Below are 99,053 nucleotides of genomic sequence, written 5' to 3'. Positions count from 1 at the left end.
AATTCCCCTAATAAGCTGTGATGAGGGTATTAATAACCTAAAAAAATAAATCTTCTGTGGATAACTAAAACAATTATCAACAGCTTTAACCAAAAAAAGATCCGATCAATTAACAGAATTTCACGATCGATAAGATCCTATAAAATTACAAGAAAACCTAGTTATCAACAAAAAGGATCCGCACTAATAGTAGTAAAAATAAAAAAGATCACATAAAAGATCTTATTTAATTTAAAGCGCGATCAAAATAGATCATTTGACGTAACTGAAAAGATGAGTACAATTCCTAACGCTAAATTAAATCAGATCACCCGATCAAAAAAATACGATCACCGATAGATAAATAACAACGAGGCTTTATATGTTTTATCCGGATCTTTTTGATGTCATCATTGTTGGTGGCGGTCATGCAGGAACAGAAGCTGCCATGGCATCAGCAAGAATGGGCCGCAAAACACTTCTTTTAACCCATAATATCAATACGTTAGGTCAAATGTCCTGTAATCCAGCTATTGGCGGGATCGGCAAAGGACATTTGGTTAAAGAGATCGATGCAATGGGTGGGTTAATGGCACATGCTATCGATCTAGCTGGGATCCAGTTCAGGATCTTAAACAGCAGTAAAGGTCCAGCAGTTAGGGCAACACGTGCTCAAGCAGATCGATCGCTTTACCGTAAAGTGATCCGCACAACGATTGAAAACCAAGAAAACCTAATGTTATTTCAACAATCGGTTGAAGATGTGATCATCGAAAACGATCAGATCGTCGGTGTAAAAACCCAAATGGGTGTTAGCTTTAAAGCTAAAGCGGTTGTACTCACTACTGGAACGTTTTTAGACGGTAAGATCCATATTGGCTTAGATAATTACAGTGGCGGACGAACAGGGGATCCTGCAGCGATCGGCTTATCTAAATCATTACACCAATACCCTTTTAGAATGGGGCGCTTAAAAACAGGAACGCCACCAAGAATTGATGCCAGAACCATTGATTTTTCAAAATTAGGTACACAGTATGGTGATGATCCTGTTCCGGTATTTTCATTTTTAGGCAATGCAAGTGAGCATCCAAGACAGATCCCTTGTTATATAACAAGTACCAATGAAACAACCCACGAGATCATTCGTAACAGTTTAGATCGTAGCCCAATGTATACAGGTGTTATTGAAGGGGTTGGTCCAAGATATTGTCCTTCTATTGAAGATAAAATAATGCGTTTTGCTGATCGTAATTCGCATCAGATCTATCTTGAGCCGGAAGGATTAGATAGCAACGAGATCTATCCAAATGGGATCTCGACAAGTTTACCATTTGATACGCAACTTGCTTTTGTGCGTAGTATGAAAGGGCTTGAAAATGCCAATATTGTCAGACCGGGCTATGCGATCGAATATGATTATTTTGATCCACGGGATCTTAAGCCTACACTTGAAAGTAAAGTGATCAAAGGGCTATTTTTAGCCGGTCAAATCAACGGAACGACCGGTTATGAAGAGGCTGCGGCGCAAGGGATGTTAGCGGGATTAAATGCTGCCAGATTTGTTTATGATCAAGATCAATGGTATCCAACTCGTGATCAAGCTTATTTAGGGGTACTGGTTGACGATCTTTGTACTTTAGGGACAAATGAACCTTATCGTATGTTTACTTCGCGAGCTGAATATCGTTTAATGCTTCGGGAAGATAATGCTGATATTCGTCTAACCGAGATCGGCCGCAAGTTAGGCATGGTTGATGATTATCGTTGGCAGCGATTTAATGAAAAATTTGAAGCCATTGAGCAAGAAAGAGCTCGATTACGAGACATTTGGGTGCATCCGCATATTGAAACTATTGATGAAGTTAATGCGGTATTAAGCGCCAATTTAACCAAAGAAGCTAATGGTGAAGAGTTACTCAAACGTCCTGAAATGAGTTATCAAACATTAAAATCATTGTCATTGTTTGCACCAGGTCTGAATGATGCGCAAGCGGCTGAACAAGTTGAAATTCAAGTTAAATATGATGGTTATATTAAGCTGCAAATTGAAGAAATCGAGCGGCAAAAACGCAACGAAGAGACATTAATTCCGGCGCATATCGATTATGCCGAAATATCGGGGTTATCGAATGAAGTGGTGGCTAAGTTGAAACAACATAAGCCAGTTTCAATTGGTCAAGCTTCACGCATTTCAGGTATTACACCCGCGGCTATTTCGATGCTATTGGTTTATTTAAAAAAGAAAAATTATGTTAAAAAAGAAACTCATTAATCTAATTGATCAAACGGATCTTTTGATCACAGATCAGCAAATAGATCAGTTAATTGATTATGTTCAAATGCTTAATAAGTGGAACAAAGCTTATAATTTAACCGCTGTGCGTGATCCTAATGAAATGTTGATAAAACACATCATGGACAGCGTTGTCGTTTCACCTTATTTAGTTGGTAACAGTTTTATTGATGTTGGCACCGGACCGGGCTTACCGGGCATTCCGTTGGCCATTATCAATCCTGATAAACAATTTGATTTAGTTGATAGTTTAGGCAAGCGTATTCGCTTTTTAAAGCAGGTACAATTTGAACTAAAACTGACTAATATTAATCCCGTTCAGAGCCGAATTGAAGCCTATTGCGATAAACAGTTTGACGGTGTAATTAGTCGGGCTTTTGCCTCTTTGCAAGATATGCTTAATTGGTGTAAACATCTACCGAATCAGCAAGGATCTTTTTATGCGCTTAAAGGAAGTGAAATCGATGCTATTCCTGCCGGTTTTACTTTGAAACAAGATATTAAATTAACGATTCCTGAGTTAGATGCTGAACGGCGTTTAGTCATCATTCAATAGTTTTATACTAAAACGTAGGTATTTTCTGAAAGTTTTTGACAAAACTAATTCTTACGTTTTTTTAAGTAATCTTTAATACCATTTAAAATGGCTTTTGATACCTGATTTTGGAATGAAGCCGTTTTTAGCTTTTTCTCTTCATTTATATTACTGATAAAAGCTGTTTCAACCAAAACAGAAGGGATATCGGGGGCTTTTAATACCGCAAAACCTGCTTTTTCAATTGATGGTTTGTGTAATTGATTGACCACTTTCATACGATTTAAAATGGCATTACCCAATAACACACCATTACTTAGTGTGGTTTTTTGTACCAGGTCTAAAATTGTATTATCTAAGTACTTATCACCACTACGGCTAACGCCACCGATTTGGTCAGCTTTATTTTGAGTTTGCGCTAAATAGCTAGCTGCTGAACTACTGGCACCTTTGGTTGATAAGGCAAAAACTGTCGATCCTTTTACCGATCGGTTGGTAAAGGCATCAGCATGGATTGAGATAAACAGATCTGCATGCAACGAGCGAGCTTTTGCAACTCGCACATTTAAAGGGATAAAGACATCTTCGTTGCGCGTCATGTAGACTTTTATATTTGGCTCTTTTTTTAGCAGGTTGTAAGTCCGGCGAGCAATTTGTAAAACAATATCTTTTTCTCGGGTCTTTTTATATCCTATAGCGCCGGGATCTTCACCGCCATGGCCTGGATCAAGCACAACAACAACTGGGGCATTTTTATTTTTATTCGTTGTTGTTTTGATCTGTGATTGTTTTTGGGTCAAGTCGCCTTTGGTGTACTCTTCGAGCAATGCCAGTAACGGATCGTCATCTTCCGGTGAAGCAGATTTAGACGGATAAAGATCCATCACTAAACGATGTTTAAACGTTTCAATAGGCGGTAACGTGAATGTATTTGGCTCTACACCTTGCTTTAATACAATCATTATTCTGACCGTTTTAGGATCAAGTTGTAAAACTCTGATTGATTTTATATAAGGATCGTGGTTTAAAACTTTTGATGAAATACTTTTTAGTGTAGTATTTAAATCCACTTTATCTATGTCTATCACCATTCTGTCGGGGTTACGTAGTGCAGAACGTTTATAGTTAAGTTTGATATTTGATTCTAACGTGATGCGAGTATAAGTTGAAGAAGGCCAAACACGAACAGCAACAATCTGTGCCTTTGTCGCAGCAAAGCCAACACGAGAAACTGACAATAAACAAGTCGCAATAATGCCCTTAACTAAAAGACGTTTTGTTGGACTAAATGTTTTTGACATATCTTCTTACTTTCATCTGTTAGGTAAATTAGTCGCAGATAATAACATAAAATAAAAACATGTTAAGAAGAATGATTATCATAATCGGTTGTTTAATTAAAAATTTAGTCTGCTTAGTTATAAAAGGTTTTGTCGATAATCATTTTTATATTATTAATGCCAATAATAAAACATATATCACCGGCTGTTATGCGTTTAAAATAACGATTAAGACGATTTAAACTTTTTTAATCTAGGTTTTTAGGTCGATTTTAGCTGGAATTTATTGGTGATAAAAAATCGTAATGAAAACGGTTTCAATTTGTTTGTTTATTACTCATTAACTATAAACTTCTATGAAATTATTAGTTAGAATGAATTAAAAAATATTTTTTACTTATCAATGATAAAAAGACTAATTTAAGCTCATCTTTATATAGACCCTACATTCACAAAGGATTACAATATAGCACGCTAAAATCGCGGATTTAAACCCGTTTTCATTTTAACAATTAAATATAGCTGAGTTATTGATGAGCAAAAAATTACATATCAAAACTTGGGGCTGCCAGATGAATGAATATGATTCAACTAAAATGGCCGATCTCCTTGAATCCACCCACGGTTTAACATTAACAGACAATGCAGAAGAAGCGGATATTTTATTATTAAATACCTGCTCTATTCGAGAAAAAGCACAAGAAAAAGTTTTTCACCAATTGGGACGCTGGAAAAACTTAAAACAACATAACCCTGATATTATTATCGGTGTGGGGGGATGTGTGGCTTCTCAAGAAGGTGCCCACATACGTAAACGTGCGCCATTTGTCGATATTATTTTTGGGCCACAAACTTTTCACCGTTTGCCAGAGATGATTGAGCAAATTCGTAGTGGTAAAGGTAACCATGTTGTGGATGTTAGCTTTCCTGAAATTGAGAAATTTGATCGCTTACCAGAACCACGTAGTGAAGGCCCAACGGCTTTTGTGTCAATTATGGAAGGGTGTAATAAATATTGTACTTATTGTGTTGTACCTTATACCCGTGGCGAAGAGGTCAGTAGGCCTTGTGATGATGTAATTTACGAAATAGCACAGTTAGCAGAACAAGGTGTGCGTGAAGTTAATTTGCTTGGGCAAAATGTGAATGCATATCGTGGTCCTACTTTTGATGGCGATATTTGTTCGTTTGCCGAACTACTTCGTTTAGTTGCTGCCATTGACGGTATTGATCGAATTCGCTTCACGACCAGTCATCCTATTGAATTCACTGATGATATTATCGATGTTTATCGTGACACGCCGGAACTGGTTAACTTTTTGCATTTACCGGTGCAAAGTGGATCTGACCGTGTTTTAAATTTAATGAAACGAACTCATACAGCGATTGAGTATAAATCGATTATTCGAAAATTACGTAAAGTTCGTCCTGATATTCAAATCAGTTCTGATTTTATTGTCGGTTTTCCGGGCGAAACACAGGAAGATTTTGAACAAACCATGAAACTAATTGCCGATGTCAATTTTGACTTAAGCTATAGCTTTGTTTATTCAGCACGCCCTGGCACACCCGCAGCTGAAATGGAAGATAATGTTTCTGAGGAAGAGAAAAAACAACGTCTTTATATCTTGCAAGAACGGATCAATCAGCAAGCAATGCAATTTAGCCGTCGTATGCTAAATACAGTGCAACGTATTTTAGTCGAAGGACCATCCAAAAAAGATCTCATGGAATTAACGGGCAGAACTGAAAATAACCGTATTGTTAACTTCGAAGGTCATCCAAATATGATTGGTAAATTTGTTGATGTTGAAATTACCGATGTTTATCCAAATTCATTAAGAGGTAAAGTCGTGCGTACCGAGGATGAAATGGATCTGAGGGTGAGTCAATCACCTATGTCTGTGATTTCAAGAACTCGCAAAGAAAACGATCTAGGCGTTGGTATTTATCATCCATAATTAAATAACGTATTTAATTATAAAAATAATATTATTTCATAACGGAAAGGAAAGAAAATGTTCATTATATTTGGTTCTAGAGGTCGTGAAGTAGATGAAGAAACAGGGCAATTTAATTGCCCTAATTGTTGTACAGTGCAAAACATCAAATCAGATGAAAAACAACAAAAATATACGCAAGTTAAAATGGCAAGATATTTTACGTTGTTTTTTATTCCAATATTCAGTTTTCAAACATTAGGAAGATACATTCGATGTAATCATTGTCATTCAGAATATAATGAAAATGTTTTAAACTATGTACCGCCTAGCTTAGAAGAAGAAATAGGCAATGATGTTGAGCAAGAATTAAAAAGCGGTACACCAATCTCAATGATGATCAATAAACTAAAAACGCAAGGTTTAGATCAACAACAGGCGACAAGGTTGGTTGATCAGGTTGTGTCGGGAAATATTGTGACTTGCCAGCATTGTAAAATGGAATTTTTAAAAGGCGTTGAAAAATGCTCTTTATGTGAAGGAAAACTTAGCAATTAACATAATAATTAGAGGGCTTATTATTGAAAATTATTACACATCAAACCGTGCTTGAACCAGATGATAATCAAAGGTTAAATAGTCTTTGTGGCCCTCATGATGATAACGTTAAACAACTTGAACGTCGACTTGGTATTGAAATTAATCATCGTGGTAACTTGTTTTCAATCACAGGCGATAAGATTTGTGTTGAGGCTGCCAATGACATTTTGCAGTCTCTTTATAAACAAACTAAATTAAAAACTAAAGTTGTTAATATTGAACCAGAGCAAATTCATCTAGCGATTAAAGAATCAGGCGCGCTTAACAAAGTTAGTGAACATTTACCTGCCTATATCGATCAACATGGTGGCAAATTAGTCATGATCAAAACTAAGCGTGGCGTGATTAAACCGAGAACGGCAAATCAAGCACAGTATATTGCGCATGTTTTAGATTATGATATTTCCTTTGGTATTGGTCCGGCCGGAACGGGTAAAACTTATTTGGCGGTAGCTGCTGCGGTTGATGCGCTTGAAAAACAACAAATTCGTCGAATTGTGTTAACTCGCCCTGCGGTAGAAGCGGGCGAAAAACTGGGCTTTTTACCCGGTGACTTAAGCCAAAAAGTGGATCCTTACTTACGCCCGCTTTATGATGCTTTATTTGAAATGCTGGGCTTTGAAAAGGTTGAAAAATTAATTGAAAAAAGTGTGATTGAAGTTGCACCATTAGCTTATATGCGTGGGCGTACACTTAACGACGCTTTTATTATTTTAGATGAAAGCCAAAATACCACCATTGAACAGATGAAAATGTTTTTAACACGCATTGGTTTTAATTCTAAAGCGGTCATCACTGGCGATATTACCCAAATCGATTTACCCCGTCATCAAAAATCCGGCTTACGACATGCAATAGAAGTGTTAAGCCAAGTTGATGAAATCAGTTTTAACTTCTTTAATAGCGAAGATGTCGTGCGTCATCCGGTGGTGGCTAAAATAGTGAATGCTTACGATAAATGGGAAGAACAACACCATAGTAAAAAGCAACATCCACAAGACAATAGTATATAGAGGAGTAATATTATCTCTATCTCAAGTAAAAAAAAGAAAGGCAATATTCGTGATCATTCGGCAGAAACTAATTTATTTTTGCGTAGGGCGCTATTTGCATTTGTTGTAATTATTTTATTGTTGTCTGTTTTACTTGGCAATTTAGCTGATTTGCAGATTTCAAATTTTAGTTATTACAGTACCAAATCGAATAATAATCGTATCGAAATCATTCCTATTCCACCAAGCCGTGGCATGATTTACGACCGTAATGGTACTCCATTAGCTATCAATAATATTACTTATCAACTTAATATTATTCCTGATAAAACCAAAAATTTAAAAGAGCAGTTTGAGCAATTAAAAAAAATTGTTGATTTAACCGATGAAGACATTGAAAACTTCTATAAAGAGCGTCGCAACTATCGAGCACATCGGCCAGTGCCTCTAAAAGAGAATCTGACTAACGATCAAATCGCCCGTTTTGTTGTTGATCAGCATCGTTTTCCATTTGTTTCAATAGTGAAAATACAACATCGGTATTATCCATATGGCGCTTCACTTACGCATATTCTCGGTTATATTTCGAAAATCAATAGCCAAGATAAAAAACGTCTTGAAGAGGAGAATAAAACCAGTAATTATGTCGCTACCCTCAATATCGGAAAAATGGGGATTGAACGTTACTATGAAGATGTATTGCATGGCACGGCAGGTTATGAAAAGGTCGAAGTAAATAGTCGGGGACGTATTGTCCGTATGCTTGAACAACATCCACCACAAGCAGGTGAAGATATCTATTTATCGATCAACCTTAAGTTACAACTCTTTATTGAACAGATCCTAGCTGGGCGTAAAGCGGCCGTTGTGGCTATCGATCCTAATAATGGTGAAGTATTGGCTATGGTGTCTAGTCCTAGTTATGATTCAAATGATTTTGTCGGTGGCATATCAAGCGCTAAATATAATGACTTACTTAATGATCCGAATAAACCATTATTTAATCGTGCTTTATTAGGTGCTTATCCACCAGCTTCCACAGTGAAGCCTTTTATCTCTATTGCTGCGCTAAGCGAAGGTGTTGTTACACCAAAAACGGTGGTTAACGATCCCGGTTGGTGGCAATTACCCGGAACAGAAAAACGTTATCGAGATTGGTTAAAATGGGGACATGGCCGTGTTGATGTGTTAAAAGCGATTGAAGAGTCAGTAGATACCTATTTTTATCAAGTTGCTTATGATTTGGGCATTGATCGTTTAAACGACTGGATGACTAAATTTGGTTATGGCGAACGCACAGGCATAGATATCTCTTCAAATGAAGAAACTCGTGCTGTTATGCCAAGTCGTGAATGGAAAATAAAACGCCACAAAAAATCTTGGCTACAAGGTGATACCATTCCGGTTGGTATCGGGCAAGGGTATTGGACTGCTACCCCAATGCAAATGGCAAAAGCCTTAACCATTTTGATTAATAATGGTAAAACTTATACTCCTCACTTTTTATTATATAAAAAAAGTGACATTATCAATTCAAACGAAAACAAGCCAGATATAGATCCGCAATCATTTGAGCAACCTAATGATTTAATTGATGTGAAAGCTAACTATTGGCAACTAGCCAAAGAAGGTATGCATAGAGTAATGTTTGGCTCGCATGGTACAGCCCGCAAAGTTTATGCCGGGGCACAGTATCAAGCTGCAGGTAAATCAGGTACAGCGCAAGTTTATGGTTTGAAAGAAAACGAAACTTATAATGCTCATAGAATACCCGAACATTTACGAGATCATGCTTTATTTGTCGCTTATGCTCCGTATGATAAGCCAAAAATAGCTCTAGCAATTGTGCTGGAAAATGGCGGAGGCGGTAGCTCTAACGGCGGCGCCGTGGCTCGAAAAATACTTGATTACTATCTGCTTGGTGATAATTCTAGCGAGTCAGATGATGCTTCATCAAATTCAGGACAAGGAAATGAAGATTAACTATGAATAATATTAAAAAATCTTTTTGGCAAAAGATACACATAGATCCACTTTTTTTTCTATTTATTAGTTTATTACTTGCATACAGTCTTTATATTCTTTGGAGTGCTAGTGGCCAAAGCATCGATATGATGGAAAAGCGTGTAATACAAATACTACTTGGTTTTATTGTTATGATTTTCTTTGCGCAATTTTCACCGAGATCCTATGAAAAATGGGCACCATATTTATATGTAGTTTGTATTATTGTTCTTTTGTTAGTTGATATATTTGGTTACACCAGTAAAGGCGCACAACGTTGGTTAGATTTAGGCGTAATACGTTTTCAGCCCTCTGAGATTGCTAAAATTGCCGTACCATTAATGGTGGCTAAATTTATTCATCGAGATGGTTGCCCTCCACCACTTAAAACAACGTTGCAAACGCTTGCAATCATTGGTGTACCAACATTATTAGTTGCTATGCAACCGGATTTAGGTACCGCAATTTTAATTGTCATGTCAGGTATCTTTATTATCTTTTTGGCAGGCATTGACTGGCGATTTATTCTTGTTGCGTTGATTTTAATTGCGGCATTTTTACCGATTATGTGGTTTTTCTTAATGCATGACTATCAGCGAGAACGGGTATTAACCCTGTTTAATCCTGAACGCGATCCAAATGGTACTGGCTATCATATAATTCAATCTAAAACCGCTATTGGATCAGGTGGTATATGGGGTAAAGGTTGGCTTCATGGTACTCAATCGCAATTAGAGTTCCTGCCAGAAAGACATACTGACTTTATTTTTTCGGTGATTGCTGAAGAGTTTGGTTTTATCGGAACTGTGGTTTTATTAGTGCTATTTTTGTGTTTAATTATACGTGGACTTGTTATTTCTGCACAAGCACAAACCACTTTTGGCAGAATATTATCAGGTGGTTTAATTTTAGTCTTCTTTGTTTATGTGTTTATTAATATTGGTATGGTCAGTGGAATCTTACCAGTAGTTGGTGTACCATTACCGCTAATAAGTTATGGTGGCTCATCTTTAGTCGTTTTAATGGCAAGTTTTGGCATTATGATGTCTATTCATACACATCGATATATGTTATCTAAAAATATTTAACGGAATTTAATTACATGAAAAAGAAATTTAAATTATCTTTTGCTTGGTTAGCACTTGCTATTTGTACTTCAGCATCAGCTGATATCCCTATTCCAGCTATTCCCGAATTAGATGCTGAAGCTTATATTTTAATTGACGCCAAATCAGGCGAAATTCTTGCGCAACATAATGCTGAACAACAGCGCGATCCGGCAAGCTTAACCAAAATGATGACCAGTTATGTCGTTGGTCAAGCGTTGCATTCTGGTCGAATTAAAAATGATGACATGGTAGTGGTTAGTAAAGATGCCTGGGCAACCGGAAATCCTATATTAAAAGGCTCATCACTCATGTTTCTCGAAGTTGGTAAAACCGTTTCGGTTTCCGATCTCAACAAAGGTATTATCATCCAATCAGGTAATGATGCCTGTATTGCAATGGCTGAACATGTTGCTGGAAGCCAAGGTGCATTTGTAAACTTAATGAATGATTATGCGCAAAAAATTGGTTTAACCCATACTCACTTCGAAACTGTGCATGGATTAGATGCACCGGGGCAATATACTACCGCTAAAGATATGGCATTACTCGGTCAAGCACTTATCCGTGACTTGCCGCAAGAATACGCTATTTATAAAGAAAAAGAGTTTACTTATACATTATCAAAACCACAAATGAACCGAAATGGTTTACTTTGGGATACGACGTTAAATGTTGACGGTATTAAAACGGGTCATACCAATGCTGCGGGTTATAACTTAGTCGCTTCCGCTGTCGACGGAAATACCCGGTTAATTTCAGTTGTATTAGGTGGGCGCACTTTTAAAGGTCGTGAACAAGAGAGTAAAAAACTACTGGTTTGGGGCTTTCGCTTCTTCGAAACCGCAAATCCAGTCAAGGAAGGTACACCACTTACCACTGAATCAATATGGTATGGTGATGAGAACAAAATTCAACTAGGGGCTATTAATGGTGCATTTATAACTGTACCAAAAGGCCGTGCTGCGGATGTTCAAGTTCAATACAAAATTGACGATTATATTTATGCGCCAATTAAAAAAGGAACAGCTGTAGGCAAAATGCAATTTTTATTAGATGGTAAAGTCATCAATGAGCAACCATTAGTTACATTACAAAATGTTGAAGAAACAGGATTCTTTGGCAGTATGTGGGATTGGATTTGCTTACAGGGGCATAAATTATTTAATTAAGATTGTCTCATTAGCGTTCTGCAAGTTAAGCTTGCAGAACGATTTTTTTCCGGTTGCAATCATTCAGATCACATCTTTTTATCTAACATTGCTTATTTCATTTTAAGCTTCGATAAATTTTAAACGACTTAAATACTAATTGGTTGGTATTCTATCAGTTTCAATAAATTTACTTTTTAAAATTAATTTATTGATTTTATTTGATTTGTTTCAAAAAACTTGCAAAAAATCATAATATCATGTAATTTTTATATTATGTTATTTAATCTATACCGATAACTAATATCGTTAATTTAAAAACGTGATTAAATTAGGATAGCGATCAAGGAAGTTAAAGCGCAGTTGGGCGATCGTAGTTTTCGACAAATGGACATGTAGAAAACCTATTTATAATCGAATTTTGATACGACTAAAACATTACACGTCTTCCTTTAAACACACTGTAATATCTATTCACAACCGATAACGTTTTTCGGTTTGTTATTATCAAACTATCACTTGTCAATTTCTGATAACCGTCAGGAAAATGAATAGATTTAAATAATTAAATGCATAATGACTTATTAATATTATAAAAATATATGGATTATAAAATAATAAAAAGGAACACATCATGGCAAAGGACCCAGCCAACCAGATTCCAAACGACCCCGTCAAACAGGTACAGCAATTTGGTAAACAGTTACTCCATGGACTCCATGAACTGACCGGCTTAGCTGTCAGTCATAATCGTTATACCTTAACGGTTGACGGGTTAAATGCACCTGTTTCAGTATTAAAGGTTAATGGTGAAGAGCAGTTAAACCAGCCGTGGCAATACACAATAGAATTTACCTGTACTGATAAACAACTATCGATTGAAACCCTGCTGAATCAAAAAGCTTCGTTCTGCTTTAACCCGTTTAGCGGCAATTTGCTTAATACAGCGATACGCTCCTTAACGGACTTACCGACAACAGGACAAGCCCGCACCCTTTATGGGGTAATTACTGCATTTAGTCTGCTGTCGGTCAGCCGGGATGAAGCGCATTATCGGGTGGTGTTATCGCCAAGATTAGCCCGACTATCACTGAGCCGCAACAGCGCTATCTTTCAAAACCAAAGTGTCATTAGTGTGGTTGAAACGGTGTTACGCAGCCATGAATTTACCGGCATTGATTACCGTTTGGAATTAAAAGCGGCCTATCCGGAAAGAGAATTTATCACCCAATGGCAGGAGAGTGATTTAGCCTTTATTCAGCGACTGTTAGCCGATATCGGTGTCTGGTTTCGTTTTGAAACGCATGCCGAGCATCATTGTGATGTCATTGTTATCAGTGATGATGAACAAGGTTATCATCAGGCGGCCGATATCGATTACAAACAGCCGAGCGGTATGACCGATGACGGCGTTGAAAGCGTATGGGATATCCGGTTAGACAGTCAGGTAGTCGAGTCCTCAGTCAAGGTGCAGGATTATAACTACCGGGATGCCAAAGCCAGTTTACTCAGTGATGTCAACAGTCAACCGAAAGAGGCCACCACCTACGGAACGGATTACCGCTATGCTGAGCACTATAAAGGCTTAAATACAAATGGCGTAAAAACCGCGCAGGGTGATGATGAAAGCCAGTCAAGTGACAATGATGACAGCGCTGATGAAAAAGATAATAGCCGCCATATTGAAAGCGGACAGTGGTATGCACGTATTCGTCATGAACACGCAATCAGTGAAAAAATCATCATCAGCGGAAAAAGCAACCACTACAATCTGGCACCGGGGCAACGGATTCACATAACAGGCAGCCCGCTGGCTGATATCGATGACGGCGTGATTATTTTAAGTGTGGAAGGACAAGGTAACCGCACCGATGCTTATGAGCTACGCTTTACGGCGATACCGTATCAAGCCTTTAAACCTTACCGGCCAAAACCGATAGCCTGGCCGACAGTCGGCGGAACATTACCGGCACGGGTCACCAGTCCGGATAATGACACTTACGGTTATATCGATACGCAAGGTCGCTATCGGGTCAAATTCAACTTTGACTTAAAAAACTGGAAAAACGGTGAAGAGAGCCTGTGGGTCAGATTAGCCAAACCGTATGCCGGCAACACCTATGGCTTTCACTTTCCGTTAATTGACGGCACAGAAGTAGCGATAGCCTTTACCGACAGCAACCCCGACAGACCGTATATTGCCCATGCCATGCACGACAGTGCCCACCCTGACCATGTCACCACGATAAACAAACACCGTAATGTGATACGTACTCCGGCCAATAACAAATTGCGCATGGATGACAAACGGGGGCAGGAGCATATCAAACTGGCAACCGAATACGGTAAAACGCAACTTAATCTGGGTCACTTAGTTGACCAAAACAAAACACCACGGGGTGAAGGGTTTGAACTTCGCACGGATGACTGGGGTGCCATTGCGGCCGAAAAAGGCTTATACCTGACCAGCCAAACCGAGCCAAAAGCGCAAGGCAAACAACTGGATATGCAAGGCGCGATTACCCAGCTGGAAAATGCCTTATCGATAGCCAAATCACTCCAGCAAGCCGCTCAACAATCGGAAGCCCACGATGCCGACACCGACAGTCAGGACCAGCTCAAGGCCAACTTAACTGAACTGGCGCAAAGTGGCATCTTAGCTTATGCGCAAGAAGGCATCGCATTAACCAGTCCGGAGAACATCCAGCTATCAACCGGTAACAGCGTGAGTATCACGGCGGAAAACCAAACCGACATCACGGCATTAAAAAACATCACGGTATCATCGGGAGAAGCGATAGGGCTATTTGCCCACAAATCGGGGATGAAGGTTTTTGCTAATCAAGGGGATATCAACCTGCAAGCCCAAAATGCCAACCTGAATATGGCCGCAAAACAAGATATCAACATTGACAGTGTTGACGGCAAACTGACCATTACTGCCAGCAAAGAGCTAACCCTAATCTGTGGCGGCTCGTATATCAAAATCAGCAGTAAAGGCATAGAGCTGGGCACACCAGATAACGTTAAGCTTAAATGTAATGTGATGCAGAAGATGGGGCCGAAAAATATGGCCCGTAATCAATTAGCATTACCGTATATTATTGGTGATTATGCGGTTAAATTTATCTGTAAAGATGAGACCGGAAAAATCTATGCCAATGAACGTTATATTGCTACGTTACCCGATGGTAGGAAGATACAAGGGCAAACCGATAAAAATGGATATACCCAATCATTTCATTCTATAAATGAAAATGAAACAATTACACTGGAATTAATTAGTAGGTAAGTTAATCAATATGCCAAATGAGAACACTCAAAAATGTAAAGTTTTTACAGCCCAAACAAGTAAGCTTGAAAATGGAGAGGTTGCTGTTGAAGAAATTATATTAGAAAACGTACCGATACCTCTATTTGTGCTATTTGCTTATGGAGGAGGGGGTGCTGAGGAATTTTTAAGAGCTGCCGAATTTAAAAAACAACGATTAGAGTTTAAATACCCGGATGCGGAAGTGAGAATCATAAAAGGTTTTGAGCATCCACCACAATTTAAAGCTGAATGGACAAAACTATATAATGAATTAACTAACTCAGAAACAGCTTGTAAATACGCTTTGTGGCAAGTTCATTATTTTGGGCATGGTAATGAGGAGCATTTGATTTTTAGGAATGAGGCAACAATTTGTTTTGACAAAAATGATAATATGGAGCGTTTACCCTGGCACCCAAATGAGGGCATTTTTGTCTTACACTCTTGTCGGGGTGCCGCTTATGAAGATACGCTAAATAATGAAAAAATAAAGAATCAAATTTGTTTAGCGAAAGCCATATCAGAGGAACAAAAAACTCGTTGTTTAGGACAAGTGACTTATGCTAGTTTTACTCGAATTGAGTTGCCTTCTTATTGTGGTAGTGATGTTTATTATGATGTACATGACGATGGTGTCATTACAGAAACGTCAAAAAAAGAAGTTTATGATTCAATTAATGAACAAATAAAATATAAATCTAATCCTGTTAAAAATTGGATTGATGATTTTAAACATAAACCGTCGGTGTTATGGGGTTATGCTTCTCTAGGATTGTGGGTTGGAGGTAGAATTGTAAAATTAAAAGACGACTATGAAAATTATGTCAAAGAAAATAAGTTAGATTTACCAAGGTCATATCCAATTTATGAAGAAATACAAAAAATTGGAAATAAAAATCAAATTCTACCATGTCGAGTATTTAATAAGGGGAAGTTAGAAGATCGTATTGTCGAAGTGGATGTCTTTAATCAAAATGATTTGGAGTATAATTAATGAGTAGTTTAAATCAAATAGCAAAAATGGTATCGAAAAAGTTAATATCCATTGAAATTATTTTTTGTTTTGCTATTGGTCTAGCTTATTTTTATGCCGATAATTTACATCGTGAACTTATTCACCAGCAAAATTTATCTATGGACTTTAAAATTTACCCTTCAACCATTCCTGAAAATCAATTATTACGCATAGATGAGGCTAAAAAGCTTTATCATTCAGCATTTGATGATGGCGTATATTACGGAGTAATTTATCCAGAAAAGTTAATAAAATTTCTAAAGCATGCCTGGCAATGGGATAAAAATGCCATGCCATATTACTATAAACTTCTTGGTTGGAAAGACTTTTATGATGAAAGGGGAAAAGAGGACGGTATTATGATGTCCTTTGATGAGTTTATGCGCAAATATCGGGATCAGATAGTTGATAGTGCAGGTAATCCATTAGTAGAGCCAATAGTGTTTAAAAATGTTGAAATGAGAGGTTATTTATGGGATAAGTTTGCTGATTTAAAATATCCTTATTTTGCTTATCGTAAGTCTTATAGTTATGCGCCTCGTTGGTTTGATGAACAAGGAATGATGCCACCAAGTACCGATGAGCAATTAGAAAAAAGTATTGAGTATTTAAACTATGCGATTGAAGGTGGCTATCATTGTTACGAAGCTTTGACTGCTCGAATATTATTTCAAGAAGGGGAGCACTATAAAGATCAGAAATATGAACAGCTGAATAAATTAACCGAATACCGTAAAGTATTAAAATCAGACGATTTAAAACAGGCAATAGATTATGCACAGCTAATGGCAGAGCATAGCTCAATTATAGGCATATTGCGCATGACTGAAGCCTATTTCTATGGATTAGGACGGGAGCAAGATTTGATTAAAGCCTATGCCTGGTCGCTGTTAAGTGATTATGCAAAACAAAAAATTATCGAGATAGACAATAATTTAGCGTGGCATGCTTATCAACTACCACCGGTTTGGGAATATAACAAAGAAATCCAAAATCGTTTAGAACAAATGCTTACCCCAACCGAAAAACAAGCGGCATTAGATTATTTGGAAACACTGAAAACCAAAATTGTAACTTGGGATTACAATGAATGGCGAGATCAGATAGATGATTTTCACCCTAAACCGTAATTTATTTGACTATATTGCAGTCAGTAAAATTTGAGGTTGAATAATAGTGATTAATCTGGATAGAGTGAGTTTTTAGTGCAGGGAATAGCGTGTGAAGAATAGCAAATTGAAACGTTCAACGTTCAAAATAGTCATGTTAGCCATGAGTGTGATAATGGTTATTAGCCTTTATCAATTCTATTTTAATCAATCATCCGATAGCCAAGTCAATTTTGGTTTTGTTGAATCCGAAAACTTACCTATGGACTTTACAATTTACCCTTCAACCATTCCTGAAAATCAATTATTACGTATAGATGAGGCTAAAAAGCTGTATGAATCTGCATTTGATGATGGCGTATATTACGGAGTAATTTATCCAGAAAAGTTAATAAAATTTCTAAAGCATGCCTGGCAATGGGATAAAAATGCCATGCCATATTACTATAAACTTCTTGGTTGGAAAGACTTTTATGATGAAAGAGGAAAAGAGGACGGTATTATGATGTCCTTTGATGAGTTTATGCGCAAATATCGGGATCAGATAGTTGATAGTGCAGGTAATCCATTAGTAGAGCCAATAGTGTTTAAAAATGTTGAAATGAGAGGTTATTTATGGGATAAGTTTGCTGATTTAAAATATCCTTATTTTGCTTATCGTAAGTCTTATAGTTATGCGCCTCGTTGGTTTGATGAACAAGGAATGATGCCACCAAGTACCGATGAGCAATTAGAAAAAAGTATTGAGTATTTAAACTATGCGATTGAAGGTGGCTATCATTGTTACGAAGCTTTGACTGCTCGAATATTATTTCAAGAAGGGGAACACTATAAAGATCAGAAATATGAACAGCTGAATAAATTAACCGAATACCGCAGTACATTAAAAGTAGAAGATTTAAAACAGGCAATAGATTATGCACAGCTAATGGCAGAGCATAGCTCAATTATAGGCATATTGCGCATGACTGAAGCGTATTTCTATGGATTAGGGCGGGAGCAAGATCCGGTTAAAGCCTATGCCTGGTCGCTGTTAAGTGATTATGCAAAACAAAAAATTATCGAGATAGGTAACAATTTCGCGTGGGATGCAGAGCAACTCCCACCGGTTTGGGAATATAACAAAGAAATCCAAAATCGTTTGGAACAAATGCTTACCTTAACCGAAAAACAAGCGGCATTAGACTATTTGGAAACACTGAAAACCAAAGTGGTCACTTGGAATTATAATAAATGGCGCAAACAAATAGATGATTTTCACCCTAAACCGTAATTTATTTGACTATATTGCAGTGAGTAAAATTTGAGGTTGAATAATAGAGATTAATCTGGATAGAGTGAGTTTTAGTGCAGGGAATAGCGTGTGAAGAATAGCAAATTGAAACGTTCAACGTTCAAAATAGTCATGTTAGCCATGAGTGTGATAATGGTTATTAGCCTTTATCAATTCTATTTTAATCAATCATCCGATAGCCAAGTCAATTTTGGTTTTGTTGAATCCGAAAACTTACCTATGGACTTTACAATTTACCCTTCAACCATTCCTGAAAATCAATTATTACGCATAGACGAAGCTAAAAAGCTGTATGAATCAGCATTTGATGATGGCGTATATTACGGAGTAACTCATCCAGAAAAGTTAATAAAATTTCTAAAGCATGCCTGGCAATGGGATAAAAATGCCATGCCATATTACTATAAACTTCTTGTTTGGAAAGACCTTTATGATGAAAGAGGAAAAGAGGACGGTATTATGATGTCCTTTGATGAGTTTATGCGCAAATATCGGGATCAGCTAGTGGATAGTGCGGGTAACCCATTAGTAGAGCCAGTAGTGTTTAAAAATTTTGATATGAGCAATTATTTATGGGATAAGTTTGCTGATTTAAAATATCCCTATTTTGCCTATGAAAAAGGTTGGGGAATGGGGTTTTGTTGGTATGATGAACAAGGCATGACGCGCCCCTGTTCAGATGAGCAATTAGAAAAAAGTATTGAGTATTTAAACTATGCGATTGAAGGTGGTTATCATTGCTACGAGGATTTGATAGCCAGAATGTTATTTCAACAAGGTGACCATTATAAGGATGAGAAATATAAACAAATAATTAAATTAACCGAATACCGTAGTACATTAAAAGTAGAAGATTTAAAACAGGCAATAGATTATGCGCAGCTAATGGCAGAGCATAGCTCAATTATAGGCATATTGCGCATGACTGAAGCGTATTTCTATGGATTAGGTCGAGAGCAAGATTTTGTTAAAGCCTATGCCTGGTCGCTGTTAAGTGATTATGCAAAACAAAAAATTATCGAGATAGACAATAATTTAGCGTGGGATGCAGAGCAACTACCACCGGTTTGGGAATATAACAAAGAAATCCAAAATCGTTTGGAGCAAATGCTTACCTTAACCGAAAAACAAGCGGCTTTAGACTATTTGGAAACGCTGAAAACCAAAATTGTAACTTGGGATTACAATGAATGGCGAGATCAGATAGATGATTTTCACCCTAAACCGTAATTTATTTGACTATATTGCAGTGAGTAAAATTTGAGGTTGAATAATAGAGATTAATCTGGATAGAGTGAGTTTTAGTGCAGGGAATAGCGTGTGAAGAATAGCAAATTGAAACGTTCAACGTTCAAAATAGTCATGTTAGCCATGAGCGTGATAATGGTTATTAGCCTTTATCAATTCTATTTTAATCAATCATCCGATAGACAAGTCAATTTTGGTTTTGTTGAATCCGAAAACTTACCTATGGACTTTACAATTTACCCTTCAACCATTCCTGAAAATCAATTATTACGCATAGATGAGGCTAAAAAGCTTTATCATTCAGCATTTGACGATCAAGTATTTTATGCGGTAGTTAGTCCGGACAATTTAGTCAAGTTTTTAAAACATGCCTGGCAATGGGATAAAAATGCCATGCCGTATTATTACTCTCTCCTTAATTGGCATAAATTCTTTGATGAAGATTACAAAGAAGAAGGGATGATCTCATTTATAGAATTTATGGATAAGTATCGGGATCAGTTAGTGGATAGTGCAGGTAAACCGTTAGTTGAACCAGCGGTGTTTAAAAGTTCTCAAATAAAATGGTATTTAATGGATCGGTTTGCCGATTTAAAATATCCCTATTTTGCCTTTAAAAAAGGTTGGCAAATGGGTTTTTGTGGGTATGATGAACAAGGTATGGCACGCCCCTGTCCAGATGAGCGATTAGAAAAAAGTATTGAGTATTTTAATTACGCCATTGAAGGTGGCTATCATTGCTACGAAAATTTGATAGGCAGTATGTTATTTCAACAAGCAGCTCACTATAAAGATCAAAAATATGAACAGCTGAATAAATTAACCGAATACCGTAACGTATTAAAATCAGACGATTTAAAACAGGCAATAGATTATGCGCAGCTAATGGCAGAGCATAGCTCAATTATAGGCATATTGCGCATGACTGAAGCGTATTTCTATGGATTAGGTCGAGAGCAAGATTTTGTTAAAGCCTATGCCTGGTCGCTGTTAAGTGATTATGCAAAACAAAAAATTATCGAGATAGACAATAATTTAGCGTGGGATGCAGAGCAACTACCACCGGTTTGGGAATATAACAAAGAAATCCAAAATCGTTTGGAGCAAATGCTTACCTTAACCGAAAAACAAGCGGCTTTAGACTATTTGGAAACGCTGAAAACCAAAATTGTAACTTGGGATTACAATGAATGGCGAGATCAGATAGATGATTTTCACCCTAAACCGTAATTTATTTGACTATATTGCAGTGAGTAAAATTTGAGGTTGAATAATAGAGATTAATCTGGATAGAGTGAGTTTTAGTGCAGGGAATAGCGTGTGAAGAATAGCAAATTGAAACGTTCAACGTTCAAAATAGTCATGTTAGCCATGAGCGTGATAATGGTTATTAGCCTTTATCAATTCTATTTTAATCAATCATCCGATAGACAAGTCAATTTTGGTTTTGTTGAATCCGAAAACTTACCTATGGACTTTACAATTTACCCTTCAACCATTCCTGAAAATCAATTATTACGCATAGATGAGGCTAAAAAGCTTTATCATTCAGCATTTGACGATCAAGTATTTTATGCGGTAGTTAGTCCGGACAATTTAGTCAAGTTTTTAAAACATGCCTGGCAATGGGATAAAAATGCCATGCCGTATTATTACTCTCTCCTTAATTGGCATAAATTCTTTGATGAAGATTACAAAGAAGAAGGGATGATCTCATTTATAGAATTTATGGATAAGTATCGGGATCAGTTAGTGGATAGTGCAGGTAAACCGTTAGTTGAACCAGCGGTGTTTAAAAGTTCTCAAATAAAATGGTATTTAATGGATCGGTTTGCCGATTTAAAATATCCCTATTTTGCCTTTAAAAAAGGTTGGCAAATGGGTTTTTGTGGGTATGATGAACAAGGTATGGCACGCCCCTGTCCAGATGAGCGATTAGAAAAAAGTATTGAGTATTTTAATTACGCCATTGAAGGTGGCTATCATTGCTACGAAAATTTGATAGGCAGTATGTTATTTCAACAAGCAGCTCACTATAAAGATCAAAAATATGAACAGCTGAATAAATTAACCGAATACCGTAACGTATTAAAATCAGACGATTTAAAACAGGCAATAGATTATGCGCAGCTAATGGCAGAGCATAGCTCAATTATCGGCATATTGCGCATGACTGAAGCGTATTTCTATGGATTAGGTCGAGAGCAAGATTTTGTTAAAGCCTATGCCTGGTCGCTGTTGAGTGATTATGCAAAACAAAAAATTATCGAGATAGGCAATAATTTAGCGTGGTATGCTTATCAACTCCCACCGGTTTGGGAATATAACAAAGAAATCCAAAATCGTTTAGAACAAATGCTTACTTTAACCGAAAAACAAGCGGCTTTAGACTATTTGGAAACGCTGAAAACCAAAATTGTAACTTGGGATTACAATGAATGGCGAGATCAGATAGATGATTTTCACCCTAAACCCTAGTTTGATTAAAAATCTTGATAAACCTGCTTCAATCAATGATGAAAGCTAATTATGATTCATTGATGTTTAATTGGACAGAATTTGAAGATATAGCTAAATATAAAGACGATAAACAGCTAGGAACAGTGATTGTATCGCTTGATCATATGCCAAGTATTGAAAACACCGAAGATGTGAAAACAATCAATCGTATTGATTTAAGATTGCGTGATGCTGATTTATTACCAATAAGGAGTTATTTATAGTAAGCCAATATGAAAAAACAATTAACTATTGAGATGTATTTCAAACCTGAAGCCTATTTACCACTCTCTGTGTGTATTGCGCAAATTGAACAGATATTAAAAATCCAGCATTACTATCTTCATAAAAGTGAAAATTGGTACTTATGTGGTGTTTCTAAGAAAAAAGTCATCTATTTACCAGCTATTTGATAAAAATGGCGTAACTAAAGTTGGATTGGAAAAAATAACTCAAAAATATAAGAAAAATAAGAATTCTTTTAGTGGATCTATTTGGGATAAAAATACTGAAGAGGCAGCTCTATGTTATTTTATATATGAGAAACTTTTAGAGAAAAGATTTTTCCTTAAAATTGAATTAGATTTCAAAATAGATATTAGGATTACTAAATCTCAAACAGTCACTGAGTTCATTTTAGCCTTAGTTCAGAAATTTAATAGTGCCTATATTATAGTTAATGGAAATTATTTACCCCGAAAAGCTGTTTTTCCCGACAGACTATCAGCAGGCTGGATGATATATCTACCCAAGGCTCAATTAACGCACGAAATAGTACCCGAATCGTCGGATGTGGTAAGTGTCAAAAACGAGGAAGGACTGGTAACCGGAACGCTAGTGGTAACGTTGCCCCATTTTTTTGATACAGAAAATGCAGATGATATTAAAGCGGTGAATCGGGTTGATATTCGGCTACGTGAGTTGGATCTATTGCCATTGTATACAGACATGTAAACTATTTTATGGAGGATTGGTATTTAAAAAAATACCATAATTACAATGAGAAAATTAATATTTAAGAGATTATGCATCGTTTTTTTAGTCTGTTTTTTATTGATAGGTTGTGTTGTCACCCCTGTCATTATAACACCGAATGAATTACCAAAAGGAATTAGAGGTAAAAATTATTATGCGCCGATTAATGTTGAAGGAGGCTCTGGACCACTTTCTTTTTGGACGAGAATTTATCCCGAAAACTCTGGATTAGAAATAATATTACGTGAAATAGATGGAATGGTTGAACGTAATTATATAGCAGTGACAGGGATCCCAAAAATCACAGGTGATATTGAGGTTATTATTAAAGGGGGAATGACTCCGACTTACTGGAATATCACGCCTGGTGATTTTAAAAAAATTTATATTATTCATGTAGCAGATTCAGAAGAATAATATTTCATCAATGATATTTTTTAAATATTGTTGAATAGGGAAACACTTTAGGTATCATTTTTGTAATGTTAATATTTGTTATCTGTTTCGATAAAATGCTGTTGTCATTTTTTCATCGGCAATAAGGTTGCGATAAAGAAAATAACAAAATAGTTAACATTATTTTGGTAAAGTTATTTTTTTGAGCAGATAGATATGACATTAACATTGAGTAGGTTTTTGAACCATAATTTTGCAGGAATGGTATTTAAAAAGATACCATAATAACAATGAGAAAATTAAAATTTAAAAGATTATGTATCGTTTTTTCAGTCTGTTTTTTATTGATAGGTTGTATCGTCGCCCCGAAAGTAATGATAACGCCTCATGAGCTACCGAAAGCTGTTATAGGTAAAAATTATTATACTACGATTAACATTCGAGGCGGTTCTGGACCAATTTTAGAAAGAGGATTTCTGAGGGAAATTTATCCAAAAAATTCTGGATTAGAAATTATATTTCCTGAAATAAATGGTTATGTTGAATATAATTATTTAGCAGTGAAAGGCATTCCCAAAATAACAGGTGATATTAAAGTTGTTATTAAAGGAAAGATGTCTTCTGCTTTCTGGTATGTGCCAGCTTCTTATTTTGAAGAAAGTTACACTATTCAAGTCTCAGAGGCAGAAGAATAATATTTCATCGATTATGATAGTAAATGTGATTAGCATAACCTATATTAAACCGTTTGATATGCCGGTACGGGTCGAATTGAGCCAATTTAAAATAAAAAAACGATTTAATTAAATCATTTTTTAATAAAAATAGCGTAATAAAAAATGTGGATTATGTATTTTTATGAAATGAAATTGATGGTATCTAAAAATTAAATTTAAGGTATTAATCGATAACTTAATCCCCATTTATTATGACTTTAAATCTTTTTTTTGCCCATAAAAATCACATCGATATAAATAAAACTAGTAATAGTTAGCTAAATATGGTATAAAGCCTGCGCTACTTTCCAGATTATTTTTTAGCAAAATGATTATGGATTATAAGCACAAATTTTAAAATTTAATTAACGTTATAACACACACATATCATTACTCTTTTCCGGGGTGCCTTGTACTTTAAGTAATAAGGTCGGATAAAGCGGATATGTGGAGGCATAACCCCAACGTCAAAATGAGGAAATCATGACTACAGTATCAATGCGCGATATGTTACAAGCGGGTGTACACTTTGGACACCAAACTCGTTATTGGAACCCAAAAATGAAACCATTTATTTTTGGTGCACGCAACAAAGTTCACATCATCAATCTTGAAAAAACAGTTCCTTTATTTAATGAAGCTTTAGCTGAATTAAACAAGATTGCAGCGCGTAAAGGTAAAATTTTATTTGTTGGTACAAAACGTGCAGCTAGCGAAGCGATTAAGCAAGCGGCTGAAAGTTGTGGCCAATACTATGTTAATCACCGCTGGTTAGGTGGTATGTTGACTAACTGGAAAACAGTTCGTCAATCAATCAAACGTCTAAAAGATTTAGAAACACAAGCTAGTGATGGTACATTTGACAAATTAACCAAAAAAGAAGCACTAATGCGTGCTCGTGAAATGGCGAAATTAGAAAATAGCTTGGGTGGAATTAAAAACATGGGTGGCTTACCCGATGTGATTTTTGTAATTGGTGCAGACCATGAACATATCGCAATCAAAGAAGCTAACAATTTAGGTATTCCAGTCATTGCTGTTGTTGATACTAACTCAGATCCAGATGGTATTGATTATATCGTTCCTGGTAATGATGATGCTATTCGTGCAATTCAATTATATGCAAATGCAGTTGCTGAAGCTGTTCGTTCTGGTCGTGAGCAAAACCAATCTCCAGTATCAGAAGAAAGCTTCGTTGAAGAAGCACCAGCAGCTGAGTAATAAACTCAAATATTTTCAGGGTCGATAATAAAATTAATCGACCCATTCTAATGAAAATCATCATAACGGTTAAATAGAGGATTAAAAAATGGCTGAAGTTACCGCTTCTATGGTAAAAGAACTGCGTGAAAGAACAGGCGCAGGCATGATGGAATGTAAAAAAGCATTAGTTGAAGCTAATGGCGATATCGATCTTGCTATCGATAATATGCGTAAATCAGGTCAAGCAAAAGCAGCTAAAAAAGCTGGTCGTGTTGCTGCTGAAGGTGTGATTATTTCTAAAATTTCTGCTGATAAAAAATCAGGTGTTATTCTAGAAATCAACTGTGAAACTGACTTTGTTGCTAAAGATGCAGGTTTTATCGCATTTAGTGAAAAAGTAGCAACTGCGGCATTAAATGATCACATTACTGATCTTGCTGCTTTACAAGCAAAATTTGAAGAAGAGCGTACTGCTTTAGTTGCTAAAATTGGTGAAAATATCGGTATTCGTCGTGTTCAAGAGATCACTGGTGATGTTGTTGGTAGTTACCAACACGGTGCACGTATCGGTGTATTAGTTGCGGCAAACAGTGGCTGTGATGAAGAATTAGTGAAACATATTGCAATGCACATCGCTGCAAGCAAACCAGAATATGTTGATCCAAGTGATGTTCCGGCTGATGTTGTTGAACATGAACGTAATATTCAAATCGATATTGCAATGCAGTCAGGTAAACCACGTGAAATCGCAGAAAAAATGGTTGAAGGCCGTATGCGTAAATTCACTGGTGAAGTATCACTTACTGGTCAACCATTTGTTATGGATCCAAGCAAAACTGTTGGTGATTTACTTGCAGAGAAAAAAGCGACAATTGCTACATTTATCCGCTTTGAAGTGGGTGAAGGCATCGAAAAAGTCGAAGTTGATTTTGCAGCTGAAGTTGCTGCGATGTCGAAACAATCTTAATTGTTTTATCTAAGCCGCCGTAAGGCGGTTTTGTTTATCTACAAAATATTTTAAAATAGTTACCCGCTAGTTATTCTAGCTAATTAGGTAATTAAATAACGAAATAGTGAGACTTCATATGGTAACCCCTTTCTATAAACGTATTCTTCTTAAACTCAGTGGCGAAGCACTACAAGGCGATGAAGGTTTTGGTATTGATCCAACCGTTCTTGACCGCATGGCGCAAGAAATCAAAGAACTTATCGAAATGAATGTTCAAGTTGCTGTTGTTATTGGGGGCGGTAATCTATTTCGTGGTGCAGGCCTTGCTAAAGCGGGTATGAATCGTGTCGTTGGTGATCACATGGGAATGTTAGCAACGGTGATGAATGGACTTGCCATGCGTGATGCGCTGCATCGAATTGAAGTTAATGCACGTTTAATGTCGGCAATACCATTAAATGGTGTGTGTGATGACTACCGTTGGACTGAAGCAATTAGCTTACTTCGCCATGGTAAAGTCGTTATTCTTTCTGCCGGGACAGGTAACCCATTTTTTACAACTGATTCTGCCGCTTGCTTACGTGGTATCGAGATTGAAGCAGATGTTGTTTTAAAAGCAACCAAAGTTGATGGGGTATATTCAGCCGATCCTGTTAAAGATCCTAATGCAACACTATATAAAACATTAAATTATGAAAAAGTGTTAGATGATGAATTAAAAGTCATGGATTTAGCAGCGTTTACTTTAGCTCGTGATCATAACCTGCCTATTTGTGTATTTAATATGAATAAATCAGGAGCATTACGCCGAGTCATCTTAGGTGAACAAGAAGGAACATTAATTAATAATCAGGCTACAGTTAGCTGTTAGTCATCTTTATTTTAAATAAGGTTTTTATTATGTTAAACGAGATTCAAAAAGAAGCGCAAGCGCGCATGGAAAAAAGTATTGAGGCGTTTCAAAATCATATTTCTAAAGTTAGAACCGGGCGTGCTTCACCAAGCTTATTAGACGGAATTATGGTTGAATACTATGGTAGCCCAACACCACTACGTCAATTAGCTAATGTTGTTGCTGAAGATGCAAGAACGCTGGCTATTACGGTGTTTGATAAATCATTAACGCCAATGATTGAAAAAGCAATTTTAACTTCTGATTTAGGGCTTAACCCTGCTTCAGCCGGGACAGTTATTCGAGTACCTTTGCCACCGTTAACTGAAGAACGTCGCCGTGATTTAACTAAAATAGTTCGTAATGAGGCAGAACAAGGTCGTGTGTCAATTCGTAATATTCGTCGTGATGCCAACGATCAAATCAAAGCTTTGTTAAAAGATAAAGAAATCTCAGAAGATGATGAACGTAAATCACAAGATTTAATTCAAAAAGCAACAGATGCAGCTATCAAAAAATTAGATGCAGTGCTTGCAGATAAAGAAAAAGAGTTAATGGAATTTTAATCTCTTGTCTAAAAAGCCTAGTTGATAAAACTAGGCTTTTTGATTTTTTACCTATCAATTATCAATCATTTCATTACCGCTAAAAAATACAAAATATTAGTTTTATCCGTTAGCGAATAGATCAAAAATAAAAAATCACTCAATAAACAGTTATCCTTCTATTTAAGCGATATAAAGTCTAACTGAGTTTATCTATAGTTGATCAATACAAATAATGCGCTTGTGCACAATTAAAAGGTAAAAGATTCTATTTGTATTAGTGCATTATTTGCCACTAAAGTTAATCAAGTTTGTCAAAATCATGGTTTCCAAGTTGATTTAGTGAATCACGTATCATAACTTCAATTAATAGGTAATGTTAAATTGCGCATTGCTTAGCTTTTTCATACCAACCACTTCAATTTGATTTAATTGTTTAAGTTTATTAAATAGTTTAGTAAATAGTTTAGTTTTTAATTATCAAAATTTAAGTATATAATGTTACGGAAATAACATTATAGGGCTATATGTGTTATTTTTATAACATTACTAACATTTACTAAAGACTATTATTTACTAGACATTACTAAACACAATTAAAGGACATCATTATGGATTATGCAAAGTATATTGATCATACTTTACTGGCGATGAATGCCACAGAAGATCAAATACGTAAACTTTGTGAAGAAGCAAAGCAGTATCATTTCTATTCTGTATGTGTTAATTCAGGCTATGTGCCTTTAGTCGCTAGCTTGCTTAAAGGTAGCGATGTAAAGGTTTGTTCAGTCGTTGGCTTTCCTTTAGGTGCTATGCTGACTTCTGCTAAAGCATTTGAGACTGAAATGGCAGTCAAAGCTGGCGCAGAAGAGATCGATATGGTTATCAATGTCGGCTGGCTAAAAAGCAATGATTTAACGGCGGTTAAAGAAGATATTCAAGCAGTATTTAATGCTTGTGGTTCAGTGCCGTTAAAAGTTATTTTAGAAACTTGCTTATTAACTAAAGAAGAAATCGTTACAGTTTGTACAATTTGTAAAGAAATTGGCGTTGCTTTTGTTAAAACTTCAACCGGTTTTAGCTTATCAGGGGCAACAGTTGAAGATGTTAAATTGATGCGCGAAACAGTCGGTGATAAAATGGGTGTTAAAGCATCAGGTGGCATTAGAGATCGTCAAACTGCTGAAAAAATGGTTCAAGCTGGTGCAACACGGTTAGGCGCTAGTGCTGGTATTGCAATTGTATCAGGCGATAAAGCATCATCTAGCGGCTATTAATTCATCCTTTTATAAGCTACTGTATAGTAGCTTATTGCTATTTATGGAATGGCAATGGAAACGCAACCGCAAAAAAGAGTTAATGCACTTATTGAGCAATTAAAAACTACCGATAAAATTCATTTAAAGCAAGCAGCGCAAATGCTTGCTGTTTCTGAAATGACAATTCGTCGAGATCTTAGCAATCAATCATCATGTTTAGCTGTTTTAGGCGGTTATGTTGTTAACCAAGCACGCCATACCATATCGCAATATTTTGTTTCAGATCAAAAAGATAAACATGTAGATGAAAAGCGTTATATTGGCAAACTAGTTAGTCAATTTGTTGATGAGAACGATACTATTTTTTTTGATTGCGGTACAACCATGCAATTTATCATTGATGAAATTAATGATGATATTGCCTTTACTGCAATCTGCTATTCACTCAATGCCTTTCTAGCGTTACAAAACAAACCAAAATGTAAAATCATTTTATGCGGTGGGCAGTATCAGCTTAATAATGCAATTTTTACCAATATTAGTTCCCATAATCCGCTCGATTTTATCTGTCCAAATAAAGCTTTTATTTCGGCAGCAGGAATTGATCTCACTCAAGGTGCAACTTGTTACCATTTTGATGAACTGAATATGAAGCATCAGGCGATGAAAAAATCTAATCAAAATATTTTAATTGCCGATCATACTAAGTTTAATCAAGTTAAACCGGCTTTTATTTGTAACCTTGATCAGTTTAATTTGGTGATGACCGATAGAGCACCGGATTTAGGCTACGTCGCTTACTTTGAAGAAAATAACATTGGTTTAATTTATTAATTATGAAAAATATCGCAATTTTAGGTTCAACAGGATCGATCGGCTGTAGCACGTTAGCCGTCATTCGGCAAAATCCAACTTTATACAAAGCTTATGTGCTAGTAGGTGGCGCTAATGTTGCAAAAATGACAGAGCAGTGTCAGGAGTTTAAACCAAAATATGTTGCTATGGCGAGCAAACAAGCAGCGCAGCAGCTTAAAGCAAATTTAGCTAACCTAAAATTGAATATAGAAGTACTGAGTGGTGAGCAAGCTATGTGTGATTTAGCACAGCTCCCCGAAGTTAACCAAGTTATGGCTGCAATTGTTGGTGCTGCGGGATTAAGGCCGACTCTTGCTGCAATTAAAAAAGGTAAACGCATTTTACTCGCTAATAAAGAGTCATTAGTCACTTGTGGGCATTTATTTATGCAAGCGGTGAAGCAATATGGCGCCGAGCTACTGCCGGTCGATAGTGAACATAATGCGATCTTTCAAAGTTTACCTACCGCAGTGCAACATGATCTTGGATTTGCTAATCTGACTGATCATGGTATCGCCAAAATTGTGTTAACAGGATCTGGCGGGCCTTTTCGGGAGATACCGTTAAATCAATTAACTTCAGTCACGCCTGCGCAAGCGACTTTACATCCTAACTGGTCAATGGGTAAAAAAATTTCTGTTGATTCGGCAACGATGATGAATAAAGGCTTGGAATATATTGAAGCTCGTTGGTTGTTTAATGCTAGTTCTGAGCAAATGGAGATTATTGTACATCCTCAATCGATTATTCACTCAATGGTTCGTTATCTAGATGGCAGTATTATTGCAGAATTAGGCGTGCCAGATATGTGTACGCCAATTGCTTATTCAATGTCTTATCCATTACGTATTTCATCCGGTGTACCTGCTTTAGATTTTACTCAAATCTCATCATTAACCTTCAATCAACCCGATTTTATTCGCTATCCATGCTTAAAATTAGCCATTGAGGCTTGTGGTGAAGGGCAAGCGGCAACAACAGCGCTTAACGCTGCCAATGAAGTGGCGGTTGAAGCATTTTTACAGCATAAAATTGGTTTTATGGATATTGCCAAACAGGTTGCAACCACGTTAGATCAACTTAATTTTCCGGAACCTGCCACTATTGATGATGTGTTCATTATTGATGCATGGGCTAGAGCACAATGTAGCAAACAGATAGTTTAAATGGCATTAAAGCGTTTTATACACTCGGCATGGCGTGCCCATGGCAACGACATTTGAAGGAATATCTCGATCCACAATACTGCCAGCTGCAATAACCGTATTATCGCCGATAGTCACATTGGGTAGTACAATTACGTTACCACCAATCCAAACGTTATTACCGATCGTAATCGGTTTGGCAAACTCAAGCCCACTGTTGCGTATTTGGCTATCAAGTGGGTGACCTGAGGTATAAAAACCGCATTTGGGTGCGACAAGGACATTATCTCCGAATGTAATTTTGGCCGCATCAAGCATGATGCAGTTAAAATTAGCAAAAAAATTCTCTCCAATTTCAATATTGTAGCCATAATCACATTGAAAACCGGGCATAATTGTAAATAGTTTTCCTGTTTTTCCTAACAGGGTTTGAAATAATCGTTGTCGCTGCTCTTCAACCAGTGGTGATAGTTGATTAATTTGAAAGCAGAGATCTTGCGCATAAAGCCGTTCTTTAGCCAGTAAATTGATACAGGGATCGTATAACAAACCGGCGAGCATCTTTTCTTTTTCTGTCATTAAATTATGCCATTTGTTTAGCGGTTAAGGCTGGATTGTCGCCAATAAATGATTGTAAAAATGCGCTATCGGGTAGCGCCGTCAACGCCCCTTTTTTGGTTGTTGCTAATGCACCACAGGCACTGGCAATAGTCATCATGCTTTCTAGCATTAATTTATCTTCGGGCATTCCTGATGAAGCAATGCTACTTAACAATCCTGACACAAAAGCATCCCCAGCGCCCGTTGTATCAACACTATTGACATGATAGGAATCAAAAGAAAATCGTTTACCTTGCCATATAACAATACTGCCATCTTTTCCTTTAGTTATTAACTTAAGCGGAGCATTATAATGCTGTGTTAATTTATTTAAGGCATGATGCCAATCATCACTTTCTGTTAACCAAAATAGCTCTTCATCAGACAGTTTAAGGATATCGGCATCATGGCAAAATTGCGTAATAACCGTGCGCATTTCGTCTTTATCTTGCCACATCTGTTCGCGCAAATTAATATCAAAGCTAATCAACCCATTTTTGGCCGTCAGATCTTCAATTGCAGTTTTTAGCGTTTGCCGGCAGGTATGCCCCACCAGTGCAAGAGAACAAAAATGTAAGATATCTTGATTAAAATTAGGCAATGCTTGTTTTGATAAAAATTGATCGGCCGAAGGAGAGACTAAAAAAGTAAAGCTACGTTCGCCATTATCACCCAAATCTACAACAACAGTACTTGTTCTATGATTATCGTCTTTTTCAAGGCTTTGACAGTCAACATGGTATTGTTTGAATGTCTTTTCCATAAAATGACCAAATGGATCGTTACCGACTCGGCCAATAAACGCTGAAGGAAGTCCCAATTTAGCAACACCAATAGCAACATTAGCCGGCGCACCACCAGCGCAAGCTTGATAATTCATATCGCCAAATGGCAATAAATCTATAACGGCATCCCCAAGCGACCAGACTTTTGTGTTATTCATTTAATTACTCTATATAATATATGGTTAATTTGGTTGAAAATTTATTACTGTGTTGGCAATTTGTTGTTTAATTTAGCCAATTAGGTATAGATTAGACTTTGTTTAACAATTAGTCATTAACAATAGACTAAATGATTTCTAAAAAAATTCATTGTTAACGTTAAAAATATGTGATTAACATCACATATTTTACTGTTTATTTTGCCTATAGTTAACGTTAACAATTAAATTGATGTACCATGTTATTATATTAATCATATATAGGATGAACAAAGGGGATTTTATGTCTACTGCTATTGATAAAGCTAATCAAGCTATTAAAAAATTAGAAAGTAAAATGAATAAACAGTATTATCCGCATTTTCATTTGGCGCCACAAGCGGGTTGGATGAATGATCCTAATGGTTTGATTTACTTTAAAGGGCAGTATCACGCCTTTTATCAACATCATCCTTATGATGAAAATTGGGGGCCAATGCATTGGGGGCATGCTGTTAGTGATGATTTAGTAACATGGCGAAGATTACCGATTGCTATTGCTCCGGGTAATGAATATGACAAAAGTGGATGTTTTTCGGGTTCTGCTGTCGATAAAAATGGTGAACTGTGTTTGATTTATACCGGCCATATTTGGTTAAAAGGTGAAGGTAATGATGAACAAATCCGCCAAACCCAATGTCTTGCTACCAGTAAAGACGGTATTCATTTTGAAAAACAGGGCACAATTTTGACGCCAGAAGACGGCATTATGCATTTTCGAGATCCAAAAGTCTGGCAACAAGATGATTTATGGTGGATGGTCGTTGGCCAACGTGATAGCAATGATGTGGGGCAAATTTTACTTTTTCGATCTCAGGATCTTAAAAAATGGCAATTCGATCATGTGCTGATCAGCGATATTGATCCCAATGTATATATGCTTGAATGCCCTGACTTTTTCCCTCTCGGCGATAAATGGATATTGATGTTTTCACCACAAGGTATGAAAGCTAAAGGTTATCAATATCGTAATCGATTCCAATCCGGCTATATTGTGGGTAACTGGCAACCGGGAAAAACATTCTCCGTAATTAAACCATTTCAAGAAATGGATTTTGGCCATGATTTTTATGCACCGCAGTCGTTTCTTGCCGCTGACGGTCGCCGCATTGTTTTTGCCTGGATGGACATGTGGGAATCTGTCATGCCTAGTAAAATGGATAAATGGATGGGCGCTTTTACCCTGCCTCGTGAACTGATTTTAGATCGTCATAATAATGTTCGTAACAGACCAATTAAAGAGCTTGAAGCATTGCGTGAAAAACCGCAATCATTATCCAATATTGTATTAAATAATGAACTTAAAAATACTCGCATAGAATCTATTAGTTGTGAGTTAAAAGTTGAAATCGATTTAACGCAAAGTAATGCTGAACGTTTTGGCTTACAACTTGCGGCAACCGAAGATGGTAAGCAGGCGACGCTTTTATATGTTGATTTACAATCAAACCGTATTGTACTTGATCGCAGTCTTTCCGGGCTTGAATTAAAAGGTTATCGTAGCGTTCGTTTACCTAAAACGAAAAAATTAACTCTGCATGTGTTTGTAGATGCTTCCTCGGTTGAGGTCTTTGTTAATGGCGATCTATATAGCTTTTCAAGCCGTATTTATCCAAAATTACCGGCTCAAAGAATGATTAATCTATTTGCCGAAAATGGTCAGGTGGTAGTGACGCAATTAGATAGTTGGCAATTAAAATCGATTTATGCCTAACCAATCTTAAATCCACCACAAAAAAGTGGTGGATTTAAGATCCTGCTTATAATGATTCTCGTTGTGAAAAGGGAGATGCCACTAAGGTGGTTTTTTTCTGTGTGTTACCACCAATAATATGTAAAGCCGCTTGCTCGCCGATTTCGTAATGTGGAAGCTGTACCGTTGTTAGTGGTGGGTAGAACAATTCGCCAGTACCAACCATATTATCATAACCTAACACTGCAATATCGTTTGGAATATTAAAGCCCTGACTAAGTAAGAATTGATAGGCAACAAAAGCAATTCGATCATTGCCACAAATCAATACATCAAATTCCGGTTTATTTTTACAATGCTGTTTTAGTATTTCCACCGTCATCATATACTCTTGTGCAAGGTCATGTTGTAATACTGTGTGATAGCTAAGCATATCATCTAAATTTCGACCCGCATCTAACCATGCTTGCTCTGCTGCTTTGCGCCGAATATTACCGGCTAATGTGTTTTCAGATAGATAGATACAAAGTGGTTTTTGATAACCTTTTTTAATAACCTGTTGCATTGCCAGATATTGACCGTTGTAATCATCAGGAATATAACAGGCAAGCTGCTCGGAATCACTGATACAGTTAGCTAATACAACATCTTTGCCTAGGAGTTTTTCAGGTAATTCTACTTTTCTTAGCCCCATTGTCGTGTAGATAATTCCGTCAGGGCGATAAGATAATAACGTGTTAATTGCATGATCGGGCTGTTTATCATCAAACAAATTAACAATAAAGGTGTTCCAGCCATGTTGTTGAGCAGTTTTTTCAATGGCTTGTAAAAGCTCGACAGAAAATGGTGTCATTGCCGTTTCTAATGCCAAAACACCAATAGCGTGTGGGGCGGTATGATCACCGCGTATTTTACGGGCGGATAAATCCGGAACATAGTTAAGTTGCTCAATCGCCTTTTTGACTCGTTTATAAGTCTCTTTATTTAGTTTTTCCGGATTATTAATTGCACGTGATACCGTCATCAATGATACCGATGCCAACTTTGCAACATCCTTAAGTGAAACCATAGTTAAACCCTTTTTGCTCAGCATTAAAAGATTAATTATTCAAATTTATTATTTTGATGATACCACAAATAAAAATGATAAAAAGTGTGAGGTAAGTAACAATTATGATAATCGATACTATCTATTTCATATTAATTATGACAATAATGTTAACCTTAACATGTTAACGTTAAACTTCAACAACATAAGAGTAATGAATATGAATATGAATATTATATATAATAGAAACTATTGGTTCTCATCAGGTTACCTTATTACTTTTTATGCAGCTTGGTCGCTTTGGTGGTCTTTTTATGCCATTTGGCTAAAAAGTAATATAGGATTATCCGGCGAACAATTGGGAATTGTTTATTCCGCTAACTCAGCTGCTGCCATGTTTTTTATGATCTTCTACGGTGTTATTCAAGATAAATTACAAATCGGAAAGGCGATAATTACCTTCCAAAGTATTGTAATGATTCTTATTGGGCCATTTTTAATATATGTGTATGAACCTCTACTTAAAAACGATTTTATTTTGGGAGCTTGCATTGGAGCACCGGTGTTAAGTGCTGGCTTTATTTCGGGTTGTGCATTAATTGATTCGTTTATCGAGCGTATTAGTCGATTATTTGGTTTTGAATTTGGACCCGCTCGATTTTGGGGATCATTTGGTTATGCGATTGCTACATTCATTGCAGGTATCTTATTTGGTATTAATCCGCATATTAACTTCTGGATGGCATCGGTTATTGCTACAACCTATTTTGTCATTAACCTTGCTTTTAAACCTAAACACGATCCAGCATCAAAAACCGATAACAGTAGTGAAGTTTTAGCTAAAACAAAATCAACGATACCAACCATGAGCGAAATTTTTTCACTATTTGGTATGAAGAAGTTTTGGTTATTTGTCTTTTTTATCATTGGTACCAATAGTTTTTATACTATTTATGATCAGCAGTTATTTCCTAATTTCTATACCAGTTTTTTTGAAATACCCGAAGATAGTTATGAAACCTATGGTTATTTAAATTCCTTCCAAGTCTTTTTAGAAGCGGGCTTTATGATTTTGGCTCCTTATTTTATTAATAAAATGGGCGCTAAAAGATCGCTATTAATTGCCGTATTAGTGATGATTTGTCGCATTGCGTTATCTGCCACATTGGATAATGTTTATTTAATTTCATTTGTTAAACTCTTTCATGCTATCGAAACACCGTTATTTATTTTAGCGGTATTTAAATATGTAGTTGCGAATTTTGATGCAAGGTTGTCTTCTACCCTTTATTTAGTCGGATTTAATATTTCATCAAATATTGGTGTTATTGTGCTGTCATGGATAGTCGGTAAGTTATTTGACAATAACGGGTTTACAACCACGTTTTATATTCTTGCCAGTATTGTTCTTACAATTTTACTCATTGGTATATTTACTCTATGTGATGATAAAAAAGCTAAGCTTCAATCCCATCAATCATGAAATATATAGATAAAATGGAAACAAATTGTTTCCATTTTTCTGTTTTTGATATCGGTTAATGCAGACAATGCTTGCTTACTTGTTAAGTTTGAGAAACAATGTTCACTATATTGATTAATATCTATAGGTAGTTGTTGTGAACAATATAAAAACGGTTGTTAAACCCGATATGCTATGGCAAGCCATTCGGCAAGAAGCGACAGAATTAGTTGAAAGTGAACCCATGTTAGCCAGTTATTTCCATGCAACGCTATTAAATCATGAAAATTTAGGCAGTGCATTAAGTTATATTTTGGCAAATAAACTGGCTACGCAAGTTATGCCAGCAATTGAAATTCGAGAGATAGCCCGTCAAACGTATGAGGCTGATAAGGGGATTATCAAGGCTGCTATTACCGATATTTTGGCCGTTTATATTCGCGATCCGGCAACCAACTACTACACAACGCCATTACTCTATTATAAAGGTTTTTTATCTTTACAAGCATACCGAATAGCACATTGGCTTTGGATGCAAAATCGTAAATCTTTAGCCACATTCTTACAAAGTCAGATTGCTATTGTTTTTGGTGTGGATATTCACCCTGCGGCAAAAATTGGTTGTGGTGTGATGTTTGATCATGCAACTGGCATTGTAATTGGTGAAACGGTTGTGATTGAAAATGATGTTTCTATTTTACAATCAGTAACACTAGGCGGTACAGGTAAAGAAAACGGTGATCGTCATCCTAAAATTCGAGAGGGAGTAATGATTGGTGCACACTCTACTATTTTAGGAAATATTGAAATTGGCAAAGGGGCTAAAATCGGTGCCGGTTCAGTGGTATTAGAGCCAGTGTCTGCGCACACAACTGTCGCTGGCGTGCCGGCAAAAGTGGTTGGTTGCCCCGACTGTGACAAACCAGCGCTAAATATGGATCAAGACTATTTAATTTAGTGAGGTGGGTAAAATAACCTATCCGTTATTGGTTAGCAGATAGGTTATTAATCTATTTAATGGTTTGGATTAACATTGACATCCATAGTTGGATAAGGAATGTTGATGCCATTTTCAGTTAAGCTGTTTTTAATATTTTCAAGTAACTCGGCCTTGACCGATCCATAATTGGCATTAAGCGTCCAAACTAAGACATTAAAGTTCATCGACGAAGCATCTAAAAGATCCAAACGAATGATGGCCTCTTTACTGGTCAAAATATTCTGAGTTTGGTTAACTGCGTGTGTTAACACTTGATAAACTTTTTGAATATCAGAATCATAACCGACATTAATTACTAAGTCTAAGCGTCTTTCCGGTAAACGAGTATAATTGATAATATTGGCACTCACTACCTGACTATTAGGTATCACCACCAATTCATTGGTTGGAGTAATAATTGTGGTAGAGAAGATTTGAATTGAGTCTATTACACCTCGTTGATTATTAATAATGACTGTTTCACCCACTTTAAATGGGCGAAAAATTATTAAAATTACCCCTGCGGCAAAGTTAGATAGTGACCCTTGTAAGGCTAAACCGACGGCTAAACCGGCTGCACCGATTACAGCGACAATTGAAGCGGTTTGTACACCTAATTGGCCTAATACGGCAACCAGCGATACAATAATAATGGCATAATAAGATAAAGCACTCACAAACTTAACTACTGTCGGATCGACATCACGACTGGTTAAAATGCGTCTAAATTGACGACTAATAAATCTGGCAATCATCCGCCCAAGGATGAAAATAATAATGGCAAAACAAAAATGGGCGATATAATTTAGAACAACACTATCATATTTTTCAATAAATAAGATGATTTGTTCCATAGTATTTTCGAAATTCATAATGGAATCCTTGATAGTTGATCACGTAATTGATACATAAAAGTAGCTAGTTATTTTTTACACTAATTGTTTAGCTAATAATGCCCAACGTGTCTCAAAATTTATCGTCGGTAGATACTCGAATCCTGAACGAGAATAACGGGACATCATACCTTCACAGAAAGCTAATAATTGGCTCGATAAAATTCGCTCGTCGGTGGTAAATCCAACTCCTTCACGGATTTTACGCTCTCGTAAAACTTGCTTAATTTGTGTTTCTATTCGTTCAAATAGTTGGCTGATGCGTTCTTGTAATTGATCTTGTTCAAACATTAAGGCATGCCCGGTCATAATTCGGGTTAAGCCAGGATTTTTTTCTGAAAAGCCTAATATCAACGCTAAAATTAACTTCAAACGAATCATTGTGTTAGGCTCGTCTTGTAAGATAACATTGATACGAGAAAGTAAAATATCCTCAATATAGACAATTAAACTTTCAAACATTTTGGTTTTACTTGGAAAATGACGATAGAGCGCCGCCTCAGACACCCCAACGGTCGCGGCTAGTTTAGCAGTAGTAATTCGCTGTGTCCCTTCATTGGATTGAAGCATTGTTGCCAACGCTTGTAATATATCCTCTTTGCGATTTTTATTTTTATTACTCACAATCATTTTTTACCCGAATGTCCAAATCCACCTTCACCGCGCACTGACTCGGTAAATTCATCAACAATATTAAATTCAGCTTGAACAACTGGCACAATAATTAATTGCGCAATTCGATCGCCTTGTTCAATCACAAAAGGCGTTTGGCTTCTGTTCCAAATTGGTACAAACAGTTGCCCTTGATAATCAGAGTCGATTAAACCGACTAAATTACCTAATACAATCCCATTTTTAGAGCCTAAACCGGAGCGAGGTAGAACTAATGCGGCTAAATTTGGATCAGCAATATGCATTGATAAACCCGTAGGGGTTAAAATGGTTTCGCCTGGCTTGATTTCGGTTGTTTTGTCAAACATTGCACGCAAATCAATACCCGCTGATCCTTCAGTGGCATAGGTTGGCAGTGGAAATGTCTCACCTAAACGTTTATCTAATATTTTAATATCGATTTTTCTTTTCATCATGACTCGCTTTATATCGTATTATCAATGCTTCAAGTAAGTGTTTGGCTAATTGCTGTTTATTATCTAATGGTAATTTTTGCTCACCATTTTGCCAGTAAAGGGTTAATGCATTTTGATCTGAATTAAAACCAATACTTTTATCGGAAACATCATTAGCACAAATTAAATCTAAATTTTTGTCAGTTAGTTTTTTAAGGGCATAAGCCTTAACATTGTTGGTTTCGGCAGCAAAACCTACTACAAAAGGGCGCTGTCTTTTTAATGCAGCAACAGTGGCAACAATATCTGGATTTTTGACTAATTTGATAATTAGCTCATTGTTGTCATCTGTTTTTTTTATTTTTTTCTTGGCGATTGTTTCAGCACGGTAATCGGCTACGGCAGCACAAGAAATAAAAATAGACGATTTTTTGGCAAACTTGATAGCTTCATTATACATTTGATTTGCACTTTTAACATCAATTCGATTGACATTATTCGGTGTATCTAAATTTACCGGTCCACTAATAAGAGTGACCGTTGCCCCCATTTCAGCCGCAGCTTTTGCAATAGCAAAGCCCATTTTACCTGAACTGTAATTGCTGATATAGCGGACTGGATCGATTTCTTCAATCGTTGGTCCGGCGGTAATAGTAATTGATGTTCCGGCAAGTAAAGATGAATCAGCGAAGTAACGATCGAGTTGGTTTATCATCGTTTGTGGCTCGAGCATTCTACCCGGACCACAATCACCGCACGCCTGAAAACCTGTATCCGGCCCTAAAATTAGGCAATTTCTGGCACTTAAAATGGAAAGGTTATGTTGCGTTGCTGCTGCTTTATACATTTGTTGATTCATCGCCGGCGCTATAGCTATTGGCGCTGGTGTTGCTAAACAAACAGTCGATAATAGATCATCAGCAATACCATTGGCTATTTTGGCAATGATATTTGCAGTGGCGGGTGCGATTAAAACTAAATCAGCCCACTTTGCCAGCTCAATATGGCTCATTGATAATTCAGCTGACGGATCAAACAGGTCGCTTGATACAGGGTTTGCGGATACTGCCTGTAGTGTTAGCGGTGTGACAAAGTGGCTCGCTGACTCAGTGAGTACCACATGTACCTGCGCCCCGGCTTTTTTTAATTGGCGAACAAGATCAGGGCATTTATAAGCTGCAATGCCTCCGGCAATCCCTAATAGAATATGTTTACCCGCTAGATTCATGATCGAGTTTCCTTTATAGCCAAATCGAAAGCGTTATATTACCACAATTCAATTAGATAATAAGTAGCTCTTTCGCATTGGCTAATGTTGCATTAGTAATTTTATCCCCGCCTAAAAGCCGTGCCAGTTCGTTTATACGACCCTTTTCATCCAATTTTTGCATATCGGTTGATGTTTGTTTACCGTTGGTTTCTTTACTGACAAAATAGTGTTGATTGGCTTGACCAGCTACTTGTGGTAAATGCGTGACTGTAATAACTTGTGTTGATTGACCTAATTGTCTTAACAGTTGCCCTACCTTTGCCGCTGTAGAGCCACTGATACCGACATCGATTTCGTCAAAAATTAATGCAGGTGTATCCATTTTTTGCGCAGTTAAAACTTGAATGGCAAGGGCAATACGAGATAACTCCCCGCCCGATGCAACTTTAGCCAATGGTTGTGCGAGTTGACCGGCATTAGTTGTTACTAAAAACGTGACTTGATCGGCACCATCTTCATTTAACCGATTTTCATCATAGGCAATTTCAATACTAAATTGCCCATTTGGCATCGATAACTCATGCATAATAGCAGTCACTTTTTTCGCTAAGGTTTTACTGATGGCTAAACGTTTTTGATGTAATTTACTGGCAAGTTCTAATGTGACTTGGTGGTATTTATTAATGTCAGCTTTCAGTTGTTCGCTTTGTTCGTCTTGTTGATTAATTTGCTTAAACTCAGCTAAAAGATTTTGATGTAATTCCGGTAAAGCTTCAGGAGCCACATGGTGTTTACGAGCTAAGGCTATTTGTTTTGAAAGTCGCTGTTCAAGTTGCATCACACGGGCAGGGTCAAGCTCTAAACTCTCACTATAATGGCGTAGTTCGTAGCTGGCTTCTTTAATTTGAATGGAAGCTTCCTCAAGTAAATTACAAATATCGCTTAGAGTTGGATCTAAAGCCGATAACTCCTGTACGGTATGTTTCACGCTATTGAGTAAGTTACTGACATTATATTCTTCGGCTTCGTCCAACAGCATCACTGATTGTTGGCTAAGCTGAATTAACTGTTCACTGTTGGAAAGGCGTTTATATTCTTCATCAATTTGCTGATATTCACCTTCAATAGGGGAAAACTCATTAAGCTCTTTAAGTTGATATTGTAAAAGTTGAATATGTGCTTCACGCTCTTGTCTGGAGGTTTGATATTGCTGATAAGTTTGACAAGCTGTTTTCCACTGTTTATATGCTTGATTCATTTGACTAAGCAACGATGGCTCATTCATATAATGGTTAAGTAAAAGCTGTTGATAGTCACTACGTAAAAGTCGCTGAGGCTCATGTTGACCATGAATTTGAATCAATAGTTGTCCTAAATCTTTCAGTTGTGATATTGGTACTGCCCGACCATTAATAAAGGCTTTAGAACGTCCATCTTGGTTAATAACTCGTCGTAAAATACACTCATTACCTTCATCTAGCTGATTCTCAGTTAGCCAAGAAAAGGCAGCGGGGGTGTCATCAAGCACAAAGCAAGCTGAAATATCGACACGATCAGCGCCGGATCGGATAGATGAAGCATCGGAACGATTCCCTAAACAAAGCCCTAATGCATCGATCGCAATCGATTTACCTGCACCTGTTTCACCCGTAATTGCGGTCATCCCTGTTGTAAAATCCACTAACAACTGATCGACGATAGCAAAATTATTGATAGTAAGTTGAGTTATCATAATATTTTTAATAAACAGTACTATTGATGATAAAAACAGTATAGCAATAAAAACACTGTAAATAAATACAGTTTTTATATTTTATGAGTAATTTGTAATGTGTTAACTAATTGAGTATCCATTATTATTTATTGTTGCTAACAGTTAAATAATAAAGGCTTCATTGATTTTTGATAATATATAAATGGATTGAGTGTTTTTATTTGACACTTTCATTTTAAAACAAGTTTTATCGATTGTTATAATAGATTTTTTTGTTTATTTATCTTGTTTTTCCTCTTTTAACACCCATTAATATGCAATATAATTCGAAGAATTTTAACAATAAATAGGAAATTTTAAATGTTTGGAAATAAAATAAATCGTCAAATTATTGTTTGGACTACTCTGATTGGTGGATTCATTAGCGCACTGGTTAAATGGGGTTCTGAAGTTAATATGCCTCCTCGTGTTCCTGGGGAAATTTCACCACCTGCGGCACACATTGATGCATGGCTTGGTTGGTTAGGCATTAATTCTCATTCACTTGATTATGTTTACCAAACGGCAATCGTTTCGGGCGCAGTAACACTTTATCACTGGTTATTTAGTTTTGCCTTTGCCTTCGTTTATGTATTTATTGCCTACTTCTGGAATAATATTCGATTATGGTATGGTGCATTTTATGGCATTATCATTACCGTTATGATGCACGGTTTTTTAATTCCGCTATTAGGTTTTCGTCATCCCGCTTATGATCCGCAAGGCACCGTTGGTTGGTTATGGAACCTAAATGGTTATGAACTTTGGAGTGAAATTTTAGGGCATATCTATTGGGGTGTATCGATCGAAATCTGTATGATCGCTGTGCTTGCTCATTTTTCAAGACCAATCCGTGGCGAATGGCGCCAGTAGTTAATTTATTAATTTTCATCTATTTCAATCCTTCTGTTGAAAAACTGAGGGATTTTTTATACCTTTTGATATAGCTAAAAACTATATCTTTTGATAAAAAACTAGAATTATTCAATAACATTTTTTTTTGCTATCTTTTTAACCACTAAAGAAAAGTGCTAAATGCTAAATAAGGAAAAGAAAATGAATACTGCAGTTATTGGATATCCTCGTGTTGGTAAACTTCGTGAGCTTAAATTTGCAACCGAAGCTTATTTTAAAGGTAACAAAACCCAAGCTGAATTATTAAATGAAGCAAAAGCCCTACGTGCTGAACATCTACAACAACAAGCCTCACATAAAATTGCTTTAATCTCATCTAATGACTTTTCATTTTATGATGCAGTATTAGATACGGCCTGTTTACTGAATGTTATCCCGAAACGTTATCAAGATTTAGGCTTACCTGAACTCGATCGTTATTTTGCCATGGCGCGTGGTTATCAAGGTGAAAAAGGTGATGTGCGAGCGTTGGCAATGAAAAAATGGTTTAACACTAATTATCACTACTTAGTGCCAGAAATTGAAGATTCACTACAAATAAAATTAGCCTGCACCAAACCTTTTGACGAATATCAAGAAGCCAAAGCACTAGGTATTCAAACCAAACCGGTTGTGATTGGCGCATTAACCTTTTTCAAATTAGCACAGTATTTAGGTAATAAACAGCTTGTTGATTTTAAAGCCGATATTATTAAAGCCTATCAAGAAATTATTCAGAAATTTACTGCACTTGGTGCGCAGTGGATACAAATTGATGAGCCAATTTTAGTGACTGATTTAACTCATGAAGATATCGCTTTATTCAATGAGCTTTATCAGTCAATTTTATCAGTTAAAGGTACAACCAAAGTGGTTTTACAAACTTACTTTGGCGATGTGCGTGATTGTTACCAACAATTAGTGGCGTTACCATTTGACGGTATCGGGCTTGATTTTGTTGAAGGTAAACAATCCTTAGCATTACTTGAAAGTCATGGTTTCCCGGCTGATAAAGTGTTATTTGCTGGTGTGGTAAATGGTAAAAATATTTGGAAAAATAATTATAAAAAAACATTGGAATTAGTCGCAAAAATTAAGCAAAAAGCGGCAAACATTGTGATTAATACTTCCTGTTCGTTACTGCATGTACCTTATACATTACAAAACGAAACTAAATTAACGATTCAACAACGAGCTTATTTTGCTTTTGCTCAAGAAAAGCTACAAGAGTTAGCTGAACTGGGTGAATTAGTCAAAGATTCAAATTTTGAAAATAGTCCGGCTTACAAAGCAAATCAAACCCTATTTACGCGTGAGCGTGAAGGAGCAAATCAAGCGGTACGTCAAAAAGTTTCGGCTTTAAAAGCGTCTGATTTTACTCGTCTACCGGAATTTTCAGTACGTGAAGCAGCACAGAAAAAAGCCTTTAATTTGCCATTATTACCTACAACAACGATTGGTTCATTCCCGCAAACACCTGATGTACGTTTAAACCGTGCAAAATTCAAGAAAGGTGAAATTTGTTTAAATGAATATACCGAGTTTAACAAACAAAAAATTGCAGAATGCATCAAGCTTCAAGAACAGATTGGTATTGATGTGTTAGTTCACGGCGAATTTGAACGTAATGACATGGTTGAATATTTTGGTGAAAGCTTAAATGGTTTTGTCTTTACTGAAAAAGCATGGGTGCAATCATATGGTACTCGTTGTGTTAAGCCACCCATTGTATGGGGTGATATTTCACGCTCTAAACCAATTACCGTTGAATATTCACAATATGCACAAAGCCTAACTGACAAACCCGTTAAAGGCATGTTAACTGGCCCAGTGACGATCCTTAACTGGTCGTTCCCTCGTGAAGATATTTCACAAAAAGAGTCAGTATTCCAAATTGGTTTAGCAATCAGTGATGAAGTGTTAGATCTTGAAGCGGCCGGCATTAAAGTCATCCAAATTGATGAAGCAGCGTTAAAAGAGAAATTACCATTACGTAAAGCTGATTGGAATAGTGAATATCTTGATTGGGCTATTCCGGCATTTAGATTAGTACACAGCAAAGTACAAGCTGATACACAAATTCATACACATATGTGTTATAGCGAATTTGCTGACATTATCAAAGATATCGATGCCATGGATGCTGATGTGATTTCATTTGAAGCATCACGTTCTAATCTACAATTGATTGATGTACTTAAAGCCAATAACTTTAAAACTGAAGTTGGACCGGGTGTTTATGATATCCATTCACCACGTGTACCACCGGTTGCTGAAATCAAAGCAACAATTGAGAAGTTACTGGCAAAAATTGACAAGCAAAAACTTTGGATTAATCCGGATTGTGGTTTAAAAACTCGTGGTGAGAAAGAAGTTGTTGCAAGTTTAGAACATTTAGTTCAAGCAACATTAGAAGTTCGAAAAACGCTTAATTAACACTGTTGCGTTAATTAATTTGCTTTACCTTAATTTCCGCCGCCGATTTTGGCGGCGGAAATGTCAGTAAGGATAATAGTAATCACACCAATGGATGATACAGATGAAAACAAATTTACTCTTTAATAAAAAAACCGTGTTCTCTTTTGAAGTTTTTCCCCCTAAAAAAACGTCACCTTTAGAGACAATCTATAGCACATTGCGTGAACTTGGTTACTTCAAACCTGATTTTATCAGTGTTACTTATGGCGCTGGTGGTAGTTTGAATGGTCAAACGACAATTGATATCGCCCACTCTGTCAAACATACTTATGGCATTGAAAGTGTTGCTCATTTGCCGGGAATTAATTTTGATAAAGCAGAAATGCAAAAAATTCTTCATGATCTTAAATGTGCCGGTATCGATAATGTGCTTGCACTGCGAGGCGATATTAGCCCGACAGTTACACCTAAAGATGATTTTCGCTATGCCAGCGAGCTGGTTTCATTTATTAAAGAAAATGGTGATTTTAATGTGATTGGGGCATGTTATCCTGAAGGACATCTTGAAGCATCAACGCTAAAACAAGATTTAATACATTTAAAAGAAAAGGTGAGTGCCGGAACAGATCAACTCATATCACAGCTATTTTTTGATAATGACTATTTTTATACTTTCTTAGACAAAGCCCGTGATATGGGAATTAATGTACCAATTGAAGCAGGGATTATGCCGGTAACGAACAAAAACCAAATTGAACGTATGGTATCGATGTGTGGCGTAAATCTACCGAAGAAATTCAAACAGATGATGGAGAAATACGAGCATCACCCTGATGCGTTCCGTGACGCCGGTATTGCTTATGCTATCGATCAGATTGTTGATTTGGTTTCACAAAATGTTGACGGTATCCATTTGTACACCATGAATAATAGCTATATTGCTAGAAGAATTAGTGAAGCTGTATCAACGCTACTGGCTGTACCGAAATCAGAATAGTTTATTATTAAGAATAATTTAGAATAGATTTTTGAGGAATTGGTTGCGGGGGCTGGATTTGAACCAACGACCTTCGGGTTATGAGCCCGACGAGCTACCAAGCTGCTCCACCCCGCGTCAAAGAGGTGGCTATATTATAGTAATAAAATAATAAAGCAATACCTTTTTGCTTAATCGAGCTAATTTTAAACATTTTTAAACAAATAAATACGGTTTTTTTACTAAAACGTAGGGTGTTTCTGAAACTTCTTGACAAGATTTGCTTGTTTTTTAGTTATAATGATTTAGGTTTGAGTAAAAATTATTCATTTCAATCAAAAAGGAGTATTTATGTCAACTGAGTATCATGGGACATGTTTATGTGGCAAAGTTAAGTTGGTTGTCCCTTTCAAAAACTTACATTTAAGTGCCTGTCACTGTGAAACCTGTCGGAAGTGGAGTGCCGGACCTTTTATGTCATTAATGTATAACGGTGAGCTTACCGTAGAAGGTCAAGACAATATACGTCATTATCCTTCATCACAATGGGCTGAAAGAGCATTTTGTCAGCAGTGCGGATCTCACCTTTATTATCATTTAACCGGCACACAAAATTATTATCTTGCTGCCTGGATTTTTAATGATATTAAGAATTTGGATTTTACATCAGAGGTCTTTATTGACAAAAAACCAACTTGTTACGCTTTTGCTAATCCGACGCAGAAACTGACAGAGGCCGATATTTTAGCTATAGTTAATCAAAATTCTAAATAAATACAATTAATTAAATCGTCGACAATTTAAATAAAAATTTACTTATAATTTGGATATAGCAAATAAATAAGATGCAACATTAGTCAATGGCAAGTGATTAAGGTTTATTTAGCGTAAAGTTAATACAAGTGCGAAAAGCCTGCAAATTATCACCATTTTTAAATCAACCTTAGTACTATATTTTAATCGTACTAAGGTTCTTGTTTTGCGCAAATCTGTCAGCCGCTATGTATTTTACAGGCTTACTTTTTAGTCAATATTTATGCATAAAGTGTTTGCAATGAAACAACATATTGTGCTGGATCGCAGTCTAATGCGGCAGTTGTGGCATAGGCCGCATTCATCGTAGTATCGTAATACACTTTATATTGGATTGCGCTACGGCGTAAAATTTTCGACGCCTCAATAGCAGCCCGTCCAGATGTGGTATTGAGAATATAGCTATATTCGCCATTTTTAATATGGTCATGAATATTGGGGCGCCCTTCGTTCTCTTTTTTGACCATTTGGCAGGGTATGCCAGCTTGTTGTAATGCCTTAGCAGTCCCAAAAGTAGCATCAATACTAAAGCCATGCGCAATTAATCGTTTAGCGATCGCTAACAAGCGAGTTTTGTCTTGATCACGAACAGATAACAAAGCTTTTCCCGATTTTTTCATATTTGATAAGCTACCAAGTTGTGCTTTGGCAAAGGCTTCGGCAAAAGTTTTACCAATTCCCATCACTTCACCGGTTGAACGCATTTCAGGCCCCAAAATTGGGTCAACGCCACTAAATTTATTAAACGGTAATACCACCTCTTTTACTGAGTAATAAGGCGGTATGACTTCTTCGGTGATATTTTGTTTAGCCAGTGATTGCCCGGTCATAACTCGTGCAGCGATTTTCGCTAGTGGCAAACCGGTAGCTTTCGACACAAATGGCACGGTGCGAGCGGCTCGAGGGTTGATTTCAATCAAATAAATTTGGTTATCTTTGACGGCAAATTGTCCATTCATAAGCCCTTTTACATTAAGTTCTAACGCTAACTGTTTAGCTTGCTTGCGCAATTGGTCTAAAATTTCCGGGCTTAAAGTATATGTTGGTAATGAACAAGCAGAATCACCCGAGTGAATACCCGCTTGTTCAATATGCTCCATAATGCCGCCAATGACGATTTGCTCGCCGTCGGCAATCACATCAATATCAACTTCAATAGCATCATCTAAAAAGTGATCAAGTAGTACTGGAGCATTATTCGATTCACTGACTGCGGTTTTAAAATAACGCCTTAAATCTTGCTCGTTATACACAATTTCCATGGCTCGACCACCAAGCACATAAGACGGTCTGACCACTAATGGATAGCCAATTTGTTCGGCTTTAATCACCGCATCTTCAATATCGGTAACCGTTGCATTAACTGGCTGTTTTAACTTTAACTTATCGACAATCGACTGAAAACGTTTGCGATCTTCAGCTTGATCTATCGCATCTGGCGAGGTACCAATAATCGGTAGCCCAGCGACTTCAAGCGCTCTGGCTAATTTTAATGGTGTTTGCCCGCCGTATTGTACGATTACGCCATTTGGTTTTTCGACATGAGCAATTTCAAGCACATCTTCCAGTGTGACTGGCTCAAAGTAGAGTCGATCTGAGGTATCATAATCGGTAGATACCGTTTCCGGATTACAGTTAACCATAATTGTTTCATAACCGTCTTCACGGAGCGCCAGCGCTGCATGTACACAACAGTAATCAAACTCAATACCTTGCCCAATCCGATTCGGTCCACCGCCTAATATCATAATCTTCGGGCGAATGAATTGTGGTTTAGCTTCGCACTCTTGTTCATAGGTTGAGTAAAGATAAGCTGTATCGGTCGAGAACTCTGCTGCGCAGGTATCAACTCGTTTATATACAGGATGGATATCGTATTGGTTTCGTCGATCACGAACGTCTTGTTCTTCAACATTAAGCAGTTTAGCAATACGTAAATCTGAAAAACCTTTACGCTTAAGTTGCCATAATGATTCTGAATTCAGGCGAGCGAATGATTGCGATTTCAGTTGGTTTTCAAGGCTGATAAGTTCTTCAATCTGCACTAAAAACCAGCGATCGATATTCGTTAATGTGAAAATTTCATCTAAACTAAAGCCGGCTCGAAAAGCGTCAGCAATATACCAAATTCGTTCAGCGCCCGCTTCTTGCAGTTCATAACGTATTTTGCTGAGATTTTTTTCATCATCATAATTGTCAAATTTCGGATCAAAACCACACGCACCGACTTCAAGCCCTCGTAGCGCTTTTTGCAATGATTCTTGAAAAGTCCGCCCAATAGCCATCACTTCACCCACTGATTTCATTTGGGTTGTTAGACGATCATTACACCCGGCAAACTTTTCGAAATTAAAGCGGGGTATTTTTGTCACCACATAGTCGATCGAAGGCTCAAATGACGCTGGCGTTTTACCTCCGGTAATATCATTAGATAGCTCATCAAGGGTAAAGCCGACCGCAAGTTTGGCCGCAATTTTGGCGATTGGAAAACCGGTTGCTTTAGATGCTAATGCTGATGAACGTGATACCCTTGGATTCATTTCAATCACAATTAAGCGTCCGGTTTTAGGATCAACCGAAAATTGTACATTCGAACCACCTGTTTCAACGCCAATTTCACGAAGTACCGCTATCGATGCGTTACGCATGATTTGATACTCTTTATCAGTTAGAGTTTGAGCTGGCGCAACGGTAATGGAATCCCCGGTATGAATGCCCATAGGGTCAACATTTTCAATCGAACAGACGATGATGCAGTTATCATTTTTATCTCGTACCACTTCCATTTCATACTCTTTCCAACCAATTAATGACTCATCAATGAGGAGTTCATTGGTGGGCGACAGATCAAGTCCTCGGGTACAAATTTCATCAAATTCTTGAGTGTTATAAGCAATCCCGCCACCGGTTCCCCCCATAGTAAAAGAAGGGCGGATAATGCAAGGAAAGCCAACTTGTTCAAGTACGGCATAAGCCTCTTTTAATGAGTGAGCAATGCCGGAACGGGCAGTATCAAGACCAATTTTTTTCATGGCTTGATCAAAACGTTTGCGATCTTCAGCTTTATCAATTGCATCAGCGGTAGCGCCGATCATCTCGACATTAAATTGTTTTAAAATGCCTCTTTTATCCAGTTCTAACGCACAATTGAGCGCTGTTTGTCCGCCCATGGTGGGCAAAATGGCATCGGGTCTTTCTTGTTCAATAATTTTACTCACCGTTGTCCAATCAATCGGCTCAATATAGGTTGCATCCGCCATTTCCGGATCGGTCATAATGGTGGCAGGATTAGAATTGACTAAAATAACCCGATAACCTTCTTCACGCAGAGCCTTACAAGCTTGAGCGCCGGAATAATCAAATTCACAAGCTTGACCAATAACAATTGGGCCAGCGCCAATAATGAGAATGCTATTAATATCTGTTCGCTTAGGCATGTTATTGCTCCTGCTTATAAATTTTAATTAATTCGATAAAGTGATCAAATAGTGGGGCGGCATCGTGAGGCCCGGGACTCGCTTCGGGGTGACCTTGAAAGCTAAAAGCCGGTTTTTGATTATGATGAATACCCTGTAGCGAACCGTCGAACAGTGATTTATGCGTCACACGTAAGTGAGTCGGTAAACTCATTTCATCAACGGCAAAACCATGATTTTGCGCGGTAATCATAACTCGATTATTTTCAAGATCTTTAACCGGATGATTGCCACCATGATGTCCAAATTTCATTTTTATGGTTTTTGCACCACAAGCCAACGCTAACAGTTGATGCCCTAAACAGATACCAAATATCGGTATGTCAGTAGTTAAAAACTGTTTAATGGCATCAATGGCATAAGTACAAGGTGCCGGATCACCGGGACCATTTGATAGGAATATACCGTCAGGATTTAATGCTAATACCTCCTGCGCAGAGGTTTTTGCCGGAACTATGGTCAATTTACAACCCCGTTCAACTAACATCCGTAAGATATTACGTTTTACGCCAAAATCATAAGCCACAACATGATAAGGCAAGGCGCTTTCCGGTTTTGCCGCGGGGTGTTCTTGCTCTCTTGTCCATACACCTTGTGTCCACAAATAGCTTTTTGTACAGGTGACTTTTTGGGCTAAATCCAGTCCGGATAATCCTTTAAAATCGATCGCCATTTGTTTAGCGGTATCGGCTTTTTCAAGTAAAGTTTCTTTATCGTTTGCCGTGATAATCACGCCATGCTGAGCCCCTTTTTCACGCAAGATTCGAGTTAAACGGCGAGTATCGATATCGGCAATGGCAATAACATTATGCTGTTTTAAATAACTCGAAAGATCGAGCTCATTGCGATAATTGCTGGCTAATAGTGGTAAATCACGAATAATCAGCCCTTTTGCATAAACTTGATTAGATTCAGCATCGGCATTGTTAGTACCGACATTACCTATATGGGGGTAAGTTAACGTGACTAATTGCTCGCAATATGAAGGGTCGGTGAGTATTTCTTGATAACCGGTCATTGAGGTATTAAAAACGACCTCACCAACAGTTTGTCCGTTGGCACCGATTGATTTACCGATAAATTGTGAACCGTCTTGTAATATAAGGAGGGCATAAGTTTGCATGGTTAAAAAGACCTTTTGAATAAAGAATTACTATTTATGAATAAAAATTCAAAACCGCTTATCTTTCAGGATTCAATGAATGGTCATTTTATTACACTTTTTTGTACAAAAAAAGCGATATTATTAAAATTATTTAAATAATAATGTCTCATTTTTGAGACTTATTGCAAGTTACTGTAGATTATCGACGATATTATCAGGTTTAACTTGAAAATGCATAATTATTCAAATAGAATGACTTGAATTATCACATCTATCAGGAGCTAGTTATGCACGGTTTTTATCAGCGCCATTTTTTACGTTTACTGGATTTTACGCCAAATGAAATCAATCAATTAATCGATCTTTCCATTCAATTAAAGCAGGCTAAACAACAAGGCACTGAGAAAAAACATTTGGTTGGCAAAAATATTGCCTTAATTTTTGAAAAAGACTCAACCCGTACTCGTTGTGCTTTTGAAGTCGGTGCATATGATCAAGGTGCTCAAGTCACCTATTTAGGACCAAGTGGTAGCCAAATTGGGCATAAAGAGTCGATAGCCGATACAGCTCGAGTACTCGGACGCATGTATGACGGTATTGAGTATCGAGGTTATGGGCAAGATATTGTTGAAACTTTGGCAAAATATGCCGGTGTGCCGGTTTGGAATGGTTTAACGACTGAAGCGCATCCAACGCAAATTTTAGCAGATTTTATGACCATGAAAGAGCATATCGGTGAGCGCCCACTTAATAGCGTTAAATTTGCTTATTTAGGCGATGCTCGTAATAACATGGGCAATTCGTTAATGGAAGGCGCTGCCTTAATGGGTATGGAGATCCGACTAGTGGCGCCTAAAGCGTGCCAACCTGAATCAGAGCTTGTTCAAAAGTGCCAAGAGATAGCTAAAACAACAGGCGCTAAAATTGTTTTAACTGAAGATGTCGCTGAAGGTGTGAAAGGCGTTGATTTTCTTTATACCGATGTATGGGTTTCCATGGGCGAACCAAAAGAAGTGTGGGATGAGCGAGTGAAATTATTAACCCCATACCAAGTTAATCAAAATGTAATTAAATTAACCGAGAATCCAAATGTTAAATTTATGCATTGCTTACCGGCTTTCCATGATATGAATACCACAGTAGGTCAACAAATGGCTGCCCAGTATGGTTTGAAAAATGGTTTAGAAGTGACAAATGAAGTCTTTGAATCTAAACATAGTATCGTTTTTGATGAAGCTGAAAATCGCCTGCACACGATCAAAGCAGTAATGGTTGCAACCTTAGCTAAAGACTAATAATATAGCTAAATATTATTAGTGCTGGCTAAAGTTAGCTAAGCAAATTTTTTGCCGACCTCAAGTCGGCATAATTTTATCAACCGATTATCATCAGAATGACGAAACAAGCGCGCAATAAAGATTTTAAAAAATACCTAAAACTCACTAATCCAATTCATTTTTTAGCGGTCGGATTGGGTAGTGGGCTATCACCCATTATGCCTGGTACTATGGGATCATTAATGGCGATACCACTGTGGCTTTTATTTTGGGGGTTACAACCTGCTTTATATTGGGTTTTTATTTTAGTGACGTTTGTGTTTGGTTGTTATATTTGCCAAAAAACGTCGGATGATACCCATACTCATGATTCGGGTCATATTGTTTGGGATGAATTTGTCGGTATGTGGATAACGCTGTATTTCATTCCTCAATTTTCAATACTATGGGTGACGATTGCTTTTGTCGCATTTAGATTGTTTGATATGGCCAAACCTTGGCCTATTCGTTGGTTTGATAAGCGTGTGCCGGGCGGTTTTGGTATTATGGTTGATGATGTTATTGCAGCTATTTTTTCATCAATTACGGTATGGGTATTGGCTTATTTGCTAGCAAGCTAAATATTGCGAATATTTCATCTTTTATTTTAAACTAGCATGCTTTTCAAGACTTCCACAAACTGTTGCAAAGCTTTGCTATTATCGCTTTACAACAGTTTATCTAAGCAGTTCAAAACCTTTTTTGAGACCAGCCCAATTTACTTGAAAGATTATTAAAATAGTCATAATCTTTTGAATGAATTAAATTAAATTCATACGATGAACGGCGAATAATGACATCTTGCGTTGGTTTTACCGGTAAAATGATTTGGCTATCACAGGCAATATTAAGATCAAGCGCCGTTGTTGGAAATTTAAGTCGGATAGGATTATCACTTTTAATCACCAGCGGTCTAATAGCTAATGAGTGTGGAAACATTGGTGTAATAATCAGAGCATCTAAATGAGGTGCTAAAATCGGGCCTCCGGCCGATAATGAATAGGCGGTCGATCCGGTTGGTGTGGCAATAATTAAGCCGTCGGCTCGTTGTGAAAAAGCATTACGTTCATTGATATACACATCATAGTCAATCATATGGGCAACGGTATTGGGAGTGACAACAATTTCGTTAACCGCAAAACCGGAATTAATTAAGTGACCATTATCATAAATAGAGACTTCAAGTAAAAAACGTGGATCATCATCATACTTGCCTGCAATGACAGGTGTTAACTGTTCAATCACTTGATCATGTAAAATATCAGTCAAAAAGCCAAGATTACCACGGTTAACACCAATCACTTTAATTTTATAGTGCGATAAGTAACGAGCTGAGCGTAGCATATTTCCATCACCACCAACCACAATGGCTAAATCAGCTAACTGACCAATGGTATCGAGCGAAGCATATTCGTTGGCGGGAAACTGGCAATATTCCGCTAAGCGGTCTTCGACTAAAACACGAATACCAAGCTCAACTAGCCAATCATGCAACACTTGATGAGTTTGCATTGCTTCTATTTTACGTGGAAGCCCAATCAGACCTATACATTTAAATGGTGTATCCATAAAATATCCTAGTAATTAATGATATAAATTTTTATATTTTTTAATCGAGGGTTAAAAAAATAGTTATCAGCCGATCGATAAACTTGTAATAATAAAATTTGCCCCCATAATAACCGTAATTAACTAAGTTTTCGACTACATTTGGAGTACAGTATGACAGAACAAGATAACAATATGTCAGAAAATGAGACAAATATTGAAGCCACAACGGAAGAATCAACCGAGCAAAAAACTGAATCACAAGCGAATGTTGAAGAGCAATTAAAAGCCAAAGATGCCCGAATTGCTGAGCTTGAACAAGCGCTACAACTAGCGAAAAAGAACGAAAGCGAGGCCATGATTCGTGCCCGTGCTGAAATCGATAATGTTCGCAAACGTGTTGAACAGGATGTTGATAAAGCCCGTAAATTTGCGCTGGAAAAATTCTCAAATGAGCTTTTACCGGTAATAGATAATTTAGAGCGTGCATTAGAATCGACCGATAAAAACAATCCGGAACATCAAGCAACCGTTGAAGGTTTAGAACTTACTTTAAAATCTTTTTTAGATACTGTTAAAAAGTTTGGAATAGAAGTGATTAATACTCAAGATTCCCAACTAAATCCAGATGTGCATCAAGCGATTAGTATGGTTGAATCGCCGGAACATCAATCGGGTCAAATTGTTAACACAATCCAAAAAGGCTATACCTTAAATGGTCGTTTAATTCGCCCGGCAATGGTTATTGTTGCAAAATAAAAGTATATAAAAAACCCCCAAGTAATTGGTTGTCCAACTATTGGGGGTCACTTCATTATATGGCGGTTTTTTTATTTGTTTCTTTGTTCTTCGCGGGTTAATTTTTTCATTTTTTGCTCAATTCGTTGACGCTTTAAAGGTGAAAGATAGTCGACAAAGAGCTTCCCTTTTAAGTGATCCATCTCATGTTGAATACAGATAGCTAGTAGCTCATCAGCATCAATTTCATAAGGATTGCCATGCCGATCAAGCGCTTTAATTTTTATTTTTTCAGATCTCGGGACAAATCCACGGCAATCGGGTATCGATAAGCAACCTTCTTCAATGCCTGTTTCACCTTCTTGACTAATCACCTCAGGATTAATAATCACATAGACTTGACTCTTATCTTCAGATACATCGATCACAATAATTTGCTCATGCACATCAACTTGAGTCGACGCTAAACCTATGCCATTTTCGGCATACATGGTTTCAATCATATTATCAATGATTGTTTGTAGTTCTGGGGTAAAATTAGTAACGGGCTTAGCAACTTTGCGAAGTCGTTCATCAGGAAAACGTAATACCGGTAAAATAGCCATAAATTGTTCGATCTACTCCTCAATTATCAATATTTTTCAGATTCTCACACATTGTAAACATTTATTATCACAATGAACAGTCCTTACAGGCTATTGGTAAGATATATCTTATCAATCCATATCAGGACACTGGTTTTTAACTGTTTCATAAAGGTTTATAATGACTAAATATGAATTCTTATTAAGAATTTCAATGCTTGGGTATGGAAAACAAGCAATTTTTGACAGAATAGGACAGCTTTTTGCGTGTGGTTTACCCAACATTATACAAGATGTCTCTTTTTTGTTAGATAAATTAAGATTAAATGACGCTCAATTAGTACAGTTTTATCAAACCTCGTATCTCCATTTTGAACCCATACTTGAATGGTTAATTTCTCCAACGCCACAAAAGCATCTTATTGCTTATTGCGATAGTGACTATCCATTACTATTAAAACAAATTTGTTCCCCACCTTTATTGTTATTTGTGTTAGGTAACCGGCAATTATTAAACTCTCCCCAACTGGCAATGGTCGGTAGCCGTGAGTATAGTGACTATGGCGCTCAATGGGGAAGATACTTTGCGGGTGAATTGGCAATTAATGGTTTAACAATAACCAGTGGTTTAGCGTTGGGGATAGATGCGATATGTCATCGAGGTGCGCTGGATGTATCGGGTCATACCATTGCTGTATTGGGAAGTGGCTTAGCCCAAATAGCACCAAGAACAAATTTAAATTTGGCTAATGAAATTTTAATGAAAGACGGCGCAATTGTGTCGGAATTCTTACCTTTTGAGAAAGCAAGATCGGTCTATTTTCCTCGCCGTAATCGAATTATTAGCGGATTAAGTTTAGGGACATTTGTGATAGAAGCCTCCGAAAAAAGTGGCTCATTAATTACTGCACGCTATGCACTTGAGCAAAATCGTGATGTCTTTGCCTTGCCGGGCGATATCGATAATCAAAATTGCTCAGGAACCCATGCTTTAATTAAACAAGGCGCTTATTTAGTTAGTCAGCCAACCGATATTTTAGAGCATTATAGTGGTTATTTATCAACGATTAATCGACAAGCGAGCAGAAGCAATGTCGATAGTCACAATATTTTATATCCGGATATCTTTGCGGTGATTCGTCATCAACCTACACCGGTTGATATTATTGCCTTACTTGTTGATATACCTATTCCGGAATTAACCAGTAAATTATTAGAAATGGAATTAGCCGGCTTAATTATCACCGTTACAGGCGGATATATACGAAACCGAACAATTTAAGGCATCTCAATGCTGACAAAAGTTTTCAGAATTATCCTGTGTTTGAATATAAAACCGCCGATTGTGATCGGCGGTATAATCAATTCTATTTTTCTTCAATTTCCAGTGCAATTTCAGAAAGGATAATACCGGTATTATCTGCATAAACAAAATCACCGGAAAAGAAGGTGACGCCACCAAAATTGACACGAATATCAATTTCGCCTACGCCCTGATCGTCCGATCCGACTGGAATTGCTGCTAGTGCTTGAATACCAATTTCAGCGTCAGCTAAATAATCGACCTGCCGTACCGCACCATAAACGATAATGCCTTCCCACTGATTTTGGATAGCAATATCAATAAGTTCAGCATCTATTAATGCTCGACGAACTGAACCACCGCCATCAATCACCAAAACTTTGCCAGCACCATTTGATTGTAAAACTTCGTATAACAAGCCGTTATCTTCAAAACATTTGACTGTTACAGCTTGACCTGAAAATGATGTTACCCCACCAAAATTACTGAAAATTGGTTCAACGACGTTAACATCTTCTGGGTAGTAATCGCAAAGAATAGAAGTATCAAACTCCATTATCGAGTCTCCTTTTGCTGTAATAATGAATTGTTTCTAGTATAACGCTAATATTGAGTGACACGATATTAAATTTCATAAACGTGAGCTAGCTCAAAATAATACCCAAACAATAAAGTAAATTTGTCAATAAAGCAAGTTTGACCATTTGAATTAATAACGGTGTCGCATCTTTTGCTTGATTAAACTTAAATACTGCATAGATATGTTGGATGTATAAAGGAAAAGTTAAGATAAATAAACTGCTCCAGATTGTCTTTAAATACAGATAAGCAAATAGACCGAGTAGACTTAATGCGCTAAGGATTAAACTTAAGTGATAGTATTTACCAAATGTTTTACCCCATAACACAATCAGCGTGCGTTTATGGTGAATGCGGTCGTTATCGGCATCGCGCAAATTATTGATATTAAGTACTGCAACCGCCAGCAAACCGCTACTTATGGCAGGTAAAATAATGGATAGTGATACTATTTGGGTTTGCAAATAGTCACTCCCCATTACACCGATTATTCCAAAGAAGATAAAAACCGACAGATCGCCAAGCCCAATATACCCATAAGGTTTTTTACCTATGGTATAAGTTATCGCCGCAACGATAGATAACAGCCCTAATAGTATAAAAATGAATAATTGGTAAATATCATTGCACGCCAGCAAAAGTAAGCAAAGGCCAGAAACAACACACAGCAAAATGTTAATTGATAAACCAACTTTTAATTGCCGAAGGCTAATTAAACCTAATTGAATTCCACGTTGATGACCAATTAGATTATCTTTGTCTGTGCCTTTAATGGCATCACCATAATCATTGGCAAGATTGGATAATATTTGTAGCAATGCAGCTGTTATGATAGTAAAAATCGTAACAGGTAAGTTGAACGATTGTTGCCAAAAAGCCAGTGCATTGCCTAATAAAACAGTTGATAATGAAAGCGCTAACGTCTTAGGGCGTAAACTAATAATCCACGGATTATATTTAATGTGCATACAACATGATATTTAAATCGATAAAAATAAGCAGTCATCATAACAATAATTGATATTAAATTCACGTTATAACAACTGCCGAATTAGCTCTCTATTACTTGCTTAAGCGTTTTGATGTGTTTGGCGACATTTTGGCTTTTTTGAAAAATCGTCTCACTTTTCCGGTACGTAATGCCGCAATGAAATAACCAAGTGAACCATAAATTACACCTAGCATTAAGATCATAAAGATATTAAACCAATTATCCGATAAGCTAAGCCCCATTTGATTGACGCCAGCAATCATGTTGGTTGCCCAAGTTGAAGGTAGCATTTTCGATACAAATTGTACCCAAAGTGGCATTGCATCGAGCGGCCAGATAGTGCCGGAGAGATAAAACACCGGTGTTGTCAAAAATGCTAAGGTAAGATAAATCATCTCTGAACGGCGCAAGCATTCAGTAAGTAACTTACTTAAACCTAAAACCGCAAGCAGCAGCGGAAATGTCATTATCAAAATTTCCAATATATTCGCCAGTTGCCTATAGCCCAGCACCCAAGGCCACAAACCGAATAGCACAATGGATAAAAATAACCAAATAGGTATCAAACCACATAGCGCACCAAAAATAGCAATGAAAGGCGGTTTACCTTGAGGTAAAGAGTGCAATGTAATATTGGTACGGGTTGAAGCAATTAAAAATGAGTGTTGCAATAACATCACGAGCAATCCCGGAAATGTAATGGCGGCAAAACTGATACCGGCATTATAAAGGGGCTGAGTTTGCCCTTTTATGGGCGATAAAATAATATCGATTTGTTTATCCGAAAATCCATTGGTGCGCATGATACGGGTATTAAAATCGGTTAAAATTTGCTGATAAATACCTCTAATATCAACTTGTATTAAACCATTCGCTAAACGGCTCGAAGCATCGCCATAAGCCGGTATTGTGACCTCTTGACCATTTAAGATGTTTTTTTCAAAATCTCTTGGAATGGTAAAGACGGCAAAAAGTTTACGATTATTGATATCATCATAAGCTTGCAATGAGTTCTCATAAGTCAATACTTCGATTTTAGAACTGGTGTTTAATGAACGAATCAAACTACGACTGGTTGCACTATGATCTTGATCCACAATGGCTACCGGTAAATTAGTAATGGTGCCATTAATGTATACTAAACTCATCAATGAAACGGATATAAGTAGTAGCAACCACACAGGTCGCACTAACATATACATAAACGTTTTTAAAAATGAAGAAAAAAATATTTTAAGCATCTATCTTTTTCTCCTTACTGTGCGTGTAAACGCTTAACTAAGCGTTTTCTGACTAACACGGTAATTATTATTGGATAGATCATCAAAATGCCACAAGTTTTAAATATAGAGAGATAAGTCGAGTGCCGTAAGAAAAGATCGAACAGTTTATTAAGGGCATAAGTTAACGGTTCAAGTGATGAGATAAACCTCGCTATCCACGGCATTGATAATTCGGGCACAACAACACCGGAATAAGTTAAGGCTAATCCTACCAGTAAGCCGATAAAGGTGTAAGCATCAAGTGATGTTTTTGTGAAAGTAAAAAGTAAAATGCCAATGCTTTGCGCTGCAATGACATAAAAAAATACCACAATCATCATCGCAAATGGAGAGCCAGATACTCGCGCATCTGAAAACAGTACCAACATCGCAATTTCGAATATAAGTAGCATGGTATACCAAATGGTATAAGGTGCTAATTTGCCAAGCACAAATGGATAACTAAGACGAGTTCGCTTATGCAGTTGCGATAAAATATGAATGGTTGTTGTCACAACAAATAGTTGTAACAGATGTACGACTGCGGAAAATTGCTGGAAGTACATTGAGTTACCGCTGGCGTTAAATAGCCCGTCATAATTAAAATTCACTTTAGCAAGTGTCGGTACCGGTAAACCGATGCTGGTTGCCATCGTGGTTCGATATTGGGTATTTAATTGCGCAATTAAACCCGAATAATCCATAATCGAATATAACCCGGCACTATAATATAACGCATTGTAATAGAGCATAGGCGTAGGTTGGCGACCAGCTAAAACATCTGCTTCAAAATTAGAAGGGATATATAAAATGGCGTAAATTTTGGCTTTTTGTAAATCTCGCTCAGCATCAGCAAGCGCACTATCATAATTGACTAGATCGGCATGGGCACCGGCATTGAGATTACGAACTATTTCTCGCGATAATGCACTTTTATCTAGATCAACATAGCCGACAGGCAGATCATACAGTACCCCACGATAAAAGATACTGCTGATTAAAACAAAGATAATCAGTGGCAAAATCCACATTAACCAGTGAAAGGTAAAACGCCTAAATATAACCGGTATCTCATCGTTAAAGGCGTCTTTAAAGCGGTGCCAAAAGTCAAAGGTTAGTTGTCTAATTTCCATAATGTGCTCATACCTGCACGCAAACCTTTGACAGGTGTTAATGGATAAAGTCTAACTTCGAATGTTTTCAGATCAAAGTCACCGGTGGCACGAGTTGCCCGTTTAGTTGCATAATCACCCATTGGCGCAATATAACGAATCTCAGCTTCGATTTCTTCATTACCTAGCGCAGGTACCTCGAGTTTAATTCGATCACCTTTATGGATATTTGGCATAATGTTTTCACGAAGGTTGAAAACAAAGTAGGCTTGCGGTAATCGAATCAATGTTAGTAAAGGACTATTAGCATTAAAAAGTTCACCAACTTCAGCAGGAATTGATCCTACCTCACCATCGACAGGCGCTTTAACGATTAAATCGTCATACTGAATTTGTAATTGCTTGAGCTGCTCTTGTGCTTCTTTTAATTTAGCATCATAAATTTGCCGTTGTTCAATACGGTCGCCGTTTTTAGCTTGATCTAAATTAGCTTGTGCTGATTGGACTTGTTGAAAGGCAGCATCGCGGGTTTTTAATGCACTATCTAACACCGATTGTGACACAAACCCCTTAGTAGAAAGGGCTTTATTACGGTTATACTCTCGATTTGCATTATCATAAGCAACTTTAGCCTGTTCAACTAAAGCCTCATAATAGCGCATACTTTCTTCACGGGTACCATGCTTAGAAAGTTCTACCTGCGCTTGTGCTTGATCCCGGGCTGCTTCAGCGGCTCTAACTTGCGCTAAAAGTTCGGGACTATCGAGTGTAATTAAAATATCGTTTTGCTTAACATCATCACCACGATTAACATGGATCAGTTGTACTCGCCCTTTAGCTTTTGAGGCAATGCTAACATTAGGCGCATCAACTTCGCCCTGCAATATAAGCTGGCTGTTGTGAGCGCGGATTAAAATTGTCATCGAAATCAGAATAACAATTAATGCAATTATAATAAAAGTTTTTTTATTCATAAATTTGTATAAGTGACAATAATTAGATAAGACCTAAAGAACTAGGAAAATTGTATGTAAGATTGATTCAATATACGTCAGTTATGATTATTATACCATACGAATAGTGCTTTATTTAAACAATGAAAGCTACATTTATGTGGCAAAAAAGAATATATTGGTACTATTAACATCTAATACATTTTAGTTATTCTATGTGAGCATTAAATAAATTTCAATAATTGTAAACCAACATTTTAATAGATTTTATTTATGAATATTATCAGTCAAAAGAAATAGATAAAAACCTACTTATTTAGTATGATATTTTTTAATTGAAAATTATAGGGTTTGTAATATGGAAAAAATAGTTATTATTGGTGGCGGAGCAGGCGGTTTAGAGCTAGCCACGGACCTTGGTGATAAATTAGGTAAACACAATAAAGCGCAAATTACTTTAATTGATAAAAATAGTTATCATCTTTGGAAACCTTTGTTACATGAAGTGGCAACAGGGGTGCTTGATGAGCAAGTAGATAATATTTATTATGCATCCCAAGGGCAACAACACTATTTTCAATTCACTCAAGGTACCTTCACCGATCTTGATCGTGACCATAAACAGATCAAAATTACTGATATTAACAATCAAACCGATACTATCGATTATGATATTTTAGTAGTGGCTATTGGTAGTACGTCCAATGATTTTGGTACGCCGGGCGTGAAAGAGCACTGTATCTTTTTAGATGACCAAAATGCGGCAATCAAATTACGTGAAACCTTAGTATCAAAATTCACTCGTTTTTGTTCGATCATTGATGACAAAGATTCCACTGAGCAAGAAAAAATCCGTATTGCCATTGTTGGTGGTGGGGCAACCGGTGTTGAATTAGCCTCCGAATTACCACACATGGTTGAAACTTTTGGTGCTTGTGGTCGTAATAAGATGTGTTCAGATCTTTTGGATGTATCCGTCATTGAAGCTACCGATCGCATTTTACCAGCCCTACCTGAAACTACTGCATTAAGTATCACTAAAACTTTAGAAAGCCGTGGAATTCACGTGTTAACTAAAACGATGATTACGAAGGCTGAAAGTGATGGTTTTTATCCAAAAGACGGTCAAACGATAAAAGCCGATATTATGATTTGGACAGCTGGGGTTAAAGCGCCAGATTATTTAAAAGAGATTGCAGGCTTAGAATCGAGTCGCTCTAACCAATTAGTGGTTAAACCAACATTACAAACGACCCGCGATGATAGCATTTTTGTGATTGGTGATTGTGCTTATGCAATGCAGGAAAGCGGTCGTGCTTCACCACCTACTGCGCAAGCGGCACACCAAATGGCAAAAATTTGTTATGAAAACATCGTTAATCTACTGAATAATCAACCATTAAAATCATTTAAATATACTGATAATGGTACTATTATCTCGTTGCACGATACAGCCCAAGGCGTGATTAAGCTAGGTGGCAAGAGTGAAATGAGTGTAAAAGGGTGGTTTGCGCTAATTATTCATCGATTGTTATATCGAATGCATCAAGCAAGTTTACTCGGTATTTTCAAAACGATCCGTTTTGCTCGAGCGAGTAAATTTATGTACAAAACAAAATCGACATCGATTTTCAGCAATCGGGATTAGTTACTAAAACACGACTAAAAGCTACTTAAAATTTATTTAAGTAGCTTTTAGATAATAATATTTATAATATTACTCTGATTTATTTTTTTAAGTAAAGAATCATGCGTTCTATTTTAATTATTATATTACTTTTCGCTACCTACACCACGGCCACAGCAGATTACCAACCACTAGATGGCGATATTATTTTCCAATCTTCTCAATCAAATCAAAGCAAGGCGATTGAGCTAGCAACCAAGTCACCTTATAGTCACATGGGAATAATTTTTATCAAAAATGGAAAACCTTATGTCTTTGAAGCAGCATCTAAAGTGGTCTATACACCGTTTGATAAATGGGTAAATCGAGGAAAAAACAGAAAATATATAATTAAACGCCTAAAAGATCACGCTTTATCACAAAAAGAAATTGCTAATTTAAAACGAGTCGCTCATTCATTTGAAAATAAGCCTTACGATATTTGGTTTGGCTGGGATGATAAGTATATTTATTGCTCAGAACTCGTTTGGAAAATTTATAATAAAGCACTTAACTTGAAAATTGGACAATTACAAAGGATTAAAGATTTTAACCTGTCAGCACCAGCAGTTAAACAAAAACTAACTGAACGTTATGGAGATAAGATCCCTTATCAAGAAACCGTTATTTCGCCAATTGCTATATTTAATTCGCCATTATTAATAACAGTAGATCAACATTGGTCAAGTTAGATAAGTAACAATTTCTTAATTGGAGCAAAGCTTTTACGATACAAATGATTGATACCGTGTAATTCTATAGCCATTAGGTGATCCTTGGTGGGATATCCTTTATGCTTTGCTAATCCATATTGCGGATACAATTTGTCTAATTCAACCATTTCACGATCACGAGTCACTTTCGCAAGAATCGACGCAGCGCTAATTTCAGCAACAAGTAAATCGCCTTTAACGACAGCTTGTGTTTGAATACCAAATTCAGGACAACGATTGCCATCCACTAAAACATAATTGGGTTTGATTTTTAAACCAGACACCGCCCGTTGCATAGCCAGCATAGTGGCATGAAGAATATTAAGCTTATCAATCTCATCGACTGATGCCCGAGCAACACTCCACGCTAATGCATTTTGCTTGATAATATCAAATAAAGCTTCACGTTTTTTTTCTGTCAGCTTTTTAGAATCGGTTAATCCCTCTATCGGTTTATTTGGATCTAAAATCACAGCAGCAGTAACAACATCACCACAAAGTGGGCCTCGTCCAACTTCATCAACTCCGGCAATTAAAGTGGCATCAGGGTAGGTAAATTCTAACAACAAGGGGAATCCTCTAATACATCAAGTACAGCTTGTGCTGCTTGTTCATCAGCATTACAACGAATTTGCTTATGTAAAGATAAGAATGTATTTTTCAAATCGGCATTATCGCTTTCTAAATAAGGAATAATATGGTTGGCAATATTTTCCGGGGTACAATCATGTTGTAATAGTTCCGGCACAATCTGTTTACCCGCTAAAATATTGGGTAACGAAACATAAGGTGTTTTGATCAGTTTTTTAGCTAACCAAAAAGTGAAAGGTTTCATTTTATAACCCACCACCATTGGGCACTTAGCTAGCATACACTCTAAAGCCACCGTTCCGGAGGCTAATATGGCTGCATTACTGGCAATCATCGCTTCACGAGCATGACCATCGAGTAATTGTACTTCAAGTTGTGGCGCTATTTGGGCTTTTATCTGCTCAAACTCCTGTCGCCTTTTAGCATTCACTAACGGTACAACAATATGTAGATCAGGATAACGCTCACGCAATAGCTGGGCAGCTTGTAAAAATGGGGCTGACAATAAGGTCACTTCAGCATGGCGACTACCGGGTAGTAAAGCTAAACAGCGGCCAGTAGGGGCAATACCTAATTGCTGACGCATTGCGATTTGATCTGGCTCAAGCGGGATATCATCTGCCATTTTGTGACCAATAAAGCGACAAGGCACGTCAAACTTATCATAGAAAGCTTTTTCAAAGGGTAAAAATGCCAGTATTAAATTGGTATTACGTTTAATTTTAAAAACACGTTTTTGTTTCCAAGCCCAAACTGACGGACTAACGTAATGAATTGTTTTAATGCCCGCTTGTTTTAATTTTCCTTCTAAAGAAAGATTAAAATCAGGTGCATCAATACCGATAAAGATATCCGGCTTAAGCGCAATTAATCGTTTAGTGATATCCTTGCGAATAGCTAAAATACGGCGTAATCTCCCTAATACTTCAACAATACCCATTACCGATAATTCATCCATTTCATACCATGCTTGACAGCCTTGCGCTTGCATTAAAGGGCCGGCAATACCGACAAAATGGATATTAGGATGATGTTGTTTAAGAGAACGGATTAAACCTGCACCGAGGATATCGCCAGAGGTTTCTCCGGCGACTAAAGCGATAGTTAACGGTTTATTGGTCATTAACGAATAATGCCACGTGTTGAGCGGCTAAAAAAGTCGACAAAAAGTTGCGCTTCGGGATGATGTTTGGCAATTATCTCAATTTCAGCTTTGGCATCATCAAAACTTAATCCATTTCGATAAAGTGCCTTATAGCTGTTGCGTATTGCTTGCAACGCATCTTTACTAAAACCACGACGTTTTAGACCTTCGTAATTTACGCCATGTGGTGTTGCATGATTACCTTGTGCAATGACGTAAGGGGGAACATCTTGTGCAACGCCAGAACAGCCACCCACCATAACATGTGATCCAATAACACAAAATTGATGTACAGCTGTCATACCACCAATAATTACATGATCATCTAAATGAACATGCCCACCAAGGGTGGCATTATTCGCTAAGATGCAATGATCACCAATAATACAATCGTGAGCAACATGGGCGTTAATCATCAGTAAATTATCGTTACCGATACGTGTTAATTCGCCACCTTGAACCGTGCCACGATGAATTGTCACACTTTCACGAATCAAATTACGATCGCCAATAATAGTCCGAGTTGGTTCGCCACGATATTTTAAGTCTTGGTTAACTTCGCCAATGGAAGCAAATTGATAGATTTGATTATCTTTACCAATTTGAGTATGACCATTAATAACCACATGCGATTTTAAAAAAGTCCCATCACCAATTTCAACATTTTCACCGATATAACAAAAAGGCCCAATTTTGACATTATTGCCAATTTTTGCCCCTTTTTCTATCACTGAACTTGGATGTATTTCTGCTGCCATAACCGTTCCTTAATACTGTTTTGGGATATCTTTAAATCGAAGTTATTTACGAGCACACATCATTTCGGCTTCACAAACTAACTTACCGTCAACAGTTGCAACTCCATGGAACAAGGCAATACCACGACGCTCTTTAATATATTCCACATCAAGCATAAGCTGATCACCTGGCACAACCGGGCGTTTAAAACGTGCTTTATCAATTGAAGCAAAGTAATAAAGCTGGCCTGGTGAAAGCTCTTCAATACTTTTAAAGGCTAAAATTCCGGTTGCTTGAGCCATGGCTTCTAAAATTAAAACACCCGGGAAAATAGGTTTATTTGGGAAGTGCCCCTGAAAGAATGGCTCATTAACCGTAACATTTTTAATGGCTTTTAATGTTTTACCTTTTTCATAACTAATAACACGATCAACCATTAGAAATGGATAACGGTGAGGTAATAAACTGATGATTTCTTCAATATCAAGGGTATTAAGTTCGGTAGTCAAAATAGCTATCCTTATATATTATTTTCAATAAATTTTGAACATTATAACTGAGGATCCCGCTATCACTCAAGGATGATTTCAACCACAAGGCTTTGATTGATTAAATCGCTGGAAATAATATTGGTATCTGGTATTTAAATAAATGATTTGTAAATATTATTTTATAAAGTTTTAATTCATATATAATGTTGTGAATAATAACAAAAAACCATTTAACTCGGAGAAGTAAAATGAAATCATTGATTAAAATGACTTTAATAAGTAGTGCAATGGTATTTGCATTAGCCGGCTGTAATGAAAACGAAAATGCATCTACTGGCAAACTTACCATTTCGACTGATGCACAAAAAGAGTCTTATGCGTTAGGCTCCTCTTTTGCAACCTATATGAAAGATAATTTAGACCAAAACGAAATTCAAACAGATTTAGAATATTTAATCGGTGGTTTTGAAGAAACCTATCGTGGCGCATCACAACTTTCAGAAGATGAAATTAAAAAAACGTTAAACGCATTTCGTGAACGTGTTGAAAAAGAGAGCAAAGCACGTTTTGAAAAAGAAAAAACTGACAATACCGCCGCTGGTGAAAAATTCCGTCAAGAATTTGCTAAACAAAAAGGTGTAAATCAAACTAAGTCTGGATTACTTTACCAAATTATTAAAGAAGGCAATGGGCGTCATCCAACCGCGGATGATAGCGTAATTGTTCACTATGTAGGAACATTAACCAACGGTCAGAAATTTGATAGTTCTTATGATCATGGCGAAACAGCAACATTCCCATTAAAAGCGGTAATTAGTGGTTGGACTGAAGGCATTCAATTAATTGGCGTTGGCGGTAAAATTAAGTTAGTTGTTCCACCTGAATTAGCTTATGGCGATCAAAAACGGGGTGGTCAAGGAGACAAACCGGGTATCGGACCAGCATCGACACTTGTATTTGAAGTTGAATTACTCGGCATTGATGGCGATGATTCTCAGCAAAGCATTCAACCGTTAGGGCATGAAGAAAAAGTAAAACCTTCAGCTGAACCACAACAATAACCCGTGGTTAACGAATTTGGTTAACGCTTTAAACTATACACTTGTCATTTTGGGTCCTGCTTATGGGACCCAATCAGCTTATTGTGCTTATCAATTTGCACAAGCTCTACTGGCTCATACTCCACACCGCATTGAAAATATCTTTTTTTATGCAGATGGTTGTTACAACGCAAACCGTTGTACCGATCCAGCTAGTGATGAGTTTGATTTAGTTAACGCATGGCAACAATTAGCAAAAAAATACGCTATTCGATTAACGGTTTGTGTTGCTGCTGCACAACGGCGAGGTATTACTGAAGATAATCTTGCTGACTATTTTGAATTAACCGGGCTTGGCGAACTGGGCGAATCAATAGCCGAATCAGATCGTGTGATTCAATTTTAGGTTAAGGTCATATTCAATGAAAAACGTTGCAATCATTATTAGCTCGCCACCTCATGGTAACGCTAAAGGCAGAGAAGCACTTGATGCCGCCTTAGCCCTGTCTGCAATTAACCATATATCGGTTATATTTATCGATAGTGGTATCTTTCATTTATTGACAAATCAATCGCCTGAACAAATATTGATGCGTGATTATATTGCGACATTTAATATGCTTGAACTTTATGATATTGAAGATGTTTATGTAGACCAATCTTCACTTAAAGCAGAGCATCTAACTGATATTACGTTAAATATTCCCACTCAAATTATTGATAGGTCAACGTTAAATCAACTACTTGCTAAGCAAGATATGATTTTACGTTTCTAATTGATATTGATATTTATATTGAAAACCGGATTTGATCTGCAACCTCTCAACTGACTAAATAAATTAAAACAGTCGCAACCGATTTTACCAACGGTAAATATTTACAAAGGTACAATGAATTTTTGTGGGCTGGTTAGATAAAAAAGCCCACCCTATTTAAAGTTAAGCGAATAGAGTGGGCAAAATCAATCAAATGTTATAGTTATAATAAATTAAACTAGTTGTTTCATCTGATCGGCAATTTTCTCTGCTTGCTGACCAACAACGATTTGTACGCCGGTTTTACCTAACTTAATCACCGCCATTGCACCAAGCGCTTTTGCCGCTTGTTCGTCAACTAAATCTGAGTCATTGACGTTTAATCGTAAACGGGTAATACATGAATCAATACCGGTGAGATTTTCTTTACCGCCGACAACAACTAAGTACTGTTGCGCAAGTTTTGATACATCGCCAACTGTTTGTACTTGTTCTTGATTTTGCGTTTCTTCAGAAGAAACATCGCCATCTTCGCGACCAGGTGTTTTAAGATTGAATTTAACGATCACAAAGCGGAACACAATGTAATATACAACGAAGAAAACGATACCTTGTAATATTAGCATATACCAATGTAAAGCAAGTGGATTACGGCTTTGTAGTAACATATCAATCAAACCGGCACTGAATGCAAAACCAGAAATCCATTGCATGGTAGCGGCGATAAATAATGAGATACCGGTAAGCACAGCGTGGATGACATAAAGCACTGGTGCTACAAACATAAAGGCAAATTCAAGCGGTTCAGTAATCCCGGTAAAGAATGCCGCAAAAGACGCTGCGAGCATAATTGACGCTGTTTTATCTTTATTAGCTTTTTTAGCCGTGTGATAAATGGCTAATGCTGCACCCGGTAAACCAAACATCATAATCGGGAAGAATCCAGCTTGATAACGACCTGTTTGACCTACAATAGCGTGACCGGCGTCAATTGATTCTTGCCCACCTAAGAAGTAAGGAATATCGTTAATGCCGGCAACGTCAAACCAGAATACTGAATTGAGTGCGTGATGCAAACCAACAGGAATAAGTAAACGGTTAAAGAAACCATAAATACCAGCACCTACCGAGCCTAAATTCTTAATCCATTCACCAAATACAACTAATGAGCTATATACGACAGGCCAGATGAAATATAAGATAGCAGAAACCAATAGCATGACGATAGAGACAATGATTGGCACCAATCTTTTACCACTGAAAAATGCTAACGTTTTATGCAGTTCAACAGAACTAAAACGGTTGTATAATTCAGCTGAAATAATCCCAACTAAAATACCAATAAACTGGTTATTAATTTTTGCAAATGCTGGTGATATCTGACTTTCCCAGCCTGCTAGTTTGGTATCGACTCCTTGAAAAAGTGCCACAGTATTAGGCGATAATAAAGTCGTAATAATTAAAAAACCAACCAGACCAGAAAGCGCCGCAGCACCGTCTTTATCTTTAGACATACCATAAGCTACCCCAATTGCAAAAAGGATAGGCATATTATCAATAATAGCTCCGCCGGATTTAATTAAAAATGCAGCGATAATATTATTGGTACCCCAGCCATTTGGATCAATCCAATATCCAATGCCTAATAGTATTGCGGCGGCAGGTAATACTGCGACAGGCACCATTAATGAGCGCCCGATACGTTGCAAATAAGCTAAAATTCCCATATTTTTACCTCATATATTTATTTGGGAGTTACTTGAAAAATAATGAAATTTCACTTTTTTCAGTAATTGTAGTAAATCATTTACTATTTGACTCTATATTATTTTACTTCGCAAATTAATTATTCATTTTTTGTGATTTTTGTCACGATTTTTTTTGCTTAAATACATTAATATAGTAGAATACAGACAACATATTTTACATTAAAAAAAAAGAAGTTATTTAATTATATCAAAAGAGGTATTCCCCCATGAGACTCATTCCTTTAGAAAATGCCCAAGAAGTAGGCGCTTGGGTTGCTCAGCGTATTGTTAATAAAATTAACCAATTCAACCCGACAGCAGATCGTCCGTTTTTGTTAGGTTTGCCAACCGGAAGCTCTCCTTTGGTCATGTATCAACAATTAATTAAACAGTATCAAGCGGGTAAAGTGAGTTTCAAACACGTTGTGACTTTTAATATGGATGAATATGTGGGCTTGCCAGAAGATCATCCACAAAGTTATCATACTTTTATGCATGAAAATTTCTTTGACCATATTGATATTGATAAAAACAACATTCATATATTAAACGGAAATGCACCAGATATCGATGCCGAATGTCGTCAATATGAAGAAAAAATTAAAGCCTATGGTAAAATTAATATTTTTGTTGGTGGTGTTGGTCAAGATGGGCATATTGCATTTAATGAACCCGGCTCTTCACTTTGCTCCCGTACCCGTATCAAAACCTTAACAGATGATACTCGCATTGCGAATTCGCGTTTCTTTGATAATGACAAAGATCAAGTGCCTAAACATGCGCTAACAATTGGTGTTGCAACATTAATGGATGCGCAAGAGGTCATTTTATTAGTTTGTGGACATAATAAAAGCTTAGCTTTACAAGCGGGTGTTGAAGGATCAATTAACCACTTATGGACAGTAACTGCTCTACAAATGCATCCTGCATCAATCATAGTTTGTGATGAGCCAAGCACTGATGATCTTAAAGTCAAGACACTAAAATATTTTAAACAAATGGAAGCTGATAATCTTAAAGTGACCGTTTTATAAAGGATAACTCAATGTACGCATTAACCAATTGTCGTATTTATACTGGTTATGAGATTCTTGAAAATCACGCCGTTGTTATCGACGGCGATAAGATTGCCAAAGTCTGTAAACAAAATGAACTACCTACCGATATTACTGTTGAAAATCTACAAGGCGCAATTGTTGCACCCGGTTTTATTGATATCCAAGTAAATGGTTGTGGGGGAGTCCAATTTAATGAAACGCTTGATGCTTTAAGTGTTGAAACATTAGAAGCGATGCAAGCGACCAACCTTGTTTATGGTTGCACAAGCTATTTACCGACACTGATCACTTCAACTGATGAGTTTATGATTAAAGCGGTTAAAGTTATGCGGGAATATTTAGCCACGCATCCGAATCAAGCGTTAGGATTACACCTTGAAGGCCCTTATATCAATCCTGAAAAGAAAGGGATTCATGACCAAAATATTATTCGTAAACCTTCACAGCAAATGATAGATTTTCTTTGTGAAAATGCCGATGTTATTAAAGTCATTACTTTAGCGCCGGAACGGGTTGAAAGTCATTTTATCAAGCAACTTGTTAAAGCTGGTATTCATGTATCGGTTGGGCACTCAAATGGACATTATGATGACTGTCGTCGTGGTTTTAATGACGGTATTCGTTTAGGCACCCATTTATTTAATGCTATGCCTTATATTACCGGGCGTGAACCGGGCGTTGTTGGTGCAATTTATGATGAACCTGAAGTGTATGTTGGGATTATCGCTGATGGTCAACATGTGAGTTGGGCAAACATTCGTAATAGCCATAAAATCAAACAAGATCACTTAATATTAATTACCGATGCGATGTTGCTTGCCGGTTCAAACTTAGAATCGGGCGTATTTGCCGGTAAAACCATTTATTATAAAGACGGTCGCTGTATTGATGAAAATGGTACGCTAGGTGGCTCGGCCTTAACCATGATTGAAGCGGTAAAAAATGCGGTGCAGTATGTCGGTATCGCATTGGATGAAGCATTAAGAATGGCAACCCTTTATCCTGCTAAAGCCATTGGTGTTGATAAACAACTCGGTACCATAACTGAAAGCAAAATTGCCAACTTAGTTATTTTTAATCCGGATTTTACTGTACTTAAAACGGTTGTTAATGGAGAGATGAGCCGTTAGAATATCAGATAATTAAGAAAATATTGAGATAATATATGACATTTAATTATCTGAACTTAGTGGGTAATGCTGAGCTAATCAAACAGTTAAATTATGCAATTATTTATCGTTTGATTGTTCAGCAAGCACCACTATCACGTATTCAATTAGCCGAAGTCAGTCAGCTGGCACCCGCAAGTATTACCAAAATTACTCGTCAACTTCTTAAAAATAAACTGATCAAAGAAGTTGATGCGCAACAATCAACTGGCGGACGCCCGGCTGTTTCGATACAGGCAAAATTTAGTTACTATCAAACAATCGGTGTGCAGTTAAGCCGTTCGCATATCACCATTGAACTTTATGACTTAGGTGGCCGCTCGTTGATGTCAGAAGTGCATCCGCTGACAATTTTCACAGAGCAAGAAGTACAACAATATTTAATTAGCTTACTTAAACAGTTTATTGAAAACCACAGTAAAAAAATTAAACGACTGGTTGCTATATCAGTTGTATTACCTGGCTTGATTGACTCACAGCGAGGCATCGTTCGTTATACTCCTCATATTCAAGTTAAAGCATGGCCGCTAGCTGAAGTGTTGCGAAAAGAGTTTAATGTGACCATTTATTTAGGCAACGATATTCAAAGCTTAGCACTGGCAGAAAGCTACTTTGGTTCAACTCAAGATGTTGAAGACTCAATATTGATTCGTGTTCATCGCGGTGTGGGTTCGGGCGTTATTGTTAATCAACAACTTTTAACCAACCATAATCAAAGCGCTTGTGAAGTTGGTCATATTCAAGTTGATGCATTGGGTGAGCGTTGTCATTGTGGTAATTTCGGTTGTCTGGAAAATCGAGTTGTAAACGATGCGATCGAACGCCGTGCCATACAGATGATAGAACAAGGTTATCCAACCAAACTCACTCTTGATGCGTGTCATATTGCTAACATTTGTCAGTGTGCTAATCAAGGCGATGAGCTGGCAATAAAATTAGTCAAAGATGCCGGCGAAAATCTTGGTCGAGCTGTGGCAATTATGGTGAATATTTTTAATCCACAACGCATAGTGTTAGCCGGTGAGCTAACCAAATCACCACAAATCCTTTTAAGTGCCGTCAATAGTGCTTTAAATGCGCTAAGTTTAGAGGATTTAAGAAAGAATCTTACCATTAATTGTTCATCGCTCAATGACCGATCGGCTATTGGTGCATTTGCCTTAATTCAACAAGCGCTGTTTAATGGTTCGTTATTAATGACGCTGTTTGATGATTATAATTAAATAGATTTTGGTGACTAAAAAGCCCGATGATTCGGGCTTTGTCAATTAGGCTAAAATGCGTAACATTCTTCTTAACGGCTCAGCGGCGCCCCATAATAGCTGATCGCCAACGGTAAAGGCAGATAAGAAATCTTTGCCCATATTCAATTTACGTAAACGACCAACCGGCGTTGTTAATGTTCCGGTAACAGCAGCCGGAGTGAGTTCTTGCATCGATAACTGGCGATCATTTGGTACCACTTTTACCCAATCATTATGCCCGGCGAGTAATTGTTCAATTTCAGGCACGCTGATATCTTTCTTCAGCTTGATTGTAAAGGCTTGGCTATGGCAGCGTAATGCGCCGATACGAACGCACAAGCCGTCAACCGGAATAATTTGGCTGGTGCCTAAAATCTTGTTGGTTTCAGCTTGACCTTTCCACTCTTCTTTACTCTGACCATTGTCTAACGCTTTATCAATCCATGGGATTAAACTGCCGGCTAACGGCACACCAAAGTTATCGGTCGGTAAGCTGCCGTCACGCATTTTTTGCGTCACTTTACGTTCAATCTCTAAAATTGATGAATTAGGATCTTGTAACTCTTTCGCAACTTCAGCATGTAACATGCCCATTTGTGTTAACAGTTCACGCATATGGCGAGCACCACCGCCGGAAGCGGCTTGATAAGTTGAAACAGAAATCCAATCAACTAAATTTTCAGCAAATAAGCCACCGAGCGACATAAGCATTAAGCTGACAGTACAGTTACCACCAACAAAAGTTTTGAAGCCTTGATCCAATGCTGTATGAATGTTAGCTTTATTTACCGGATCGAGCACGATGATGGCATCATCTTCCATTCGAAGTGTTGAAGCGGCATCAATCCAATAGCCTTGCCAACCGGTTGCACGAAGTTTGGCGTAAATCTCTGAGGTGTAATCACCACCTTGACAGGTAACAATAATATCTAATGCTTTTAGCGCATCAATATTATCGGCACTTTGTAATGTCCCGGTTTTACCTCCAAATGTAGGTGCAGCTTGACCTGCTTGAGATGTAGAAAAGAAAACCGGATTGATATAATCAAAATCATGCTCTTCAACCATACGTTGCATCAGAACAGATCCCACCATTCCACGCCAACCGACAAAACCAACATTTTTCATAATTTATTTCCAAAAAGTAGATGTTATATTGAGATATATTTTTTACTATTAAAACAAAATATCTTGATAAAACAAAGTAAGATAAGAATTATTTCTACAGGATATAACAAAATAACATGGCGTTATATTAAACAGCTAAATCAATGAGTTTGTTAAGTGCTTGATAAGCAAGGAAACGGTTTTGAGTGTTTTAAAACCAGTTTGCCTTACTTATACAGACGACTTATTTTGAGCGATTGCTATGCGCTAAAAATCCTCATCTTGATCGGAATTGGTTGTCATTGATGCGATATTAATTTGCTCAATCCCTTCCACTGATGCTTTGATTACTTCCGGTAATAAATCATCTAGCTGCAATTGTTCTCTGAGCATAAAAGTCGCTAATAACATAGGGATATTCACACCCGTGATAATTTCGAGATTGGGATAACTTGCCATAAGCTGCGCTGTGGTATTAAAAGGCGTTCCGCCTTTTAAATCCACCAAACACAATATTGCCTCGCCTTGTTGGGCAAAGCTTGCTAAATGATTTTCAATCTGCTGTTGAAAATCATCTAACGATTGCCCCATTAAAAAGGGTACTGCTTCACATAAGGTTTGTTTACCACAAATCATCTCGGCACTTACGATCAAGCTTTGCGCCGTTGGTCCATGAGTACTGATTAATACTGCAACCATTGTTGCACTCCTTAATAATCCAGACAACGATAATAGCGTCGAATAGTCATTGGATGTCGATTTAAGTGTTCAACATAAGCATCAATTCGGTTATTTATCGTTCTAAACACAAACGGTGATAAATGGCCACGATATTTTTCTGATATACCCGGTAATGGATAGTCTTTGGTATCAATAATGGTGTAGTTACCACAAATTTGTGGTAAGAATTTTGCCACTCTTTCACTTAATGGACGTTGACTATCTTCACCAACATAAACGGTTACAGCCGTATCACGGTCGATCACTTCTAATGTGCCATGGAAAAATTCAGCAGACTCGATCGATTTTGAACGTAGCCAGTGTTGCTCTTCCCAGTAGCACATCGCATGAGAATAAGTCGCCCCCCATTGGTTGCCAGCGCCGACAAAATAGTGCATCGCATCGTTATGATGTTTCAATGCGACTTCTTGCCCGAATGCATCAGCTTTTTTCGCCACTTCGACGATGTTTTTAGCAAAATGTTGATCCATTTGTTGATAAAATTCATCATAGTCAGGATATTCGCCGGCCAAATACATTAAGCGATCAGCGGCCATAAAGAATTTTAATTGCTCATTCATTGGGTAAGAAATCACATGGTGCGCCATTTTACCTAATGGTGAATCGGCTTTATCTAAAAAGGCTAAGACCGTTGCACCAACCTCTTGTTGAATTTTATCAATAGCCGCAACGACTTCTTGGGTAGAGCCTGTAACAGATGAGATGATAATTAAGGTGTCTTTGGTTATACGCTTATTGCCGGTTACCAGATATTCCGCTGCATGTTGAATAAAGGTTTCAATGGCTGATTTTTCTTTCATATGAACAACTGCTTGCATCGATGAAGCGTAAGTTCCGCCAATACCTAACCAGCACACATTGCTGTAACCACGAGAATGAATTTTATCGATAAATTCATTGATTTGTGGACGAAGTGCCAATGCACCATTCATGCTCTCGAGTTCTTTTTTTTCATCGTATTTTCTCATGCTCTAACCCTCTTAATTTTAGATTTAGTAATTTCATCAAATTCCGGATATGTTGATTTTTCCAGATTGTGACCTTTTAACTGTGATACTTGATAGCTAAGTAAGTGAATAGGAATTGTCATAAACAGCGAAGTTAATCGCTCATCACAACTGACACCTAGACATAAGTCATTTTCTGTTAGGTTGTCTTGTTGATGTGCATAAATTGTTACAACATTTTTCACATACTGATTTAAGAATACTTTTAAGGATTCGGCTCTTTGTGCCAGTTTCCCTTGCGGTTCAATAAAAATGATATGATCATCGCTATGCAAACCCAGATAAGGGCCATGCATATACTCTTCGAGCTCTTTACCCAACGCTGTGTTGCGCACGGTTTCGGTAAATTTAGTTTCTCCTTCCCTTGCAACCCCGTAGGTAGCACCGTAACCGATCAATATTACCCGTTGAGCTTGATTATATTGATCTTCAAGGCGATTAACCCACGCCTGTGAACGCTCAATGACTAGTGGTAATAATTGGGTAATCGTTTTAATCTGATTCATATAGTCATCAAATTTGGTTTGATTAATGGTTTCGGTTTTTTGCCCAATAATGAGGCTAATTAAGATCAAATCTAAAATGGTGATACTATAACCGGCACTGACATAAGGCATTTCCTCAATCGGCATCCCCATAGATAAAACGTGATTGCTAACTTGATACAAAGGACTTTGCGGATTGCTGGTCAGGCTATATATCGTCTTGTTATGGTGAATAAATTGTTCAACTAAATGAATGGTTGAGTAGCTCTCTCCACCTTGTGAAATGGCAAAATAGAGTGTATTTGGATCGTTATAGTGTAGGTAATTAGCCGCCATTGAAGGATCTTCAATATAGACAGGAATCTTCAACAGTTCGCTCATTATCGGTCTTGCACCATAAGCAGCATTAGCACTGGAGCCGGTGGCAAAAATGACAATGGCATTAAGCTGTTTTATTTGACTTAAATCGATATGATCGGCAAATAACGTCTGATAATTATCTAAAACAGCTTGATAATATTTCGGCTCTAATGCGACATAATCAGCAATACTTTTCATTGTTTATCCCTCAATTTCCTAATAACCCAGTCCAGGCACCGAAAATGCCTATAGCGGCGATAAGTAGAAGGATCCAATGTGCTTTAACACCTTTTTTCACCAATACAAACATAAATAGCGTAAAAAGTAACGGTAGGATCTGTGGCACAATGCCGTCAAAAATATCTTGTAAGGATGCCGAATCATCACCGGTACCTATTTTCAATGGCATATTGAGTGTCACCATGGTGGCAACCATTGCCCCGACCACACAGAGTCCGAGTACTGAAGCGCCATAGGACAATTTATCCATTAAGCCCGTTTTTTGCACTTTTTCAATAAAGGAAGCGCCAATGTTGTAGCCAATTAATAAGCCAAAATATCGTGCTAAAATCGCCGGCACATTAAAGATAAGCAAGAATAACAATGGACCTAAAATATTACCTTCCAGCGCTAAAGAGGTGCCAATGCCGGTAGCAATAACACGTAATGTCCCCCAGAAGAAAGAGTCACCTAACCCACTTAACGGCCCCATTAACGCAATTTTGACATCATTAATCGAACTTTTATCAAACTCACTATCGGTGGCATTTTGTTCTTCCATGGCAATACAGATGCCTAGAGGGAAGGTAATTAGCCAAGGGGTAACATTATAAAATTCTAAGTGGCGTTGATAGGCATCGGTAAGGTCCACTTGATTATCACTATAAATTTTATCTAAAGCTGGGCGCATGGCATAGGCATAGCCTAAGTTCATTTGCCGTTCATAATTCCATGACCATTCAGCGGTGAAAGAGCGCCAAAAAGTTCGGGTTAATTCTTTATTGGTTATTAATTTAGAATTCTTCGTTTTCATAATCGATCTCCTGTGCACCTAAAACGTTGCCAGTGTTAGTTGTTAGCTTCTGACTGTCTTGTTCTGTTACGCCTTTTTTTCCATTAAATGAGGAGTAACCGGTCAAGATAAGTGCTAGGCAGGCACCAAAAATGGCCACGCCAGTAACAGGCACTTTCATATAAACGGCTAAAGCAAAGCCAAGAACAAAAAAGGTGGCATTGGTTTTTTTAATCATAATTTTCATTAACATAGCAAAACCGAACGCCGGTAATAAGCCGGTTGCAATACCTAAACCATCGATAATAAAGCGAGGAATCATTTCTAATAAGCCATTGACCGCTGAACTACCGAATAAGTAGGAGAATCCAACCACTAAACCAATTGGCAGATTGATTGAAAAGAAACCTCCGAGAATGTTCATTCGATCCATTCCTTTGCCGTTGCCTTCGCTGGCGTATTTATCGGCTTTGTGAACAAAGTAAGGAAGAATAAAAAGAAAACATAAATTTTTGACTAATAAAACCAGTGATGCAATTGGAATGCCCAGTGCTAAGGCGATTTCGGTACTTTTACCAGCACCAATGGCAAAAGCGGTACCTAAAACACTGCCGGAAATTATTTCCGGTGGAATGGATGCACCGATTGAAAACGATCCGACAAACGCTAATTCTAACGTTGCCCCAATAATAATGCCTTGTGTGATATCACCCATGACTAAACCGGCTAAGGTACAAGTCACTAACGGTCTGGATAACATTGATGAACCTAAAAAGTATTCACCATTTGCTAACATCGCAATTAAAGCTAACAGTACTGCGGTTAATTCGATACTCATTTTGTACCTCTCAACTATTTCTCAAATTTCTGCTTTGATTCGCTTGGAATTTGCTGAATGTAGATATCAATACCGTCTTGTTGTAATTTGGTCAGTAAATCTGCTTCAAGATCGGTTAAATTAATGGTTTTAGAGTAGTTTTTTGTGCCTTCACGTGGCTTAGTACCGCCTAAATTAAGGCTGGTTATTTTGCCTTGCGTGCCACGGATTAATTTTTCAGCATCTGCTACTGATTCAACGACAATTAGCATCTGATATTTATCCGTAACGCCTGAGTTAATCGCCTCAATACTGTCATCGATAGATTTCATCACTAATTTTGCATGCTCTGGCTTAGCCAAACGAATCGCAGATTTACGCAGTTCGTCAGTGGCGACAACGTCATTAGCAACTAATATCGTGTTTGCATCCATACTTTCGAACCATGAAACAACAACTTGACCATGTAATAAGCGATGATCAACACGTAACAATTTAATCATTGGTGTACCTCCTAAGTGAAATCGACCACATATTTGGTATTACTAGCAAACTTATACTCAAGGGCAATCGGTTCGCTATTAGTATCAAAATAGTGATTAGAAATTTTAAATAATGGGTCGTTAATCTGGATTCGAAGTTGTTTGGCGAGCTCTGAGTTGGCTACAATCAGTTGCAAATCTTGTTCTAATTTATCGACTTTTTTCTTGCCTGAATTGATGATTTCGAGCGCAGATAACACTTTGATAATTGAAATTTGAAAATCGGGAAAGTTATTTAATGGCAGCACAAAGATCGCTTTTACGATACTGTTTTTTGCCACTTCAAGGAAGCTAATGTAATAGACCAGTTCAGCCGGTTTTATTTTTAGTAATTGGCTGTAATATGCGCCTGCTTGCCTTAAGTAAGCTTCTTTGATGACTTTTTTATGATTGGGGTAGATGTAAGGTTTAATGATGCCTGTCATCTCTAAAATATTTTGAGTCGAAAGCGTTGGCGCAACAAACAGCCCCACTCCTTTTTTCCTCACCACCATATTTTGATCGACTAATCGATCTATTGCTTTACGGACAGTTGTTCGGCTTACATTATAATCTTTTTGCAATTGCCCTTCGGGTGGTAACTCAGCACCAACGCCATATCGTCCGGTATTTATCTGCTCGAGTAATTGAGCGGCAATTTTTTCAAATAGCTTCATTTATGTTTTTCCTCATAATTGAAGATATTTTTAGCCGATAAGTGATAGCGAAATCGGTTGCCAATCAAATATTGATCGGTATGTTCAAATGGTTGGAAATTATTATCGTAACTGTAACTTGATACTTTATAGATAGGTGTTCCTTCGGCAATAGCTAAATACTGTGCTTTATCTTCGGTCGCTGCTTCGTAAGTGATCTCTTCCCGACCATGGCTTGGGGTAAAATGATAATGCTCTTTAAGGTATTCATAGAGCGAAACGTTATTTAAGTCCTGTTTTTCTAAATCGGTAAATTTTTCTGAAGGGAGATAATTGATTTCATAAGAAAGCGGAGTGTTGCCCAATAAACGTTGTCGGATAATTCGAATTAATTGCTGGTTGGATCCAAAAAAGCTACGCAATTGTGCGGGCATTTTTATAATTTGGTTGGACAATACTTTTATTTCAATTTGAACATTTTCTTCTTTTTGGATCTCTTCACTAAACGAAGACATTTTTAGCATATTGATTTCAAAAACGTTGTGATTCGGAATGTGGTTATCGGCTTGAAAAATATAACTTTCCATCGCTAAATCATGCAAGGCTTTCCTGACGGTTGTTCGGCTTACCTTAAAAAATTCCGCAAGCCCTCGCTCAGTCGATTTTTCCGTAATAATTTTAGGATTTGCTCTTATTTGTTCTTCTACATCGGTTTTAGACGCAATATCACGATATTCCAAAGATCACACTCCAATTACTGGGCTTTTTTAATTCACAGATATATCTTAAATTACATAATATAGTTCAAAAAATAGATAAAAAAATACATGTTGTCAATTTTAAGTACCAAAAGTGTAAGCGAGATCACAAATTTTATGAGAAACTTAATAAAATCAATTAAATGAATATTAATTAGGGTTGGCAGCGGGGTAAAATAGCAGCAGATAGTGCGTTAAATAAATACGATAAAGCGACAGTTTATAAGCTATTGTGGAGAATAACAGAGCTAAAGCGGATAATAAAAAAGCCTACTCATTGAGCAGGCTTTTTTATATAAAAATTGGTCGGCGAGAGAGGATGACTCGCATTTCATGCTCGCCCTTCGGGCCGTTGCTAAAGCAACGTTGTCTCGCTACGCTCGGCTCGAACCTCCGTCGGTTCTCATCCTCTAGACTAAAGCGGATAATAAAAAAGCCTACTCAATGAGCAGGCTTTTTTATATTAAATTGGTCGGCGAGAGAGGATTCGAACCTCCGACCCACTGGTCCCAAACCAGTTGCGCTACCAAGCTGCGCTACTCGCCGTTAGATGTTTTTGCTTCGTATAAATGGGGTGGCTAATGGGACTCGAACCCACGACAACTGGAATCACAATCCAGGGCTCTACCAACTGAGCTATAGCCACCATAAGAAGCAGGACGAAATATTACGCATAAAAAATAACATTGTCCAGCATATTTTTTAAAAAATGTGCTGATTGATTATATTAAAAGCGCTAAAAGTTTAATCTTTTAGCAATAACCAAATTATTTAAGCTTTATGCGACATAATATCAATAATTTGGCTGTCGATAACTTTCATGCTATTGCTAACTATTGCACCTAAATTATTGATAGATGTTTCCACACTATCACAGACAATGCCTTCTTTACCGGTGACTCGGGTTTGATTTAACGCCATTAAAACGGCTTTAAAACCCGATGATACCGAAGTTGAAACTTTCATCGCACAGCTATTCGATGCGCCGTCACAAATGATGCCCGATAGATCACCAATCATATTACAAATCGTCATATCAACCGGTTCATATTGCCCTTTACCCAGTAACCAAGCCATACCTGCTGCCGACCCCATGGCTGCGGTTGACGCTGCACAAAGTGCCGATAAAGGTGGGAACTTGCTATGAATATAGATCGCAATCGTATGCGATAACATCAAGGCTCGAGCTAGCTGTTCAGGCGTTGCATTTAAATAATCAGCAACCACAACGACTGGCATTGTGGCGGTGATGCCTTGATTACCCGAACCGGAGTTGCTCATCGCCGGCAGTGTTGCCCCACCCATTCGTGCATCCGAGGCGGCAGTTGTGCGAATTATCACTTTAGAAAGTAGATCATCTGCCAGTAAGCCGGTTTTGGTTTGTTGATGTAAAGTTGTGGCAATACTTAAACCATAGGCTTTTGATAACCCTTCTTGTGATAAAGCATCATTTAATTTTGCTGAATCTAAGATAAATTTGATATCGTCAAAGTTAGCCTGACTGGCAAATTCATAAATGAGCCTCACCGACATATTTTTAAGGATGATATCGCTTTTTGACTCACATCGGCGGGTGTTATCGGCTTGAAAAATTGTTTCACCATTTTTTTCAATTAACGTCACATTAGTATGCTGATCTTCAATGCAGACTTTAACATGGTCAGAGCGGGTATAAATATTCGCTTCCGAGTAGATAGCTTTATTGCTTTTGGCAATTTGTACCGTGATTTTGTTGTCTGCTAACATATTTTTGGCTTGAGTGATTTGGTTATCTGTAATATTTTTTAATACCTCAAGTCCGGCATCAGCATCGCCAGCAATCGCACCTATTGCAGCGGCAATGGGTAATCCAATCATACCGGTACCGGGTACGGTTACGCCCATACCGTTTTTCATTAAATTGGGGGAAACAAAAGCGTCGATTTTTTCAATACTGTTTTTATCAATATGCCGAGCTGCGCAAGCGGCGGCTAAAGCAAGTGAAATCGGCTCAGTACAACCAAGTGCCGGCAAAACTTCATGTTTCACCAGTTTAATTAATTGTTGCCACATTACTTGTTGTTTCATTTTTTATCTCCATATAGTCATAAGTAATGTTAGATGGTGAAGAACATTTAACAGACAATGAACGCACTATTTTAGTCTATGTTGATCAAGAATTGAATAATGTCAATATATTATCAATAGTGGTTAATATTTAATGACTAATTTATCGATGTTATTTAGTCATAAATAGACTAAAACGTACATTAAATCTTAAACTTATTTGCATTATTTCAAGGTAAATTAAATCGTCGGCAATCGTTCAAATTATGTAATATTTTAGTAAAACCGACTGACTTTTTTTTTATTATTGCAATAATGTAAATACCTAAAATTAAATAATAATGGCGATATATGATAAATATTTTATTAATTGATGATGATATTGAATTATCACAGATGCTTAGTGAATATTTGACCAATGAAGGTTTTAATATCAAAAGTGTTTATTTGGGTAAAGATGGTATTGATGAAGCACTTTCAGGTAAATATCGTGCAGCAATTTTAGATGTTATGTTACCGGATGTTAATGGTATTGATGTCCTTAAAAGTATTCGTCAACAATGTAATATGCCAGTTATTATGTTAACGGCTAAAGGTGATAATATTGATCGCGTTTTGGGACTGGAGTTAGGCGCTGATGATTACATCCCTAAACCATGTTATCCACGTGAATTATTAGCCAGATTGCGTGCTGTGTTACGTCGTTTTGATGAACGTTCAGTCGAATTGGTTGATGACAAAAAATATCATTTTAATGGCTTAACGTTAGATTTACCTCAACGACTTTGTACCTGGAATGGTAAAGTCATTGATTTGACCTCAACCGAGTTTAATTTGTTGGTTTTATTGGTCAAACATAGTGAGCGAGTGGTTACTAAAGAAGAGCTTTCAGAAATTGGACTTGGACGAGCACGTGAGCTCTATGATCGTAGTGTCGATGTTCATATCAGTAACATTCGTCAAAAATTACATCAAGTCGCCCAAAATGATGTCACAATTGAAACGATTCGGGCTGTTGGTTATCGTATTCGTTAATTTGCAATTAGGCTTGCTATGAATCGTCGATTATTCACAAAAATACTCATTATATTTGGGGTCATTTTTTATCTTACTTTCCAATTTACTTGGATTGCTTTTTCTTACTATATAGAAAGTAAAAATCAACGATTTTTAAATCATATGCCGACAAAAGTCGACATGATAGCGCAATTATTGCATGTTGCTGGCGAAGATGAAACACTCAATTTTATCGCCCATTTACCGGAGCGTGAACGGGCGTTGTTGTCGATAAAGTTAGTTTCTCCGCAAAATGATCAAGTCAATATTCTGACTGATGAATTAGAACCGCCAACTTATGTTTATCAACGCACCACTATCGCGCCAGACGGCACGCTCTATACGGTGTCATTTAAAGAAGATAAAGATAAGGATGATCACGTTAAAAAAGCGCTGTTTAACATGCCACTACCTATTGTATTAATGGGTATTTGCGTTGGGTTGCTATTTAGCCTATTTTTAGCGTGGAACTTAACCAGACCGATGAAGCTACTAAGGGAAGGCTTTTTTCGAGTCTCTCAAGGCGATCTATCTGTACGATTATTTGAGAAACTAAAAGCTCGACGTGACGAATTAAGCGAACTGGGTAAAGATTTTGATATGATGGTTGAGCAGCTCAACATCTTAATTTCAGATCGTCAAGCCCTATTGCATGATGTGTCACATGAACTTAGAACGCCATTAGCTCGCTTGCAATTAGCCATTGGACTAGCCCAGCAAAATAAACAAAATATTGACACCGCATTAGCCCGTATTGAGTTAGAATCAGAACGATTAGATCAGCTTATTGGTGAAATCCTAAACTACTCTCGTGCTGAAATGAATAATCGTACCGATGAATATTTTGATCTTAAAGAGTTACTTGGCGTTGTGATAAGCGATGCGAATTACGAAGCCAATCATCAATTGATTAATGTCTATTTTAATTTATCGCCTATTTCTCATTCAATTGTGAAAGGTAATTCAGAACAGATCCGTCGGGCAGTTGAAAATATCATCCGTAATGCGATTCGTTTTTCCAAACCCGGGCAAGCGGTTGAAGTGACGTTAAAAGAGTCAGGTAAGTGCTTACAAATTGAAGTGAAAGATCGGGGTCCTGGCGTTGAATCCAGTAAACTATCGAGTATTTTTGAACCGTTTGTTCGTATTCAATCTGCTCAGTTAGGTAAAGGTTATGGGCTGGGGCTTGCCATTGCCAGAAAGACCGTTATTATGCATAACGGTACTATTCAAGCAAATAATCGTGATGGTGGTGGGTTAGTGGTGACAATTAAATTACCTTACTGGCGTAAACACTAATAGCAGTCTTGATTAACTGTTAGCACATACTCTTTAATGAGCCGTTGTAATTCAATTTTGTCATGGCCGATAAAATTGAGCGATTGCATTATAGATTGCGGATTGGTTTCTAATGTCGCTTTATATTGTGCAATATATTGGCTGGCAATCGGTTTATAAGACCAGTGCCACTCTTCGGGTTGATAGCCACCTTTACGCCCTTCATTAAATGCCTGACAAAATCCATATTTAGCTAAATTATCTTGTAACCATTTATATAAAATAATGCCTTTTTTATCATTTTTAAAATAGTCTGATGAAACACTGGTGATATCAATATCGGTACCCCAATGGTGTCTTGATGTGCCGGGCATGGAAGAGAATTTCAAAATCTCTTGAGCAATTTTTTGTGGATCATTTATCTTTTTTGCCAGCGCATCCCATTTACGTTGCCAAATGCCATTTTGATAGGTGTAATTGCGTGTTGAGCTAACTACAATAAATGGAATATCGGGATGTGCTACCTTAAAATCGTTATAAGCTTTAATCAGTTGCTCTGTCGGCTCCTTTTGTAGATACATGCCTTTTTTATTAACCGGTAAGATTGTTGAATCTAAAGCAACAAAATTACTGTCTTGTTTTTCATCGAACTGACCGATAAGTTTGTTTAGTGGTATTGTTTGTGCCATAGTGAAAGTTGTGTATAAAAGTGGGGTTAATGTTGAAAGTGAAGTAAAAATTATTTTTATAACTCTCGCCTTCTTAATCATTTTATATTATCCATTATATTCTATTAGCCACAATAGGTGAAAAACAGTATAATCCTTTCCCTGAAATTTGAAATAGCCATAATGTGTAAAAACGAGGCCTTATGTTAACAACTGCAACATCTAATACGTCTGTGAATTGTTCAGACACAACCAAAACTCTTGATCTCAATCCAACGCCTGAAAAAATCAATTTGCTCAATTTTACCCGGCAGCAATTGCGTGAGTTTTTTATCTCGTTAGGAGAAAAACCATTTAGAGCTGACCAAGTGATGAAATGGATCTATCATTTTGGTATTGATGATTTTGATCAAATGACCGATATCAATAAAAAATTACGTGAACAGTTAAAAACGCTGGCAGAAATTAAAGCGCCAACTATTGCAATGGAGCAACGATCATCTGACGGCACCATTAAATGGGCGCTTGATGTTGGTAATAACCAAATGATTGAATCGGTGTATATCCCTGAGCGTGATAGAGCGACACTGTGCGTTTCATCACAAGTGGGTTGTGCGTTAGAGTGTAAATTCTGCTCGACCGCTCAGCAAGGTTTTAACCGTAATTTAACCGTTTCTGAAATTATTGGCCAAGTTTGGCGAGCGTCAAATGCTATTGGAGTAACCGGTAAATTGGCCGATCGTCCGATTACCAATGTGGTGATGATGGGTATGGGCGAACCGTTACTGAATTTATCGAATGTGGCACCAGCAATGGAAATCATGCTTGATGATTTTGGCTATGGTTTATCAAAACGTCGAGTCACGCTTTCTACGTCCGGCGTTGTTCCGGCTTTAGATAAATTAGCTGGTATGATTGATGTGGCATTAGCCATTTCCCTGCATGCGCCTAATGATGCTATCCGTAGCGAAATTATGCCAATCAACCAAAAATATAATATGGCGATGCTGCGAGATTCTATCTTACGCTATCTGGCGACTTCCAATGCCAACCATGGCAAGGTCACCATAGAGTATGTGTTACTTAACCAAATTAATGACAGTGTTGAGCATGCGCATGAACTGGCTAAGTTCCTAAAAAATGTGCCGAGTAAAATTAATTTAATCCCATGGAATCCGTTCCCTGGTGCGCCTTATTCCCGTTGTTCCAATACCCGCATCGACCGTTTTATGAAAACGTTAATGGGCTATGGTTTTACCGTTATTGTTCGTAAAACACGTGGTGATGATATTGATGCGGCGTGTGGTCAGTTAGCCGGTGAAGTTGTTGATCGCACGAAAAGAACGCTTTATAAAAAGCAAAATCTTGCTCAACAAACGGCATAACAAAGCAGAATATAAGGAATTGAACATGAAAAAAATAGTGCCGATATTAAGTTGCTTAATGGTCATGCTATTAGCGGGTTGTCAAAACACAAATGGTGAAGAGTTTGATCCTGAAAAAGCGGCGCTAGCCCGAATGCGTTTAGGTTTGGGGTATTTGGCCAAAGCCGATGAATCAGAAGATAACGTCAAAGCCGCACATTATAATCTGAAATTAGCCGCACAATACTCGCCGAATAATCCGCAGGTCATGCTAGCTATGGCGATGTTTGATCAGCATGTTGGTGAATATAACGAAGCGGAGATGATTTATAAACGCATCACCTTAATGCAACCGGGTAATGGCTTATATCATGTTCATTATGGATCGTTTTTATGTGGCCGTAATCGCTATCAAGAAGCTAAGCAACAGTTTCAGCAAGGGCTTGATTTCGACCGGCACAGTTGGAAAGCGGATGTTTATGAGCAATATGGATATTGTGCGATTCAAAATGGCGATAAAAAAACGGCTGACTCAATGTTTCAGCAACTGTTTAAATACGATGCTAGCCGTCGAGATAGCGTAATAAAAACCGCAGAACTCTACCGAACAAAAGGGGATGCGAAAGTGGCGAATTACCTATTTTCAGTAACCAAAAAATAGTTTTGATTAAACAATAAAAATTAAATATAAAATATATCATTTGAAGCAGAGTATATGTCATGAGTTTCTGGGCTATTTTGTTATTGGCGTTAGCCATGTCTACAGATGCGTTTGCCGTAGCGGTATGTCGTGGCACATCTTACCAATCAACGCCTTTTATTGGCGCATTAAAAGTTGGACTATTATTTGGTGTCATTGAAGCCATTACCCCCTTATTGGGTTGGTTAATCGGCTATATTGCTCTGCAATATATTGAAAAGTGGGATCATTGGGTCGTTTTTGCCGTCATGTTATTTTTAGGTATTAGCATGATTTATAACAGTTTTAAAGAAGACGATGAAAATTGTGATGAGCCGGTAACCCAATCGTCAAAAAAATCTTTTTTAATGCTCATTTTTACCGCTATCTCAACCAGTATTGATGCCTTTGCCGTGGGGGTTGGATTAGCGCTTGCCAATGTTAATATCTATCTTGCCGCTGGAATGATTGGTCTGGCGACCTGTATTATGGTGACAATTGGCTTATTGTTAGGTCGAAAAATCGGTTGTTTTATTGGAAAAAAAGCTGAGCTAATCGGCGGAATAGTCCTTATCTTAATTGGTGTGATAACGCTTTATCAGCATCTATCGTAATGAGAAAAACCGTCTATGTGACGGTTTTTTATTGACGGCAGATTATTATCTGCCGTTACTATTTTTATACTAAAACATAGGTATTTTCTGAAACTTCTTGTCAAATATTTATCGATTAAACCACAAACCAAATCATACATTGCTAGTTTTGTCAGGATGATTGGATTTTGCAGTGATCATGTTGTTAAGTATCTCAAAAAAGCATAGATTCGAGTTTTATACTAAAACGTGGGTATTTTCTGAAACTTCTTGTCAAAACATTTATCGCTTTAACTATAAACTAAATCATACATTGCTTGTTTTGTCGGGACGATTGGATTTTGCAGTGATCATGTTGTTAAGTATCTCAAAAAGCATAGATTCGAGTTTTATACTAAAACATAGGTGTTTTCTGAAACTTCTTGTCAAATATTTATCGATTGAACTACAAACACAAATCATACATTGCTTGTTTTGTCGGGATGATTGGATTTTGCCGTGATCATGTTGTTAAGTATCTCAAAAAAGCATAGATTCGAGTTTTATACTAAAACGTGGGTATTTTCTGAAACTTCTTGTCAAACATTTATCCATTAAACCACAAACCAAATCATACATTGCTAGTTTTGTCGGGACGATTGGATTTTGCAGTGATCCTATTGTTAAGTACCTCAAAAAAAGCATAGATTCGAGTTTTATACTAAAACGTGGGTATTTTCTGAAACTTCTTGTCAAATATTTATCGATTAAACCACAAACCAAATCATACAATGCTTGTTTTGTCGGGACGGTTGGATTTTGCCGTGATCCTATTGTTAAGTACCTCAAAAAAAGCAAAGATTCGTGTTTTATACTAAAACATAGGTATTTTCTGAAACTTCTTGTCAAGATTTTATCGCTTTGTATAAAAGCCAAATTGATGATTAATCTTTTATTTAAAGGATGCGGGGCGGATAAGGAAATAAAAAAGGGGCATATAGCCCCCTTTGCTTAAGTATGATTTAGCAATAAATCAACCTATTTGCCCAAAGTAAAACATCGTATTAGTTTTTGCTAAATTCGATATCAAAACTATGCGTCTGTTGATTATAAATCGCTTTAAATACGCCCTGATCATGAGGGTTTTGTAAAATATGATTCACAATAAATGGTCTTATATTGGCTTTAATATAACCCGGTAAACCTCGTGCACCACGAATAATGTCATAGTGTTCATGACAAAATGCGCTGATACAAGCATCTTGCATTTCAATGCTATAGCCTCGTGGCTGATAAGCTTGATTCAATTTATCGATTTCACGGCGAATAATTTTTTCAATAATTTGCATCGGCAAGCGTTTAAAGTGAAGAATATTTTCTCGGCCGTTAAAGCGGTTAAGCAATTCTGAACGGTAAGTATTATTGAGTTCATTTGTAGCCAATTGACAAGCTACTTCATCAGACAGTTCCGGATCTAAATAGTAAGATTGCCCGATGTTAGATGTCATGATGATCATGATATCGGAAAAATCAACGGTTCGACCAACGTTGTCGGTTAATCTTCCGTCCGATAAGATCTGTAAAAAGATATTAAATACATCCGGATGTGCTTTTTCGATTTCATCGAAAAGATAAATACCAACAGGTTTTGCTCTAACTGAATTGGTTAAAATTCCGCCTGCTTCAAAGCCTTCATAACCTGGCGGTGCACCGATCAATTTGGCAACGGCATGTTTTTCCATATATTCAGACATGTCAAAACGTATTAATGATTTTTCGTCTCCGTATACATAGAGCGCAAGCGCTTTGGCCATTTCGGTTTTACCTACACCGGACGGACCTAGGAATAAGTAAGACATAGCTGGACCCGACTCTTCAAGTGCATCCACTTTCGCAACTTTTACCGAATTGGCGACATGCTTAACAATATTATCTTGCCCAAAGATGCGTGATAATAGGTGATCTTCAAGATGAATTAAGTTTTCGATTTCATTTTCATCGAGTTTATTGGCCGAAATACCCGAAATTTTACTAAATTCACTGATCACTTGCTGGCGCTTAAGCTGTAAATCTTTGTTAGCTAATGTGACCAGTTTTTTATGTTGTTGGTTATTTTGTTCAATTTCGGCATCGATTTGTCGAATTTTTTCTTTTAATTTGGTCACTGCGGGTGAATCAAATCCACCAGAAGTTAACTGGGCAAAGGTTTTTATAGCAGAAGATTCTGAATTTTTGTTATTCTCTTCTTCTTGTTCTAACTGAGTGATCTCATCTTGCAACTTAAAGCGCATTGTTTCGGCATCACGTTGATATTGGTAAGTTTTGCTAATCTCTGATTTAAGTTCTTGCCAATCTTGTTGCCACTGGTCAAGTTGCTTTTGCAGCTCTTGCTTTTCTGATTCATTAGAACTACGGCTGATTTTTTCCATTAATTCCGTAATTTTAGGGTGCTGTTTATGGGTTAATTGGCGGTAGCTGGCAAAAGCACGATCGAGTAATGAAATTGCTCGTTGTGGTTGTGCGCCACCTAAACCTAAACTGTCACGATATTTACTTGTTAAATGGATCGCCTCGATGACGGCTTCTTCATCCACTGCGATTTTATGATGCTCAGATAACTCTTGTACAACAACACTAACAATTGCATTTAAATCATCTCCAGCCGGCTCTTTGACATCATAAAGGGTGTAAAGTTCAGACATATTGGTGCTGGCTTTTAAAACACTGCTTAATTTGTCATCACGCACTTCTAAGATAACTTGGAAATTATCTGATTTATCCGCATTATTTAATGCGTTGATAAAGTGTGAGTTGCCGGTGTTGTGTGCGGCTTCAAGAAAATTCGCCGTATCGGTTATGATTAAAACCGATTCCGGTGTTTGCATTAATTTTTTTAAAATTCGTTGAAACTCGTTATTAATTTTTGCGCTATCACCACTGGCAAAAAGTGCATCACTATTTAACCAAAACAGTTTTTTGACAATTAAGTCAAATGGTGTGTCCGGATTATTTTTTGCCGCTTGTAAACCAAGGGTAAGCGCCGAAACGCCTACACCTGCTGGACCAGTTAATAATAGTGAGTTTGAAGTTTTTCGTATAAGAATCGATGATATTCTTTCTAAATCATGCTCCCTTCCCACTAAAGCAAAATTGGGATATTGCGCTAAATATTCGCGTCCTCTAACTAAATACATTGATAATTCCTTTGTTATAGTTTAAAGGGCGAAGTTGTACCCGTGCTCTCTTTTTTGGTTTCGGTTTTTTCTGATAAAACGTCACCGGTTACTGCAATAAAGTCACGGGTGTCTTCTTGAACATCTTTAGACATTTTTTCGATTTCTTCCAAATTAGCACGCATTGTTTCAAGTGCTGAACGGGTGATTTCAGTCGCTTCACGTTGGGTATCACCAAATTCTGCTAAGTTTTGTAACATGGCTTCTAAATCATTATTGATTTCATCACGGCCAGTTGCGATGCGGATTGCTTCATTTTTCGCAATATCGTTGGTAACACGTGTCATTTCAGCGAGGGTATTGCCTGCCATGGATTGTGCTTCATTGATCGCCGCTGAGTTAACCGCTGTGACCACGACACTTAGTTGTGATGCAACCGATGCAATACCGCGAGAGTGCATTGCTCTTGCGCTTTCAACTTGCTTTTTGGTTGCCGCTTGCATATTACGTATTTTGATTGCTTCAGTGGTTAATTCACCATAAGTTTGCATGGTATCAACGGTTGCTGTTGATACGGTATCAATATGCTCATCTAAATTACGTCTTGCTTCATCAAGTTTCATTGACTCAAGTAAATTGTCGCCGACATCTTTGTTTTCAAGCTCTGCTCTGCGTTCACGGTGAACTTTTTCAACTTGTTTGGTCGCTTCGTTCATAATGGCGTAGATTTGGATCATATTGCCATTATTATCACTTAATCCCTCAATTTGCTTGACCATTTTTTCCAGATGATTGCGGATAGCACCAAAACGCTCTTTGCCTTGATTGACAAATTTTAGTGCTGATTGAACCATATCGGCTTGGCGTAAGGTGTGTTGATCGGAAGTTAAATTCAGTAATTCTTTAAGCTTTTCAACATCAATTGATTGCGTGCGCTGCTGATGATTCTGTTTGACTTCAGCTACGATCTCGCCAATTTGCTTACGCTTGTTTTCGATAGCTTGTTTTAAAAATGCTATTGTTTGTTCATTAGCGGTGATTTTCGCTTTTGCTGCCGGTTTGGTTTGACCTAGCCCGAAGAACGATCTCTCTTTTTCAAGTTCAATATTGTCAGCTTCAAGTTTTTTGATTTGTATTTGATTGTCATGAATTTCGTTGTTTAATTGCGCTTGTTGCGCCTCTTTTTCTGCATCCCATTGTTGATCAGCTTTAATTTTTGCTAATGCATTACGCGTTTCACCATTTTGGCGCAAGTTATAAAGTGCATCAGTGATTTCGGTAAGCGGTTTTATTTTTTCAATAAAATCATTAAGATCATCATTAAAATCAGAATAAACACGTTGTAATTCAGCAAACACTTCTGTATCGGTCATTTCGATACGCTGTTTTGACATCTCTTCTGAGATAGATTGTAAGTATTCCTTAAACGCATCAAATTCTTGAATTTTGGCACGATCATTTTCTTTGTTGTCAGTGAAAGCTAATATGCGGGTGACTTCTTCTACTTTTTGCTCTAAAGAGAGGCTATCTGAAAAAATGACATTAAAAAAGGTATTGTCCTTAATATTTGCTTGCGGGTTTTCTGCTTTAGTATTTTTTTCACGTTGTCTTGCAGAATAATCTCTTTGTTCAGTGGTGGCTAATTTTTTCTTTGAAGCTACGCTCATTGTTTTTTTCCTTTTTAAAATCTATCCTTTTATTTAAAAACAGGATAATTAATTCCATTACTTGAAAAAGATAAGTCTCATCTTTTCAGCGCGTTATTATCTAATCAACCTCTCTTTTTGACAATATAATTATTATAAATTATAAAAATCATCTGCTTGATAGGTTATCTCGGTAAGATATCGTGAGGGTATTGTATGTGGGGTTGTAGCTGTTTTTCTATCAAAATTAGATCCGCATCAAGCGAAAAAATTTGTTTTACACCTTTAAATCAATTAAAAAATAACCCAAAAAAAATCACCCGCACTATGCGGGTGATTTGAGTTAATGCTCTTCGTATGTAGATGAGAGGAATTACATCATTCCGCCCATTCCACCCATGCCGCCCATACCTGCAGCAGCACCTAAATCAGCTTTATCATCTTTAGGTAAATCAGTAACCATACATTCAGTTGTGATCATAAGACCAGCAACAGATGCAGCATATTGTAATGCGCTACGAGTTACTTTAGTTGGATCTAAGATACCCATTGCGATCATATCGCCGTACTCTTCAGTTGAAGCATTGTAACCATAGTTACCTTTGCCACCTTTAACTGCGTTAACCACAACAGATGCTTCTTCACCACAGTTAGTTACGATTTGACGTAATGGCGCTTCCATTGCACGAAGGGCAACTTTAATACCAACGTTTTGATCTTCGTTTGCACCTTTAAGGTCTAAAATTGCAGATGCAGCACGAACTAACGCAACACCACCACCGGCAACCACACCTTCTTCAACAGCTGCACGAGTAGCATGTAATGCATCTTCAACACGTGCTTTTTTCTCTTTCATTTCAACTTCAGTTGCTGCACCAACTTTAATTACTGCAACACCACCCGCTAATTTAGCTACACGTTCTTGAAGTTTTTCTTTATCGTAATCAGAAGTTGATTCTTCGATTTGTTTACGGATTTGTTCAACACGTGCACTGATTAAAGACTCTTCACCAACGCCGTCGATGATAGTGGTGTTGTCTTTATTGATAACAACACGTTTAGCTTGACCAAGATCTTCTAAAGTAGCTTTTTCAAGCTCTAAACCGATTTCTTCTGAAATTACAGTACCAGCTGTTAAAATAGCGATGTCTTGTAACATAGCTTTACGACGATCACCAAAACCAGGTGCTTTAACTGCTGCAACTTTAACAATACCACGCATAGTATTAACAACTAGTGTTGCTAATGCTTCGCCTTCAACATCTTCAGCAATGATTAATAGTGATTTACCTGCTTTAGCAACCGCTTCTAATACCGGTAATAATTCACGGATATTAGAGATTTTTTTATCAACTAATAAGATATATGGGCTATCTAATTCAACTGTTGCGGTTTCTGGTTTATTGATGAAGTATGGTGATAAATAACCACGATCGAACTGCATACCTTCAACTACATCAAGTTCGTCTTGTAAACCTGTGCCGTCTTCAACAGTGATAACACCTTCTTTACCCACTTTTTCCATTGCTTGTGCAATTAAAGTACCAACAGTTTCATCTGAGTTAGCAGAGATTGTACCTACTTGAGCAATCGCTTTAGAGTCTGCACAAGGTGAAGATAATTTTTTAAGCTCTTCAACCGCTGCAACAACTGCTTTATCGATACCACGTTTTAAATCCATTGGATTCATGCCAGCCGCGACCGCTTTTAAACCTTCGTTAACAATTGCTTGTGCAAGTACTGTTGCGGTAGTTGTACCGTCACCAGCGGCATCGTTTGCTTTTGAAGCCACTTCTTTAACCATTTGTGCACCCATGTTTTCGAATTTATCTTCTAATTCGATTTCACGAGCAACAGATACACCGTCTTTAGTAATGGTTGGTGCACCAAATGATTTATCTAAAACGACATTACGTCCTTTTGGACCTAATGTTACTTTAACTGCATCAGCTAATACATTAACGCCTTTTAGCATTTTAATGCGAGCGTCATTACCAAATTTTACATCTTTAGCTGCCATTTTGTATTTCTCCTAAATTCTGTATATAAATAAAATTATTTGCCAATTACGCTTCAACAATGGCTAAAATATCGCTTTCAGATAAGATAAGCACTTCTTCATTATCAATTTTTTCTGTTTTAACGCCATATCCTTCATTGAAAATAACGATATCGCCAACTTTAACGTCTAATGGTTGAACTTGACCATTTTCTAAAATGCGACCATTACCAACAGCTAAAACTTCACCACGTGTTGATTTACCCGCAGCTGAACCCGTTAAAACAATACCGCCAGCTGATTTTGATTCTACTTCTTTGCGTTTAATGATCACACGATCATGCAATGGACGAATTTTCATTAGTTATCTCCTAGCACTAATTTGTAAACAAATGATTATTAACAATAAATCATAATTTAATGATTTTAAAATATAGTGTGCTTTACATGGGGATATTTTTATATTCTTCAAGAGAAAGATTCCAAAAAAATAACCGATTGATTATTTATTCATCATTTTTACGACTAAATTCACCTTCAATATATTCATCAAACTGATTAACGGTTGTTGTTTTTGATGAAACAACAACCGTTTTACTAAATACTTTTTCTAAAATTGATTTGGTTATATACCTTTTTACGTAGGGAATTAATAAAATCCCCCCAAATATATCACTTACAAAACCAGGAAGGGTGACAAGACAAACCCCAACTGTTGTTAAAATATTTGAAAGTCCTTCAATTTTTAAATTCTCCAGTTTCATACCCTTTAGATTCGTCTCATCCTGTTGCATAAATCGATCATTTTTTATAATTTGTTTTTTAGCGAATCGAGAAACAAGAATGAATTTAGCAATCACAAAAATTAGGGTTGGCCATACACCGATTAAAGAAATCACCAGTTTAAATAAACTAATTTCGCAATAAAAATAAAATATAATAAGAAAAAGAATAAAATAGGCTAAAAATCGCATTAGTCATTACCTAGAAACAACATGATACAGTCAGAATATTTGTAGTAATATAAACCCAATCAGTTATTTTTCAACCAAACAGTTTATTTTTTTTAAAATATATCACAAAAAGAATTGACGAATTATCACAGATCGTGTTTAATGTGCATCCATTGTTGCCCGGATAGCTCAGTCGGTAGAGCAGGGGATTGAAAATCCCCGTGTCCGTGGTTCGATTCCGCGTCCGGGCACCAATTCTAAGAACACCAGCGAAAGCTGGTTTTTTTGTGTCTGAAATTCTCCTTCTCTCTTATTACAACCTACTTAAAGCATTGAAGTGCTATTAGCTTAAATCAATTAAGGCAGCGATTTTTTATTATTATTTTGATGATTATTTTATCTGCACTAATTATAATACATTCAATAAAAATCAAACAGTAAGCGAAAAATCATCTAATCAGTCGAGCGACATAGATAAGTTAAACATATCAAGAAAATGTGTTGATTAGTTGTTTTTTATATTTTTGTTTAGCATGGTTTTGATTGAAAAATGGCACTATTTTTGCAAGTTCTATTGTTACACAACACTAATAGCCTTGTGTTATAGGTTTTTTCAATTAAAAATGGAATATTATTATAAATTTCAATGTGATATTGAACTTTTAATGATAATGCAATTTGCACTATTGCTGTGCAAGATTTGATGAAAAAAGATTCTAATAAAATAAAATGTTCTGAAAATCAAAA

General features: G+C 37.2%; 90 protein-coding genes, 4 tRNA genes and 1 other RNA gene. 52 read left to right on the top strand and 43 right to left on the bottom strand.

Annotation, left to right across the window (positions count from 1 at the left end):
- Nucleotides 1–361 precede the first annotated feature (361 nt).
- Nucleotides 362–2,254, top strand: coding sequence for a tRNA uridine-5-carboxymethylaminomethyl(34) synthesis enzyme MnmG (gene mnmG / locus GYM74_RS12285; protein WP_220218481.1), 1,893 nt, complete (start codon nt 362–364; stop codon nt 2,252–2,254).
- Nucleotides 2,232–2,831 (top strand): 16S rRNA (guanine(527)-N(7))-methyltransferase RsmG, encoded by a 600-nt coding sequence (gene rsmG / locus GYM74_RS12280; protein ID WP_220218480.1) that lies wholly within the window; start codon nt 2,232–2,234, stop codon nt 2,829–2,831. Before mnmG ends, rsmG begins: the two co-directional genes overlap by 23 nt.
- Before the next feature lie 44 nt (nt 2,832–2,875).
- Here rsmG and GYM74_RS12275 read toward each other — a convergent pair whose 3' ends face one another.
- The gene (locus GYM74_RS12275; protein WP_220218479.1) at nt 2,876–4,111 is read right to left on the bottom strand and encodes an N-acetylmuramoyl-L-alanine amidase; all 1,236 of its coding nucleotides are present in this window, start codon (nt 4,109–4,111) and stop codon (nt 2,876–2,878) included.
- 512 nt (nt 4,112–4,623) lie between these two features.
- On the opposite strand from GYM74_RS12275, the gene miaB reads away from it, so the two are divergent.
- The 25 genes from miaB (at nt 4,624) to ispC (ending at nt 31,317) form a co-directional block, all read left to right on the top strand.
- The gene (miaB, locus tag GYM74_RS12270; RefSeq protein ID WP_220218478.1) at nt 4,624–6,051 is read left to right on the top strand and encodes a tRNA (N6-isopentenyl adenosine(37)-C2)-methylthiotransferase MiaB; all 1,428 of its coding nucleotides are present in this window, start codon (nt 4,624–4,626) and stop codon (nt 6,049–6,051) included.
- Between the two features lie 57 nt (nt 6,052–6,108).
- Complete coding sequence (locus GYM74_RS12265; protein WP_220218477.1) at nt 6,109–6,588, top strand: zinc ribbon domain-containing protein; 480 nt, start codon at nt 6,109–6,111, stop codon at nt 6,586–6,588.
- A 23-nt stretch (nt 6,589–6,611) separates the two neighbouring features.
- Nucleotides 6,612–7,643, top strand: a complete 1,032-nt coding sequence (locus tag GYM74_RS12260) for a PhoH family protein (protein ID WP_220218476.1) — start codon at nt 6,612–6,614, stop codon at nt 7,641–7,643.
- 18 nt (nt 7,644–7,661) lie between these two features.
- Nucleotides 7,662–9,605, top strand: a complete 1,944-nt coding sequence (gene mrdA / locus GYM74_RS12255; RefSeq protein WP_366915718.1) for a penicillin-binding protein 2 — start codon at nt 7,662–7,664, stop codon at nt 9,603–9,605.
- A 2-nt stretch (nt 9,606–9,607) separates the two neighbouring features.
- Nucleotides 9,608–10,714, top strand: a complete 1,107-nt coding sequence (gene mrdB / locus GYM74_RS12250; protein ID WP_220218474.1) for a peptidoglycan glycosyltransferase MrdB — start codon at nt 9,608–9,610, stop codon at nt 10,712–10,714.
- A gap of 14 nt (nt 10,715–10,728) precedes the next feature.
- Nucleotides 10,729–11,904 carry a serine hydrolase gene (locus GYM74_RS12245; protein WP_220218473.1) on the top strand — a complete coding sequence of 392 codons (1,176 nt, stop codon included), beginning with the start codon at nt 10,729–10,731 and terminating at the stop codon, nt 11,902–11,904.
- Nucleotides 11,905–12,517: 613 nt separating this feature from the next.
- Complete coding sequence (locus GYM74_RS12240; protein WP_220218472.1) at nt 12,518–15,175, top strand: type VI secretion system Vgr family protein; 2,658 nt, start codon at nt 12,518–12,520, stop codon at nt 15,173–15,175.
- Nucleotides 15,176–15,185: 10 nt separating this feature from the next.
- Nucleotides 15,186–16,190 carry a hypothetical protein gene (locus GYM74_RS12235; RefSeq protein ID WP_220218471.1) on the top strand — a complete coding sequence of 335 codons (1,005 nt, stop codon included), beginning with the start codon at nt 15,186–15,188 and terminating at the stop codon, nt 16,188–16,190.
- A complete protein-coding gene (locus GYM74_RS12230) occupies nt 16,190–17,341 on the top strand; it encodes a hypothetical protein (protein WP_220218470.1) in 1,152 nt (383 codons plus the stop codon). The genes GYM74_RS12235 and GYM74_RS12230 overlap by 1 nt, the downstream gene beginning before the upstream one ends.
- 91 nt (nt 17,342–17,432) lie before the next feature.
- Entirely contained in the window at nt 17,433–18,593 is a 1,161-nt protein-coding gene (locus tag GYM74_RS12225) for a hypothetical protein (protein ID WP_220218469.1), read from the top strand.
- A 90-nt stretch (nt 18,594–18,683) separates the two neighbouring features.
- The gene (locus GYM74_RS12220; RefSeq protein ID WP_220218468.1) at nt 18,684–19,844 is read left to right on the top strand and encodes a hypothetical protein; all 1,161 of its coding nucleotides are present in this window, start codon (nt 18,684–18,686) and stop codon (nt 19,842–19,844) included.
- 90 nt (nt 19,845–19,934) lie between these two features.
- The gene (locus GYM74_RS12215) at nt 19,935–21,092 is read left to right on the top strand and encodes a hypothetical protein (protein ID WP_220218467.1); all 1,158 of its coding nucleotides are present in this window, start codon (nt 19,935–19,937) and stop codon (nt 21,090–21,092) included.
- A gap of 90 nt (nt 21,093–21,182) precedes the next feature.
- Nucleotides 21,183–22,340, top strand: coding sequence for a hypothetical protein (locus GYM74_RS12210; protein ID WP_220218466.1), 1,158 nt, complete (start codon nt 21,183–21,185; stop codon nt 22,338–22,340).
- A gap of 62 nt (nt 22,341–22,402) precedes the next feature.
- Complete coding sequence (locus tag GYM74_RS12205; RefSeq protein WP_220218465.1) at nt 22,403–22,585, top strand: Imm52 family immunity protein; 183 nt, start codon at nt 22,403–22,405, stop codon at nt 22,583–22,585.
- 9 nt (nt 22,586–22,594) lie between these two features.
- The gene (locus GYM74_RS12200) at nt 22,595–22,774 is read left to right on the top strand and encodes a hypothetical protein (RefSeq protein ID WP_220218464.1); all 180 of its coding nucleotides are present in this window, start codon (nt 22,595–22,597) and stop codon (nt 22,772–22,774) included.
- Nucleotides 22,734–23,315 carry an Imm52 family immunity protein gene (locus GYM74_RS12195; protein ID WP_220218463.1) on the top strand — a complete coding sequence of 194 codons (582 nt, stop codon included), beginning with the start codon at nt 22,734–22,736 and terminating at the stop codon, nt 23,313–23,315. The genes GYM74_RS12200 and GYM74_RS12195 overlap by 41 nt, the downstream gene beginning before the upstream one ends.
- Nucleotides 23,316–23,360: 45 nt before the next feature.
- The gene (locus GYM74_RS12190) at nt 23,361–23,753 is read left to right on the top strand and encodes a hypothetical protein (RefSeq protein ID WP_220218462.1); all 393 of its coding nucleotides are present in this window, start codon (nt 23,361–23,363) and stop codon (nt 23,751–23,753) included.
- Nucleotides 23,754–24,022: 269 nt separating this feature from the next.
- Nucleotides 24,023–24,427, top strand: coding sequence for a hypothetical protein (locus GYM74_RS12185; protein WP_220218461.1), 405 nt, complete (start codon nt 24,023–24,025; stop codon nt 24,425–24,427).
- A 504-nt stretch (nt 24,428–24,931) separates the two neighbouring features.
- Complete coding sequence (gene rpsB, locus GYM74_RS12180; protein ID WP_220218460.1) at nt 24,932–25,669, top strand: 30S ribosomal protein S2; 738 nt, start codon at nt 24,932–24,934, stop codon at nt 25,667–25,669.
- An 88-nt stretch (nt 25,670–25,757) separates the two neighbouring features.
- Nucleotides 25,758–26,618 (top strand): translation elongation factor Ts, encoded by an 861-nt coding sequence (tsf, locus tag GYM74_RS12175; RefSeq protein ID WP_220218459.1) that lies wholly within the window; start codon nt 25,758–25,760, stop codon nt 26,616–26,618.
- A gap of 118 nt (nt 26,619–26,736) precedes the next feature.
- Nucleotides 26,737–27,471 (top strand): UMP kinase, encoded by a 735-nt coding sequence (pyrH, locus tag GYM74_RS12170; RefSeq protein WP_220218458.1) that lies wholly within the window; start codon nt 26,737–26,739, stop codon nt 27,469–27,471.
- 29 nt (nt 27,472–27,500) lie between these two features.
- A complete protein-coding gene (gene frr / locus GYM74_RS12165; RefSeq protein ID WP_220218457.1) occupies nt 27,501–28,058 on the top strand; it encodes a ribosome recycling factor in 558 nt (185 codons plus the stop codon).
- A gap of 590 nt (nt 28,059–28,648) precedes the next feature.
- Nucleotides 28,649–29,314 carry a deoxyribose-phosphate aldolase gene (gene deoC / locus GYM74_RS12160; RefSeq protein WP_065562697.1) on the top strand — a complete coding sequence of 222 codons (666 nt, stop codon included), beginning with the start codon at nt 28,649–28,651 and terminating at the stop codon, nt 29,312–29,314.
- Nucleotides 29,315–29,368: 54 nt separating this feature from the next.
- Nucleotides 29,369–30,130, top strand: coding sequence for a DNA-binding transcriptional repressor DeoR (gene deoR / locus GYM74_RS12155; protein WP_220218456.1), 762 nt, complete (start codon nt 29,369–29,371; stop codon nt 30,128–30,130).
- Between the two features lie 2 nt (nt 30,131–30,132).
- Nucleotides 30,133–31,317 (top strand): 1-deoxy-D-xylulose-5-phosphate reductoisomerase, encoded by a 1,185-nt coding sequence (ispC, locus tag GYM74_RS12150; protein WP_220218455.1) that lies wholly within the window; start codon nt 30,133–30,135, stop codon nt 31,315–31,317.
- A gap of 6 nt (nt 31,318–31,323) precedes the next feature.
- Here the strand turns inward: ispC and GYM74_RS12145 are convergent, their stop codons facing one another.
- Nucleotides 31,324–31,875, bottom strand: a complete 552-nt coding sequence (locus GYM74_RS12145) for a sugar O-acetyltransferase (RefSeq protein ID WP_220218454.1) — start codon at nt 31,873–31,875, stop codon at nt 31,324–31,326.
- Between the two features lie 4 nt (nt 31,876–31,879).
- Complete coding sequence (locus GYM74_RS12140; protein ID WP_220218453.1) at nt 31,880–32,839, bottom strand: aminoimidazole riboside kinase; 960 nt, start codon at nt 32,837–32,839, stop codon at nt 31,880–31,882.
- A gap of 283 nt (nt 32,840–33,122) precedes the next feature.
- Here GYM74_RS12140 and GYM74_RS12135 point away from each other — a divergent pair, with 283 nt between their 5' ends.
- Nucleotides 33,123–34,592, top strand: coding sequence for a glycoside hydrolase family 32 protein (locus GYM74_RS12135; RefSeq protein WP_220218452.1), 1,470 nt, complete (start codon nt 33,123–33,125; stop codon nt 34,590–34,592).
- Between the two features lie 46 nt (nt 34,593–34,638).
- Here GYM74_RS12135 and GYM74_RS12130 read toward each other — a convergent pair whose 3' ends face one another.
- On the bottom strand, nt 34,639–35,640 hold the full coding sequence (locus tag GYM74_RS12130; protein ID WP_220218451.1) for a LacI family DNA-binding transcriptional regulator: 1,002 nt from the start codon (nt 35,638–35,640) through the stop codon (nt 34,639–34,641).
- Between the two features lie 205 nt (nt 35,641–35,845).
- Between GYM74_RS12130 and GYM74_RS12125 the strand changes: the two genes are divergently transcribed.
- Both GYM74_RS12125 and cysE read left to right on the top strand, forming a co-directional pair.
- The gene (locus GYM74_RS12125; RefSeq protein WP_220218450.1) at nt 35,846–37,102 is read left to right on the top strand and encodes an oligosaccharide MFS transporter; all 1,257 of its coding nucleotides are present in this window, start codon (nt 35,846–35,848) and stop codon (nt 37,100–37,102) included.
- Between the two features lie 169 nt (nt 37,103–37,271).
- The gene (gene cysE, locus GYM74_RS12120; protein WP_366915689.1) at nt 37,272–38,039 is read left to right on the top strand and encodes a serine O-acetyltransferase; all 768 of its coding nucleotides are present in this window, start codon (nt 37,272–37,274) and stop codon (nt 38,037–38,039) included.
- A gap of 56 nt (nt 38,040–38,095) precedes the next feature.
- On the opposite strand, the gene GYM74_RS12115 is transcribed toward cysE, so the two are convergent.
- The 5 genes from GYM74_RS12115 to recN are packed head-to-tail and all read right to left on the bottom strand — an operon-like array spanning nt 38,096 to nt 42,962.
- Nucleotides 38,096–38,932 (bottom strand): mechanosensitive ion channel domain-containing protein, encoded by an 837-nt coding sequence (locus GYM74_RS12115; RefSeq protein WP_220218448.1) that lies wholly within the window; start codon nt 38,930–38,932, stop codon nt 38,096–38,098.
- Nucleotides 38,933–38,989: 57 nt separating this feature from the next.
- Nucleotides 38,990–39,583 carry a nucleoid occlusion factor SlmA gene (slmA, locus tag GYM74_RS12110; protein WP_220218447.1) on the bottom strand — a complete coding sequence of 198 codons (594 nt, stop codon included), beginning with the start codon at nt 39,581–39,583 and terminating at the stop codon, nt 38,990–38,992.
- Nucleotides 39,580–40,038, bottom strand: coding sequence for a dUTP diphosphatase (gene dut, locus GYM74_RS12105; protein WP_220219673.1), 459 nt, complete (start codon nt 40,036–40,038; stop codon nt 39,580–39,582). Before dut ends, slmA begins: the two co-directional genes overlap by 4 nt.
- Nucleotides 40,016–41,248, bottom strand: coding sequence for a bifunctional phosphopantothenoylcysteine decarboxylase/phosphopantothenate--cysteine ligase CoaBC (coaBC, locus tag GYM74_RS12100; RefSeq protein WP_220218446.1), 1,233 nt, complete (start codon nt 41,246–41,248; stop codon nt 40,016–40,018). The genes dut and coaBC overlap by 23 nt, the downstream gene beginning before the upstream one ends.
- 52 nt (nt 41,249–41,300) lie before the next feature.
- Nucleotides 41,301–42,962: a DNA repair protein RecN gene (gene recN / locus GYM74_RS12095; protein ID WP_220218445.1), complete on the bottom strand. Its 1,662-nt coding sequence runs from the start codon at nt 42,960–42,962 to the stop codon at nt 41,301–41,303.
- 342 nt (nt 42,963–43,304) lie between these two features.
- Between recN and GYM74_RS12090 the strand changes: the two genes are divergently transcribed.
- From GYM74_RS12090 to metF, 3 genes are all read left to right on the top strand, one after another.
- The gene (locus GYM74_RS12090; protein ID WP_065562709.1) at nt 43,305–43,856 is read left to right on the top strand and encodes a DUF1440 domain-containing protein; all 552 of its coding nucleotides are present in this window, start codon (nt 43,305–43,307) and stop codon (nt 43,854–43,856) included.
- Between the two features lie 183 nt (nt 43,857–44,039).
- Nucleotides 44,040–46,313 (top strand): 5-methyltetrahydropteroyltriglutamate--homocysteine S-methyltransferase, encoded by a 2,274-nt coding sequence (gene metE / locus GYM74_RS12085; protein WP_220218444.1) that lies wholly within the window; start codon nt 44,040–44,042, stop codon nt 46,311–46,313.
- A 103-nt stretch (nt 46,314–46,416) separates the two neighbouring features.
- Nucleotides 46,417–47,292, top strand: coding sequence for a methylenetetrahydrofolate reductase [NAD(P)H] (gene metF, locus GYM74_RS12080; protein WP_220218443.1), 876 nt, complete (start codon nt 46,417–46,419; stop codon nt 47,290–47,292).
- Nucleotides 47,293–47,332: 40 nt separating this feature from the next.
- On the opposite strand, the gene GYM74_RS12075 is transcribed toward metF, so the two are convergent.
- A tRNA-Met gene (locus tag GYM74_RS12075) sits at nt 47,333–47,409 on the bottom strand.
- A 213-nt stretch (nt 47,410–47,622) separates the two neighbouring features.
- Between GYM74_RS12075 and GYM74_RS12070 the strand changes: the two genes are divergently transcribed.
- Nucleotides 47,623–48,045 (top strand): GFA family protein, encoded by a 423-nt coding sequence (locus GYM74_RS12070; RefSeq protein WP_220218442.1) that lies wholly within the window; start codon nt 47,623–47,625, stop codon nt 48,043–48,045.
- A 260-nt stretch (nt 48,046–48,305) separates the two neighbouring features.
- On the opposite strand, the gene carB is transcribed toward GYM74_RS12070, so the two are convergent.
- On the bottom strand, nt 48,306–51,521 hold the full coding sequence (gene carB, locus GYM74_RS12065; RefSeq protein ID WP_220218441.1) for a carbamoyl-phosphate synthase large subunit: 3,216 nt from the start codon (nt 51,519–51,521) through the stop codon (nt 48,306–48,308).
- Nucleotide 51,522: 1 nt separating this feature from the next.
- Nucleotides 51,523–52,683, bottom strand: a complete 1,161-nt coding sequence (carA, locus tag GYM74_RS12060) for a glutamine-hydrolyzing carbamoyl-phosphate synthase small subunit (protein WP_220218440.1) — start codon at nt 52,681–52,683, stop codon at nt 51,523–51,525.
- A 269-nt stretch (nt 52,684–52,952) separates the two neighbouring features.
- Here carA and argF point away from each other — a divergent pair, with 269 nt between their 5' ends.
- The gene (gene argF / locus GYM74_RS12055; RefSeq protein WP_220218439.1) at nt 52,953–53,960 is read left to right on the top strand and encodes an ornithine carbamoyltransferase; all 1,008 of its coding nucleotides are present in this window, start codon (nt 52,953–52,955) and stop codon (nt 53,958–53,960) included.
- Nucleotides 53,961–54,058: 98 nt separating this feature from the next.
- Nucleotides 54,059–54,562 carry a phosphatidylglycerophosphatase A gene (locus GYM74_RS12050; RefSeq protein WP_220218438.1) on the top strand — a complete coding sequence of 168 codons (504 nt, stop codon included), beginning with the start codon at nt 54,059–54,061 and terminating at the stop codon, nt 54,560–54,562.
- Nucleotides 54,563–54,671: 109 nt separating this feature from the next.
- Here the strand turns inward: GYM74_RS12050 and nadK are convergent, their stop codons facing one another.
- Entirely contained in the window at nt 54,672–55,550 is an 879-nt protein-coding gene (gene nadK, locus GYM74_RS12045; RefSeq protein WP_220218437.1) for an NAD(+) kinase, read from the bottom strand.
- A gap of 153 nt (nt 55,551–55,703) precedes the next feature.
- Here nadK and grpE point away from each other — a divergent pair, with 153 nt between their 5' ends.
- Nucleotides 55,704–56,288, top strand: coding sequence for a nucleotide exchange factor GrpE (gene grpE / locus GYM74_RS12040; RefSeq protein WP_220218436.1), 585 nt, complete (start codon nt 55,704–55,706; stop codon nt 56,286–56,288).
- A 71-nt stretch (nt 56,289–56,359) separates the two neighbouring features.
- Here grpE and def read toward each other — a convergent pair whose 3' ends face one another.
- Complete coding sequence (gene def / locus GYM74_RS12035; protein ID WP_220218435.1) at nt 56,360–56,872, bottom strand: peptide deformylase; 513 nt, start codon at nt 56,870–56,872, stop codon at nt 56,360–56,362.
- Nucleotides 56,873–57,032: 160 nt separating this feature from the next.
- Between def and dprA the strand changes: the two genes are divergently transcribed.
- Nucleotides 57,033–58,133, top strand: a complete 1,101-nt coding sequence (gene dprA / locus GYM74_RS12030; RefSeq protein WP_220218434.1) for a DNA-processing protein DprA — start codon at nt 57,033–57,035, stop codon at nt 58,131–58,133.
- A gap of 85 nt (nt 58,134–58,218) precedes the next feature.
- Here the strand turns inward: dprA and rraA are convergent, their stop codons facing one another.
- The 5 genes from rraA to GYM74_RS12005 all read right to left on the bottom strand — a co-directional run bounded on the left by rraA (nt 58,219) and on the right by GYM74_RS12005 (nt 63,072).
- Nucleotides 58,219–58,710 carry a ribonuclease E activity regulator RraA gene (gene rraA / locus GYM74_RS12025; protein ID WP_220218433.1) on the bottom strand — a complete coding sequence of 164 codons (492 nt, stop codon included), beginning with the start codon at nt 58,708–58,710 and terminating at the stop codon, nt 58,219–58,221.
- An 88-nt stretch (nt 58,711–58,798) separates the two neighbouring features.
- Nucleotides 58,799–59,701 (bottom strand): 1,4-dihydroxy-2-naphthoate polyprenyltransferase, encoded by a 903-nt coding sequence (locus GYM74_RS12020; RefSeq protein WP_220218432.1) that lies wholly within the window; start codon nt 59,699–59,701, stop codon nt 58,799–58,801.
- 94 nt (nt 59,702–59,795) lie between these two features.
- Nucleotides 59,796–60,965 (bottom strand): ABC transporter permease, encoded by a 1,170-nt coding sequence (locus GYM74_RS12015; protein WP_220218431.1) that lies wholly within the window; start codon nt 60,963–60,965, stop codon nt 59,796–59,798.
- A 14-nt stretch (nt 60,966–60,979) separates the two neighbouring features.
- On the bottom strand, nt 60,980–62,119 hold the full coding sequence (locus tag GYM74_RS12010; protein ID WP_220218430.1) for an ABC transporter permease: 1,140 nt from the start codon (nt 62,117–62,119) through the stop codon (nt 60,980–60,982).
- Nucleotides 62,101–63,072 (bottom strand): HlyD family secretion protein, encoded by a 972-nt coding sequence (locus GYM74_RS12005; RefSeq protein ID WP_294953566.1) that lies wholly within the window; start codon nt 63,070–63,072, stop codon nt 62,101–62,103. Before GYM74_RS12005 ends, GYM74_RS12010 begins: the two co-directional genes overlap by 19 nt.
- 337 nt (nt 63,073–63,409) lie before the next feature.
- On the opposite strand from GYM74_RS12005, the gene GYM74_RS12000 reads away from it, so the two are divergent.
- Together GYM74_RS12000 and GYM74_RS11995 are read left to right on the top strand one after the other, a co-directional pair.
- On the top strand, nt 63,410–64,699 hold the full coding sequence (locus GYM74_RS12000; protein ID WP_220218428.1) for an NAD(P)/FAD-dependent oxidoreductase: 1,290 nt from the start codon (nt 63,410–63,412) through the stop codon (nt 64,697–64,699).
- A gap of 101 nt (nt 64,700–64,800) precedes the next feature.
- Nucleotides 64,801–65,409, top strand: a complete 609-nt coding sequence (locus GYM74_RS11995) for a YiiX family permuted papain-like enzyme (RefSeq protein ID WP_220218427.1) — start codon at nt 64,801–64,803, stop codon at nt 65,407–65,409.
- On the opposite strand, the gene rnhB is transcribed toward GYM74_RS11995, so the two are convergent.
- The 4 genes from rnhB to fabZ are packed head-to-tail and all read right to left on the bottom strand — an operon-like array spanning nt 65,406 to nt 68,412.
- Nucleotides 65,406–65,996 (bottom strand): ribonuclease HII, encoded by a 591-nt coding sequence (gene rnhB, locus GYM74_RS11990; RefSeq protein WP_366939853.1) that lies wholly within the window; start codon nt 65,994–65,996, stop codon nt 65,406–65,408. The two genes, GYM74_RS11995 and rnhB, sit on opposite strands and share 4 nt — an antisense overlap.
- Nucleotides 65,990–67,144 (bottom strand): lipid-A-disaccharide synthase, encoded by a 1,155-nt coding sequence (lpxB, locus tag GYM74_RS11985; protein ID WP_220218426.1) that lies wholly within the window; start codon nt 67,142–67,144, stop codon nt 65,990–65,992. The genes rnhB and lpxB overlap by 7 nt, the downstream gene beginning before the upstream one ends.
- Nucleotides 67,144–67,923 carry an acyl-ACP--UDP-N-acetylglucosamine O-acyltransferase gene (lpxA, locus tag GYM74_RS11980; RefSeq protein ID WP_220218425.1) on the bottom strand — a complete coding sequence of 260 codons (780 nt, stop codon included), beginning with the start codon at nt 67,921–67,923 and terminating at the stop codon, nt 67,144–67,146. The genes lpxB and lpxA overlap by 1 nt, the downstream gene beginning before the upstream one ends.
- A gap of 42 nt (nt 67,924–67,965) precedes the next feature.
- On the bottom strand, nt 67,966–68,412 hold the full coding sequence (fabZ, locus tag GYM74_RS11975; RefSeq protein WP_220218424.1) for a 3-hydroxyacyl-ACP dehydratase FabZ: 447 nt from the start codon (nt 68,410–68,412) through the stop codon (nt 67,966–67,968).
- 230 nt (nt 68,413–68,642) lie between these two features.
- Here fabZ and fkpA point away from each other — a divergent pair, with 230 nt between their 5' ends.
- The 3 genes from fkpA to tusC are packed head-to-tail and all read left to right on the top strand — an operon-like array spanning nt 68,643 to nt 70,210.
- Nucleotides 68,643–69,455: an FKBP-type peptidyl-prolyl cis-trans isomerase gene (gene fkpA / locus GYM74_RS11970; protein WP_220218423.1), complete on the top strand. Its 813-nt coding sequence runs from the start codon at nt 68,643–68,645 to the stop codon at nt 69,453–69,455.
- A gap of 16 nt (nt 69,456–69,471) precedes the next feature.
- A complete protein-coding gene (tusD, locus tag GYM74_RS11965; RefSeq protein WP_220218422.1) occupies nt 69,472–69,840 on the top strand; it encodes a sulfurtransferase complex subunit TusD in 369 nt (122 codons plus the stop codon).
- Between the two features lie 16 nt (nt 69,841–69,856).
- The gene (tusC, locus tag GYM74_RS11960; RefSeq protein ID WP_220218421.1) at nt 69,857–70,210 is read left to right on the top strand and encodes a sulfurtransferase complex subunit TusC; all 354 of its coding nucleotides are present in this window, start codon (nt 69,857–69,859) and stop codon (nt 70,208–70,210) included.
- Between the two features lie 212 nt (nt 70,211–70,422).
- On the opposite strand, the gene nagE is transcribed toward tusC, so the two are convergent.
- Entirely contained in the window at nt 70,423–71,916 is a 1,494-nt protein-coding gene (gene nagE, locus GYM74_RS11955; RefSeq protein WP_220218420.1) for an N-acetylglucosamine-specific PTS transporter subunit IIBC, read from the bottom strand.
- 248 nt (nt 71,917–72,164) lie between these two features.
- Here nagE and nagB point away from each other — a divergent pair, with 248 nt between their 5' ends.
- The 3 genes from nagB to GYM74_RS11940 are packed head-to-tail and all read left to right on the top strand — an operon-like array spanning nt 72,165 to nt 75,387.
- On the top strand, nt 72,165–72,971 hold the full coding sequence (gene nagB, locus GYM74_RS11950; RefSeq protein WP_220218419.1) for a glucosamine-6-phosphate deaminase: 807 nt from the start codon (nt 72,165–72,167) through the stop codon (nt 72,969–72,971).
- A gap of 11 nt (nt 72,972–72,982) precedes the next feature.
- A complete protein-coding gene (gene nagA, locus GYM74_RS11945; RefSeq protein WP_220218418.1) occupies nt 72,983–74,125 on the top strand; it encodes an N-acetylglucosamine-6-phosphate deacetylase in 1,143 nt (380 codons plus the stop codon).
- Between the two features lie 35 nt (nt 74,126–74,160).
- Nucleotides 74,161–75,387, top strand: a complete 1,227-nt coding sequence (locus GYM74_RS11940) for an ROK family protein (RefSeq protein WP_220218417.1) — start codon at nt 74,161–74,163, stop codon at nt 75,385–75,387.
- A 45-nt stretch (nt 75,388–75,432) separates the two neighbouring features.
- Here GYM74_RS11940 and asd read toward each other — a convergent pair whose 3' ends face one another.
- From asd to GYM74_RS11875, 13 genes are all read right to left on the bottom strand, one after another.
- Nucleotides 75,433–76,536 (bottom strand): aspartate-semialdehyde dehydrogenase, encoded by a 1,104-nt coding sequence (gene asd, locus GYM74_RS11935; protein ID WP_220218416.1) that lies wholly within the window; start codon nt 76,534–76,536, stop codon nt 75,433–75,435.
- 246 nt (nt 76,537–76,782) lie between these two features.
- Nucleotides 76,783–77,214 carry a PTS sugar transporter subunit IIA gene (locus tag GYM74_RS11930; protein WP_220218415.1) on the bottom strand — a complete coding sequence of 144 codons (432 nt, stop codon included), beginning with the start codon at nt 77,212–77,214 and terminating at the stop codon, nt 76,783–76,785.
- A gap of 11 nt (nt 77,215–77,225) precedes the next feature.
- Nucleotides 77,226–78,224, bottom strand: coding sequence for an SIS domain-containing protein (locus GYM74_RS11925; protein WP_220218414.1), 999 nt, complete (start codon nt 78,222–78,224; stop codon nt 77,226–77,228).
- The gene (locus tag GYM74_RS11920) at nt 78,221–79,306 is read right to left on the bottom strand and encodes an SIS domain-containing protein (RefSeq protein ID WP_220218413.1); all 1,086 of its coding nucleotides are present in this window, start codon (nt 79,304–79,306) and stop codon (nt 78,221–78,223) included. The genes GYM74_RS11925 and GYM74_RS11920 overlap by 4 nt, the downstream gene beginning before the upstream one ends.
- 10 nt (nt 79,307–79,316) lie before the next feature.
- Nucleotides 79,317–80,141 (bottom strand): PTS system mannose/fructose/sorbose family transporter subunit IID, encoded by an 825-nt coding sequence (locus tag GYM74_RS11915; RefSeq protein WP_220218412.1) that lies wholly within the window; start codon nt 80,139–80,141, stop codon nt 79,317–79,319.
- Entirely contained in the window at nt 80,122–80,958 is an 837-nt protein-coding gene (locus tag GYM74_RS11910) for a PTS sugar transporter subunit IIC (RefSeq protein WP_220218411.1), read from the bottom strand. The genes GYM74_RS11915 and GYM74_RS11910 overlap by 20 nt, the downstream gene beginning before the upstream one ends.
- Before the next feature lie 14 nt (nt 80,959–80,972).
- Nucleotides 80,973–81,440, bottom strand: a complete 468-nt coding sequence (locus GYM74_RS11905) for a PTS sugar transporter subunit IIB (RefSeq protein WP_220218410.1) — start codon at nt 81,438–81,440, stop codon at nt 80,973–80,975.
- An 11-nt stretch (nt 81,441–81,451) separates the two neighbouring features.
- Complete coding sequence (locus tag GYM74_RS11900; RefSeq protein WP_220218409.1) at nt 81,452–82,135, bottom strand: GntR family transcriptional regulator; 684 nt, start codon at nt 82,133–82,135, stop codon at nt 81,452–81,454.
- Complete coding sequence (locus tag GYM74_RS11895; protein ID WP_220218408.1) at nt 82,132–82,854, bottom strand: GntR family transcriptional regulator; 723 nt, start codon at nt 82,852–82,854, stop codon at nt 82,132–82,134. Before GYM74_RS11895 ends, GYM74_RS11900 begins: the two co-directional genes overlap by 4 nt.
- Nucleotides 82,855–83,175: 321 nt before the next feature.
- Nucleotides 83,176–83,300: non-coding RNA, RtT sRNA (locus tag GYM74_RS11890), on the bottom strand.
- Nucleotides 83,301–83,341: 41 nt separating this feature from the next.
- Nucleotides 83,342–83,418 (bottom strand) — tRNA-Pro (locus tag GYM74_RS11885).
- Between the two features lie 24 nt (nt 83,419–83,442).
- Nucleotides 83,443–83,518: transfer RNA gene (locus GYM74_RS11880), tRNA-His, on the bottom strand.
- A 125-nt stretch (nt 83,519–83,643) separates the two neighbouring features.
- Nucleotides 83,644–84,939 (bottom strand): serine dehydratase subunit alpha family protein, encoded by a 1,296-nt coding sequence (locus GYM74_RS11875; RefSeq protein ID WP_220218407.1) that lies wholly within the window; start codon nt 84,937–84,939, stop codon nt 83,644–83,646.
- A gap of 333 nt (nt 84,940–85,272) precedes the next feature.
- Between GYM74_RS11875 and GYM74_RS11870 the strand changes: the two genes are divergently transcribed.
- Both GYM74_RS11870 and GYM74_RS11865 read left to right on the top strand, forming a co-directional pair.
- Nucleotides 85,273–85,953 (top strand): response regulator transcription factor, encoded by a 681-nt coding sequence (locus tag GYM74_RS11870; protein ID WP_366915688.1) that lies wholly within the window; start codon nt 85,273–85,275, stop codon nt 85,951–85,953.
- Between the two features lie 18 nt (nt 85,954–85,971).
- Entirely contained in the window at nt 85,972–87,273 is a 1,302-nt protein-coding gene (locus tag GYM74_RS11865; RefSeq protein ID WP_220218405.1) for an ATP-binding protein, read from the top strand.
- Here GYM74_RS11865 and GYM74_RS11860 read toward each other — a convergent pair.
- Nucleotides 87,270–88,022 carry a M15 family metallopeptidase gene (locus tag GYM74_RS11860; RefSeq protein ID WP_220218404.1) on the bottom strand — a complete coding sequence of 251 codons (753 nt, stop codon included), beginning with the start codon at nt 88,020–88,022 and terminating at the stop codon, nt 87,270–87,272. The genes GYM74_RS11865 and GYM74_RS11860 overlap by 4 nt on opposite strands.
- A gap of 101 nt (nt 88,023–88,123) precedes the next feature.
- Here GYM74_RS11860 and GYM74_RS11855 point away from each other — a divergent pair, with 101 nt between their 5' ends.
- From GYM74_RS11855 to GYM74_RS11845, 3 genes are read left to right on the top strand one after another with little or no spacing between them, the layout of a single operon-like run.
- On the top strand, nt 88,124–89,305 hold the full coding sequence (locus GYM74_RS11855; RefSeq protein WP_220218403.1) for a bifunctional tRNA (adenosine(37)-C2)-methyltransferase TrmG/ribosomal RNA large subunit methyltransferase RlmN: 1,182 nt from the start codon (nt 88,124–88,126) through the stop codon (nt 89,303–89,305).
- Between the two features lie 25 nt (nt 89,306–89,330).
- Nucleotides 89,331–89,945: a hypothetical protein gene (locus tag GYM74_RS11850; protein WP_220218402.1), complete on the top strand. Its 615-nt coding sequence runs from the start codon at nt 89,331–89,333 to the stop codon at nt 89,943–89,945.
- A 59-nt stretch (nt 89,946–90,004) separates the two neighbouring features.
- A complete protein-coding gene (locus GYM74_RS11845; protein ID WP_220218401.1) occupies nt 90,005–90,577 on the top strand; it encodes a manganese efflux pump MntP family protein in 573 nt (190 codons plus the stop codon).
- A gap of 1,022 nt (nt 90,578–91,599) precedes the next feature.
- Here the strand turns inward: GYM74_RS11845 and GYM74_RS11840 are convergent.
- The 5 genes from GYM74_RS11840 to GYM74_RS11820 all read right to left on the bottom strand — a co-directional run bounded on the left by GYM74_RS11840 (nt 91,600) and on the right by GYM74_RS11820 (nt 98,327).
- Nucleotides 91,600–93,729 carry an AAA family ATPase gene (locus GYM74_RS11840; RefSeq protein WP_220218400.1) on the bottom strand — a complete coding sequence of 710 codons (2,130 nt, stop codon included), beginning with the start codon at nt 93,727–93,729 and terminating at the stop codon, nt 91,600–91,602.
- A gap of 14 nt (nt 93,730–93,743) precedes the next feature.
- A complete protein-coding gene (locus tag GYM74_RS11835; RefSeq protein ID WP_220218399.1) occupies nt 93,744–95,375 on the bottom strand; it encodes a hypothetical protein in 1,632 nt (543 codons plus the stop codon).
- 352 nt (nt 95,376–95,727) lie between these two features.
- Nucleotides 95,728–97,374 carry a chaperonin GroEL gene (groL, locus tag GYM74_RS11830; RefSeq protein WP_220218398.1) on the bottom strand — a complete coding sequence of 549 codons (1,647 nt, stop codon included), beginning with the start codon at nt 97,372–97,374 and terminating at the stop codon, nt 95,728–95,730.
- A gap of 46 nt (nt 97,375–97,420) precedes the next feature.
- Complete coding sequence (locus GYM74_RS11825; RefSeq protein ID WP_220218397.1) at nt 97,421–97,714, bottom strand: co-chaperone GroES; 294 nt, start codon at nt 97,712–97,714, stop codon at nt 97,421–97,423.
- Between the two features lie 145 nt (nt 97,715–97,859).
- Complete coding sequence (locus GYM74_RS11820; protein ID WP_220218396.1) at nt 97,860–98,327, bottom strand: FxsA family protein; 468 nt, start codon at nt 98,325–98,327, stop codon at nt 97,860–97,862.
- Between the two features lie 157 nt (nt 98,328–98,484).
- Here GYM74_RS11820 and GYM74_RS11815 point away from each other — a divergent pair.
- Nucleotides 98,485–98,560: transfer RNA gene (locus tag GYM74_RS11815), tRNA-Phe, on the top strand.
- Nucleotides 98,561–99,053: the final 493 nt, after the last annotated feature.

The sequence above is a fragment of the Gilliamella sp. ESL0405 genome, from assembly GCF_019469205.1.
Lineage (GTDB): Bacteria > Pseudomonadota > Gammaproteobacteria > Enterobacterales > Orbaceae > Gilliamella.
The sequence above is the reverse complement of the archived record's forward strand: the minus strand, read 5'-3'. Positions and strand labels throughout refer to the sequence as shown.

Coding starts and splice junctions, on each gene's coding strand:
- GYM74_RS12205 (WP_220218465.1), top strand. CDS start 22,403: ATGTTTAATTGGACAGAATTTGAAGATATAGCTAAATATAAAGACGAT.
- GYM74_RS11825 (WP_220218397.1), bottom strand. CDS start 97,714: ATGAAAATTCGTCCATTGCATGATCGTGTGATCATTAAACGCAAAGAA.
- GYM74_RS12115 (WP_220218448.1), bottom strand. CDS start 38,932: ATGAATTTCGAAAATACTATGGAACAAATCATCTTATTTATTGAAAAA.
- GYM74_RS12200 (WP_220218464.1), top strand. CDS start 22,595: ATGAAAAAACAATTAACTATTGAGATGTATTTCAAACCTGAAGCCTAT.
- mnmG (WP_220218481.1), top strand. CDS start 362: ATGTTTTATCCGGATCTTTTTGATGTCATCATTGTTGGTGGCGGTCAT.
- carA (WP_220218440.1), bottom strand. CDS start 52,683: ATGCAAACTTATGCCCTCCTTATATTACAAGACGGTTCACAATTTATC.
- GYM74_RS12235 (WP_220218471.1), top strand. CDS start 15,186: ATGCCAAATGAGAACACTCAAAAATGTAAAGTTTTTACAGCCCAAACA.
- GYM74_RS12010 (WP_220218430.1), bottom strand. CDS start 62,119: ATGGAAATTAGACAACTAACCTTTGACTTTTGGCACCGCTTTAAAGAC.
- miaB (WP_220218478.1), top strand. CDS start 4,624: ATGAGCAAAAAATTACATATCAAAACTTGGGGCTGCCAGATGAATGAA.
- dprA (WP_220218434.1), top strand. CDS start 57,033: ATGACTAAATATGAATTCTTATTAAGAATTTCAATGCTTGGGTATGGA.
- coaBC (WP_220218446.1), bottom strand. CDS start 41,248: ATGAATCTAGCGGGTAAACATATTCTATTAGGGATTGCCGGAGGCATT.
- dut (WP_220219673.1), bottom strand. CDS start 40,038: ATGAAAAGAAAAATCGATATTAAAATATTAGATAAACGTTTAGGTGAG.
- tusC (WP_220218421.1), top strand. CDS start 69,857: ATGAAAAACGTTGCAATCATTATTAGCTCGCCACCTCATGGTAACGCT.
- GYM74_RS11940 (WP_220218417.1), top strand. CDS start 74,161: ATGACATTTAATTATCTGAACTTAGTGGGTAATGCTGAGCTAATCAAA.
- cysE (WP_366915689.1), top strand. CDS start 37,272: ATGCTATGGCAAGCCATTCGGCAAGAAGCGACAGAATTAGTTGAAAGT.
- GYM74_RS12245 (WP_220218473.1), top strand. CDS start 10,729: ATGAAAAAGAAATTTAAATTATCTTTTGCTTGGTTAGCACTTGCTATT.
- asd (WP_220218416.1), bottom strand. CDS start 76,536: ATGAAAAATGTTGGTTTTGTCGGTTGGCGTGGAATGGTGGGATCTGTT.
- lpxA (WP_220218425.1), bottom strand. CDS start 67,923: ATGGCAGCAGAAATACATCCAAGTTCAGTGATAGAAAAAGGGGCAAAA.
- GYM74_RS11910 (WP_220218411.1), bottom strand. CDS start 80,958: ATGAGTATCGAATTAACCGCAGTACTGTTAGCTTTAATTGCGATGTTA.
- GYM74_RS11840 (WP_220218400.1), bottom strand. CDS start 93,729: ATGTATTTAGTTAGAGGACGCGAATATTTAGCGCAATATCCCAATTTT.
- GYM74_RS12050 (WP_220218438.1), top strand. CDS start 54,059: ATGACGAAACAAGCGCGCAATAAAGATTTTAAAAAATACCTAAAACTC.
- GYM74_RS12070 (WP_220218442.1), top strand. CDS start 47,623: ATGTCAACTGAGTATCATGGGACATGTTTATGTGGCAAAGTTAAGTTG.
- GYM74_RS11835 (WP_220218399.1), bottom strand. CDS start 95,375: ATGAGCGTAGCTTCAAAGAAAAAATTAGCCACCACTGAACAAAGAGAT.
- tsf (WP_220218459.1), top strand. CDS start 25,758: ATGGCTGAAGTTACCGCTTCTATGGTAAAAGAACTGCGTGAAAGAACA.
- GYM74_RS12125 (WP_220218450.1), top strand. CDS start 35,846: ATGAATATTATATATAATAGAAACTATTGGTTCTCATCAGGTTACCTT.
- ispC (WP_220218455.1), top strand. CDS start 30,133: ATGAAAAATATCGCAATTTTAGGTTCAACAGGATCGATCGGCTGTAGC.
- GYM74_RS12145 (WP_220218454.1), bottom strand. CDS start 31,875: ATGACAGAAAAAGAAAAGATGCTCGCCGGTTTGTTATACGATCCCTGT.
- nagA (WP_220218418.1), top strand. CDS start 72,983: ATGTACGCATTAACCAATTGTCGTATTTATACTGGTTATGAGATTCTT.
- nadK (WP_220218437.1), bottom strand. CDS start 55,550: ATGGATACACCATTTAAATGTATAGGTCTGATTGGGCTTCCACGTAAA.
- GYM74_RS11865 (WP_220218405.1), top strand. CDS start 85,972: ATGAATCGTCGATTATTCACAAAAATACTCATTATATTTGGGGTCATT.
- GYM74_RS11845 (WP_220218401.1), top strand. CDS start 90,005: ATGAGTTTCTGGGCTATTTTGTTATTGGCGTTAGCCATGTCTACAGAT.
- GYM74_RS11920 (WP_220218413.1), bottom strand. CDS start 79,306: ATGAAAAGTATTGCTGATTATGTCGCATTAGAGCCGAAATATTATCAA.
- GYM74_RS12090 (WP_065562709.1), top strand. CDS start 43,305: ATGTTTGGAAATAAAATAAATCGTCAAATTATTGTTTGGACTACTCTG.
- GYM74_RS12020 (WP_220218432.1), bottom strand. CDS start 59,701: ATGCACATTAAATATAATCCGTGGATTATTAGTTTACGCCCTAAGACG.
- GYM74_RS11915 (WP_220218412.1), bottom strand. CDS start 80,141: ATGAAAACGAAGAATTCTAAATTAATAACCAATAAAGAATTAACCCGA.
- grpE (WP_220218436.1), top strand. CDS start 55,704: ATGACAGAACAAGATAACAATATGTCAGAAAATGAGACAAATATTGAA.
- frr (WP_220218457.1), top strand. CDS start 27,501: ATGTTAAACGAGATTCAAAAAGAAGCGCAAGCGCGCATGGAAAAAAGT.
- GYM74_RS11850 (WP_220218402.1), top strand. CDS start 89,331: ATGAAAAAAATAGTGCCGATATTAAGTTGCTTAATGGTCATGCTATTA.
- GYM74_RS12140 (WP_220218453.1), bottom strand. CDS start 32,839: ATGAATAACACAAAAGTCTGGTCGCTTGGGGATGCCGTTATAGATTTA.
- nagE (WP_220218420.1), bottom strand. CDS start 71,916: ATGGGAATTTTAGCTTATTTGCAACGTATCGGGCGCTCATTAATGGTG.
- GYM74_RS12130 (WP_220218451.1), bottom strand. CDS start 35,640: ATGGTTTCACTTAAGGATGTTGCAAAGTTGGCATCGGTATCATTGATG.
- metF (WP_220218443.1), top strand. CDS start 46,417: ATGAAAACAAATTTACTCTTTAATAAAAAAACCGTGTTCTCTTTTGAA.
- GYM74_RS11820 (WP_220218396.1), bottom strand. CDS start 98,327: ATGCGATTTTTAGCCTATTTTATTCTTTTTCTTATTATATTTTATTTT.
- GYM74_RS11855 (WP_220218403.1), top strand. CDS start 88,124: ATGTTAACAACTGCAACATCTAATACGTCTGTGAATTGTTCAGACACA.
- metE (WP_220218444.1), top strand. CDS start 44,040: ATGAATACTGCAGTTATTGGATATCCTCGTGTTGGTAAACTTCGTGAG.
- GYM74_RS11905 (WP_220218410.1), bottom strand. CDS start 81,440: ATGATTAAATTGTTACGTGTTGATCATCGCTTATTACATGGTCAAGTT.
- GYM74_RS12265 (WP_220218477.1), top strand. CDS start 6,109: ATGTTCATTATATTTGGTTCTAGAGGTCGTGAAGTAGATGAAGAAACA.
- rpsB (WP_220218460.1), top strand. CDS start 24,932: ATGACTACAGTATCAATGCGCGATATGTTACAAGCGGGTGTACACTTT.
- deoC (WP_065562697.1), top strand. CDS start 28,649: ATGGATTATGCAAAGTATATTGATCATACTTTACTGGCGATGAATGCC.
- GYM74_RS11925 (WP_220218414.1), bottom strand. CDS start 78,224: ATGAGAAAATACGATGAAAAAAAAGAACTCGAGAGCATGAATGGTGCA.
- GYM74_RS12230 (WP_220218470.1), top strand. CDS start 16,190: ATGAGTAGTTTAAATCAAATAGCAAAAATGGTATCGAAAAAGTTAATA.
- fkpA (WP_220218423.1), top strand. CDS start 68,643: ATGAAATCATTGATTAAAATGACTTTAATAAGTAGTGCAATGGTATTT.
- GYM74_RS11860 (WP_220218404.1), bottom strand. CDS start 88,022: ATGATTAAGAAGGCGAGAGTTATAAAAATAATTTTTACTTCACTTTCA.
- pyrH (WP_220218458.1), top strand. CDS start 26,737: ATGGTAACCCCTTTCTATAAACGTATTCTTCTTAAACTCAGTGGCGAA.
- GYM74_RS12005 (WP_294953566.1), bottom strand. CDS start 63,072: ATGAATAAAAAAACTTTTATTATAATTGCATTAATTGTTATTCTGATT.
- rsmG (WP_220218480.1), top strand. CDS start 2,232: ATGTTAAAAAAGAAACTCATTAATCTAATTGATCAAACGGATCTTTTG.
- GYM74_RS11875 (WP_220218407.1), bottom strand. CDS start 84,939: ATGAAACAACAAGTAATGTGGCAACAATTAATTAAACTGGTGAAACAT.
- GYM74_RS12015 (WP_220218431.1), bottom strand. CDS start 60,965: ATGCTTAAAATATTTTTTTCTTCATTTTTAAAAACGTTTATGTATATG.
- GYM74_RS12135 (WP_220218452.1), top strand. CDS start 33,123: ATGTCTACTGCTATTGATAAAGCTAATCAAGCTATTAAAAAATTAGAA.
- recN (WP_220218445.1), bottom strand. CDS start 42,962: ATGATAACTCAACTTACTATCAATAATTTTGCTATCGTCGATCAGTTG.
- carB (WP_220218441.1), bottom strand. CDS start 51,521: ATGCCTAAGCGAACAGATATTAATAGCATTCTCATTATTGGCGCTGGC.
- def (WP_220218435.1), bottom strand. CDS start 56,872: ATGGCTATTTTACCGGTATTACGTTTTCCTGATGAACGACTTCGCAAA.
- lpxB (WP_220218426.1), bottom strand. CDS start 67,144: ATGACCAATAAACCGTTAACTATCGCTTTAGTCGCCGGAGAAACCTCT.
- GYM74_RS11930 (WP_220218415.1), bottom strand. CDS start 77,214: ATGGTTGCAGTATTAATCAGTACTCATGGACCAACGGCGCAAAGCTTG.
- slmA (WP_220218447.1), bottom strand. CDS start 39,583: ATGATTGTGAGTAATAAAAATAAAAATCGCAAAGAGGATATATTACAA.
- mrdB (WP_220218474.1), top strand. CDS start 9,608: ATGAATAATATTAAAAAATCTTTTTGGCAAAAGATACACATAGATCCA.
- groL (WP_220218398.1), bottom strand. CDS start 97,374: ATGGCAGCTAAAGATGTAAAATTTGGTAATGACGCTCGCATTAAAATG.
- GYM74_RS12240 (WP_220218472.1), top strand. CDS start 12,518: ATGGCAAAGGACCCAGCCAACCAGATTCCAAACGACCCCGTCAAACAG.
- GYM74_RS11995 (WP_220218427.1), top strand. CDS start 64,801: ATGCGTTCTATTTTAATTATTATATTACTTTTCGCTACCTACACCACG.
- nagB (WP_220218419.1), top strand. CDS start 72,165: ATGAGACTCATTCCTTTAGAAAATGCCCAAGAAGTAGGCGCTTGGGTT.
- GYM74_RS12185 (WP_220218461.1), top strand. CDS start 24,023: ATGAGAAAATTAAAATTTAAAAGATTATGTATCGTTTTTTCAGTCTGT.
- GYM74_RS11900 (WP_220218409.1), bottom strand. CDS start 82,135: ATGAAGCTATTTGAAAAAATTGCCGCTCAATTACTCGAGCAGATAAAT.
- argF (WP_220218439.1), top strand. CDS start 52,953: ATGCACGGTTTTTATCAGCGCCATTTTTTACGTTTACTGGATTTTACG.
- GYM74_RS12000 (WP_220218428.1), top strand. CDS start 63,410: ATGGAAAAAATAGTTATTATTGGTGGCGGAGCAGGCGGTTTAGAGCTA.
- GYM74_RS12275 (WP_220218479.1), bottom strand. CDS start 4,111: ATGTCAAAAACATTTAGTCCAACAAAACGTCTTTTAGTTAAGGGCATT.
- rraA (WP_220218433.1), bottom strand. CDS start 58,710: ATGGAGTTTGATACTTCTATTCTTTGCGATTACTACCCAGAAGATGTT.
- GYM74_RS12190 (WP_220218462.1), top strand. CDS start 23,361: ATGAGAAAATTAATATTTAAGAGATTATGCATCGTTTTTTTAGTCTGT.
- deoR (WP_220218456.1), top strand. CDS start 29,369: ATGGAAACGCAACCGCAAAAAAGAGTTAATGCACTTATTGAGCAATTA.